Source organism: Leptolyngbya sp. PL-A3 (genome assembly GCF_039962325.1).
Classification (GTDB): Bacteria; Cyanobacteriota; Cyanobacteriia; order Elainellales; family Elainellaceae; genus Vacuolonema.
In genome coordinates this window covers 1-86,870 of record NZ_JAMPLB010000032.1, presented here as the reverse complement: position 1 = coordinate 86,870, position 86,870 = coordinate 1, and the positions used below count along the sequence as shown (strand labels likewise).

The 86,870-nt window shown below is 51.1% G+C and carries 68 protein-coding genes and 1 other RNA gene; 29 read left to right on the top strand and 40 right to left on the bottom strand.

The window, feature by feature from the left end:
- Nucleotides 1-259 precede the first annotated feature (259 nt).
- From argH to NDI52_RS21675, 3 genes are all read right to left on the bottom strand, one after another.
- On the bottom strand, nt 260-1,660 hold the full coding sequence (argH, locus tag NDI52_RS21685) for an argininosuccinate lyase (protein WP_190775016.1): 1,401 nt from the start codon (nt 1,658-1,660) through the stop codon (nt 260-262).
- Between the two features lie 237 nt (nt 1,661-1,897).
- The gene (locus NDI52_RS21680; RefSeq protein ID WP_190775015.1) at nt 1,898-2,158 is read right to left on the bottom strand and encodes a hypothetical protein; all 261 of its coding nucleotides are present in this window, start codon (nt 2,156-2,158) and stop codon (nt 1,898-1,900) included.
- A 118-nt stretch (nt 2,159-2,276) separates the two neighbouring features.
- Nucleotides 2,277-3,701 carry a PP2C family protein-serine/threonine phosphatase gene (locus NDI52_RS21675; RefSeq protein ID WP_190775014.1) on the bottom strand — a complete coding sequence of 475 codons (1,425 nt, stop codon included), beginning with the start codon at nt 3,699-3,701 and terminating at the stop codon, nt 2,277-2,279.
- Nucleotides 3,702-4,372: 671 nt separating this feature from the next.
- Between NDI52_RS21675 and NDI52_RS21670 the strand changes: the two genes are divergently transcribed.
- Nucleotides 4,373-4,585: a hypothetical protein gene (locus NDI52_RS21670; protein ID WP_190775013.1), complete on the top strand. Its 213-nt coding sequence runs from the start codon at nt 4,373-4,375 to the stop codon at nt 4,583-4,585.
- Between the two features lie 318 nt (nt 4,586-4,903).
- Here the strand turns inward: NDI52_RS21670 and NDI52_RS21665 are convergent, their stop codons facing one another.
- The gene (locus NDI52_RS21665) at nt 4,904-5,665 is read right to left on the bottom strand and encodes an ABC transporter ATP-binding protein (RefSeq protein WP_190775012.1); all 762 of its coding nucleotides are present in this window, start codon (nt 5,663-5,665) and stop codon (nt 4,904-4,906) included.
- A gap of 205 nt (nt 5,666-5,870) precedes the next feature.
- Entirely contained in the window at nt 5,871-7,109 is a 1,239-nt protein-coding gene (locus NDI52_RS21660) for an FtsX-like permease family protein (protein ID WP_190775011.1), read from the bottom strand.
- Between the two features lie 1,220 nt (nt 7,110-8,329).
- Here NDI52_RS21660 and NDI52_RS21655 point away from each other — a divergent pair.
- Nucleotides 8,330-10,441 carry a serine/threonine-protein kinase gene (locus NDI52_RS21655; protein ID WP_190775010.1) on the top strand — a complete coding sequence of 704 codons (2,112 nt, stop codon included), beginning with the start codon at nt 8,330-8,332 and terminating at the stop codon, nt 10,439-10,441.
- 150 nt (nt 10,442-10,591) lie between these two features.
- Here the strand turns inward: NDI52_RS21655 and NDI52_RS21650 are convergent, their stop codons facing one another.
- The 6 genes from NDI52_RS21650 to NDI52_RS21625 all read right to left on the bottom strand — a co-directional run bounded on the left by NDI52_RS21650 (nt 10,592) and on the right by NDI52_RS21625 (nt 18,675).
- Nucleotides 10,592-11,794, bottom strand: coding sequence for a glycosyltransferase family 61 protein (locus NDI52_RS21650; protein ID WP_190775009.1), 1,203 nt, complete (start codon nt 11,792-11,794; stop codon nt 10,592-10,594).
- Nucleotides 11,795-11,946: 152 nt separating this feature from the next.
- On the bottom strand, nt 11,947-12,915 hold the full coding sequence (locus NDI52_RS21645) for a glycosyltransferase (RefSeq protein WP_190775008.1): 969 nt from the start codon (nt 12,913-12,915) through the stop codon (nt 11,947-11,949).
- A gap of 136 nt (nt 12,916-13,051) precedes the next feature.
- Nucleotides 13,052-14,107 (bottom strand): glycosyltransferase, encoded by a 1,056-nt coding sequence (locus NDI52_RS21640; protein WP_190775007.1) that lies wholly within the window; start codon nt 14,105-14,107, stop codon nt 13,052-13,054.
- Between the two features lie 97 nt (nt 14,108-14,204).
- Nucleotides 14,205-15,497 carry a flippase gene (locus NDI52_RS21635; RefSeq protein ID WP_190775006.1) on the bottom strand — a complete coding sequence of 431 codons (1,293 nt, stop codon included), beginning with the start codon at nt 15,495-15,497 and terminating at the stop codon, nt 14,205-14,207.
- 110 nt (nt 15,498-15,607) lie between these two features.
- A complete protein-coding gene (locus NDI52_RS21630) occupies nt 15,608-16,912 on the bottom strand; it encodes an O-antigen ligase (RefSeq protein ID WP_190775005.1) in 1,305 nt (434 codons plus the stop codon).
- 80 nt (nt 16,913-16,992) lie between these two features.
- Nucleotides 16,993-18,675: an alkaline phosphatase family protein gene (locus NDI52_RS21625; protein WP_190775004.1), complete on the bottom strand. Its 1,683-nt coding sequence runs from the start codon at nt 18,673-18,675 to the stop codon at nt 16,993-16,995.
- A 1,518-nt stretch (nt 18,676-20,193) separates the two neighbouring features.
- Between NDI52_RS21625 and NDI52_RS21620 the strand changes: the two genes are divergently transcribed.
- The 6 genes from NDI52_RS21620 (at nt 20,194) to urtE (ending at nt 28,196) form a co-directional block, all read left to right on the top strand.
- Nucleotides 20,194-21,690, top strand: coding sequence for a hypothetical protein (locus NDI52_RS21620; RefSeq protein WP_190789299.1), 1,497 nt, complete (start codon nt 20,194-20,196; stop codon nt 21,688-21,690).
- 742 nt (nt 21,691-22,432) lie between these two features.
- Nucleotides 22,433-23,749, top strand: a complete 1,317-nt coding sequence (gene urtA, locus NDI52_RS21615) for an urea ABC transporter substrate-binding protein (protein WP_190775002.1) — start codon at nt 22,433-22,435, stop codon at nt 23,747-23,749.
- Nucleotides 23,750-23,911: 162 nt separating this feature from the next.
- Nucleotides 23,912-25,081, top strand: coding sequence for a branched-chain amino acid ABC transporter permease (locus tag NDI52_RS21610; RefSeq protein ID WP_190775001.1), 1,170 nt, complete (start codon nt 23,912-23,914; stop codon nt 25,079-25,081).
- Nucleotides 25,082-25,134: 53 nt separating this feature from the next.
- Entirely contained in the window at nt 25,135-26,298 is a 1,164-nt protein-coding gene (urtC, locus tag NDI52_RS21605; RefSeq protein ID WP_190775000.1) for an urea ABC transporter permease subunit UrtC, read from the top strand.
- An 18-nt stretch (nt 26,299-26,316) separates the two neighbouring features.
- On the top strand, nt 26,317-27,441 hold the full coding sequence (urtD, locus tag NDI52_RS21600; RefSeq protein ID WP_190774999.1) for an urea ABC transporter ATP-binding protein UrtD: 1,125 nt from the start codon (nt 26,317-26,319) through the stop codon (nt 27,439-27,441).
- A gap of 47 nt (nt 27,442-27,488) precedes the next feature.
- Entirely contained in the window at nt 27,489-28,196 is a 708-nt protein-coding gene (gene urtE, locus NDI52_RS21595; protein WP_190775019.1) for an urea ABC transporter ATP-binding subunit UrtE, read from the top strand.
- A 51-nt stretch (nt 28,197-28,247) separates the two neighbouring features.
- Here urtE and NDI52_RS21590 read toward each other — a convergent pair whose 3' ends face one another.
- Complete coding sequence (locus tag NDI52_RS21590; RefSeq protein ID WP_190775018.1) at nt 28,248-30,446, bottom strand: ATP-binding protein; 2,199 nt, start codon at nt 30,444-30,446, stop codon at nt 28,248-28,250.
- 277 nt (nt 30,447-30,723) lie between these two features.
- On the opposite strand from NDI52_RS21590, the gene NDI52_RS21585 reads away from it, so the two are divergent.
- On the top strand, nt 30,724-33,669 hold the full coding sequence (locus NDI52_RS21585; protein WP_242035701.1) for a glycoside hydrolase family protein: 2,946 nt from the start codon (nt 30,724-30,726) through the stop codon (nt 33,667-33,669).
- Between the two features lie 143 nt (nt 33,670-33,812).
- Here the strand turns inward: NDI52_RS21585 and NDI52_RS21580 are convergent, their stop codons facing one another.
- Nucleotides 33,813-34,586 (bottom strand): hypothetical protein, encoded by a 774-nt coding sequence (locus tag NDI52_RS21580; protein ID WP_190771176.1) that lies wholly within the window; start codon nt 34,584-34,586, stop codon nt 33,813-33,815.
- A gap of 209 nt (nt 34,587-34,795) precedes the next feature.
- Here NDI52_RS21580 and NDI52_RS21575 point away from each other — a divergent pair, with 209 nt between their 5' ends.
- Nucleotides 34,796-35,506: an aspartate/glutamate racemase family protein gene (locus NDI52_RS21575; protein WP_190771175.1), complete on the top strand. Its 711-nt coding sequence runs from the start codon at nt 34,796-34,798 to the stop codon at nt 35,504-35,506.
- On the opposite strand, the gene NDI52_RS21570 is transcribed toward NDI52_RS21575, so the two are convergent.
- The 3 genes from NDI52_RS21570 to NDI52_RS21560 all read right to left on the bottom strand — a co-directional run bounded on the left by NDI52_RS21570 (nt 35,489) and on the right by NDI52_RS21560 (nt 39,717).
- Entirely contained in the window at nt 35,489-37,384 is a 1,896-nt protein-coding gene (locus tag NDI52_RS21570) for a M48 family metallopeptidase (RefSeq protein ID WP_190771174.1), read from the bottom strand. The genes NDI52_RS21575 and NDI52_RS21570 overlap by 18 nt on opposite strands.
- Before the next feature lie 336 nt (nt 37,385-37,720).
- Nucleotides 37,721-39,100, bottom strand: coding sequence for a hypothetical protein (locus NDI52_RS21565; RefSeq protein WP_190771173.1), 1,380 nt, complete (start codon nt 39,098-39,100; stop codon nt 37,721-37,723).
- 278 nt (nt 39,101-39,378) lie between these two features.
- Nucleotides 39,379-39,717: a cupin domain-containing protein gene (locus NDI52_RS21560; protein WP_190771172.1), complete on the bottom strand. Its 339-nt coding sequence runs from the start codon at nt 39,715-39,717 to the stop codon at nt 39,379-39,381.
- On the opposite strand from NDI52_RS21560, the gene NDI52_RS21555 reads away from it, so the two are divergent.
- Nucleotides 39,716-39,892: a hypothetical protein gene (locus tag NDI52_RS21555; RefSeq protein ID WP_190771171.1), complete on the top strand. Its 177-nt coding sequence runs from the start codon at nt 39,716-39,718 to the stop codon at nt 39,890-39,892. The two genes, NDI52_RS21560 and NDI52_RS21555, sit on opposite strands and share 2 nt — an antisense overlap.
- Before the next feature lie 125 nt (nt 39,893-40,017).
- On the top strand, nt 40,018-40,479 hold the full coding sequence (locus tag NDI52_RS21550) for a hypothetical protein (RefSeq protein ID WP_190771170.1): 462 nt from the start codon (nt 40,018-40,020) through the stop codon (nt 40,477-40,479).
- Between the two features lie 204 nt (nt 40,480-40,683).
- On the opposite strand, the gene NDI52_RS21545 is transcribed toward NDI52_RS21550, so the two are convergent.
- The 7 genes from NDI52_RS21545 to NDI52_RS21515 all read right to left on the bottom strand — a co-directional run bounded on the left by NDI52_RS21545 (nt 40,684) and on the right by NDI52_RS21515 (nt 51,878).
- A complete protein-coding gene (locus NDI52_RS21545) occupies nt 40,684-41,460 on the bottom strand; it encodes a hypothetical protein (protein ID WP_190771169.1) in 777 nt (258 codons plus the stop codon).
- A gap of 264 nt (nt 41,461-41,724) precedes the next feature.
- Nucleotides 41,725-42,489, bottom strand: coding sequence for a hypothetical protein (locus NDI52_RS21540; RefSeq protein ID WP_190771168.1), 765 nt, complete (start codon nt 42,487-42,489; stop codon nt 41,725-41,727).
- A gap of 514 nt (nt 42,490-43,003) precedes the next feature.
- Nucleotides 43,004-44,707, bottom strand: coding sequence for an aconitase/3-isopropylmalate dehydratase large subunit family protein (locus NDI52_RS21535; RefSeq protein WP_190771167.1), 1,704 nt, complete (start codon nt 44,705-44,707; stop codon nt 43,004-43,006).
- A 347-nt stretch (nt 44,708-45,054) separates the two neighbouring features.
- Nucleotides 45,055-47,763, bottom strand: a complete 2,709-nt coding sequence (locus NDI52_RS21530; protein ID WP_190771166.1) for an amino acid adenylation domain-containing protein — start codon at nt 47,761-47,763, stop codon at nt 45,055-45,057.
- 955 nt (nt 47,764-48,718) lie between these two features.
- Entirely contained in the window at nt 48,719-49,261 is a 543-nt protein-coding gene (locus tag NDI52_RS21525; RefSeq protein WP_190771165.1) for a cupredoxin domain-containing protein, read from the bottom strand.
- Nucleotides 49,262-49,341: 80 nt separating this feature from the next.
- Nucleotides 49,342-51,594, bottom strand: coding sequence for a heavy metal translocating P-type ATPase (locus NDI52_RS21520; RefSeq protein WP_190771164.1), 2,253 nt, complete (start codon nt 51,592-51,594; stop codon nt 49,342-49,344).
- An 89-nt stretch (nt 51,595-51,683) separates the two neighbouring features.
- The gene (locus NDI52_RS21515) at nt 51,684-51,878 is read right to left on the bottom strand and encodes a heavy-metal-associated domain-containing protein (protein ID WP_190771163.1); all 195 of its coding nucleotides are present in this window, start codon (nt 51,876-51,878) and stop codon (nt 51,684-51,686) included.
- 160 nt (nt 51,879-52,038) lie between these two features.
- Between NDI52_RS21515 and NDI52_RS21510 the strand changes: the two genes are divergently transcribed.
- Nucleotides 52,039-52,407 (top strand): four-helix bundle copper-binding protein, encoded by a 369-nt coding sequence (locus NDI52_RS21510; RefSeq protein WP_190771162.1) that lies wholly within the window; start codon nt 52,039-52,041, stop codon nt 52,405-52,407.
- A gap of 365 nt (nt 52,408-52,772) precedes the next feature.
- The gene (locus NDI52_RS21505) at nt 52,773-53,624 is read left to right on the top strand and encodes a sterol desaturase family protein (protein ID WP_190771161.1); all 852 of its coding nucleotides are present in this window, start codon (nt 52,773-52,775) and stop codon (nt 53,622-53,624) included.
- A 221-nt stretch (nt 53,625-53,845) separates the two neighbouring features.
- On the opposite strand, the gene NDI52_RS21500 is transcribed toward NDI52_RS21505, so the two are convergent.
- The 4 genes from NDI52_RS21500 to NDI52_RS21485 all read right to left on the bottom strand — a co-directional run bounded on the left by NDI52_RS21500 (nt 53,846) and on the right by NDI52_RS21485 (nt 57,243).
- A complete protein-coding gene (locus NDI52_RS21500) occupies nt 53,846-54,661 on the bottom strand; it encodes a pentapeptide repeat-containing protein (RefSeq protein ID WP_190771160.1) in 816 nt (271 codons plus the stop codon).
- 7 nt (nt 54,662-54,668) lie between these two features.
- Nucleotides 54,669-55,460 carry a Crp/Fnr family transcriptional regulator gene (locus NDI52_RS21495; RefSeq protein ID WP_190771159.1) on the bottom strand — a complete coding sequence of 264 codons (792 nt, stop codon included), beginning with the start codon at nt 55,458-55,460 and terminating at the stop codon, nt 54,669-54,671.
- A gap of 399 nt (nt 55,461-55,859) precedes the next feature.
- Nucleotides 55,860-56,957: an ArsA family ATPase gene (locus NDI52_RS21490; protein WP_190771158.1), complete on the bottom strand. Its 1,098-nt coding sequence runs from the start codon at nt 56,955-56,957 to the stop codon at nt 55,860-55,862.
- Nucleotides 56,958-57,048: 91 nt separating this feature from the next.
- The gene (locus NDI52_RS21485; protein WP_190771182.1) at nt 57,049-57,243 is read right to left on the bottom strand and encodes a DUF2862 domain-containing protein; all 195 of its coding nucleotides are present in this window, start codon (nt 57,241-57,243) and stop codon (nt 57,049-57,051) included.
- Between the two features lie 158 nt (nt 57,244-57,401).
- On the opposite strand from NDI52_RS21485, the gene hisF reads away from it, so the two are divergent.
- Nucleotides 57,402-58,169, top strand: a complete 768-nt coding sequence (gene hisF / locus NDI52_RS21480) for an imidazole glycerol phosphate synthase subunit HisF (RefSeq protein WP_190771157.1) — start codon at nt 57,402-57,404, stop codon at nt 58,167-58,169.
- 262 nt (nt 58,170-58,431) lie between these two features.
- The gene (locus NDI52_RS21475) at nt 58,432-58,755 is read left to right on the top strand and encodes a hypothetical protein (RefSeq protein ID WP_199307719.1); all 324 of its coding nucleotides are present in this window, start codon (nt 58,432-58,434) and stop codon (nt 58,753-58,755) included.
- Between the two features lie 119 nt (nt 58,756-58,874).
- Here NDI52_RS21475 and NDI52_RS21470 read toward each other — a convergent pair whose 3' ends face one another.
- A complete protein-coding gene (locus NDI52_RS21470; RefSeq protein WP_347280019.1) occupies nt 58,875-60,446 on the bottom strand; it encodes a HAMP domain-containing sensor histidine kinase in 1,572 nt (523 codons plus the stop codon).
- Nucleotides 60,447-61,384: 938 nt separating this feature from the next.
- On the opposite strand from NDI52_RS21470, the gene NDI52_RS21465 reads away from it, so the two are divergent.
- Nucleotides 61,385-62,368: an RNA polymerase sigma factor, RpoD/SigA family gene (locus NDI52_RS21465; protein WP_190771156.1), complete on the top strand. Its 984-nt coding sequence runs from the start codon at nt 61,385-61,387 to the stop codon at nt 62,366-62,368.
- A 1,009-nt stretch (nt 62,369-63,377) separates the two neighbouring features.
- Complete coding sequence (locus NDI52_RS21460; RefSeq protein ID WP_190771155.1) at nt 63,378-63,923, top strand: hypothetical protein; 546 nt, start codon at nt 63,378-63,380, stop codon at nt 63,921-63,923.
- A 432-nt stretch (nt 63,924-64,355) separates the two neighbouring features.
- Here NDI52_RS21460 and carA read toward each other — a convergent pair whose 3' ends face one another.
- Nucleotides 64,356-65,519 (bottom strand): glutamine-hydrolyzing carbamoyl-phosphate synthase small subunit, encoded by a 1,164-nt coding sequence (carA, locus tag NDI52_RS21455; protein ID WP_190771154.1) that lies wholly within the window; start codon nt 65,517-65,519, stop codon nt 64,356-64,358.
- A 42-nt stretch (nt 65,520-65,561) separates the two neighbouring features.
- On the opposite strand from carA, the gene NDI52_RS21450 reads away from it, so the two are divergent.
- Nucleotides 65,562-66,692 (top strand): retropepsin-like aspartic protease, encoded by a 1,131-nt coding sequence (locus NDI52_RS21450; protein WP_190771153.1) that lies wholly within the window; start codon nt 65,562-65,564, stop codon nt 66,690-66,692.
- 168 nt (nt 66,693-66,860) lie between these two features.
- On the opposite strand, the gene trpD is transcribed toward NDI52_RS21450, so the two are convergent.
- Nucleotides 66,861-67,964 (bottom strand): anthranilate phosphoribosyltransferase, encoded by a 1,104-nt coding sequence (gene trpD, locus NDI52_RS21445; protein WP_190771152.1) that lies wholly within the window; start codon nt 67,962-67,964, stop codon nt 66,861-66,863.
- A 313-nt stretch (nt 67,965-68,277) separates the two neighbouring features.
- Between trpD and phoU the strand changes: the two genes are divergently transcribed.
- Nucleotides 68,278-68,940: a phosphate signaling complex protein PhoU gene (phoU, locus tag NDI52_RS21440; protein WP_190771180.1), complete on the top strand. Its 663-nt coding sequence runs from the start codon at nt 68,278-68,280 to the stop codon at nt 68,938-68,940.
- A 203-nt stretch (nt 68,941-69,143) separates the two neighbouring features.
- Here the strand turns inward: phoU and map are convergent, their stop codons facing one another.
- Nucleotides 69,144-69,923, bottom strand: coding sequence for a type I methionyl aminopeptidase (gene map, locus NDI52_RS21435; protein WP_190771151.1), 780 nt, complete (start codon nt 69,921-69,923; stop codon nt 69,144-69,146).
- A 419-nt stretch (nt 69,924-70,342) separates the two neighbouring features.
- Entirely contained in the window at nt 70,343-71,803 is a 1,461-nt protein-coding gene (locus NDI52_RS21430; RefSeq protein WP_190771150.1) for a glycosyltransferase family 2 protein, read from the bottom strand.
- 421 nt (nt 71,804-72,224) lie between these two features.
- On the opposite strand from NDI52_RS21430, the gene rph reads away from it, so the two are divergent.
- Both rph and NDI52_RS21420 read left to right on the top strand, forming a co-directional pair.
- Nucleotides 72,225-72,947, top strand: a complete 723-nt coding sequence (gene rph / locus NDI52_RS21425; RefSeq protein ID WP_190771178.1) for a ribonuclease PH — start codon at nt 72,225-72,227, stop codon at nt 72,945-72,947.
- A 141-nt stretch (nt 72,948-73,088) separates the two neighbouring features.
- Nucleotides 73,089-74,453 carry a cytochrome P450 gene (locus NDI52_RS21420; protein WP_190771149.1) on the top strand — a complete coding sequence of 455 codons (1,365 nt, stop codon included), beginning with the start codon at nt 73,089-73,091 and terminating at the stop codon, nt 74,451-74,453.
- 115 nt (nt 74,454-74,568) lie between these two features.
- On the opposite strand, the gene trxB is transcribed toward NDI52_RS21420, so the two are convergent.
- Both trxB and ssrS read right to left on the bottom strand, forming a co-directional pair.
- A complete protein-coding gene (gene trxB / locus NDI52_RS21415; protein WP_190771148.1) occupies nt 74,569-75,951 on the bottom strand; it encodes a thioredoxin-disulfide reductase in 1,383 nt (460 codons plus the stop codon).
- Between the two features lie 143 nt (nt 75,952-76,094).
- Nucleotides 76,095-76,280, bottom strand: a non-coding RNA gene (gene ssrS / locus NDI52_RS21410) — 6S RNA.
- 448 nt (nt 76,281-76,728) lie between these two features.
- On the opposite strand from ssrS, the gene NDI52_RS21405 reads away from it, so the two are divergent.
- The 7 genes from NDI52_RS21405 (at nt 76,729) to NDI52_RS21375 (ending at nt 82,254) form a co-directional block, all read left to right on the top strand.
- Nucleotides 76,729-77,280, top strand: a complete 552-nt coding sequence (locus NDI52_RS21405; protein ID WP_190789296.1) for an SH3 domain-containing protein — start codon at nt 76,729-76,731, stop codon at nt 77,278-77,280.
- Between the two features lie 431 nt (nt 77,281-77,711).
- Nucleotides 77,712-77,933, top strand: a complete 222-nt coding sequence (locus NDI52_RS21400; protein WP_190771146.1) for a DUF3285 domain-containing protein — start codon at nt 77,712-77,714, stop codon at nt 77,931-77,933.
- Complete coding sequence (ybeY, locus tag NDI52_RS21395; RefSeq protein ID WP_190771145.1) at nt 77,930-78,490, top strand: rRNA maturation RNase YbeY; 561 nt, start codon at nt 77,930-77,932, stop codon at nt 78,488-78,490. Before NDI52_RS21400 ends, ybeY begins: the two co-directional genes overlap by 4 nt.
- A gap of 139 nt (nt 78,491-78,629) precedes the next feature.
- The gene (locus tag NDI52_RS21390) at nt 78,630-79,079 is read left to right on the top strand and encodes a diacylglycerol kinase family protein (RefSeq protein WP_190789300.1); all 450 of its coding nucleotides are present in this window, start codon (nt 78,630-78,632) and stop codon (nt 79,077-79,079) included.
- A gap of 56 nt (nt 79,080-79,135) precedes the next feature.
- Nucleotides 79,136-79,765 carry an aminodeoxychorismate/anthranilate synthase component II gene (locus NDI52_RS21385; protein ID WP_190771144.1) on the top strand — a complete coding sequence of 210 codons (630 nt, stop codon included), beginning with the start codon at nt 79,136-79,138 and terminating at the stop codon, nt 79,763-79,765.
- 200 nt (nt 79,766-79,965) lie between these two features.
- Entirely contained in the window at nt 79,966-80,730 is a 765-nt protein-coding gene (locus NDI52_RS21380; protein WP_190771143.1) for an MBL fold metallo-hydrolase, read from the top strand.
- 213 nt (nt 80,731-80,943) lie between these two features.
- Nucleotides 80,944-82,254 (top strand): aminopeptidase P N-terminal domain-containing protein, encoded by a 1,311-nt coding sequence (locus NDI52_RS21375; RefSeq protein WP_190771142.1) that lies wholly within the window; start codon nt 80,944-80,946, stop codon nt 82,252-82,254.
- A gap of 160 nt (nt 82,255-82,414) precedes the next feature.
- Here NDI52_RS21375 and NDI52_RS21370 read toward each other — a convergent pair whose 3' ends face one another.
- The 6 genes from NDI52_RS21370 to NDI52_RS21345 form a co-directional block, all read right to left on the bottom strand.
- The gene (locus NDI52_RS21370; protein WP_190771141.1) at nt 82,415-83,143 is read right to left on the bottom strand and encodes a proteasome-type protease; all 729 of its coding nucleotides are present in this window, start codon (nt 83,141-83,143) and stop codon (nt 82,415-82,417) included.
- A gap of 182 nt (nt 83,144-83,325) precedes the next feature.
- Nucleotides 83,326-84,399: a heat-inducible transcriptional repressor HrcA gene (gene hrcA, locus NDI52_RS21365; RefSeq protein WP_190771140.1), complete on the bottom strand. Its 1,074-nt coding sequence runs from the start codon at nt 84,397-84,399 to the stop codon at nt 83,326-83,328.
- Between the two features lie 156 nt (nt 84,400-84,555).
- A complete protein-coding gene (locus NDI52_RS21360) occupies nt 84,556-84,903 on the bottom strand; it encodes a rhodanese-like domain-containing protein (protein ID WP_190771139.1) in 348 nt (115 codons plus the stop codon).
- A gap of 24 nt (nt 84,904-84,927) precedes the next feature.
- The gene (locus NDI52_RS21355; RefSeq protein ID WP_190771138.1) at nt 84,928-85,095 is read right to left on the bottom strand and encodes a PCP reductase family protein; all 168 of its coding nucleotides are present in this window, start codon (nt 85,093-85,095) and stop codon (nt 84,928-84,930) included.
- A gap of 205 nt (nt 85,096-85,300) precedes the next feature.
- Nucleotides 85,301-86,686 (bottom strand): photosystem II reaction center protein CP43, encoded by a 1,386-nt coding sequence (gene psbC / locus NDI52_RS21350; RefSeq protein WP_190771137.1) that lies wholly within the window; start codon nt 86,684-86,686, stop codon nt 85,301-85,303.
- Nucleotides 86,670-86,870 (bottom strand): photosystem II protein D2 (locus NDI52_RS21345; RefSeq protein ID WP_190771136.1); only part of this gene is annotated, 201 nt, incomplete at its 5' end. The genes psbC and NDI52_RS21345, both read right to left, overlap by 17 nt.

The following is an 86,870-nucleotide window of genomic DNA, read 5'->3' as shown; positions in this document are numbered from 1 at the left end:
AAACTCCTGACCTCGGAACTCGACAAGATTTCCCCTGAAAGGGTTGCGTCATTGACGTCCTACGATTTCATTCTCGAAGCCCTATTTGGCGCAGCTTCATATTAAAACGGTATTAGGAGATTTCTGAGAAACAATATCCCCATTATTTGGAAAAAAGGCGCGGCTTCGCCGCGTCTTTTTTCCAAATAATGGGGAAGTTCTTATCTGGAAATCTCCTTAAAGGTTGGGCAGGGCCCAACCTTTAACGCCATGCGTAGAACTATATCGGTGACTGTAGACGCGATCGCGCCCGTCCCAACGCTTGCCTTACTTGCTCAAATCCAGTGCCTCCGTAGCTGTTGCGGGCAGCGACCACCTGGCGGGGGGCGATCGCCTCATAAATATCTGCCTCGAATGCCGGGTGTAGAGCTTTCCACTCTTCGAGGGTCAGATCCTTCAGGAGTTTGCCAGCAGAGAGAGAAGTTTTGACCACTTGACCAACCAGATTGTAGGCTTCCCGGAAAGGAACTCCGCGTGCGGCTAGATAGTCAGCCACATCCGTTGCGTTAGAAAAATCTTCGGCTACTGCTTCATTCAGGCGAGTCGTACGGAACTGCATCCCCTCCTGGAGCAAGATAGTCATAGCCTCCAGGCAGCCTTTTACCGTGACGACGGCATCAAACAATCCTTCTTTATCTTCCTGAAGGTCTTTGTTATAGGCCAGGGGCAACCCTTTCAGTGTCACTAGCATGGCCTGCAAATGGCCAAACACCCGACCCGTTTTGCCACGTACCAGTTCTGGCACATCCGGGTTTTTCTTCTGGGGCATAATGCTGGAGCCTGTGGAGCAACTGTCCCTCAACGTAACGAAGCCAAATTCCTCCGAGGCCCAAAGGATCACCTCTTCTGACAAGCGGGAAAGGTGGACGAGGATCAGGCTGGCAGCACAGAGAAACTCTACCGCAAAGTCGCGATCGCTCACGCCATCAAGACTGTTCTCGTAAACCCGCTCAAACCCCAACAGTTCAGCCGTGTAATGGCGATCAATGGGAAATGTTGTGCCCGCCAAGGCTCCCGATCCCAGGGGGGAAATATTTACCCGCTTCAATACATCTCCCAGACGTTCCCAATCCCGTTGAGCCATTTCTACATAGGCCAGCAGGTGGTGAGCCAGGCTCAGGGGTTGGGCTCGTTGTAAGTGGGTATAGCCGGGAATTAGAGTTTCTATATTGGTTTCAGCCTGATCGAGCAGAACAGTTTGGAAGATTTGCAGTTGCTCACGAATCTGGTGGATCTGGTCACGCAGATAGAGGCGTGTGTCGGTGCCAACCTGGTCGTTGCGCGATCGCGCCGTGTGCAATTTCTTGCCCACATCCCCCACCACTTCCGTCAGGCGTCGCTCCACAGCAAAGTGTACGTCTTCGGCATCAATGCCCGGTTGAAAGCTACCCTGGCGGTACTCCTGGCGAATCTGTTCCAGCCCCGTTACCAGTTGCTCGCCTTCTTCAGAAGAAATGATTCCGGTTTTAGCCAACATTTTGGCGTGAGCCTGGGAGCCGGTGATGTCGTACTCAATAAGGTTAATGTCGAAGCCAATGCTGGCATTAAAGCGGGCGATCGCCGGGTGCAATGCTGACTCAAAGCGTTGGCTCCAAGTTTGGGGAGGTGCAGTGTTACTCACGGATTCAGACCTGATAATCCTTAGACGGTGTGCTCAATTAAGATTTTGGATTGAGCAGGTGAAATCAGAATCTTACCCCGTTTCGTGGAATGCTGCGGTGGTCAAAGCAGCCATATTTCAATATGCGTCAGGGATAACTCAAAGCCGACTTGCGGGTGTGGTAAACACATCTACAAGCCGGCTTTAAGGTCTCGCAGGATGTTTGTGTGACGTATACAAGCACCCCTAAAGCAAGTTTTAGCTATAGGTCGTCACACCCCGCAACAGGTAGCCCAACACAAAGCCAATCAGCAATGCCCAGATTTGACCCGTTTTAACGAAATTGTTTATAGATCGCCGGAAGCCAGCGAACACATCCGTATCAAACTGCTGTGCTAACAAATCAAAATGACCATGGGTTAGGGATGTCAGCCAGCTTCCGTGGCTAACGTCGATGGTCGTGGCGATCGTCGTCGTATCTGGCAGGTTAGCCAGGGTATCAATGAGATGAATCAACATCACAGGTTCCTTACCTCACACAGGCTTGTCATGCCTCATCCTTCGTCAATGGGCTAACTGTATCAGAATTTTTGGACAAACTGACATCCTGCACCTGTTCAAACCACAACGGATATCTTTATTCTTCGTCGGCGTTGACCTTCATAACGATCAGGGTCATATCGTCCTCAGCCTGATGGTTGTCGCCAATAAAGGATTGCACCTGATTGAACAAATGCTCCAAAATTTCTTGAGGAGACTCATGCCGCAGGCAGGCCCACTTGAATGCTTCGGTGAAGCGCTCCTCGTCGAAGCGATCGCCCGCTCCATTGGCTGCATCTGTAAATCCATCCGTGTAGTAGATTAAGGTGTCGCCGGGGGCCAACTGCACCTGACCATTTTCGTAGTGAGTGTCTACATCCAGCCCAATCAACATGCCCAGGGTGTCGAGCCGTTGAATCGTTTGGGTGGCAGCCTGCCATAACAACGGAGGATTATGGGCCGCGTTGCTGTAGGATAAGCGACCAGTAGCCGTGTCATATTCTGCGTAGAACAGCGTCACGAAGCGGTTAGAGTTTTCGAGATCCGCATACATAACGTGGTTCAGATTCTGCAAAATGCGCGAGGGGGAGTGACCGTTCAAGACTTCAGCCCGCAGCATGCCGCGTAGCATTGTCATGATCAGCCCGGCAGGAACACCTTTGCCCATCACATCGCCAATGGCAATACCCCAGCGGTTGCAGTCATCAAACCCTGTTTTCTTCGAGCGAATTTGGTCTGAATTGGCTGGGATGAAGTCGTAGTAGTCGCCTCCTACCCGGTTAGCGGTTTGGCAGCGAGCAGCCAGCTCAATACCCGTGATGCGCGGACATTGACGAGGCAGTAGTTGATGCTGAATTTCTGCTCCGATCTCCAACTCCCGGTCCAAGCGCTCTTTCTTACGGAGCTCGACAGTCAGTTCGTCGTTGGCGATCGCCACCGCTGTCTGATCGGCCACTAGCCGCACCAGTTTCTGGCGCGTTTCTGTCCATTCATACGTTGGGTCGTAGCTAAAGACATAGAGCCGTCCTCGCTCTACCGTCTTCGTCAGAATGGTGGTGCCAAAGAGTTGTACACCAGACCCCAGACTATGGCTAATTTGGTGATCCAGAGCAGCCGTCAAATTGGCTTTTGTGAGGCCAGGGTTGCCCGCCGCTGTCGTGGTGAGCTGGCGAGTAACCGTTTCCAAAGCTTTCCGAACGTCCTGGCATTGAGTGCCATCCTGGCAGTGCACTCGCTCCAGCCGCATCTGGCCATTGGGCCGGTACAGCACCAGTGCTCCACCATCCGCATCGGTAACGCGGCTAGCAATCAGGGGTGTCAGTTCGAGGAATTGATTGAGATTAGTAAAACTCCGGAGGGCGAAACCCAGAGAGCTGAGCAAATCCTGTACTTTATTATGTTCCCGGTGAAGGCGCGACACGAGCTCTTTCAGCGCAAACACGGGGGTCATGTCAGGCGACAGGCTACTGCCGACAGCGTCGGAGGATTTGGACGATTTACGCGGGATGGGTGCAGTAGCCATTCAGGGGGCCAAGGAGAGCAGGAGAATGCAAAGCAGACAGATATTGGGATAGATTCTAACGAATGTCGGGGCGATCGCAATACTTCAAGTGGCGCAAATCAACCCGATGAATGACGGAAGTTTAGAGCATTAATACTAATGACTGCATTAGGGTTCCCAGAGGATAGGTCTTTGAATACCGTAAGGGGACAGGGGTTTACGTAATTTTCCTAAAGGTAAGGATGTTTAGAGAAGATTCTTCCTACAGCTGTCTTAGACCCGATATGAACCCCTCCTAGCACTCTTCCAAGGCAGGAAAAGGTTTCGTTCATACTCTATCTTCAATGGGCATAATGCTTTGAAAAGTTCTGTAACTCACTGATGCATGCTCTCAGATGCAAGGGAACAGTGAATATCAGAAATGGCTCACTCCGCTTATATCCAGGGTTTCCAGCTCCAACAGAGCTCCTGAAGCGGCTAGAATGGATATCCTACCGTTAAACGTGTAAGCGCTTCATGAAAACTTTGTGATTACACGGCAATACCTGGGAAGCCAGGTAAGGATTTATACGGAAGAATTTCCACGGAGAAAACCCCTACAATCTTGGAGCCATACGGAGCTGCCTGACGCGTCTTATCTTGTCATCTGCCATTAGAGCCATCTACAAACTAAATTGACCCTTGCAACCTTTATGACTGCTTCAGCCTTTGACACTCTGAGTCATTGTACGTTGCGCTACAAAATCACCCAACATGATGATGGTCTTATCCTCTATGTTTGGGAGCCCGCTACTCTTACCGAGGCCCGCGTACGTCCTTTTACTTTTATGGCCAAGCACCCCATTGGTGACAAAGAAATGGCCATGGAAATTTTGAGCCAGTATCTCAGTACTTATGAAGGCTAATCTTTAATTTGTCGCGCATCTCGCACAACAAATTATTGAATACCCCAGTACAGCATCTTCCAATCTCACAAACCTGAGTTCGATTAAAGGCATTTTCGAGTGCTGCGAAACATGCAGCACTCGAAAATGCCTATTTTGCCGTATGCAGAGCGCATGCCAAAAGGGGGATTTCAGCTTAAGCCCGAACGAAGGAGCTTGTATTAAATAACCTGTAGTTTTTTGGAAAGGGTGGCGTAGCGAACCCTCCCCCCAAAAAACCACAGGTCATTTTGTCGCTCAAAGCTTACACCGTTGTATTAGGTGTTGCACGCGTTCTGGCTATGCAGCTTTGAGCATGCCATCTTCCAAATGAAGCACGCGATCAGCCACATCCATGATGCGAGAGTCATGGGTCACCATGAGGACGGTACGATCGCGCTCCTTCGCCAAATTCCGTAATAGCTCAATCACAGCGTGACCGCTTTGAGAGTCAAGAGCGGCAGTGGGTTCATCAGCCATGATCAGAGATGGGTCTCCGGCAAGGGCACGGGCGATCGCCACCCGCTGCTTCTGTCCCCCCGAAAGTTGCTTTGGAAAACTGCGGGTTTTGTCAGCCAGACCGACCTGATCCAGCAGCATCAGGGATTGCTCGCGCGCGTCGCGGCGGTTAATCCCCTTCACTTGAAAAGCCAGTTCCACATTTTCCAGAGCTGTAAGTGCCGGGAACAGATTAAATCCCTGAAAAATAAACCCAATATTGTGTAGGCGGAATTGCGAGAGGCGATGGCGAGACAGGTGAGTGATTTCCTGCCCCAGGAGGTGCACCGAACCTGAGCTAGGCGTCAGGATCCCAGCCAGGATAGACAATAGAGTCGTCTTACCCGAACCGGATGGCCCCATCAGCAACTGAATGCTGCCCTCCGGCACCTCAAGATTAATGTGAGAAAGGGCTTGAAACTCCTCACCGCCCGCTTGGTAAACCATCCCCACATTCCGAGCAACGATTGCCAAAGGACGATGCGGCTCGGTACCGGAAGGGCGACGAAGGCCTGTCGGATGAAGTGTTTGGGAAACACGTGGGTCTACTTGCGATGCGGTCATGATGTCTAAGCAAAAGGGACAAAGGGTGGGGCTAAGGTTAACTTCAATAAAACGCCACACTATTACGGTGGAGATTTTGAGAGCACTTAGCGAACGGACAGTTGAGAGCAGCTTTGGCGGAAGACCTTAACCCTTGAAACAGGCCAGCCTTCATCTATCTTCACTTTAATGGGAGCATTTACAGCAGGCGGTAGTGTGTGAAACTTCATGCTTTGAAAACGATGGCTGGGTCAACATGGGTAACGCGCTGAATGGCAATCAATGCAGAGCCGACACACATCAGCACCGTCACCCCCAGAACTCCAGCGGCAGAGGCCGGGGTAATGAGAATGGCAATGCCCTGGGTAGCCAGCGTCCACATTCCCACGCCTAGACACAACCCCATACTGGGCAAATATCCTAGCACTGCCATCCACATAGCCTGCTCAATAATGATTCGGTAAATAACCCAATCAGAGGCTCCCATGGCTTTGAGGGTGCCAAACTCTTTGACGTGGTCTGTAACCGACGAGTAGAGAATTTGTCCTACTACTACCATTCCCACAACGACCCCAACCGTAGCGCCCAGTCCCAGGATGAAACCAATACCCGTGCGCTGAATCCAATAGTCACGGGTGCGGTCAGACATTTCTTCGCGGGTATAAGCTCTTAAATTGGGCAGGGCTTTATGCAACCGTTCTTTCAGTGCTTGCAAGTCCTGACCCGGCTCTGCCTTTACCAGAACATAGGTAATCGCATCTGTGCCTGTAAGGATTTTCGGTTCGGGTGCGGAGGTCGTGTCTGGGGTTCGCCGATACGCGTTGTCGCAGATCAGCTTTTTGTTATCCAAACGGCAATTGGTGGTGGAGTTGAAGCCAGCTGTCAGGTAGGCATTCGCGTTCCTTAGAGAGGCAAAGACATAGGCACTGGCAGGAAGAGACTGAGTACCCCGAGTGAAATCCACCACCTTAGCGGGGAGGGAGCTGATGCTGGCCATATCTCCCGCTTTAGACACCCCTAAGGATTTAGAATTGGCAGTATCAGGGATGACGGTGTAAGGCTCTTGCAGGTTTTTCAGATCAGCCGGGCTCAGCTCGCCGACGTTGAACAGGCTTCCGGCGGGATCAAACCCAATGATTTGAATGGGCGCAATTTCTCCGGTGGGGCCACGCCACATGGTCGTGCGGGTCAGCAACGGTTCTACCCGGCTCACCCCATCCACATCTTTCGCCTGGGCAACGGAAGAAGCAGGAATAGGCAGGGTCAATTGTAGGTTGACCATTTCCTCGGCGCTGAGCCAGATATCTGCACTGGAATCGTCGATAACTGTTGTGGTAGAACGGCCAAACCCATTAATAATACCGGTTTGAATCGTCACCAAGCTGACAGCAAACATAACCCCGGCCTGGGCCACTAAAAACCGTGGGATGTCTTCAAGCAGGTTTTTCCGGGCAACAGAGGCCATGGGGTTCAGTCCTATAAAACGGCGCCATCGGCAACAATCGCATGACAACTGAGCCGTGGACGCAGTAATCAGTAGCTAAGACTCCGGTAGAGGCCGGACACGGAAGCGATCGCAACCAACCCCCATCAAGCACAAGAAGGTGCACGAGGGGCGATCACACATCCCTGGATAACAGGCAGGATGACTGCCCCTGATTTCACTTTATCGGGAACGCCGAAGGGCTGCAAAAGCGGTGTGCCAGTGCCCTAATTGTCAAAAGATCTCTACTCAGGTGGATGAAAGCCAGCAGCGTTACTCTCATAATCCTGAAATTCAAGGGTAATTTTCATCCACCAATTGGGTATTTTTTTTATTCCGTACCCGTAGTCATTCTGATTTCGAACTTTAGACTCATTTTTCTGGTTAAATCATCAAACGCATAGCTACAGGGCGTTTGACGATTTAAAGATTTTTCTGGGCACATCAGGGCAAGCAAAGAATTATGGGACAGGCACGATGTTGTGCACCATGTCTGTCCCATGGATTAAAGCCCCTGATCTTGGGCATTGCTAAATGCAGGTATGAGATGGGGGATGAAACTACAGTTTCATCCCCCATCTCATACCTGCATTTAGCAACAAGTGGTTTTGCGGCGCTGAGCGTTGCAAGAAACAAGGGCCATGGCAAAAGGCCCAGTGTTACCACCAGGCCTTTTCGATGGACGATTGAGTTGACCGTTTTAACTCGAATTGAAGAATTGAACCAGGTGTACAAAGAACTAAACAGACGTGTTGAGATTGTCGAGAGTTTGTACAGATAACGAAGGCAGGATATCGGTTGCGCTCCACCAGTGACCTCTTGAAGTGGTTGAGGTAATGGAACAAAGAAACCAACGGGTTTATCGCGATTTCTGAGGTACGCTCGATGGTGCCAAAAGCCTTTTATTGCCTTCGCCTGAATCACAGCAGGAGGCACGGGCTGGATGTCAGTAGGGGGTTGGTTGGTTGTGCCTTGATTTATAAGTTATCACCCGATTGGGCGATGGGGAGGGGGATGTTGAAGAAATTTATGGGTCTTTACATGGCTTAATAAGGGCGATCGCCCCGTAATAATTGCATGAACAACTGTGTCATGGGTAGGGTGAACTACTGATGTAATACGAATGAATTTTCAAACGGCTTGCCATGCATCAAGTACGCTAGTGTGGGAACACCGTTAGCCAGACACGCCACTCCTGTTCCATGTCGTCACTGTATTGCAGCCAGGGGCATAACAACCAACCGGGTAGCCGGTTCTGCTCCATCTGCGGAGAAAAACTACAAGCTGTTTCCCCCAAGGGCGAGCCCAAAGGTGAGCTACCGAGCGGGACAATTTTAGGGCAGCGATATCAGATCACCCGGCTATTGGGGGTGGGCGGCTTTGGCCGTACCTATTTAGCAACGGATCAGAACCGCTTCAACGAGATTTGTGTACTGAAAGAGTTTGCACCCCAAGTCGAAGGGCAAGCGGCTATGCAGAAAGCCGAAGAACTCTTTGAGCGAGAAGCCGGAATTCTCTATCAGCTTCGGCATCCTCAGATTCCCCGCTTTCGTGAGTTACTGCATATCCACCTCGGCGGCCATCTACGGCTATTTCTCGTACAGGACTATGTAGAGGGACAAACCTATCAGCAACTTTTGGAGACACGGCGAACAACGGGCCAGTTTTTTAGCGAAGCAGAGGTAATTCAACTTCTCACCCATTTGTTGCCAGTGCTGCACTACATCCATAGCCAGGGAGTCGTGCATCGGGACATTTCCCCGGACAACTTAATTCTGCGTACAGCGGATCAACTCCCTGTTTTGATTGATTTCGGGGGCGTCAAGCAGATTGCGGCCTCTCTAGCGTTGCATTACGGCTCCTCTGGAGACACCGTTACCCGGTTAGGGAAAGTGGGCTATGCCCCAGCCGAGCAGATGGATACGGGCAAGGTATCTCCCGCCAGCGATCTCTATGCCCTGGCCGTTACCCTGCTCGTACTACTCAGTGGCCGGGAACCCAGCGCTCTGGGAGATTTAACAAGGGGTGACTGGAAACGGCAGGTCAAGTTATCCCCTCAGCTTCAGTCAATTGTGGAACGCATGTTGGGGAAGGACCCGCGATCGCGCTTCACCACCGCAGAGCAAGTCCTTCAGGCTTTACCGGGGGGTGCTGCATTGCCCTCTCCCCCAGTTCCACCCGTTACTCCCGCACCATCTCCCTCCCAGATAGAGCGAACGCGGGCGATCGCTCCCGCCACGCCCACGCCTGCGCGTGCCACTGCTGCGACGGCCACAGTGTCTCACCCGGCAGCCTCTGCACCACCCGTGCGCCGCCAGTGGAATCTATCATCCCTGGCAGCGGGGCTGGCGACGGTCGTGCTGGTGGGGGGCGTAGCAAGCGCCACCTGGGCCACCCGGAATCAATGGATTCCACTGCTGTTTGGCCCGCGCGATCGCACCGAAACCCCCAACCCTGAGCCCTCTGTATCCTCAGAGGAGCAGGCCCGTAAAGCAACGATCAGTGCCCGACGGCAAGAGTTAGGGGTTGACACAAAGTTTTTAATTCGCCTCACCGATGACACCTTCTACCGGCGCAATCCTGAGATGGCCGGACGCAGCCTGAGCCAGGATGAGTCCGATGCCCAATGGCGGGAGCAATGGGATGGAATCGCGCTGGAGTGGCTGGAGTGGTTTGATAAAAATCTCAGCTCAGCGGCTCGGAAATCCTTGGGGAGCTACGATGAGGGCGATCGCACAGCCTGGAAACGCGAGGTCAACCGCCTTAACGTTAGTAGCCGCGCCCTCAATGACCTGGCAGATGCCCGCTTCTACCATGCTTTTCCGGAATGGCGGGATCAAAAATTCATCGATGAGCCGATTGGTCAGGTATGGCAGGCCATTACCTTTGATCAGCTTCAGGCATTGAAGGGGAGCGATCGCCTCACTCGTATTCGTTTCAGCAAAGGGGAGTATAGCGAGAGCCTGGAGCGGAACCTGAAAGCAGGAGAAGGCCAGGTTTATATCGTTGACCTAAAGCAGGGCCAACCTGTGCGCGTCAATTTAGAAGCGCCTTCTGGAGCAGCACTCCTTTCCCTGTATCTGCCCGTTCCTACTCAGGAACTGCCTGTGCTGTTAGAAGACTCGTCCAAAACTCAGTGGTCAGGAGAACTGCCTCAATCGGGTATTTATGAAATCGTTGTGGTTGCTGACGGCGATCGCGAGTTTAACTACACCTTAAACCTAGCCGCTGATGAGGTCAGCACCGAACCCATTGAAGAAATCTTACCCAGCCCTGATGCGGATTTAGATTTACCCATTGCCCCCGGCAATTAGCATCGATAGCGGTATTCAAATTGGTGAAGTACAGAAGGTAGTGTGTGGCGCATCGCGCCACACACTACCTTCTGTACTTAAAAAGTTATTTTTTGGTGCGCATTGCGCACCAAAAAATAATCCTTTCAGCTAGATCTAAAACACACCCTATTATCCGCTAGGAAATAATTTGTGGAGAAGCCGCTTGAGCTTGCTAATGTCCACGATTACATCGCCGCTCTTCTGGCCAGAATCTGCTCCTGGTGCTGGCTCGCAGTAAAAGCACGCATAAGGGAAACCCAACGAACTGGTCATTTGATAAAAGCTTTCGGTAAACCAGAGATTGTAAAAATCAATAATGGTTGGCCGCTTCGGAGAAAAGATCATGTTCATTAACCCTGAGCCATGAGAACCCATGATTGCTTCGGCCTGGGCAAATAAACGCACTTCATCCGCAAAGCTCAGGGCTTCTGGTACATAGCTGACAAACCCGTAGGTGGAAGCGAGCTCCATCACCTCCGCTTCATTCACAATACGGCGACCGACAGCTTCTCCGCGTGAGATAAAGACACGGGGAGAGAGGGCAGGAGTCTTATCAGTGGCTGGCGGTAAATTTTTAATCAAGCGATTGCGGAGCCATTCAAAGGCACCGGGTTCGGACCAGTGCTGCTGACGGCGAAACGAGGGCATGATCAGCTTCTTCACCTTCAGTCGTGGCCCGTCCCAACTCTGATAGCGCTCCGGACCGTAGCCGAGTAGTTGAAGTGAATCCCGCTGCCAGGACTTGAGATTAGCGTGAACCAGAATAGGGACCTGCTGTCCCGTAATCTGCTCGTAGTACTCCAACCCCTCCAGCCGCGAGAGACACTCCATAAACCAGTGGGCATAGGTATGGCGACCCCAGGCATGGATCAGAGAGCAGGCAATATCCATCTCAGGAGCCTTCAAGCGGGTGGTTTCCCGCTCCACCAACATATGCAGCGGCAATGCCTCAAAGTACAGCGAGCCATTGTAACTGTCGGACATGACCGACTCCATGTAGATTTCTCGGTTGGAGCCGACACAAATTCCCAGCTTGCTCACCAGATGAACATCGCGCAACTCAGCCACAAAGGGCGCCTCCAGCTTGACAGATTGATACGCCATCTCGTCGACCAGTGGAGGTTTGTCCTCCTCTAACGTGATCGGAAGCGTTGTCTCAAACTTGTGGGGTTGCCCAAAGGTATGAACCTGGTAGGTGTCTGGATTATTCGCCATATCAGCGCGAGAGACAACCTTCAATAAGCCCATTTTCCAGAGCCACCCCAAAATTGTGTGACGTCCAGACTGCCGGAGTAAGAGAAGCTGATTCCGTAGAACTGCAGAGAATTTCATTGATTAGGTGCAGGGGAGTTGAGAGGGGAAGGTGGTGTTAGAGGGCTTCAATTCCTATCTGGCAATTTGTTCATTCGGGAGGTTTTGCAGAATTCGTCATAGCACATGGATTGTTTTTGCAGTAATGGGGATGAATTGAGTGTAATGAAGCTCTAGGAGGCTTGGCGGACAGACCCAGACGGTACAGTTTTCTTGGCGGAAATAGTATGAATCTTGCGATAGGCAATGTACTTGTAACCAAACAGGGCCGTTACGACTCCCAATCCAAAGGCTATTTTTCGTAAATCTTGAACAAAAAAGGCGCGGCCCATTAAGAAGTGGAAAGGCATGAAGACCATTCCCTGTACAACCCGTCCCGTTCCCTTGACCAAACGCACCAACCAGGTTTTTCCAGAGAGTAGTTCTAGATCGCTAAGGGTGATGGAATTGCCCACACGAAACGAACTGTGCATAAGCCATTGTATAGTCATGCGGCTAGGTGGAATGGGTTCGTACACAATGGCCTCATTGCAGCGAACAATCTTATTACCTGCTACTTGAAGCCGACAAAACATGTTGTAGTCTTCACTACCTGTCAGTGCAAATCGTTCATCAAAGACGGGGTTTAATGCACGCAGGCGATCGGCTTTGACCATCGCATTATTTGTCGCTGCCGTATTCAATACGGCACCTGTTGACTGCGATGGACGCTCAAAAAACTTTCCTTTGATAATCCAATCTGGCGTATCTGGGCTGAACTTGGGTTCAACAAACCCACTGACGACTTCCGCTTGATAGGTATGATGTGCTGCTAATAACTCATCGAGCCACGTGGGAGCGGGAATTTCGTCGTCATCGATAAAGGCGACAAAATCGGCTTCTGGGGGCACCATACTGACACCACGATTTCGTGCATAGGAAATACCCCGCCGAGGTTCAATGCCCCCAACCAAATTCCAGCGGAAGTTGGGTCCAACTTCCTCACACACCTTCAGGCCCTGACCCGAATCGTCATTTTCAACCACAATGACATCGACCTGAGGAGGCGTGTTTTTTTCAAACGTTAGCTGATTAAGACCGTTGAGCAAGCGCCGTAGTTCAACAGGTCGTTGGCAGGTAGCTACGCAGATAGCAATCCGCATGAATTCGTTCCTCAATAGTACAGAAACCACAACTGGAGTAGATGAATCGTTGATGTCAGCTCACGAGCTGCCATGTTCTAAAACGCATGGGTAGATACTCCAGTTCCTGCTGTACACGGATGCAAGCAGGAGGGCATTACCGACTCAAGGCTCTCACCTTTTTCAAAATGGCATCCACAAACTTAGGCCGCGATTGACCCGCAACCAACCAGGCGATCGCCGGTCTCGCCAGAAAATTTGGCATAATCCCTACCCACAAAAACCAGGCACTTAAGACCACTTTGCGTTTCTGGGGCAGGCGCGATCGCTGCCAAAGTGACATAACTCCACGCCAGGCTAAAGCCAGCCGTGAATCTTCAGGAAAAGGATGTTGGTCGGGTTCCAATACACGGGAGGCGATGCGATTGGTGAGATGGACATAGTCGCGCATCCCTGGCTCGGCGATCGGCTCATGGCCCGACTGAACCGATACTTGATCGATGTACTGGTAGCGCAACTTGTCATGCAACAAGTTCTTCCGCAGTTTGTTAACCCAATCACCCGATTGTGAAGCCCACAGATTGCTATCGTGAACCCGCCGCGCGCCCAATGAAATATCAAGGGATGTGACCTGACCAAAGAAAGGAACAGTCGCCACCAGATAACCATCGGCTGAAATGCGAAAGTCCATTTCAGGAATTGGCATCACTTTTTGCAGCGCGGCCCGGCTGAAGCAGGTGCCACTGGTGACTGAGGTACGATACCGCCCCTGGTTTAAGAGCAATTTCCAAACATCACCGCTATCGAAGGGAATTTCCATGACTGGATAGAACTCGATGAACGTTCCCTTCGCATCCACAATGCTGAGGCGGTATTGGCACTGGGCCGTGTCCGGTTGCCAATTTGCCACAACCTGTTCGACGGTGGTGGGATAGAAGTAATCATCTGCATCTAAAAAGAAGATGATGTCTCCCTTACTGGCTTGAAAACCAGCATTTAAGGCTGAACCCTGACCCCCATTCTGTTTGAGAACAGAGATAATGCGATCGCCATAACTTTTGATCACATCAATGGAATTATCAGAGGATTCATCATCGACAACAATGACTTCAACATGAGGATAGTTTTGGCTGAGCGCACTATTAATGGCTTCACCAATAAACTGACCATAGTTGTAATTGTTAATCACAATACTGACCAGTGGCTCACCCATAAAGATACCCCTAGCGTAATTGCATACGTTGACATTGACAGCGCACAACCGACAGCATCATAACCTCACAAAATTAATGAACCCTATACACAAAGTATTAATCATTAGCCGTGTGAAGCCGTTTTTGTCGGCGATTGTAGTAGAACACAGCGCCCCAGATGATGACCATGAGCAAGCCATCTGAAATTAGGGTGGCCCAGGATGCTCCTTTCCAGGAAAATGCCGGAATCAGCCAGAAATTTAGCAGTGTATTTAAAATGGCAATCCCCACCTGAAGAGCGCTTCTGATTCCCTGGAAGCCCGCTCCGGTTAAAGCATCTGCGCCAAATAAACTGATGGACTTGAAGAACAGTAGGGGCGCAAGCCAACGAATGGCACCAACCGCATCCTTATACTCATCCCCTAAAACGTAAGGGACGACGGGGGCAAAAAGGATCAGGGCGATCGATCCAACCGCACCATACCCTCCCGCAAAGGGAATCAGCCGTTTGGCAAACGCATAACTGCCACTAATTCCCTTTTCGCCATGTCTGAAGAAACGGGCGTAGGCTGCCGAGGTAATGGATTGCACCGGTACACGAGCAACGGTGATAATCCGATAGGCCGCCGCATAAATACCCGTTGCATTGAGGGTACTCAAACTGGCCAGCATGGTTTTGTCAATGTCGTTATAGACCGTTTGGGAGGCCAGCCCAATACCAAAGTAAATTCCATCTTTGATACCAGCAGGAATCAAACGGGCATTGGGTCGAGCCGGCCCAATTTGCCGATGAACCGCCCAGACACATTGGATCGCGGCGATCGCCGTACTCACCATATACAGCAACGACCAGGCCATCACCGACGGATTTGGAACCAGGGTCACGAACGCGATAGCGGCTACTAAATTCTTTGTGCTCAAAATGATGCTAATTCGAGCATTTTGAGCCAGCCGATCAACTGATAGAAATGCTTTAGCAGAAGCATCGATCAATTGCAGACAGATCAAGTCTGAAACGCAAAGGATCAAGATCACCAATGGGGAAATAGAAGCAGGCAGGATGAAATGACCGACGACCAAGGCAAGGAGCATCAACAGCCCCCCACAAATGAAGGTCATGACTACGGTGTTGCCCCAGTAGGTTCCAAAGAGGGAGCGATTGCGGGCAACATGCATGACCATGACATTCTCAGCACCGCAGCTGGAAAAGGGTGTGAAGATGCTGACCAGTGCTAATACCCCTGAAAACGCCCCGAATTGTTCTGCCCCAAGGGCACGGGCAATAATGACAAAATAGGCTGCCTGAATAAATATCCGGATACCTCTTGCCAATAGCATCCAGAGGGTGCCCTGCACCATCGGTTTTTTGGACAGAGCTTTGAAGCGATCGACCAAGCTTTGGAGTTGCATTGTTCAAGCAAGTGAAGGGGACATAGGAACGGTTCAGCGCCTCCAAAATGAACGGTTGCCATTGAACGTGAAAATTATTGCTGCAACAGCTCACGCGAAATTAAAGAACCTTAAGGGTTACGCGCTAAAAGCGGTGGTTCGGGAAGCGAGTCCTCTGTCGGGGTGCGATCGGGTAAGGAAATGGGAACCCGAGCGGCTATGTAGACAGAAATAAAAATCACCCAGGAAAGGGAATTTCGCCCCAGGATTGAACTCTCCGTTAAGTTGTAGAGCAGCAGGAAGAACGGCACCAACACACAGTAGAAGTTCTCAAAGGTGGAGGTTCGCTGTAATCGAACCAGGCCAAGGATGAGGGTTGTAAAGAGGGTATACAGAAATAGCAATGAGCCAACCACCCCCAACGCCAGGGTCAGATCCAGATAGCCGTTATGACAGTGGGGAGCCCTCCAGCCATAGTTCATCCAAATTTCTCCTCCCCCACTATTCCAACCATTCCAAAACGCCTCGTAGCCATAGCCAAAGAACGGACGGCGCTCAGCCATTCCAACGCATAAAGGCCATAGATCCGTACGTCCGGTTAGGGTTGCATCTTTACCAAAAAAGGACAGGATGGATTCGAGGTTGCTCGTGATCAGAGAATAGGACACACCACCGACTAGCAGGATGGCGATCAGGGCCAGGAGACGAATTTCAAATCGCCATCGCGTAACCCGGAGCACATTAAATGCTGTAACGATGTAAAACAGGTTCAAGAGTGCCGATGTTGACTTCGACATCAGGATCAAAAAGGTACAGAGCCCCAGGAGACCCCAAAAAATAATTCGGTTGCTCCGCTTCTCGGCTGACAGAGGAAGAAACCCCAGAACCGCGAATACCAGTGCTCGTCCAAAGTTATTTTTGTGAACGAAGATCCCTCGCCATGCCCCTGTATGGACACCTGCCATAACGCCGTACTTGGGAAGAGCGACAATAAAAATCAGGCTGAGCAGGACGATGATACCGAAGGTAATACTAATAATTCGGATCAGTTGTTGCAGGGTAAAACGAGTTCCCAGATAAACCCCAAACAGGGTCGTGCCAATCAGGGCAATCGAACGGGTTAGGGTGATTGAGGGAAAGTCTGACCAGAAATAAGACAAAACGGCCAGACCTGTTAGAGCCAGCAGGACCCGTCCTTTGTACAGGCCGTAGAGCGATCGCCGCCAGCGGTAGAGAACCAGCAGGCCAAAGACTACATACGTCACCATACACAGAAGGCGAACGAGGGCAAAATCTGGTTCACCAGCACCAACTTGATTCTCCCCTTCGCTCGCGCCACCCGTCAAAATGACCTGCAAAGGTCCACCACTGTAGAGGATCAGTGCTGCGATGGTGAATGCGTACTCGAAAAATTCAAATACTTGTCGTTTAGTCATGATGGTTGCCACGAAGTGAGGGCGATCGCCACTCGTTAGGCCGAGAGCCGCACGGTAGATGCGGCCCTCGTCGGACTAAGCTAAACCTGAACAGTCGGAGCAGCTTTTGCAGGTTCCAGCAAAGGCTTACCGTCAAAGTAGTCCGGAATGGGAGCACCCATCAGATTGAGAATGGTCGCTGGTAGATCAACGGGAGCCCCATCAGCAACGACGGTACCCGCTTCAATTCCTGGCCCCTGAATCATCATGAAACCACGAGCGCGGTGACCACCGGGGCGATTGAGTGCGATAGGACCAATCCGACCATAGTCGGGGCTATCCACAACATCTGTGGGAATTTCGTGCCAGCACACCACCAGGTCCGGATCGGGCAGTTTTGGATCCATATCCAGGGGATTGATGCGGGTACGAACCACTTCGCGTACCAGGGGTTTGCCTGTGCGACCGTCTGTCAGGCGGAGGAGCATTTCTTCCAGTTCCTGGCAAACCTGATCGTACTCTTCAGGCTCCACAATTCCATCTTGCTCACGCCCTTTCAGGTTGATCCGAATATGACCATCCGCAAAGGCTGGCATAGCAAAGGCCTTCATCTTAGGCCACAGGGGCTTGTACCAGAAAGCAGGCATCCAACCCAGCTCAACGCGATCGCGCAACAGAGGATAGGGAGACAGCAACCCGAACTTACCCTCCTCCAGGAATTGCTTGGGCAACCAGTTGTTTAAGACCCGCTTAATAGGATTGGGTTCGTGGATCTTGCGCCAGATTTCTCCAGCCCAAGAACCACGAATCGGCTTGGCAATGGGAGGAATTGGAGTTGTGCCTACTTTGCCCGGAGCCAAAGCGACCTGACCGGGGAAGTTATAGCGGTACAGCAGTTCTGCCAGGAAGAACATGCTCATCTGATCCGTCAGATTGGCCCCCATGCCATGAACAGAAAAGATCATGACGTAGGCATCTTGGGGAGCAGATTTGAGCACTTCACCCAAGGCCTGATCGACCCGCTGGTACGCCTGCAACATGAGGTCAGGCTGAGTCCCATTCTGGGTCAGGCGGCCGTGCAACAGGTGATCGGGTTGGCTGCGATCGTACAGGTCATGACCTGCGGTGTGGGTTTCACCCAATCCAGTCACAAAGAGATCCCAACGCTCTTGCTCTAACAACTCCCGGAGGATTTGAGTACGGGTGGTGAGGCTGTCGGCGATCGCCTGCTGCACCCAAGCCTTGTACTTATCACTCCACCAGTTACCACTGTCCCGACGCAAAACAGGATTCGTGCCGTACTTCTCGACAATACTGGGTAGCAGATTGGCCGGCTCGGAAACACTGGGAACAAAGGGAAAGTGACCGCCCCACCCCAGAACCTGAAGGCCATTTACCTGGTCAGCGAGCCCTGAAACGGGAACGTCAAAGGCCGCAACTCGGTATTTGTCGCCCAAAGAGTAAAATGGTTTGTATTCCTGGTAATCATAGCCGCCATGGTAGGCGTCACAACCGACACTGTAGGTTTTGGGGTCGTAGGTGATAGTATCCCAGAAGCCAGTTTTCTCAGGCAAACACCCGGTTGAGAACTGGACCCAGAGCGGCTCTGTTGAAGAAAATTCGACCTGGGGCGTTGTTTTGTAATTTACGTAGCCATGAATGTGAGCATAAGCACCACTCTGCCGGATACGAGCCAGAGTTTTCAGATGCCCCTGCTCCATCCACGGCTCTAGAAACTCTGGGTCTGCGGCATCAAGGCCAATTGCAATGACTGGGTGCTTCACTTTGCCCTCCCTGTAAATAAGCAAACAAATCTCGATTGCAGACTTCGGTCAGGAGTTTTGGATCGCTGTCATTCTCGGACAAATGCTTTCGATTCGTTTTGAAAAACAAAGATTCCGATAAACAGGCAGCTTCACGAAAAATTCATCTTAAAAGCCATCCAAAATACACGTAACCTTGCCAGCATCATGCTGCTTAGATGCTGGCTAATCCCGTTAATAAGCAATAACCTCATCACAGGATTCGCCTTCCATCTATCTATCGGGAATCTATAGCTGCTTTTCAGATGAAAATACCGAAGCAATAGAAACTACAGAAGATTCATCACAGATTATTACGGAGGAAACCGAGCATCTATGTATTTTTTTAGTAAGAAGGCAGATGTATATTTGAAGTTTCAGTAAAGAAGTGCCGCGCTACAGTACATTCAACAAAAGTACATCGCCCTCCAGATAGAAGACGCCTACTCGCTTGGGTAGATGTAGACGGCATTTTAGGGATTTAGGATGGTTACACTTCAGGTGCAAAAATTACGTTTAGGGGTTCAGTGTATATACGGTTATTTTTTGTGTCTGCCTCAACCTAGTTACCCTATAGGCAGAGCAAAATGAAGGAGGGATGTGTCTTATAGCGGGTTGAAAGAGTTGATTTTATATACCCTGTGCAACAAGTAATTGATGCCTACGTAAACCTTCTATGGTTCCTTCTATGGTTCGTACCTAGCCACTGGCTTTAATCACCTAACAAGTAGCAGAGGATGCTGAGCCCTAATAAATGCCTTTTTCAATAAGCTTATCTTGGCACTAATCAATCATAAGGATTGAATTCACCACTGCTTCATTAAGCGTATTCACTCGCGTCGTATTATTCACTGGCTAAAATATCACAGAAACAAAGGTTTTAATTATTAACTCCAGCATTCTTTCACAGGCCAATCAGCAATTGTGACAAACGTTTGAATTCAGTATCCAGAGAACTTATCAACTCACGGTTCATGTTTTTACAACCGCGTAATTGAACTGTCCATCAGGCATTTGAAAAGATAGAGATATGACTGTCAGAACTAGAACTTATTGCTAAACCTACCAAAGAAAAAGAAGTGTGGTACAAGATGATTGTGATGAATTTTGGTATATTGGACACAGTTTTTGAGGCAGGGTGAATTTACGTTCTGTCCTCTCGATACTTTTACTCGTCTGCTGGTAGTCCTCTCAATAGTTCCAGTTAGCGTATAGCTTTTCAAAACCCAGGCCAATTTCAAACAGCCTCTAATGTCCCATAGAAGGTTTTTATGTTTGAAGCGAAATCACTGTTTTCCGACTTTCCGTAAGCACCTTTCGCTCAACAACGTTCGTTGCATCCGCCATCAAACGCCAGCTTCTATCGAGCTAAAGCGTTACTCTGCGTCAGTTTTGTACACACCGTAAAAGTTTTTAAGGGCAACGTATTGTGTTGTCCTTATAAGTCCCTTGACTTGAACCAAGATTGTTTACCCGTACAAGTTTCTAGGAGCCAACGACATGTATAGAAATCAGTATTTCATGGTTGCTGGGTTGTCATCTCCAGATAGGGAGTTCGCAGGAATGGCTCCTATCTCCCTTATGGATTTCAGTATCTATCAAGGTCCTCACTTAAACCTATCTTTTACAAAGCATGAGTCAGTAGAGATCCTCCTGCTGGGATATGTCATTGATCCTCTAAACCCCGAACGGAGCGATCAAGAGGTCATAGAAAATCTTGCGAGAACTTGTAAAACTCAGAACAGCTTCTTTGAAGGAATTCAAATTTTATCGGGACGGTTTGTTCTAGTTTATAGAAACGAGTCATCCTTTATTGCCCTGGGGGATGCATGCAGCTTCAAGCAAATGTACTTCGGTCAACTGGATGATTTCTTCGTCATGACTTCATCTGAAGCCATGTTCTTGAATTATTTTGATCTTTCATTGCAAATGTCTTCCTTGAAGCAGCAGCATGTGGCTGATCCAAACTATAAAAAGCATGAACAGGCCTGGTTTGGGGATAAAGGCTTTGATGACCGTTTGTTTAAGGTTCTGCCCAATCATTACCTGGATCTAAAGGCGAAAGAAGTTAAGCGAATACCCTACTTCTCTCCCAAAGGAAACCTGAGCGAAGACGACATTATCAATTTTGCTTCCAGTGTTTTGAAAGGTACTTTTGCTGCCCTAATAAACAGAGGGTTGACATTGAAGCTAGCTTTAACAGCAGGTTTGGATAGTCGAGTTTTGCTAGCAGCATCTAAAGACTTTAAAGATAAGATTGAGTATTTCAGATTTAATCATAAGGTTGACGCTCCAGACACGATCATCCCGAGCCGTCTTGCCCAAACATTGGGACTCAACTATGAAGGCCTTACACCAAAATCTCTGAACGATACGTTCCTAGCTGAATACAAACAGGAGCATATCATTCCGCCCATCCTAACGAAAACGACTCATATTCAGCATTACTACTACCATTGGCAAGACAGAAACTACATCAGCATTAACGGAGGAGCGAATGCAGTTGCCAAAACCTGTTTTGGCATTATGAAAGGGAAAGTATCATTAGACATGCTAGTTTGCTTTAGCAACTACGCAACAGATAATGAATTCGTCCGATCAGAACTGAAAGCATGGTTGGAAGACGCCGCTGATTATTCAGAATCTTCTGGGGTTCCTCTGCTCGATCTGTTCTATTGGGAGCAACGATTGGGCAACTGGGGAGCAGACCAGCCTTTCCAGAAGGATATTGCCATAGAAGAGATATGCCCCTGCAATAACAGAAGTTTGATCGCCCACCTCCTACTGATCAATCCTTCAAAGAGATTGACACCGAACTATGAATTCTTTCGAAAACTAATTCAAAGTATGTGGCCTGAGGTTCTAACAGAGCCTATTAACCCTGGGAAAAAGTGGCCCGGAGAAAAGAGATTTAAATCGATTTTAAAGAGGAACAGCGCGCTAAACTTTGCTGCCAAGACAGCGATTTACAAAACAAAGAAAGTGTTTCAATCCTAGTTGAACAACTAGCTTTGTCTAGTTTGATGTGGGGATACTCATACTCCCCACATCAAAACATCGGCATGTTTTCATGACTCTAACGATATCCTTAAAGGTTGGGAGAATACACGTGATTCCGGACTTGTTGGAATAGAAATGGTTTGAGGGGGCGATCGCTCACCCAAAAATCCCTAAACCATGTCTCAAATTATTTCTAACCCCTACTTACAGATGGTTTAGACTTATTTCAGTCTTCATTTATCCATACATTCTCTCTCCGTGATGTATAGACGGATACGAGCTAAATAAGCTTTTCAAGTTCCTTAAAGTGCTAGTGGCAACCGAACCAAGGGAAATTAGGCACACAATATTTAACATTCTCCAAGATTTCAATCGGCGCCTGAGCCAGACATAAAAGGGATGGCAACAAACAAACAAAGAGGGAGCGTGGAAGTTTTCCTCTCTGCCTTGTTTTAAGCCCCTTTTACGCCAAAGAAACCTTCAGAACGAATTTTTCTACGTTTGGGAAATTAGATAAATTAGTGTTCTAATCGGGTCATTGCACGCCGACTATAGGAGTTGTTTATCGACTTAGCATGGTAATTTAATCTTCGCTAGCCCCCCAAGGCAGATTTTGTATCCTAGGACACAAAAAGAGGTCTTACGCCGCTCTAGTATCTGTGCTGATTCGACAATGCATAGAATTTCCTCCGCCTTTTCGTTGCGTTCCCTTCCCTGATTCTTAGGAGAACAAAATTTAATGTCCATGCAGTTTAATCGGCGTAAGTTCCTGGTCTATGGTTCCGCTGCTCTCGGAACCAGTATGTTGTTGAAGGCGTGTGCAAGTTCTTCCTCAGACACAGCCGAGTCGCCTGCGGCTTCGCCTGCTGCGGGCGCTTCGCCTGCGGCTGCCAGTGGTGACACGATTAAGGTCGGGATTCTTCACTCCCTAAGCGGCACGATGGCCATCAGTGAAACCACTGTCGTTGAAGCTGAGCAACTCGCTATCAAAGAAATCAACGCCGCAGGTGGGGTGCTGGGCAAGCAGATCGAGGCTGTGATTGAAGATGGTGCCTCTGACTGGCCCACCTTCGCAGAAAAAGCAACCAAGCTGATCGATCAGGACAAGGTCGTAACAGTTTTCGGCTGCTGGACTTCGGCCAGCCGGAAAGCTGTATTACCCGTGTTTGAGTCTAAGAACCACATGCTCTGGTACCCCGTGCAGTACGAGGGTCAAGAGTGTTCTAAGAACATCTTCTACACGGGAGCTGCCCCCAACCAGCAAATCGAGCCTGCCGTTGACTGGCTGCTCGAAAACAAAGGGAAAGAGTTCTTCCTGGTGGGTTCTGACTACGTGTTCCCCCGTACCGCGAACACGATTATCAAAGAACAGCTCAAAGCGAAGGGTGGCGCAACTGTTGGTGAAGACTACCTGCCCCTGGGTAGCACCGAAGTTACTCCCATCATCACCAAAATCAAGCAGGCTCTACCCAACGGTGGCGTGATCTTCAACAGCTTGAACGGGGACAGCAACGTGGCCTTCTTCAAGCAGATGCAGGGCGCAGGCCTCACCCCCGACAAGTATCCCACCATGTCGGTGAGTATTGCGGAAGAAGAAGTGCGTCAGATTGGCAAAGAGTTCCTCATCGGCCACTATGCCGCATGGAACTACTTCCAGACTGTTGAAAGCCCTGAAAACACCAAGTGGGTTGCCGACTTCAAGAAAGAGTACGGCGAAGACCGCGTAACCAACGACCCCATGGAAGCGGCCTACATCATGGTTTATCTGTGGAAGCAGGCTGTTGAGAAGGCAGGCACCACTGACCTGGAAGCGGTACGTGCTGCGGCTATCGGCCAGGAGTTCGCCGCTCCCGAAGGGCCGGTGAAGATGACCGCTGCTCACCACATCACCAAGACAGTGCGAATTGGTGAGGTGCGTGACGACGGTCTGTTTAATATTGTTTACTCCACCGATGGCCCCGTTGATCCGCTGCCCTGGAACCAGTATGTACCGGAAACCAAGGGCTTCGCTTGCGACTGGACCGATCCCGCGAAGGGCGGTAAGTTCAAAGGCTAAATTGAACGTCTGATTCAGGGCGGCGGTGCTTGGGCTGCCGCCCTCTTTTTATACCTGTAGCCACTCTTGGATAGGGCAGAGGGAAAGGGTGGATACGGTGCAGATGAATCCTTCTGCCCTAGCTCAGAGTGGCAATAGCCAGAATTCATAGGGAGAAAGCCAGTGTGGCAAGGGTTGTTTGATGGCCTGTTTAATGGCATCAGTATCGGTGCCGTTTTGTTAATCGCGGCACTAGGGCTGGCGATCGTTTTTGGTTTGATGGGTGTGATCAACCTGGCCCACGGCGAGTTGATGATGTTGGGCGCATACACCACCTATGTGGTGCAAAACGTGTTCAAGCCGCTGGGCGAACCATTCTTTAGTCTTTATATTTTTGCCGCGGTGATCGCCGCATTCATTGTCGCAGCGCTGGCGGGGTTAGCCCTGGAACGAGGGGTTATTCGATACCTCTATGGGCGACCCTTGGAAACCCTACTGGCGACCTGGGGCGTGAGCTTGATTCTGCGGCAGTTTGTCCGGAGTGTTAGCACCTCAATGGCGGTCAGTCTAACGTTGTTTTGTGTGCTGTTCTTTGGTGCCATGTGGGTTTTGAGCAAGCGCCTGGATTGGGAGCAGGTACAGAGAAAAGTAATTTCAATTCTGCTGCCCTTGTCCTTGGCGATCGCCTTCATCACCGGCTCCCTTCTCAACACCCAAGCCAAGCTTGCCAAGCCCTGGTTTAGCGCCCGTAACGTAGACGTCACTCCTCCCGCCTGGCTGCGCGGCGGTGTTCCCGTAGGAACGATGCAACTTCCCTACACCCGCCTATTTATCATTGCCCTGACGCTTCTGTGTCTCTTCGCTATCTACTGGTTCCTGCAAAAATCGGCCTGGGGTCTACGGATTCGCTCCGTCACCCAAAATCGCAATATGAGCGCCTGTCTCGGGATTCCCACCCAAAAAGTGGATGCCCTCACCTTTGCCCTGGGCTCTGGCCTGGCAGGTGTAGCAGGTTGCGCGGTCAGTCTGCTCGGTTCGGTTGGCCCTAACCTTGGCGCGAACTATATCGTAGACGCCTTCATGGTTGTGGTTGTTGGTGGGGTCGGCAAAATTGTCGGTAGTGTTGTAGCCGCTCTGGTAATTGGAACTCTCAACTATCTAGTTGGTTCAGGCACCATCACCCTACTGGTGGGCAGTGCCCAAGCTCCAGTCCTACAACCGCTGGTGGACTTCTTCACCTTCTTTGCCACTACCAGCATGGCCAAAGTGATGGTCTTCATTCTCATTATTGCCTTCCTTCAGGTACGCCCCGCCGGGCTATTCCCACCGAAAGGCCGTGCTGCCGAAATCTAATCCACGACCCATTACCGATTCCCCATTACCGATTACCTCTTCAGGACATAGGCATGGCAGTAGATACATTAGGCGGGCTTCAACGAGCCCGGCGATCGCCCAGTAAAGCGGTTCTTCTTGAAATCGGCATCGTGGTGGTGGTGGCACTGGTGCTGGCCTTTATCGTGCCGCTGCTGCTGTCCGATTTCCGACTCAACTTGCTGGGTCGCTTCATGGCCCTGGCGATCGTCGCTCTGGGCATTGATTTGATTTGGGGCTACACCGGGCTCCTGAGTTTGGGGCACGGCATTTTCTTTGCGTTGGGGGGGTATGCGATCGCCATGCATACCCAACTCCAACTTCCCAACGGGCAGCTTCCCGAGTTTTTTGGGTTGTACGGTGTGACGGCACTGCCAGCATTCTGGAAACCCTTCTATTCGTTCCCGTTTACGGTGGTGGCGATTGTCGTGGTTCCGATGATTGTCGCTGCGCTGTTTGGGTATTTAGTATTCCGTAACCGCATTCGAGGGGTTTACTTCTCTATCCTGACCCAGGCCGCTCTGGTGGTGTTCTTCAACTTCTTCAATGGTCAGCAGAAGTTGATCAACGGAACCAACGGTCTTAAAACAGCCACCGACAAGCTGTTTGGTATTCAGGTCAGCGAGATGCAGTCTGGCTTTTATGTGACCACGATTGTTTTACTAGCGCTAATCTACGGCTTCTGTCGCTGGCTCACCAGTGGTCGCTTTGGACGGATGCTGGTAGCAATTCGCGATGATGAGAACCGGGTACGGTTCTCGGGTTATGACCCGACCAGCTTTAAGGTACTGGTGTTTGCAATTTCGGGGGCGATCGCTGGGGTTGCTGGTGCCCTCTACACTGTCCAGTCGGGGATTGTATCACCCCAATATATGGACATTGCCTTCTCGATTGAAATGGTGATTTGGGTCGCAGTGGGCGGACGAGCCAGTCTAGTTGGGGCCATCCTTGGGGCGGTTGCCGTGAATTATGCCCGAGCTTTGTTGAGTGAGCAGTTCCCTGGAGTCTGGTCATTTTTCCAGGGGGCCCTGTTCCTGATTGTGGTGATGGTGCTGCCCAACGGTGTGGTGGGTTGGCTACGGGGTGAGGGATTGGATTTATTGCGGCGCATGTTCCGTAAACCGAAATATGCCAGCACCTACCCGTCCGTTGACCTGAATGAATCCATCCAAAAAGAGCGCAAGAGCATCGAAAAGTAACCCCTTGCAGAGCGAGCTATGACGGCTAAAATCCTTGAAATTGACAACGTAACCGTCAGCTTTGACGGGTTCAAAGCGCTGAATAACCTCAACTTCAGTATGGAGCCGGGGGAGCTACGGGTAATCATCGGCCCTAACGGCGCAGGCAAGACCACGTTCCTGGATGTAATCACCGGGAAGGTACGGCCTACCATCGGGCAAGCTCGGTTTAAAGGCCGCGATCTCACCAGCCTGAAAGAACACGAAATTTCGCGTCTTGGAATTGGCCGCAAATTCCAGACGCCTCGGGTTTACCTCAACCTCACTCCCCGCGAGAACCTGGAGATTTCTGGAAATCGCAACAAGACGGTGTTCAACACCCTGTTCAAAAAACAACCCAGCTCTGAGCGTAAAACCATTATCGAACTGCTCGAAACCATTGGTTTGACGGCTCAAGCCGATACTCCAGCGGGGCTGCTCTCCCATGGACAGAAACAATGGTTAGAAATTGGCATGCTGGTGGCTCAGGCTCCCGATCTACTGCTGGTGGATGAACCCGTAGCCGGTCTGACGGATGAAGAAACGGAGCGTACCGGTGAACTGCTGACCGCTCTGGCAGAAAGCCACTCCATTATTGTGATCGAACACGATATGGAATTTGTGCGTCAGATTGCCCGCAAGGTAACAGTGCTACACGAAGGCAGTGTGCTGTTTGAGGGCAGCATGAGCCAAGTGCAAACCGATCCACGGGTGATTGAGGTGTATCTGGGTTCTGCTCCCTCTATCTCAGCAGAGCAGATGACGCTGTTGCGGATCGCTGCTTCTATGGCCTGGAGCGATGGCACCCTGGAGCGTGAAGAGAAGGCTCTCATGCTGGAGCGTTTGAGTCAGCAGTTTGCGAGCGATCGCGAAGAACAGGCCCACCTTCGGGAGGAATTGGAAACCTATTTGGGCAAAGATATTGCTTTAGAAGATCTGGTGCCCCTTCTAAAAACCGACGAGGAGCGAGAACTAGCCCTGAAGCTGAGCTATGAAGTGATTTGCGCTAACCAAATCAATCCCAGGGAATCAGCAGAGTACCAGCGGCTTCTCCAGCTTTTGCAATTACCATCAGACGTCGTGAACCGGGCAGAACAAATTATTAGTGCGGGGTTAGCCAGATGACACAAACTATGACCCAAGCCCCCGTCGACAACAAGGCATCGGATGCCATGTTGCAAGTCTCCGGGCTCAACTTCTACTACGGTGAAAGTCATATCTTGCGGGATGTGGATATGACCGTGCCGCGAGGACAGATGGTCTGTCTGATTGGGCGTAACGGAGTGGGCAAAACCACATTACTGAAGAACATCATCGGTCTGCTCAAACCTCGTACGGGTAACATTACCTTCGATGGTCATGGGGTGACCCAGTTGTCTCCCGATCGCCGTGCCCGTCGCGGCATTGGCTATGTACCGCAGGGCCGCGAAGTTATCCCCCGGCTAACGGTGAAGGAAAACTTGTTACTGGGGTTGGAAGCGAATCCCAAGGGTCGTCCCAAAAATATCGATCAGGCGATTCCGGAGGAGATTTACGAGCTGTTCCCCGTACTGAAAACGATGTTGTCTCGCATGGGTGGTGACCTGAGCGGTGGACAGCAGCAGCAGTTGGCGATCGCCCGCGCCCTCATGGGTAAGCCTCAACTCCTCGTCCTGGATGAGCCCACAGAAGGAATCCAACCCTCCATCATTCTGGACATCGAAGCGGCCGTGAAGAAAATCATCAAAACCACCGGAATTTCGGTGCTGTTGGTGGAACAACACCTGCACTTCGTGCGGCAGGCCGATCGCTACTACGCGATGCAAAAAGGCGGTATCGTTGCCTCTGGCCCCACCCACGAATTAAGCAACGAAGTGATTCAACAATTCCTGGCCGTTTGATGAAGTGTCTTTAAGGTAAAGCGGGCGGTGTTGAACACCGCCCGCTTTACCTTAAAGCTCATCATGCTTCTCGGGTGATTGATGGGTGGGAATTTGAATGATGAATTCGGTGCCTTCGCCGGGTATGGAGAAGCATTCCAGGCTGCCACCGTGTTTTTCGGCGATCACCTGGTAGCTGATGGACATGCCCATGCCAGTGCCTTTGCCGATCGGCTTAGTTGTGAAGAAGGGATCGAAGATGCGTTGCATCACGCCTTTAGACATGCCGGAGCCGTTGTCCGCGATCGCAATCTGCACCCATCCTGGTTTAATTGTCGACGTACGGATCCGAATCTGGTTTGGATGCGCCTGTAGCTCTTGATAGCTGCGGCTGTGATTCTTGTCCTCCAGGGCATCAATGGCATTGGAAATAATATTCATAAATACCTGATTCAGTTGCCCGGCGTAGCATTCCACCAGAGGCAATTCCCCGTATTCTTTGATGAGTTCGATTTCGGGGCGTTCTGGTCGCGTCTTGAGTCGATGCTGTAGAATCAGCACCGTGCTATCCAACCCTTCGTGGATATCTACAGCTTTAATCTCAGATTCATCCATGCGTGAGAAGTTACGAAGCGACAGCACAATTTGACGAATCCGTTCTGTACCAATCTTCATCGAACTCAGGATTTTCGGAAGATCCTGCTGCAAAAATTCCAGGTCGTCAGTTTCGATAGCCTCTTCAATTTCAGGTACTCGCTGGGGATAGTGCTGCTGATACAAATGCAGGATGTTTAGAAGACTTTGACTATATTCCTGAACATGATTCAGATTGCCATAAATGAAATTAACGGGGTTATTAATTTCATGGGCAACACCAGCCACGAGCTGGCCCAGACTCGACATCTTCTCGCTCTGCACCATCTGAGCCTGGGTTCGTTGCAAGTCCTTTAATGTGTTCTTCAGTTCAAGCGTCCGCTCATCAACCCGATCTTCTAACTCCGCATTACTCTTCTCAAGGGCAGTAAAAGATTCGCGGAGTTGGCGAGCCATATTGTTGAAGGAGTGCGCCAGGCTGTTGAGTTCCTGAATGTTTCCCGTCCTGACCGTCTGTTCCAGATTACCCGATGCCATCGCCTCGCTTGCTCGGTTAAGCCGCAATAACGATTGCACAATCCAACGGGAGGTTAAAAGGCCGAGGATAGTCGCGATCGCCAATGCCCCAACACAGAGCACCACCGTTGTCCGAGTGTTCGCGTTGATCTGGGACATAAAAGTACTTTCGGGTACACCCATGACCAGTACCCAGTCCAAACCATTGGGTTCCTTCCAGGGCATGATCTGGACGTAGTAAGACTCTCCCTGCACATTGATACGGAGCTCTTCTTCCCCAGTAATGCCCTGAAGATTAGAGAAGTGTTGCTGAATTTGTTGAGTGGTCTCCCGGACTACAGGGTCAGAACTGGCAATACCCTTTAACCGCTGAACCTGATCATTCACCACCGTGTAAGGTGGGGCTTCTCCAGAACTCGCAATGAGCGTTCCATCCCGTTCCAAAATAAACACTTGGCCGGAGCGGCTAACCTCTAGATCCCGTAGAAACTCACTCAGCCTTGCCAGGGATACATCAATGCTAACCATCCCCAACAATTCGTTGTCGCTATTGTAAATCGGGCGGCCGGCAGACGTCGCGATATAAACCTGATTGGGGTAATTGACGGTGAAGATGGGTGACCAAATGGGTTTACCAGCTTTGATAGGTTCGGTGTACCAGGGTTGCTCAAAGTTATTCCAGCTCAGGGTTTCCAAGACCTTTGTGCGGTTTCCCTGGGCATCCAGCGCGTAGCTTTTCCAGTTGTTGGGTGGCTTTGCGCTCCAGTCATCCATCGTAATGGTCTTACCATCATAGCGAGCGGCTCCTACCCCCTCACCCGTCATCAGCCCAATGCCAATGTAGCTGACATCATAAATTTTCATTTGATGCCAGAAGTACTTGCCCACGGTTTGGCGATCGCGCACATCCAGTACACCCGTCTGAACCGCTTCCGCATTCACATTGCTCAGAGTTTGCGGAATGGTCATATACGAATCCAGGTGTTGATCCACCAGGCTGCCTGTACGATCCATCATCTGGACAGCCAATTCGTTCACGGCCCGCTGCCCATTCTTAAACGACAGGTATCCAACCAAGCTTACAGCCCCAAACACCTCTAGCACGAAGGGAATGCTGAGAATCAGCTGCAATGGAAATGTACGGGTACGAATGGACTTCATCATCTCCGGAGGCCTATGTCGAAGAAATACCCTGGGAACACAAGGGCTTCCCATAGATTGCCCGTAGAATCCCCGGTTCTACCAATTGCTTAGGTTTCGACCATGGGGATGAGATGTGGTGGAAGGGGCACGGAGAGCCCTCTTTCACCACACCTCACCCATACACCTAGACCATGACCTACCCATTCAAATATGACGACGAGATAGCAGAGTTGGCTCTGGAAAGAATCGCTATACTGTAGGCTTTCATTGGTTTGCACGTGAGGATCAGGGCATTATGGGCACCTGGATGAAGGAAACGGATAAAGCCATTTACCTGATGGAGGGGAATGGATATATTGCCTCTGTGATTAAACAGTCTTCTCAAACCAACGGGAAGGAAAAGGTGGCAGATATTACTCCCCTTAAAGCCTGGTTTGCCCGTCAGGATAGACCGGGAGGAATGACGGTTTCCGTCGGTACTAGAACCCTTGAGCCTGGGCCCGTACGCCCTGATGATGGACTAACCGTTGAACACAACAGCCAGCTTAAGGTGGTCAACGATACCTATCTCAAGCTGAGCCCCAAAAATTCCAGCGAGCTGTCCAATCAAGAAAAAGTTTTTGTTAAAGCCGACACGATTTTTAATGTCCGTTCTTATCAGGATGCCGGCAATTATCATGGGCGAATTGAACTGTCAGCACCCATCGCAGGTAGTGGAGCAACTACATCCTGGTATGTCTTTACACCGCATATTCGGTTAATGACGGACGCCGTTCTAACCGTTACTCACGATACCTACTTCAAGCTAGAACCCAAGCTTTCGTCGGCGTTGTCTACTTCTGCAAAAGCGCTAGTCAAGCAGGGTACTCCTTTTCATCTAGAATCCTTCTCTCCAGCCGCAAACGATCATACTCAAATTGAATTAGCAGATGTCACTTTAGGGCCAAACAACGGCACCCTCTGGTACGTCTACAATCTGCATTTCAAGGCTGAAGCCGATGGTAGTAGCTCTGGCGGGGCTGGTCATCGTGGCATGCAAATTCGCATCGTCAGTGATACCTATTTCACTCTCAGCCCTACTCCCCCCAATGAACTGCCAAATCAGCAGAAAGTTTTAGTCCGGCAAGGGACGGTGTTGAGCATTCAGTATTACACCGATGTGGGCAGTAAGCGTTGGCGAGTTGAACTCGTAGAGCCTACTCTAGGAGATGGTAAAACCACATCCTGGTATGTTGATACCCAAACGACCCGGCTGGTTTCCGACATCACTCTGACGGTTACCCAGGATACGAGCTTTAAGCTGGAACCCAAACAGGCATCGGACTTAGCCGATACATCCAAAATTCTGGTTCGGCAAAACACCCAGTTTCAATTGGTGACTCACTTACCTGCTGCGAACGATCACACCCAGGTTGAACTTGCCAATACCGGCCTTGGCTCACAGCAGGGAACGAGCTGGTACGTCTATAATCCACATCTTGCCATTGAGGGGCAACGGCAACTCCTGCGGGTCGTTAGTGACACGATGTTTAAGAGCAGCACGGCGAACTCCAGTGACTTGCCAGAAGATGCCAAAGTCTTTATTCCGCGCAACACCGTTTTCGAACTGAGTTCTTACCATCAACCCAAGCGAAATCACGTTAGGGTTACGCTGAAAGGCGCATCTCTTGGCTCCCAGAAGCGCAATACCTGGTATTGTTATGCCCCTGATATCTACATTGTGGGTACGGAAATTGGGAACCATCCGACGGACAGCAATAATGCCGGACGGCCTGTAAATTCGAGCGATCGCGGCATCCCTCTCCAGTTTCCCGGCTTCACGGGCACCTATTATGCCAACGATCCGATTCTGCGGGTAACCCAGTATGGGGAACCCGGGTACTTCACCTGGAGCGATGCGTTGCATGTCGATCCCACAACTGGGAATTACCGTCGTCCTGCTAGTGCCGATGTGATCTACGGTATTCAGCGGCTTGCCAAGGTGATGGAAGATATTCGCAAACGGTATGGCGATCGCCCCATCAAAATCAACTCCTGGTATCGCGATCCGGCCACTAATGCGGCGGTGGGTGGAGCGTCCCACTCTCGCCATATGATGGGCGATGCGCTGGACTTTGTGATTCCGGGAGTGCATCCCTACACGGTTTACGCGGACCTGGATACCTGGTGGGGCAGCAAAGGTGGGTTGGCGAGTGCCAGCACCTTTACTCACATCGATGTCCGAGGGTACCGCGCCCGCTGGGATTACGATTACTGGTATTTCAGCAAAACCCAGGAGAATTGGGGCACCTGGATTAAGGAAACCGACATTGCTATGTACCTGATGCGGAGCGGTGCCTGGATTTCTCGCATTATGAAATCCCCTTCCCCGGCCAATCCAGCGGAAAAGGTATTGGACGTTAACGTCATGAAGGATTGGTTTGCCATGCCCAATGCTCCCGCACGCATGACCATTTCCATTGGTACAGGTGCCCCGGAGCCGGAACAATGGATTGAACCACCCACAGGCCACACAGGGGAAATCAATGCAGCCGGTATTCAACTGATTAAGCACTTTGAAGGGCTCCGCACTACGGCTTATCAAGACTCGGTTGGAGTTTGGACGATTGGTTATGGGCATACCTCAATGGCCGGTCCTCCACGGGTTGCTCAGGGCATGACCATCACGGAGGCAGAAGCAGAAACGATTTTGAAACAGGATCTCGATGTATTTGAGCAAGGGGTTGCCAATGCTCTGACGATTACCACGAATGAGAATCAGTTTTCGGCGATGGTGTCCTTCTCGTTCAATGTCGGCTTGGGGGCTTTTCGTGGCTCAACCCTGCTGCGGAAGCACAACGCCGGAGACGTTGCCGGAGCAGCAGAGGAGTTTTTGCGGTGGGTGTATGCGGATGGTAAGATTCTGCCGGGTTTAGAGCGACGCCGTAAGGCAGAACGGGCTTTCTATCTGAACCAGGACTATCTTCAATTTATGCGAGGAGCAACAACCGCGAGTATGGGAACATCTGAGAGTACGGAAACGAACGCGAGTACGGGAACGAACGCGAGTACGGGAACGAATTATTCTCGTGTGGCGGCGGTGACGGCGGGAGTGGCGGCGATCGCAGGCTTGGCTTTCGGTGCCTACAACCTTTTCACGGCTCCTCCAAAAATCGAAGAACCTCCAGCTCAGGAAACCCCCAAAGATTTGACGGAGCCCGTTGGTTATCTGAATATGTTTGGCGATCGCCCCTGGGGTTAGGTGTTATAACAAGTAAAGTTCAATGCTTATGATAAAAAGTGGCGCGGCGCAAAGCGCCGCGCCACTTTTTATCATAAGCATTGAACGCGACATGATATTACTGCATGTAAGGATAGAATCTTCACATGCAGTAACCATTTTGATTATTCCTGAGACATAGATTTGTGTAAGCGATCGCACACTGTTTCCAATGACGATAAATCCACATCCGCACAGGATTTACCATCGTATTGGAATGGATTATCCAAATCGCGAATCAGTAATAGCAAATAGGTAAAAGACATCACCAACAAGCTTGAGACCACCAAATTTTCACTAAAGCGATCGGCCCCGATAAGTAAAAGGGCAACAACTGTCCCGACCAAAAAGATTTCTAGCAGGGCATAGGCTGGCCCTAAGAACTCGGTATCGCGAATGATGGCGATTTGGCTGACCAAAATGCGAATTTTTGCCAGCTCTGTTTGTGTTCGGCTGACAATGGGGCCATTTCCATGCTGAAGCAACCCGGCTAAATTCGCGTTCAATCGGTACAAGGCGGCTTCCACGTCATCAACGGGTTTGCCTTGTTGCAACCAATCTACCAGGCCCTTCGCAACGGCAATTAATTCGGTTGTGAGCGGTTGAGGGTTATAGTCCGGGCTCAGCTTTGCAATTAACAAACTGCTGTCCTGAATTGTTTCTAAGGAGTTGGCAATCTGTACGGGCATATTCGCGCTGTCATTAAATTCTCGCAGAGTGCCACTGAGGACAAAGGCAATCACAAAGGTTGCGGAGCCAAACAGTGCTGCCGTTAAGGAGTCAAAGGCCCAGGGTTCCCAACCGAGACGGTGCATGCCAACCTTGACCAGGCCAAACAGAAGGGTGAAGGGTAGCACCGTCAGAAATAGCCGCCATTTTGTCAGCGAGAAGGAGGACATCAACGAAATCCGGTAATTAACTCAACTCAATAGTAGTGTTCTAGACTGTGATGGGGTGTGGAGAAAGGGGCACTTCGTACCTCTTTCTCCACACCCCATCACAGTTTGGAAACATTCTCTTAAATTACCGCATTCTCAAATATTGCCGAGGCAATAGGAGAATGGTCGAAAGGTTATGAATCAGGTTTATTCAGAAGAGGGATAGCACGATGAAAACTATTGGGCTCATTGGAGGCATGAGTTGGGAATCGTCTATCGAGTACTATCGCATCATTAACGAAACCACGAAGGCTCGATTGGGAGGGCTACACTCGGCCAAAAGTGTTATGGTTTCAGTTGATTTTGCCGAAATTGAAGCCCTTCAACATCAGGGAAAATGGGAAACTGCCGCCACCCACATGATCGAAGCAGCCCAACAGCTTGAACGGGCTGGAGCTGATTGTATCGTTCTCTGCACCAACACCATGCACAAGCTGGCGGATTCCATCCAGGCCAACACGGCCCTGCCGTTTCTCCACATTGCCGATGCTACGGCTGACCGAATTCGTGACGCAAGGTTACAAACAATTGGTTTGCTGGGAACGCGATTCACCATGGAAGAGGCGTTTTATCGCGATCGCCTTATCCAACATCATGGGCTAAACGTACGAGTGCCGGAGGAGAGCGATCGCCGCACCATCCACCGCATCATCTATGACGAACTCTGTCAGGGCATCATTCGCCCGGAATCTAAAGCTCAGTATTTAGCCATTATCGATACCCTGATTGAAGCAGGAGCTGAGGGAATTATTTTGGGATGTACGGAAATTGAATTGTTGGTAACAGAGGGGGATTGTTCCATCCCCCTCTTTCCAACCTCGCGCATCCATGCCGAAGCCGCTGTAGATTGGGCATTGTCAGCTTCAGCGTTGAAAGATTAGAGATTGCTGGAGCTGTTTTACCTTTTTCTTGAGCTGACCATTATCTGGATGATCCAGGAAGATGATGGAAAGCGGAATGGATGCATGCAGGTTATTGGCCAGATCGTCCATGAGCTGCTGGGGTGCAACCTCGCTTTCAATCAGCTGTCGTTTACGAATCACCCCTAAGATAAAGAAGCGATCCTCAGGGAAATACTTCATCTCCTTCTCAAACAGGTAAGCCTCTTTAACCTGCTTAAATGTGGCAATTCGTTGCTTCAGATCATTGAGCTGGGATGCTTCCAGCATGGGGGGCTTGATTGTGTCTCGAGCAGTTACCCTTGCTCGTTCCTGCTGGGCTTTGAGTACGGTCTGATAATGTTGCTCGGCCTGATCCCGGTATTTATCGGCTTCCTGAATTTTCCCTTGGCGGTGGAGGAAGTGGTAGATCAGTTCGCAGCCATCAATCAGCCAGTCTTTTCGTTGTGCGATCGCCACTTCGATACAAGCAATGCCTGATTGATCGGCTCGACTCAGGAGAATTTGCCCCAGGGTATAGTTCCCCGCAGCATGGTTGGGATGCATCTCTAACAGATCTTGCAGCCGGGGAACTGCAGCGTCTTCTCCCTGCAATTCCAGGGTGTAAAAGGCCCGTTCCCAAGCATCTTGCTCTGTTAGGGGCTGTTCTGTAGCTTTTTGTTCTAGGGTTTTCAGCTTACTTTCAACCTCCTGAAAGTAGGCGTATCGCTGTCGCCAGGATGTGGATACCTCATCCTTCCAATCGCGACTGAACTGCGCTACGAACTGCTGTAATTCATTGCCTAAAAGCTTCTCGGCAGCCGTGGTTCTAACAGGGGGAAGTTGGGGTAACTGCTTGGATGATTGGATGGGATAGCCCAGAGATTGGAGCCGATCGGCTAAACAGGGGTGGGTATCGGCGTTATTTGTCTTTTGGGCAAGGGCTTGTTCTACCCATTGCTCGCTTGTTTCTCCCACAATAGGCTCACGCAATACCGTGAACATGGAGGAATACACGTTACTGGGCGGGTTTGCCTGGCTTCTTCCTTGCTGATGAATATTAGACCAGAAGGATGTTTCCAGAAAACGAGCCTTAATTTCAATGCTCACAAGCGCTTCGGCCAGATGATTGGCCCCTACCAGTTCAGCAGCACAGCGATCGGCATCATACTCATTGGCCCGTGCCAGGGTGAAGGAATAGGCGTTGAAGGAAGGCCAGTACCAATCAATGAACTTATCAAAGAGAACAGAAGCTCTTCCTTCGTTTTGGCGCAAGCGGTTGTAAATTTGCATCCAGGTTGCACGAATTCGATAAATCCATCCACCGAAGCGGGAATGATTGCCCGAAAGATGGCCTAACTCATGGGCTAAAACAGCCTTAAATTGTTCAACGGATAAAGACTGCATCAACGGCAATCCAAGCATCAAATAATTCTCATGCCAACCCAAAATTCCCAGGCGGGGCACTTGCGCAACCGCTGCATTAAAGCGCTGATCTAAGAGAACTTTGTGGAACCGAGGAGCTTTAAGTTTTGTGGTCAATTCATCAATCAATGCAAAGAGCTGAGGGGCTTGACGACGATTGAGCATTAAGCCCTGGGGAGGGTGGAATTTGATGAAAAGCGATTGTACAATCATCCAGGCTGGAACCAGCAGAAAAGCAATCAGCTTGACGGTGCCAGCATGAACTCGTTGACTATGAACGATAAATAAAATAATGAGCCCAACTAGGGCGAGTAGACCCGCTAAAACTAGAAATAAGTAACCATAACCCAGGGCTGCAAATAGGGCCACTCGTAAGCGGTAGCTCCCAGGATGTTTTCTTGAGAAGGTTTCGAGCTTTTTGACTAAAGCGTCAAACTGTTCCTGGGTAACGGCCATAAGTAATGTAGTAGTGGAGACCTGATGACATTCAAGATGTCAGTTTTAACTCAACCTGTACAGCATCTTCAAGGGCAGTTCTTTAAAAATTTACGTTGCATTCTGTTTCTGTAGATTTTTTGTATATAGCATTGTGAGAGAGGGAGCAGACTTTGTCTGCTCCCTCTCTCACAAATCATTTCATAAATAATCAGGACTGCTGTAGGAGCATTTTTCCCATGCAATATTGCTCAAGAAACAACGACAGCAACTCAATATCTTGCATCAACCCGAATACCCTTCATTTTGCTGTCGGTTAGCGACAGCAAAATGAAGGGTATTCGGGTTGGTTTGGCATTATTTGATGCGATCGCGATAATGCTGCCAGAAATCTTCCCACCAACCCTCAGGTTCCTCGTGGGGGCCATCATATTCTGTGGGGCGACCCCGCAAGCCATCCACCACCAGGCTGCCTACATAATCGGCATCGTCGTAAACTCGCGCGATTTGCTGACGAATTTGCTGGATGTCCTTCTCTGACACGACGCCGTTGCTGGTGGCCTTGTAGAACTGCACCGTTACGCGGATAGGAAAGCGATCGTCTCGTTCAATCGGCAAACCCGCAATCTCTGTAAATGGCCCCTCGACCGCGCCATGACCAATAACGGCCTCTTCCACATTGCTTGGCCCCCGAGCAGCAGACCCCATCGCAGCAGAGGGGGGAGATACCATCGTGATATCGGCATCTTCAAGACCAAAATTAGCAGGCTGACGCTGGCGCAGGGGCACTTGAATTAGCATCACCATGTTCAAGCCTTCCTCACCTGCGGCACTGGCCTGTGAGGGTTCACCATTTGGGTTTTCGGCCTGGTAGTCGCTCAGGCGCTGGCCTGTGAGGCTGGCGCGATCGCCATTTTTGTTAAAGAACAACCGTTGCCCCCAGGTGCGCCCGGCCTCAAATCCATCCCGCTGATTGTCGATGACGGTAACGCTCGTGCCCTGACGGGTCACAAGCAACGTCAGCACCGCTGGGTCGCCGGGGTAGGACTGGTAGTTGAACAGCACTGGGTTGAACTCAGCCATACCCTGTTGGGGAATCGGCAGAAAACAAGCCTGGGCGCTGACAAGAACATGGGTATCGCGATCGGCCAGGAGCGATCGGCCACGGCCCGCCCAGGAATCCGGCTCCGTCAGATAATCCCGCAGGTTATCCAACACCTCGCGCAGGGGAACGGGTTGCAGGTCTTCCCCTCGCTGATTACCCAGAGGCAGGAAAAACTGATCGATGTCAATATCAGCGGACTGATCCGTAAAGTTGGGATAGCGGATGACGGGCATCAGATGCAGCGCGTAGTCGTCTCGAATGGGATGACGCTGTTGCACCTGAATGGTCATATCGCTGATGTTGGGGCCAACCGCAGAATTCTGGTAGCGGCCTGTATCTTCCCAGGTGACGTTGAGGATATCGAGGCCGTAGCGGTTCGCCAATGCTTGTGCTTCCGGATCGCGGACCATGTTTACCGTCTGCTCAATAACACGATGGTATGACTCATAGTCGCGCACATCTTCGGGTGGGTAACGGCGGGAGGTGGGGCGATTGGGGCGCTGTTCGGATGGGGCTGGGGTTATTCCTGGATCTGGGGTGATGTTGTTGGCAGATGCGTTGGAGCGGCTGATCGCCCCATACACCAGCCAACCACCAGCGGCTATCACAACCAGAAGAAATAGAAATCGCATAGGGTGTTACTGTCCATCTGAGATGAATCGTTGCCTCAAAATTAGGCGATCGCAAGCGTGTGCGATCGCCCGGTTTCAGTTTTCGATACACCGGCAGAAAAAGCGGATCCGGAATTTGAAAATCATCTCAACAATTGTGGAGAGGCAGTCTCTAAAGCAACTTCCTCACAAGCATTGATCAGATCAGGACTTACACAAGCTTGTTATCTCTAGTGCATGGTGTTGTGTGGCGTGCTTCACAGATCCACAACACCATGCGTCAGTCCTCAGATAAAAGATTATGTACTCCGAATACCGAAGTAGGTGATGACTAATTCTTCTGTTCCCGTATTGGCAACTTCGTGAACTTCTCCCAAATCCACCGTGACACAGACGCCGGGACGCAGTTCGTAAGGAATATCATCAATGGTGATGGTGCCATTTCCCGACTCCACAAAAAACACCTCATACATGTCGGCATGGGCATGACCGGGAGCCACAGAACCGGAAAGCAGACGAGCCTGGGAAAAGTTTGTCAGCGCTGGCAGATCACCAGGACGCAGCATAACCTTTTTGCGAATCGCAGGATTATGGCTAACGCCTTCATCAGGCAGGGTGGGTAGAGATACGTATTTCATGGGTGAAGAATGGAAGACGCGATCGCTTTTTATTATGCGATCGCCTACCCTCCATCCTGAATTGCCAAACCGCCGACTTTACGGACTCTACATTCTGCGCGAAAACATTCGCCTCTACTCCAGCACCTTCTGGTCGGGTAGGGTAGGAGTAGGACAAAGCGCCTACCACACTTAGGATCACGAATAAATTAATCTGTAATTCTTGTTGTGAGGTTGTATCCATAGGGCAACTGCACAAAACCCCACAAAACAAGCAGCAATCCACTAGGATCACAGTAGCCGCTTTCGGGTTTACGCCCCATGAACCTGCCACTCAACGAAACACGCTCTATTGAAATTGCTCAGGAGATCCAAAGTAAGGCGAGCCAGTCGTTTGATAATGCCTATCGGGCAGCATTAGTTCTAAAGGGAGCCACCTATGTTCAGGGGTTCGTTGCCGTAGCTTATGGCCCAAGCCAACCCATTGAACATGCCTGGCTTGAAATGGATGAAAGTATCATCGACCCGACGCTACCGCACTTCAATCGGGCGACTCAAGATATTCATTACTTTCCCGCCCAACATTTGAGTATTAAGAAGCTAAAGGCCATTATTGAAGAGTCTCAAGAAGATTATCCAGAGGATGATCCTCTACCCATTTATGGCGCAGCACCTTACGAGTATTACGGTGAGGTCATGTTAGGAGGAAAAGACTACTTGAATGCGTTTCAAGCAGCTGAAGCCAAGTGTAAGGAACTTAAGAGTACCCGCGAGAGGAATTAGCCGGGGCGATCGCCTCTGCTGCCTCTAAGCATCTGTCTGAGAGGGTTGATTTTTCGTGCCTGAAGGATACGAAAAATTAACCCTCTTAATAACTTTTCAAACAGCTTCAGGGCTTACGCAAGTCCACTATATATAGAGCATTTGTGTTGTGGGTGGTGTGCCAAGCACACTACCCACAACACAAAATACGTAAGTCCTGAGCTTTTAAGAATCGCTTGAATCGATCAGTTCCATGTTTTCGGCGCGGAGGATTTCGTCGCCATTCTGCCAGACGATGAGGGTGGTGGAGCCTTCGCCATCGTCTGTTACTTCAGAGGAGAGGGTGTAGGCATAGTCGCCGTTTTCCCAGGACATATTGCAGATACCGTCGCGACAAACGGTGAAGCCATCCGTGAGCGACAGGCAATTCCCATCGGAGTCACAGCCGTAGTAGGTAAGGCCACCTGTGTTGTTGACGCCATCCCAGCTTTCGATGCGACCGACGGTGACTGTCCAGTCGCCATTACTCAACACTTGCCAGTTTTCGCCCAGCAGTACGACATCGGAAATCAGGGTTTCCTTGCGGCTGCGGCCACAGGGTTCGGCGCTTTGGCAATCCGCCACATTCTCTTCGCTATAAACGAAGCGAACATTTTGGTTAAGCAGCTCCTGCTGCTCACAAATTTCAAAGGTGGCACCAATGTCGAACTCTTGCCCCTGGCGATCGCGCACTACCGTATAACACATCAGATCTCCCGATTGCAGCGAAATGATCTGCCCAATTTCGGGATACTCTGTCGTCTCCTCGGCCTGGGCGATCGCCTCAACCTCCTCTGCCTTCTCTGCTTTCGGGTTGGTGGCTGAAGATGCTGCGGCTACAGCTACAGGTTTGGAGGACGAAGCTGACGATTCAGGGGCAGACGACGATTCTGCAACGGTTGCACCACAGCTGGAGAGGAGCAGGGCCAGGCCAAGGGCGATCGCCATCATCGGGTTCTTCATCGTGCGTCCTCACAGGAGTGTGTGCAGTTGTAAGCAAGGGTGCCCATCATAGGGGCGATCGCCTGCCATGTTGTTAGGGTTGTTACAGATTTATACAGTGGGGCGATCGGCTTCTCCATACAAGTATGCAAATAGAATACTCAGGACAGCAGCTTCCGACCCCTTCTTAGCAAAAGGATTGTGCGGCAATGCATTACAGCTGCGTTGCTTCTAGAGCATTTGGATCCGGGTTGGGATCGTTGCACACGCTCACAAGCAAGCGTTCTAGCAGCCTAAAATACGGCAGATCCATCGACGGGCTTCGTTAGCGCCTCTCAAAATATCGATGGGATCGACCCTATTACGGGACGACGATTCGTCTTCATCTTCAGGTTCTGCTTCCTGACTACCGGTCTCGGGTTGAGGCAGTGGTTCCAGAGAATCATTCGGTTGAGGTGATGGCGATGCAGATGGGGTGATGATCTGGGGTAATGACGTGGCAGAGTCTATCGGATAGAGCCGTGCTTCAAGAAACTGGAGATAACAATTTGCACGCTGCGTATGACAAGTCATTTCGACAGCAAAATTATTGGGATTTGTTGGAACTGCTGGGTCCGCTAAATCGAGAACGACGTTGGCTGTACTCCCGGCGCGCAGGTTGCGATAGGTCTGCCTGAGGTTGCCCCCTTGATAGACATCAATCGTTAAGTTCACGTTCTCGCGCGCAGCGTTGTCATCAATTCCCATCTGTAAGCCGACTAAGCTGTAGCGACTTGCATCAGCTCGACAGCTCAGGGTGACAAAATTGGCGTTATCGTAAGTTCCAATGGCAAAGAGGCGATCGAAGATCTGGCGATTAATGGAGACTAATGTGGTTTGGTCATAGATCTGGCTCTCGTTTGTAGAACCTGAAATTTGACAATCTGCTGCTTCGAAGAGACTCGGTGTGAGGTTAGTGCTTGTTTCCTGAGTTGGGGCTGGAAGTGTGGCTCCCTTAGGGACGGTAAAACCAAACGTCCCTACAAAGCAGAACCCAAACAAGAATGCCATCGCATACCAACGGCAGGAACGTTTGGATAGTCTGCGTTTTGAGACCTTGTAACCTACGGTTCCAGACTTAAAGAACATTCAACAGTATGTTGTGAGTGGAGTCGCACGTTGCTGATTTCTGCCATCGTAACCTACACATTCTAGGTGTTGCCGCCTGGAGGGATACCTGTTTTTTACGACAATGAATCCAGACTGCGTATTGCTATCACCCGATCCAAAGAGGTTGTTCGAAAAGTTGATTTTGCGTGCGCTACGCACACGCAAAATCAACTTTTCGAACAACCTCTAAAGGCTATAGCTGTTGAATGTATCCCATTTGGCCCACCCCCTACCCCCCTCTCCCGACAAAGGGGGGACCGGAGCGAAGGAGTTCATTGGTTGTTGAAAAAGGATTTCTGGCTGGATCTCCCTCCTCTCGGAAGAGGGGCTGGGGGTGTGGGTACGAGGGCGATCGCTAAAACCAACCACTTGTACACACACGGCAGTTCCTGAAAGGGGAGAAAGATTCAGAGGTTTACGTCAGGTTAGCTGTAATTTTTCCAGCGATCGCCGACAACGCAACAACTCTGGGAGAGGCCAAATAGTTTTGGCCAGTGGGATCACCGCTGCGGCCTTTGAAATTGCGATTGGTGGCATAAATACCCGCTTCCTGGGGGCCGAGAACGCCCATACCGGCATTAATACAGGCTCCGCAGCCTGATTTTAGGATGGTGGCTCCGGCTTGCTCCAGAATGTCGAGGTAGCCGAGGGTTTCAGCTTGCTGGCGCACTTCCTGGGAGGCGGGGACGACGAAGAGGCTGACGGTAGGAGCGACGCAGTGGCCTTTAAGGACATCAGCGGCCTGGGCCAGATCATGCAGCTTGCCGCCGGTACAGGAGCCGATGAAGGCGCGGGTAATGGGTACGTCGCCCAATTCGCTAATGCTGACAACGTTGTCGGGTTTAGGTGGGCGGGCAATCTGCGGTTCCAGATTGCTCAGGTCAAAGGTGTAAATGCGCTCGTACTCGGCGTCAGGGTCACTGGTGACTTCCTCGAAGGAAGTTTGGGTACGGGCTTGCACATAGGCGCGGGTGGTATCGTCGGGGGCCATAAGACCGCACATCGCGCCACCTTCCACGGCCATGTTAGCCAGGGTCATGCGTTCGTCCATGGGCATCTGGTCGATGATACTGCCGCGAAACTCCATCACTTTGGCGATCGCCCCATCACAGCCAATCTGCCCCAGAATGAACAGCATGATGTCCTTGGCGCTGATGTGGGGTGGCAGCGTTCCCTCCAGGTCAAACCGCAGGGTTGCGGGAACCCGCAACCACACATCCCCGGTGGCGAAGATATTCGCCATATCTGTTGTGCCAACTCCGGTGGAGAAGCAGCCAAACGCGCCATAGGTGCAGCTATGAGAGTCGGTGCCAGCCACCACCATACCCGGACGAATAAAGCCTTGCTCCGGCAACAGCACATGGCAAATTCCTGCTGCTTCGCCGGGGGAAATCATATCCAACAAATGACAGCCCTGCTCCTGGGCGAACTGCGCCATTTGCTGATACATCAACGGTGCTTTGGGGTCGTTGCGGATGTCGTTAATCTGGATAAAGTGATCGGCAACAAGGACGATGCGATCGCGCTCCCACACTTTCGCGTCTGCCCCAAAATGCTGATAGAAAAGTTGGCCTACAGGACCGGCGATCGCATCGTGAGACATCGCCAGATCTACCTTGGCAAACACCACCTCACCCGGACGTACATAGGTATTCCCCGAAGCTTTTGCCAGCAGCTTTTCCGCCATGGTCATGGGGCGGGGGGTCGTAAGGCTGGGAGGAACGGTGACGCTGCCCTGTCGCCGCTGTTGATTGAAGGGAAAGAGGCCGCCGGATTGGGCGATCGCCTCCACCACAGAATTTGGTTGGGACTCACCCAAAATCTCCAACGGCAGGCCAATATTGATGCTGTTGCGATAGAAAATTTCTGCGAAAGATTTGGCCCGGACAAGCCGAATACCAGCTGCTTTGATGGCGATCGGAGCAAACTCACGGCTGGAACCACATCCAAAATTATGACCGGCTTCGATGACGTCATATTCCAGCAACTTGCCTTCGCCAATCACATGCTCCAGAGCATAGCGTTTGAGGTAATCGGGGTCGGCATTGGTGCCCCGCTTGGCGGGGATGATGTCGTCGGTATTGATGTCGTCGCCCAGATAGAGAACCCGGTCAGTCATGGTTGGAGGTAGGGTAAGGATGATCGTGTGTGGGTGTTCTAAGGCATCCTACATCGGTTTGGATGGGGGCGATCGCTAACACCTGTTTTAGTTGTTGTTCCATACGCTGTGCGTGCGAAAAATCAACTTCTCAAACAGCTTCCAAAACCTAGTAGGCCACCACATAGTTTTTGACAGGCCGCTAATTTTGACAGGTGGGGTATGGCGGGCAAAGCCCGCCATACCCCACCTGTCAAAATTAGCGCGGTGAACTACTAGAAACCCGGTATTTCTAAAAACACCGGGTTTCTGGGCCTATTGCAGTCCGATGAATGAGCCTGGACCGTTTGCCTCAGGGCGTTTGCCTTTTAAGCTGAAGCCGTTCCCTGAAGAACCCGCGACGCAACTGCAGTTGGGGTAGTCAATGGCGCAAGGTAAGGCTTGAGGATAGCGGCTAACCCATCGACATGGGGAGCCTTCAGCATCGAGACGTGATAGCCAGAGCTGTGGTGTATTCTCAGGTCGCCTTTCACCAAATGTCCCCAGCCCAACGCCGGATCGATAAACCAGGCTTCATCTGGGTCGGGGAGTTGTGCTCTGACCAGCACAACATTACCCTCGTACGGCTGTGGGAGGTATCGTTGTAAAGCCTGCCGATGGGCCTGACTCACAGTGACGCTTTGAGCGCTATAGGCCGTCGTCCCTTCGGGAGCCTCAGGGATGCCAAAGAGCGCCTGGGCAGTGCTACTGGATGTCTTAGCAGCGTTGCGTCCAGAGCGCTTACGTACTTTATCTAGTAAGTACGATGGGCCGTGCTTCAGAAGCAGGCGGGCATGGTTTTGCAGCTTTTCCACGGGAGGAACTTGACGGAAGAAATTGCGCCCTACGGCATCCAGCAGAATGACCTGGGCTACATCTTCGCCCTGTTGAGTCAGTTGTTGGGCCATCTCGAAGGCAACGTTGCCGCCAAAGGAATAGCCTGCCAGATAATAGGGGCCATGGGGCTGAACGGCGCGAATTTCCTGAATATAAAAGGCTGCCATATCTTCTACCCGCTCAAAGAAGGGAGATTTCCCGTCTAACCCACGAGCTTGCAAGCCATATACAGAATAGTCAGGCCCAAGGGCACGAGCTAGCTCAACAAAATTCATCACATTGCCGAAAATGCCATGCACGCAAAACAGGTGTTTAGGGGTGTCTAACGGCTGTACAGGAATCAAACAGGGCCAGGAGATAGTTTTGCCTTCCTGGCGCAACACATCAGCCAGTTGACTAATGGTTGGGGCCGTGAGTAACGTTGCCAGGGGTAGGCGAACGCCCGAAATTTGTTCTACATGGGCTAGCATCTGTGCAGCCAGAAGGGAATGACCACCTAACTCAAAAAAGTTGTCCGTTGTGGTGATAGTGGAAACGCCTAATACCATTTTCCAGATGTCCCAAAGCTGGATTTCCAGGTCACCATTGGGCGGTTCAAGGGAGTCGACAGACTCGGGTTGGAGCAGGTCTGGGGCCGGAAGTGCCTTGCGATCGCGCTTCCCATTTGGTGTCAGAGGAATCGCTGGCAAAAACACAAACTGAGACGGCACCATGTACTGAGGGAGGCGATCGCTCACAAATTTCCGTAACGCTATCGTCAATGCCGATTGTTCAGCCGAGGTCAGAGGCTGTGAGGCAACCAAATAAGCCACCAGCCGTATTTCTTCATCATTGTTGGATGAAGTTGCTGTGGACCGAGCCGACACAACCGCCGCATTGAGTTGAGGATGAGCCTCCAGGATTGATTCAATTTCTTCAATCTCTATCCGCATGCCCCGCAGTTTCACCTGAAAATCCTTGCGGCCTACCAGTTCAAGAACGCCATCCTGAGCTTGACGCGCTAGATCTCCAGTCTTGAATAGGGTCGGCAGAGAGAGGGGTGAATTCGCCCCATCCCGTTCAGCCCAGGGATTGGGTACAAAATTTTTAGCCATCAACTTCGGGCGATTTAAGTACCCCTGCGACAGGCACCCTCCAGCTATGCACAGTTCACCAATCTCGCCTGGGGAAACCTCTTGCCCCGCTTCATTCAAGATGTAGGCCCGATTGTAAGCATATGGTTTCCCAACCGGTAGAAACCCGGTTTGGCGATCAAACGTGGCTGGAACAGCATAGCAAGTATTGCCAATGGTTTCGGTCTGACCATAAACATTAAAAATTTGAGGCTGGCACTTCAAGGTTCGTTTGAGTGCCTGAATCAAAGCACTCGGTGTTTGTTCCCCCGAAACAATAACCACCCGAAGATGCGCAGGTATCAGCGCTTTTTGCTGGGCCAAGTCAAGCGATTCTAACGCTTTCAAGCCATAACGCCAGATAGACGAGACGCCATCCGAAACAGTCACTTTGGCGTCCTGCATCAGTGCAAATAAGCGCAGGGGATCTTTCACCTGCTGCGCACTGGCAATCACAACTCGCGCACCTTTCGATAGAGGTACCAGCAGTTGGCGAATCGAGGAGGAGAAAGAAAATGATGCAACATGCAAATACACGTCATCCGCCTGTACCGGCAGAAGTTCTCCTAGCGCTTGAATATAGCGGGTGACAACAGCTCGGGGCATTTGCACCCCTTTGGGTCGTCCTGTAGAACCCGAGGTGTAGAGAATGTAAGCCAGGTGATCCGGGGTAACAGACGATAGGGGTGGTGTCATAGGTGAGGAGGCGATCGCCTCCTCACTGCCTTCAAACGTCAGTACAGGGACGCTAAGCCCTTGCCAGCGGGAAGCGAAAGTATGTTGAGTGAGCACCAGTGCGGGCTGGGTCTCCTGCACCATGAAAGACAGGCGTTCATCGGGATAATTTGGGTCGAGGGGGAGATAAGTGCCACCTGCTTCCAGGACACCCAGAATACCGAGCACCATATCGATGGAGCGATCGGCGCACAGCCCAACCACTACACCGGGTCCGACTCCTCGTTCTTGCAAATAGTGTGCAACTTGATTAGTCCGTTTGTCGAGCTGCTGGTAGGTCCATTGCCGCGTAGCATCCTCCACAGCAATGGCGTTCGGTCTTTGCTGCGCTTGCCGTTTCAAGAAATCATACATAGCAGACGGAGGTGAATGAACTAAGTTGCTAGTGCCAGATGCCAAAAGTCAGGCGGTGAAAATATCTAAAGAAAACCTGAATTTTTGATCAAGGCCTCGTTTGGTTTAACACTTCGTTGTATGAAATGGCAAATAAAGAAAAAGTTCCCATGAAATTTTGTGAGAACGACTCCACATTAATCGGTGTCCAGAAAATATTTTGGCAGTAGCCAAAGGCCGTAAGCCAGGCCATAGCCATTCCGCAAGATTCCCTTTCGTTGAGTGTGCATATTTCGTATCTGCCCAAACCCCGCATACTTTAGGCGACGTGACCAAAATCGGCTAGTTTACCAACCCGATGAGGATTTTACTGCTTCCCCGAACCATTAGCGTCTGACATGCGGGCCATGCTCCAAGCTCATACTGTTCCTGTGCAAGACTACATGAAATTCTTTGAATATCTGTAGAAAACCTGGGATTAAGGCGATGATGACCGGATTTACATTCAATTAGCTTCTAAAAATCCTCACTAGTGTTCTGACAAAGCGTTAGAAGTATTACTGGAATATTCTCAGAAGTATCAAGCTGATATACACATGTGCTTCTTGAAAAGAGCCCACCAGCGTGAATAAACTTATCACCAAATGGATAATCCGTTGCTAAACATTTGCATTAAGTTTGGATTAAGTGCTGAGGGTTGCGTAGCACTTGAAAACGCCCATTTTATGCGCATTGAGCACACACAAAACGGGCGCTTTAGCTTATTCCAAACGGAGGTTTATTAGAAAGCACCCTGGGCAACTCAAATATCCATAACCTTTGCTGCCCACTGCAAATGCTTCCTTAGGATACCCGCCCTTTAACCTTTGGCCCACAATACGCCGTCAGCAGTGGTCATGACACTCCTATGCCCAATTGATGCTTCAAGGCGATGAAAGGGCGATCGCCCCAAAAAGCGTGCAGGGCCACACCGTTTTCAGGTGCCTGCTGCCTGTACCTCGACCGATCCTCGAAACATATTCATACCGCACGTGAAGGCATAGGTGCCGGGTTTATCGGGGGTGAATTCAATCGGGGTAACTTTGTTAAGCGCCAAGTCCTGAGCAACATGAAAATCAGGAAACCGTACAGATTCCAAACAACCGCTGGGGTCTTTCCGATCAAAGTTAAGACGTACAGGCTGACCCGCTTGAACAACAATGCGGCTGGGTTCATAGCCTCCATCCACGGTAACGGTGATTTCCTGAATGCCACCTGTTGCCACTGCTTTCCGTAACTTCGTTTTAGTCCCCAGGAACCACCACAATTCCAAACCAATCAGCCCCAGTCCTCCTAGCGTTACAGCGACCTTGCTTGTAAGAGGTTGATCGATACGGCGAACGGTGGTTTCCGCAGGGGAAGCCGTGTGCGATTCGGTGTGCGGTTCACTTGCTAACGCTCCAGACAGTGAACCCGATAACACACCTAACAGAAATCCAAAGCCGGCCAATGTTGCGAAGAATGTGGCTTTGCAAAACATAATTGTGTCTCCTCAAAATTGGGAATGAAATGAGCCAGGGCAGATTTCATGGGAGTTCAATCCGCCCTGATGACAATTAGCTAACCGAGTGCCTTGGGCCTGAAGTTGCGTAGCCGCAATGCATTGGTGATCACGGAAACCGAACTGAAAGCCATCGCGGCCCCTGCGATAACGGGGCTAAGCACCCAACCAAACACGGGATAGAGAAGACCGGCGGCAATCGGAATCCCGGCCGCGTTGTAGATGAACGCGAAGAACAGATTTTGACGAATATTCCGAATGGTGGCACGACTGAGTTGAATCGCTGTGACAATACCTTGCAAATCGCCTGAAATAAGGGTGATGTCACTAGCAGCGATCGCCACATCGGTTCCCGTTCCAATCGCAATTCCCACATCTGCCTGAGCCAATGCCGGAGCATCGTTAATGCCATCTCCCACCATCGCAACCACTCGCCCTTCTGCCTGAATTGCTTCAATCGTCGCCGCTTTCTGGTCGGGGCGGACTTCCGCAAAAATCCGCTGGATGCCCACCGCATGAGCGATCGCATTGGCAGTGCGCTGGTTATCTCCCGTCAGCATGACCACCTCTAAACCCATCCGTTGCAAAGCCCGAATCGCTTTTATAGACGAGGGTTTGACAGCATCAGTAATGCCCATAATCGCTTCAATTTGCCCATCTACAGCAATCCAGATCACGGTATGGCCCAGGCATTCTAACCGTTCCCCCGATTGTTCTAAAGCACGGGTATTCATGCCCTGCTCGTTCATCCAACGATGGGTGCCGATCTGCACCCAGCGATCGCCCACATAGCCCTGAACCCCACTTCCAGCGATCGCCTCAAACTGTTCTACATGGCTCAATTCTGCCCACTGAGTTTGCGCGTAATGCACCACCGCTTCCGCCAGGGGGTGTTCTGAATGGCGCTCCAGAGAGGCCGCTAAGCCTAACAATTCAAGTTCATCATGCGTACCCTTAACCGTTACAAAATCGGTGACGGTAGGCTTACCCTGGGTAATTGTGCCCGTTTTGTCGAGAACAACGGTTTGCAGTTGGTGTGCCAGTTCCAGCCTATCGGCCCCTTTGATCAAAATACCGTTCTCGGCTCCTTTGCCAGTACCCACCATGATGGAGGTTGGGGTCGCCAGTCCCAGAGCACAGGGACAAGCAATAATCAACACCCCCACCGTACTGATCAACGCCATGGGCACGTTACCCATGATGTTGTACCAGAAGATAAAGGTGAGGATGGCGATCGCTATCACAACAGGCACAAACCACCCCGTCACCTGATCCGCCAATCGCTGAATGGGAGCTTTTGAACCCTGAGCCTGCTGCACCAGCTTGACGATTTGTGCCAGGAAGGTATCTTTACCGACGCGAGTGGCCCGGAACTTGAAGCTACCCGTTTTATTGAGTGTGGCTCCGATCACTTCATCACCGGGTTGCTTTTTGACAGGAACACTTTCCCCGGTCACCATAGCTTCATCCACGGTAGAAGAACCATCCACCACGTCGCCATCCACCGGAATCTTCTCCCCAGGCCGTACCAGAATGATGTCGCCCAAAGTCACGCTTGCCAGGGGCACATCTAACTCTCGACCATCGCGGATGACACGTGCGGTTTTGGCTTGTAACCCCATGAGCTTACGAATCGCTTCAGAGGTTTGCCCTTTGGCACGGTTTTCCAACATCCGTCCCAGTAACAGCAGGGCGATGATGACAGAAGCCGCTTCGAAGTAAACATCTGGGCTCAATCCCTGCTCGATGAACCATCCCGGGAAAACGGTAGGAAACAGGGAATAAAGGTAAGCTGTACCTGTTCCCACTGCGACCAATGTATCCATCGTTGCGGTGTGCCGCTTTAACGCTTTCCAGGCGTTAATAAAGAAAGACTGACCCGCCCATAAAAGTACCGGAGCCGTTAAGACCAGTTGCAAAACCGGATGGTGCAACACCATGGGAATAAAGGGGATAGCTACACCGGTCATAGCCGGTAAAGAACCCACTACGAGCAAAGCGCTGATGGCACCACTCAGCCAAACCCGACGCAGAAGTTGGCGTTGTTCACGCGCCCGTTCCTGCCGTTCTGCATCATTGTCAGAGGCCAGCACATCATCCCCTATGGGAAGTGCAGTATAACCAGCTGCATCGACAGCATTTTGAATTCTGGCGACATCTGTTGCATGAGCATCATAAGTAACGGTTGCTTGCTCTGCACCAAAGTTTACACTGCATGTTTCTACACCAGGTACAGAACGAATGGCGTCTTCAATCGTGTTGGCACAGGCCGCACAGCTCATACCGCGCAGTTTTAAGGTTGTATTTTCCATTGAGCTTCTCCTCAGAAGCAACGTGAAAAAGGTTAGAAACGTCTATGTTTTGTGCACTTCTGGCATGAATTAATGTTGTTAGCCTGTGCTCAAGCGACTCTATAACCGGCATTAACAATCGCCTGTTTTACTGCCGAGATCGTTGCTTGCGTGTCTACCGTGACTTGCTTCGTTTTTGGTTCGGCTTGAACTACAGCAGTAGGATCAATCGCTCGAATCGCTTCTGTAATGGTTTCACCGCAGGCTGAGCAGGACATGGTTGGAACAGTTAGTTGAAACGTCATAATTTTGTTCTCTCAGGTGAGTGTGATTTCATGGTGCAGTCTCCAGCCCACTAGAGAGTCAAGGGGGTATGTGCATTTCTTTCAATAGTTAGAGGAGATCGCCTTTCCATTTCCCTAGGCTGAGGGTGAAACGTAGAAGCACTCTCCCTGGAGAAGCACCATGCCGATTCAAGATCTGTCTCTCAATCAGCTCAACGATGAAATGTTGCAGTGCATCCAAAATTGTTTGGATTGTCACAGCATCTGCTTAAACACCATTACCTACTGTTTGCAACAGGGCGGCCACCATTCCGAGCCTAACCATATTCGTTTGATGATGGATTGTGCAGAAAGTTGCCAAACGAGCGCTAACTTTATGCTGCGCAACTCCGACCTGCACAGCCGTTTCTGTGGAGCCTGCGCCGATGTATGCGAGCGCTGCGCCCAGGATTGCGATCGCATGTCCGACGACATTCAAATGAAGGCCTGCGCTGAAATGTGCCGCCATTGTGCAGAAAGTTGTCGCCGCATGGCAATGGCTCACACGTGAGGCAACAGGCCGAATTCAAATATCACAAGAAATGTTTAAAAGGGTTGTTTATTTGGGTGCTTCGCACTTGAATCAACAACCCTTAGTTTTTTGTGATCTCAAGCCACTGAACAATGAGGAGTTTTAGAGGGTTAATTTTTGAGTCTTGTACCAAGGTGCATTACAGGAAACAAAATCTTTTGCTTACGAATGAGTTAATTTTCTAGGGACTTCTCGCATGTAAATTAACGCTCCTACAAACATCGTTGAATTAAATACGGGAAGATACTTTGTAGAATGTTTCAGCACACCCATTTGTAAGGAAATAAGATAGCTGACTCATTCAGATATCTACTTCATCGTGTTATTCCTGGAGGGTTTGATTTGTGGAAGACAGATTCATTAGAACGTTTGTCTTATTTTGTATTCTTACTATTGTCTTTGGCATTCTTGAGCGTTTCTGGCCCAGCATTCCCAACCAACCTAGATTGCGACGCGGTCTAGGAACCGATATTCTCTACTGGTTTGTCACCCCAATGGTAAGCCAGATACTAGCGATCGCCACCGCTGCCATTCTACTTCTGCCTTTCTACCTGCTGATCGGCAGACCCCTGGAACTCAACAGCATTCTGGCAGGCTACGGGCCGATCGCCAAAATTCCACTTTGGCAGCAAGGTTTAATTGTTATTTTCATTGGTGATTTCATTGGGTATTGGACTCACCGCATTAACCACCGCATGCCTGTCCTGTGGGGCTATCACGCCGTTCACCACAGTGCAGAAACTCTTGATTGGTTATCAGCCGTTCGTGTTCACCCCTTCAATGACATGTTTTCAAAAGGGCTGAAAGCTGTACCCATTATGTTGCTCGGCTTTTCACCTCTAGCGGCTGATTTATATTCACCCATCCTATCCAGCTATATCGCCTTCATTCATGCCAACGTGCCCTGGCATTATGGGCCATTTCGCCATATTCTTGCGAGTCCTGCCTTTCATCGTTGGCATCACGAGATGGATAGAAGAGCCTGGGGCAAAAACTACGCCGGTCTATTCCCCATTTTTGACGTTATCTTTGGCACCTTCTATCTTCCCCTCGACAAGCAGCCTCGCGAGTTTGGCATCGATGGTGAAACCATGACAGAAAACTTTATTGGCCAAATGCTGTATCCAATCCACTACTGGAAAACCCTCTGGCAAAACCACAAAGCGAATAAACAACTCCTGGAAAAAGAATCATAATTTCAACTCAACTAAAGAGCTGTCAAGAATATGGGCATCCAGAGGGTTGCCCACATTTCATATCCAGTCACCTAAAGTGCCCATTTTGGCGTGCGCGCCCCGTACGTCAAAATGGATGTTTTCGAGTGTCGCGCGTTGCACAACACTCGAAAACACCCTGAACCCCAACTCAGGTTTCATAAGACATCTGGTTGAGTAGCCAATTTAGGTTACAAGCTCATTTAGAAGAATTGAAGACTATCAAAATTCCCAGCCTCAAGCTTCACACCGGTAAATGTAGCATCCTTTAAATTAGCTTTGTGAAAACAGGTGCCCACAGCTAGACGGACACATCGATAAACCAGCCACCCGCCCTGTAATGTCAGAAGCAAGTACAACACAGTTGATAAAGCCATTGATAGCCCCGGCAGGAGCTCAGCAACTGCAAAAAAGGCGATCGCCCAGGCCCCCATCAAGAGCGCAAATCCATAGGCAGCGATCAGACTCATACTGAAAAACGCCGCCCACCGGACGGGGCCACGGGTCGTCAAACTGAGCAAGAGGGCTACAATTCCCCCTAAAACCGCCCCCGCGATCGCCCAACGTGAGTCATTATTCGTCCAGATACCGGCATAGCAAAAGCCAGGAAGCGCACCAAACCAAAGGCCGACCAATCCCTGCCAGAAGCGACGCAGACGAAGCCGCGATTTGGGAGGCGGAACCGTTCCCAGTCCTGCGATCGCCAAGCTGCTATACAGCACCAAGACAAAGAACCAGCCATTTTCAGCCGGGGTACGCCCCAAAGCACCAAACATGAGGCGAGTCACGGCATCAGCCAGCAAGAGGATGGGAGGTATGACCCACAGCAGCCGAAAAAGCTGCCGGGGTGTCCAGCCCAGGGTTGCTCCATTGAAGCAAGCTCCTTGTAGTGAAGCCTCGCTGAAATCACAACCCCGCAAATCTGAACCGCTGAAGTCGGCGTGATCAAGGATGCGGTTGCGGAAGGAGCGGTCGCGCAGGTCACGATTCTGAAAGTTCAACTCTGGGGGCGATCGCATAGAGGCTTTAGCGCAGGGGCCACCAGGACACCTTATCGCGAGTTGCGCTATAAACTTCCTTCAAGCCCTCAGGATCTTCCACCTGAACCAGGTCACCTGAATCTGAAGATTTCTGCTTTTTCAGCAACCCCACCTGCGTCATACCCTTCAGCACCTGCTCAACGGTACGGGCATTCAATTGACACGCATGGGCAATGATGTCGATGGGCAAATCAAAGGCAAACGTGCCATCCCCCTGGGGCTGACTACCCAGAGTCCGCTCTTGATAAACCAGTGCTCGCAGCAGAGACGCTACCGCCTGAGGCGGATAGGTGCTGCAATTGAGCAGATGGTATTGAAACTTCTCCCGTAGCTCAAACAGCACAGTATAACGCTCTCGAAAAACGGTGCTGTCTTCATAAAGCAACCGAATATTGGGGAGAGGAATTTTGACGACCGTTGTAGTTTTGTAGGCCTCTACAAGACTGGGAAAGGAGCGGCACGCCTGCCCCCAACTTAGGGGTAAGTTACGCATTCCAAAACAGCTGCCGGGATAGGTCATGGCAATCACCCGATCCAGCGGGGTACTCCGCACCAACACAGGCCCTCCCGCCAGAACCACGTAGAGATATTCCAGGGAAATATCAGGCTGAAACGCTGTGTAAATGGGGCGACTAGAATACAGCTTCTCATGACTGACATGGTCCAGTTCAATACGGCTACTGAGCCAACTGGTGTCTAGCCCCCGAAAGAGATAGTTCTCCTGGGCAAGGGTTTGAATCAGGTCAAGTTGTTCAGAGTGCTTGGCTGTTTTAGCCATGTCTTGTGCTCTTAGCTGTTCTCACTCTTATTGTAAGCGGATATACTTTCAAGGCATAAACACATAAAAATGTATCTCTTTCGTAATGAGATTGCATTAGTTTCACCGACCACCGCAAATTCTGCCACCAGCTTTGGCTGGCTTATAGCTTTTCACCCGCTCGGTTGGATAGGAGATGGGTGTGTAGAATTGCGTCCGGCATACCCATTTTCTGATTAAGTTTGGGTTAACTAAAAAACGGGTGCCGTATTTCCAGAATCTCAGGCAGAGCCCGGCTATCTGGAAAAGACCACACCCGTTTTTGAGTAAATCAGGTAGCGCTAAGGACACGTTTTAAAACTTGCTGAAAGGGTTATTTTTTGTACGCTTCGCACGAAAAAACAACTCTTAAAGCAGGCCCTAAAACGAGATGATCAGATAGCCGTCCTGAAACTTGGCCCCTGTTACTTGTTTACCTTTCAGTTCCGGAGGCAGAGCCAGGTTGTGGCGCTGATCTCCCGCTTCTACCGTTACCTCCGGGCCATATTGGGTAAGTTTGACCTGAGATTTGTCGAAGCCTGGGAGAAACAGAGCAACTTTGCGTTCAGATACGTTAACGGCGATCGCTTTCGGTACCCCTGTTCCATCTGTTAAATCGGGTAGAGCATTTGCCAGAGGCTGCCAGTCCTGGCCAGGGTAGTTGGGAAGCGCACTGACAGAGAGCGGTTCAAAGGCTGATGAGATCACACCTGCATTGTTGGATTGGTTAAGCACTACGCCCCCAACCGTTAGCCCGATTTGCTGGGCCGCCCCCCAGAGATACTTGGCTGTTGCGATCGCCGCTTCATCCTCTGTGGTTACCAGATAAGCCAGCATGCGCTTAGGGTCAGTAACGGCGGCCTTCCCCTGCTCCAAAATATTGCCCACTTGTGTCGCTTCGGCGTTGGAGAACAAATCTCCTGACCAGTTTACATTCAGCACCGCACTGGAAACGGGTTGAATGAACGGCGACAACGTTTTATAGAAGTCTGATTCTGTCAGTACAGTGCGAAACCTCCGCACGTACCAGGTGGCAATTTCCGGTGTCCCTAACATCCGGAGTGTGTTCTGGTCCCCCGCTCCGTCGTAGACCACAACGTCGTAATTACCGCTGGCATCAAACTCGCGCAGAGCGTTTAACGCCAAGGCCGAATCCATCCCCGGCAAAATGCCCAACTCCTGAGCGTAAACCCCCTTTAGAAAGGGGCTGCGCACATACCGGGCTTCCTGCTGCTTTAACTCATCCCAGGAACGCTCCAGCAAGGCGGTGGATTGCAATTGCAACGCCTTTAGATTCGGCGCAATATTCACCGGCTCTGCACCAACCGCAGTACCCAGCAACACGCCAAAGGCAGGAGACGGATCTTGAGTCGCTAGCAGAACCCGTTTACCCTGGGCTGCCAATTTATGAGCAGCGGCGATCGCCACCGTCGTCCGTCCTGTACCGCCTTTTCCCAAAAACGTCAGAATCAAACTCATGCCATGTTGTCCTGATAATGGATGCTGCTAGATGCTCAACCTGGGATGAGGGTGCAGAAGGAAACAGGGCGATCGCGCCAAATTTATGAGCCTAGCTCATAAACTCCAACTCATCCTCAAAGAACCAGCTTGAGAAGTTATCCTCAAACTTTACAATGATGCCAATGCCACTGCCATCTGTCATTTTGAAGCCTTCGATTACACCCGTCTGCCCCAAATGATTGATGACTGCCTGGCTGGCCCGATCCCGTAACCGCCTTACCCGCACTTGTTGACCGACTTGCATCTCCGTTACAACCAACGAACAAACATTAGTCAGTGTATCAGCGTATCGGCTTTCATCCATGGGTTTTTCAAGGGGCTTTCAAGAATGACTAACTCCTGACAGATGACAGAGTTGTAGTATGTAAGTTGTCAAAGACGGTAACCACGGCAAAGCAGACCATGTTAGCTAAACGAATTCTTCCCTGTCTGGATGTGAAAGCAGGGCGTGTTGTGAAAGGGGTGAATTTCGTCAATCTACGGGACGCTGGAGATCCCGTGGAGCTGGCACAGGTTTATAACGAAGCCGGAGCCGACGAGCTTGTCTTCCTCGACATTACAGCCACCCACGAAGATCGTGACATCATCTACGACGTGGTTTACCGCACCGCCGAACAGGTCTTCATTCCCCTCACGGTAGGCGGCGGCATCAGCTCCTTAGATACCATCAAAAAGTTGCTACGCGCCGGGGCCGACAAGGTCAGCATTAACTCTTCAGCTGTGCGTGATCCCGATTTCATTAATCAGGCCAGCGATCGCTTCGGCAACCAGTGCATTGTCGTCGCTATCGATGCCCGTCGCCGCGAAGACCCCGAGAACCCGGGCTGGGATGTGTACGTCCGGGGTGGCCGCGAGAACACTGGCATTGATGCTCTGAAATGGGCCAAGGAGGTCGAGCAGCGAGGTGCAGGAGAACTATTAGTGACCAGCATGGATGCGGATGGTACGCAAGCCGGGTATGACCTGGAACTGACACGGGCGATCGCCGACCAAGTCCAAATTCCCGTCATTGCCTCTGGGGGAGCCGGCACGTGCCAGCACATTTATGAGGCCCTCACGGACGGCAAAGCAGAGGCCGCCCTACTCGCGTCACTGCTGCACTACGGCCAACTGACGGTCGCTGAGATCAAGTCCTACCTGGTGGATCATCAGATCCCCATGCGGAACTAGAGTACGGTGTAGAGATCGCTGGCAAGGTTGGTTTTTCGTACACAAAGCATATGAAAAACTAGCTGTTAAAAGAAATTGATTTTTGAAAAGCCCCACAGAATGCGGCTTTTCAAAAATCAACTTGTCCTATCCAGCAAGCGAAGGTTATACAAGTTTCGTGGGTTCAGCTCCGCCTCACTAAAAAATTACCAATACAGTAGAGGACACTCTTCTAAGGAACTGTTACAATACTAAATATTAAGATAAGTAACTGATCTTTAGAATGATTTTTATCCTGCTGGTGGTCGTTGTTCTCGTGGCTTGGGCGCTGCATCTGATGCAGCAGGCCATGGATCATCGTGAATTTTCTCTAATGCTGGCAGGGTTCCTCGTGTCTGTTGCCGCTGCTGCTCTGGTCGGTGTTTACTTTTTAATGGGTCATTTCGTCGGTTACATGGATCAAATGGCTCTACGCGCGGAACTCAATGAACAGTATTACGAATACACAGGCTTTGTTTTCCCGGATGAGCTGGTCATCGAGGAGCGTTTGGGCGATCGCTCCACTCTCCTCTCTCCCCCCATCTCCATCGCAAACTCAGGCTCATAACCAACATTAAGGCTCACTTCAACTCAATTGAATATCCATAAAAAGAAGGAAGCAGCTCTTTGCACTGCTTCCTTCTTTTTATGGATATTCAATTGAAGCTCTGCTCACCTGCCGCAAATCTATTTTTCCCCCTCATCCACAGGCCGCGTTTCAAGGGGCAAGAAAATCGTTAATACCTCTCCTTGATGAGGACGTTGCCGCACAATGAGCTTACCACCTAAGGCCTGGAATAGATTTTTGGTCACCGCCAGGTTCAGGCTTAAGCTACCTGTCTCAGGCTGGAACATCAGCAGTTGCCCCAAAGATTTCAGAGGCGTCATCGGTTGATTTGCCCCAAAACGATGACTGCTGGTTGCAGCTTCCTCCTGCACGTGGGATTGAAACTGGAGTTTGAGCTGGTGCCCAGCTAATGTCACATCAACCTGAATATGGCTAGAAGGCGGCAACGTTTGCGTAATGCGATCGAGCAGTCCCGTCAACACCTGATCCAACATGGTGGGATCAGTAACAACCATCGGTAACTTCTGAGGTAACACCACGTCCAATGACAGGTTGCGCTGACTCGCCAACTGCTGCCAGCGGGGAACATGCTGCTGAAAGAGCTGGGTCAATGAAATGGGAGCCAAAGGAGTCAGGGGGCGATCGCTGCGAGTCTGTTGCAACTCCACGGCCCGGAAAATGAGATTAAACCGATCAATCTGCTCGGTACATTCCTGGTCAATGACTGACAGCCGTTTTAATACATCTGGGCTGAGGTCTTTACGCTTCAGCAGCAAGCGTGTCAGGGTACGAATCGTGGTGAGGGGCGTGCGAACCTCATGGGCGATCGCCTGCAACAACTCTGTATCAAAACTCTCAGACTGGGTTAACGCTTCCTCCAGAGAAGGTTGAGCAGTCTCTGGTTTTATACTCTTCCCGTTCTTGGCACCATGGCCATTGGAAGAGCCATTAACACCAGGGTCCTCCTTCAGGCTAGAGTCAGTCGAAGCTTCAGACAACCGGAAGCGATCGGAAATGCGGGCCGAACCCTCTTCCAGTTCCATAGGTTCTGGCAGAAGCGCCAGCATGAGTCGATTAAACTCTGCAACCCTACGATAGTCGGGTTGGGCCAGATTGGCAGATTCCATCAAGCGTTCCATCTTCTTCAAGGAAGAAGAGCCTGTTAATAACAGACGGATGCGTAGCGCTTGCCAGGAACGGGTAATCACCTCTGGGTCAAAGGAACATAGAAATGCCGGAACTTTATCTGTCGTTTCGCCCAGCACCATCACCAAGCTCAAGGCAGGGGTTATCACCAGACAAAACTGTTCGTTACTTAAAGGATCACTGGGGATTAACGGTACAGTGGCCGTCTTTGTAGAATCTAGCTTTTCTCGGTCTGCAGAGGGCAGTAACCGAAACGGCATCCAGGTGTTACTCCACAGCGGGCTGGCAGTAAACGTCCAGGTAGCGATCGCCCGCTGCAACTCCTGTTGGCCCAATACAGGAACCGGGCCTGACAGGATAATGCCCGATTCCGATAGTTTCCCAAGTTCTAAATCACGATGCAGTAGCAAATTCAGCGCGGCGATCGCCCCGGCCCACTCTCGCTCGGCGCGGACACGATGCTGTGCTGCCGACCGCTGCGGCTGAAACAGAGGTTCATCCTGGCTGACGACCTCACTTAATGTGGGCAAATACCATTGCTTCACGTCCTACCTTTCCTCGGCCACGGCTCCGAATGGATAGTGGTGGAGTACAAACCTTAAATTAATACGCGATTAATTATTGAAGGCAGTATACCCTGTACTCCACATTCCTCTCTATAACGAGCATACTCGCCACTCGATGACAGAGCCTAGCTAAACAACCGCCCCTTCAGGTTCGGTTCCCCTCGTTTTGATCTTCACATTGGACGGAGACAGGGGGTGCAAATCATCCCCTCTCTTCGTCTAGAAAGCTACACCCCTGCCTCATGACATAACACGATGAAGTCGTGATGAAAGCGAGCCCATCATTCAGTTCGGTTATCACGATGCGGTTGCCGAACCTTTATTCCTTTTAAAACGTCGATGATTATAAGGCAGCGTCAAAGCTAGCTTGCACCTGTGTCTTTAGAGCTAGAACATCCGGTGGGTTGTAGTAATCGTACTAATGGTAAGACTGTAATCCTTACCCGCGCGCATTTATTCCCCTTCGTAGTTCACCCGTCCGGATGATTCCGCCCCCCTTTACTGGAGTTTAATGTTGTATTACCATTGTAATAGACCAAAGTCATAACCACTTCGCATTTGTCTGTTCCGAGTGTAGACAGGCTCTCAAAGCTAGGCCAATATCGCATCTATTTATTACTCAGTTTTCAAAGGTCGAGATGCAAGGGTTACGGTTAGGGGTCGCGATAGGAGATAAAGCCCTAACCAAAGCCGAAGCTTGAAGGAATTTGATTGTTTGCTTGCCCGCTCTCCCCTTTGCCTGCTGTTAGTTGTTTTGTTCACCTGAATTTCGCTTCCCAGTTGAACGGTTATCTCCCCTAGTTTTTTCCGCCCACTGCATGGGTGGCTTCCTTGTCTTCTCTGGGATCAGGTTTAGGATTCCAGCCTTATTTCCTTTTTCCTTTCGTGTTCCGTTGTGATGGAGTTAAGTGGCGACCATGACAATTGCAAATACATCCCCGACAGAAACCAAGCCCCTCTTCACAGCAGATATGGTGCGGACCTATCTGCATGAGATTGGTCGCGTCCCTCTGCTCACCCACGAACAAGAAATCGTGTTGGGTAAGCAGGTTCAGCAGATGATGAAGGCTGTCGAGATTCAAGAAAAGCTGGCCAAGAAGTTGGATCAGCAACCTACACAGGCGGAATGGGCCGAAGCTGTGGGCACCTCTGAAGCCGAACTAGAACGCACCATTCGCTTAGGGCAGCGGGCGAAGAAGAAAATGATCGAAGCCAACCTGCGGTTGGTAGTCGCGATCGCGAAGAAATACCAGAAGCGCAATCTAGAGTTTCTGGATCTGATTCAAGAAGGGACTCTCGGGTTAGAGCGGGGGGTTGAAAAGTTTGACCCGACTCGGGGTTACAAATTCTCGACCTATGCGTACTGGTGGATTCGTCAGGCCATTACTCGGGCGATCGCCCAGCAGGCTCGCACCATCCGCTTGCCAATCCACATTACCGAGAAGCTCAACAAGATCAAGCGTGTGCAGCGGGAACTGGCCCAGCAACTTGGTCACAGTCCCTCTCCTGCCGACATTGCTAAAGCTCTGGAGTTAACTCCGGCAGAAATTCGTGAGTTTCTGCTGATGGCTCGGCAACCTGTCTCGCTCGATCTGAAAGTTGGCGACAATCAGGATACGGAGTTACAAGACCTCCTCGAAGACGAGGATGCCTCTCCAGAAACCTACACAGTGCAAGAGTCCCTCCGGCAGGATATTCAAAACCTACTGGCGGAACTCACCCCCCAGCAGCGCGAGGTGTTGGTGTTGCGCTTTGGACTGGAAGATGGTCACGAGCTCTCTCTGGCTAAAGTCGGTCAGCGGATGAATATCAGCCGCGAGCGCGTGCGTCAACTTGAGCGCCAAGCCCTCGACCACCTGCGGCGGCGTAAAGCCAACGTTCGCGGTTACCTGGCTAGCTAGACCTTGATTATCTCTTGAGTGAACCTTCGGGTACAGCTAAGCTGTACCCGATTTTTTTGCACCTTCTCAAATCAAACCCAGAACTCTCATTCCACAGCCGCTTTGTGGCGACAAAATGACTGTTTTGGGTTTGCTGCAAGACGTAAGCCCATTTTTCGATGACCATACTGCGGCAGCATAATCATCAAGGGTTTTGTGAATGTTATAACATCCCATCGGGTGAGCGCTGAGCTCGCCCAATTGGGTGTTTTGCGAAGATGAGCGATCGCATTACCTTACTAATAAAGGAAATGCATACAAACTATCGCTTCAAGGTTAAGGAAAACTCAAATGCATCCATCAACCAGTAGGAGTAGTTAGAATTACTTACTCTCCACGACACTTTGAACGGACAGTTTGCGAAGTGTCTCAGAAGATACCAGAAGGGCCTCATTTCATGAATTAATAACGGTAGAGAGCGGCTGGCGAGCTCAACAGGTTACAAAGTTTTGTATCCGAGTGAGCCATAATTCATTGATTCTTAATTGATATTTAAGATGCAATGGATCTCTACCTTTAGAAAGCATTCTGTGAAGGAGAAAGCTGCAAAAATAAGGCCAATGTTTCAGCGTTAATCGCTTGAAGTGATCCCTGCTGGTCCCTCCAAGCAACGTAAGCAGAAACGGCTCTTTAGCTGGTTCCCTTGACAATCGCTTTCATATCGAAATAGGTCTTAAACCGAAGACCTTTGGATGTTTCCTTTGTTGAAATTGCTCGGTGATTGCCTAATTTCAGTTAATTCAGAAACTTTTGAAACATTTTTCACAAATTTCTGGAATTGAGCAAGCAATCGCTGTAGTCAAAACCACTAGATAAGGTTGTTGCAATCCCTGAAGCCTCTACAAAGATGGCTTGAGATATATTGCATTGCCTATCTTTTGAGCCACTCATCAGCCCTTCTCAAGAGCGATGAATCTTATATCAGGCTCAAACTACTGTAAACATTAGATTTATATTAAGGAGGTCTGCGGTGCTAACGTTATCCAAACGCCCTACTCTTAACTGGCAAACTCTCCTAAATCGCGTAGAAAAACCTTTAACAGCCTTGGTACTAACTGTAGGCCTGACCCTGGTGGCTGTCGGCCAGAGTCATGCTCGTACGGTGACACCTGATCTGGGATCAACTGAGGTGGCAACGGCTAATCCCGGTCTGACGGTGAGCCAGCGTATGGCTGACGGCGTTTATCTGTTTGGCCAATCTCCTGAAGCCTTCCAGAACGGCTCTGAGTACATTGTGTTTGAAGTGAATCAAGATCAGGTAGTTGGTGCTTTTTACCTCCCCAACTCTTCTTTTGATTGCTTCACCGGAGAAGTTGGAACCCGTCAATTGAGTCTGAATATTGTGGATTCCTACGATCAAACCGTACATCCCTATGCCGTTGCCATGCGTGCCGAAGGTTCGGTAGCCTCTACAAGCGACGAAGCTGCACCGATGACTCTGGAAGGATTCCATCAAATTGCAAACCTCAGCGATCTGGATCAACACATTCTCGACACCTGCCGAGCTGATCTGTAGTTACAGCGATCGCAACCAGATATCAGGATAAAAAAAGAGAGAGGGGAAGCGTTGATTCCTCTCTCTCTTTTTATTAAGTAAAGTGAATGGCCCACAACTTTGTAGAAACTTCTAACGGAAAGGTTTGTAGAAACACTATAGAAAATGAAACATTTCATTTTCTATAGTGTTTCTACATGATTGAGGAGATAGAGAACATAGGTAACCAGCTATCAGGGTTGGTGATGAATTGGCGATCGCTCAAACTAACGCGAATTTGCAATAGACCTCCACGACTCTGTTGTTAGGGGCATGAATTGTTGTGCAGCGAATCCCCGCAGTAGTTCACACCAAAAGTTTAATGTGTGGAGAAGGTTTAATCTAAACTTCCTACCCAACTCAAAGTCAGGATACTCAAGAAAAAGGGGTTGCAATGCAACCCCTTTTTCAGTGTTAGGCGTTCACCGTTTGGTTACGATGCTCTCGCATCGAATTCACAAACTGCTCAAACAAATAGTCGGCATCGTGAGGGCCGGGGCTTGCTTCTGGGTGATATTGCACCGAGAAGAGTGGCAGAGTTCGGTGACGAATGCCGGCTACTGTGCGATCGTTCAAATTCAGGTGAGTAACCTCGACATCAGCATCGGGAAGAGAGTCAGCAGCGATCGCAAACCCGTGATTCTGGCTGGTAATCTCCACCCGTTGTTGAAGCCCTGCCGGCTGATTTAACCCACGATGGCCAAACTTAAGCTTGAAGGTTTCAGCCCCCAGGGATAGTCCCAGGATTTGGTGCCCCATACAAATACCGAAGACAGGTTTTTCAGCACCCAGAAGGGCTTTCGCTGTATTGATCCCCTCGGTTACAGCCGCAGGATCCCCAGGGCCATTTGACAGGAAAATGCCATCCGGGTTGTATCCCAAAATAGTTTCGGGAGGCGTGTCTGCTGGCACGACAATGACGCGACACCCATAACGGGCTAACCGTCGCAGAATATTCCGCTTGATCCCAAAGTCGAGAGCCACCACCGTCAAGCGTTCGCCAGACGGAGCAGGAGCGTCGGACTCGGCAAATTCCCACACCTGATCTGTGGGTTCATCCCATTCATAAATCGTCTTAGTCGTCACATCCTTGACCAGATTTAGACCGGCCATACTGGGGGCTGCCTGCACCTTCAACAACAATTCTCCGGGATCAAGAATCTCAGTAGAGATAGCCCCATTCATCGCTCCGGTAGAGCGAATCTTGCGAGTCAAGGCGCGGGTATCAATACCATAAATGCCTGGGATGTTGTGCTGCGCCAGGTAATCTGGCAAGGACTGGGTAGACCGCCAGTTACTTGGGCGCGCGCAGATGTTGCGCGCGATCGCCCCCCGAACATAGGGCCGCGCCGATTCCTCATCTTCAGGATTGACTCCGGTGTTACCCAACTCCGGATAGGTGAATGTCACAATTTGCCCACAATAGCTGGGGTCTGTTAACACTTCCTGGTAACCCGTCATGCCGGTATTAAACACGACTTCACCAATGACAGTGCCGCTGGCACCAAACGAATATCCTCGAAAAACCGTACCATCGGCCAGTACCAGAAGTGCGGGAGGGGGAGTTGCGATCGCCATGAATCTTTAACCTACGTGCTTAGTCAGTATACTGAGCCAGCCATGCTCTTAACCAGCGATATTATCGTAATGGGCCTGGGGAATTGTAGTAATACCAACGGTATTGATTCATCGTTGAGCTTGTATCCGCAACGCGAACGCTCATCAGCTCCAGCAGAACGGGTGAAGCCAGATGGAGCTGAGATCGCTAGCTCACCGTCTGATTCTTTTGCGCAATGGGTCATCAACAGATTCCCCCCTTTCACCAAAATTCCTCAAAAACGGTTCATTATGGCGCAGTGGCACAAGGTTTCGTGGGCGATCGCCAGCTTACTGGCTGGGGTTAGCGCGGGTTGTCAATCGGTTCCACCCGAATCGGCAGCCACCTCTAGCCCGGTGCCTGTTGTGACTCCCAGCCCAGCAGCTTCCACACCCGCAGCTAAACCTACGGTGAACCTCTACCAGCGGGGGTTAGATCGCGGTGGCAGTGCAGCAACCCTCACCCAGATCGCTCAATCACGAGATGATTGGCGGCTCGTTGCTACCCGTTGGCAGCAGGCCATTGACCAGCTCCAAGCGGTTCCTGCCTCCCATCCTGACCATAGCAAAGCCCAGCAAAAGATTCGCGAGTACCAGCGCAATCTAGCGATCGCTCAGGCTCGGTCGGTTCGCCCCAATCCCCCTGTCACTCCAACCAATCTGGCAGAAGCCCTTGGAAATTCTGCCCCAAACCCCCGTCGCTCAGCCCCTGCGCCCGTAGCACAGCCAGCCGCTTCGGCTCCGGTTCCTGCCCGTAACTCAGCCCCTATCCCCAGTGCTGAGGGAACGGGATTCCGAGTCCCGATCGTACGCCGAGCGGGGGGAACTCCCATTATTAATGTCACCTTCAACGGTAGCACTGCCTTTCCCATGATTTTGGATACCGGAGCTAGCGGTACTGTTATCACAAGGGAGATGGCTCAACATCTACAGGTTCGCGCTGTCGGGCAGGCCCAGGTGAGTACCGCCAGTGCTTCCAATGTTTCATTTCCTCTGGGGTATGTAAACTCGATTCAGGTTGGAGATGCCGTAGCTCAAAATGTACTGGTGGCGATCGCTGGACCCAATCTAACTTACGGACTACTTGGGCAGGATTTCTTTCAGGCCTTTGATGTCACCATTCGAGAGCAAGAGGTAGAATTTCATCCTCGATAATCCTATCCAGCGTCATACGCTCAAAACCAAAGAGTTCATGTTTGAAAAACCGCCGAGAGCGTGGCGTTTCAAACATAACGGCCCTCACTAGATTGAGCGATAGCCGAAACAGCAAAGCCTGCATTCCGGTAAAGAATGCAGGCTTTGCTGTTTAAAACACCCTGGGCATTACGCTTTCAGAAAGGTTGCCAGGGATTCTACTTTGTCCCAGGCTGCTCCGCTCTTTAGAATGTCACGGGCCAGGGTGATACCATGGGCGATCGCCGTTTCCAGATCCCCGGCTGGCACTTTCCCGCCCACTTTCAACGCCAAAGCTGCATTCAGCGCAACGGCATCCTCCTGAGCCTGGGTACCCCGTCCCTGTAAAACATTTCGGAGAATATCAACGTTGTCATCTACCTCACCCCCCTTCAGCGCCGAGGTGGGAGCCGGGGTCAAGCCCAAAGCCTCTGGATGAATATGATGGGACGTCAGAGCATGACCCGATACAACCGATAGCACCGTCGCATCTGCTAAGCCAGCTTCGTCCAATTTTTCCAGGCCATGCAGCACAACGGCTTCCTGCATCCCCAGCATTTGCAAAGCTTCGGCTACGGTCTCCACAATGGAAGGGCTGAAAACCCCGATCACCTGTCCGGTTGGGCGTAAGGGGTTAACCAACGGCCCCAGTAAGTTAAAGACTGTGCGTACTTTAAGGGTTTTGCGGAGGGGTACGACCGCTTTCATAGCCGGATGCCACCCGGGTGCAAAGAGGAAAGTAACGCCCACAGACTCCAGTGCTCCCCGCACCTGTTCAGGATGCGCAGCCAGATTAATCCCCAGACCCTCCAGCACATCTGCAGAACCGACTCGGCTGGACGCAGCCCGGTTACCGTGCTTGACGACACAAATCCCCGCTGCCGCTGCAACAAATGCAACGCACGTCGAAATATTAAAGGTAGAGGCACCATCCCCTCCGGTACCACAGGTATCGATGCGGGGCGTAGGCAAGCCATCCAGATCGAACTGCCCACCAACAGACTGCCCCTGTAACACCTGGGCCATGCCTACTAGCTCGCTAGCAGATACCCCTTTGGATTGGATGGCCGCCAGAATGGCCCCCGACAGCACTGGAGGAATGGCCTCCGCTAACCATCCCTGCATCAGGGTAGCGGCCTGTTGGGTGTCGAGCGATCGCCCGTCCAGCAATTGCCCCAGCAAACCCGACCAGTCTGCATCGACCAGGGGTAATGGCGGTATCGTTTCAGTTGGCGAAAGGGGAGAAACGCTCATGGGTTCAGACCAAATCAGGATGACAGAAACAAGGAATTAAGAGACTTTAGAATCAGGATAGAAGGTCAGAGAAATATGCCCCTGGAAACGGTTTTTTAGGGCTAAATCCTGTCTATCGAGAGAACACCCAAAGATCTCCTGAACTGTGTATATCACCAAACGTGAGCTTTGAGAATTGACTTGTATAACCGTAGGAGTAAGCCTTACCGAAGTACCAGATAAATCCAGGTATTCCAAGAGCGAGCGGCTATACTGAGTAAAACAAAAGTTCTGTCGTAAAAATTTCAGACAATCCTTTTAATAAATTGTGGAGATAGCTCAGTTGAACACTCACGAGGAGACACAGACTAGTTTTAATCGCCAACTTAGAAGTGTCCAACGGGATGTGTTACGGATGGGGGCGTTGGTGGAGCACTCCTTCTTGCTAGCGCGGCGATCGCTCTTTGAGCGAGATCTGGACGCCGCTAAGCAAATCGCCATTCAAGACAAGCAGATTGACCAGTTCTACCGCCAAATCGAACTCGATTGCGTTAACTTGATTGCGCTGCAATCGCCGATGCTCCACAACTTGCGGTTGCTCAGCGCCATTATGCAACTGGTGCGCGATCTCGAACGCATTGGAGATTATGCCAAGGATCTGGGTGAAGTTGCAGTCAAACTTTTCCCGTATCCCGTTCACCCCTGTATGGGCCGCATTCAGTTAATGTCTGATCGCTGCCGAGCTATGTTAGCGATTAGCCTCGCCTCACTCTCCGACCTGGATGCCAAATCTGGTCTCGATTTGAAGGTGCGAGACGATGACGTTGACACCGACTATGAGGAAGTCTACACGATGCTAACTCGCCAGCCCAGTGTGCAGGGTTCGATTGAACAGATTGTCCTGATGGTGCTGGCGATCCGCTATCTAGAGCGTATGGCCGACCACGCCACAAACATCGGCAAACGGGTAGCCTACGTCGTAACAGGGCAACGCTAACAGCATCGTCGCGTAGAGAGGGTGACCCCATTCGACGATGCCGCTAGTGCTTAAGTTTGAGGAGCGGCCGCTTCGTGACTACCCCTTACAGGGTTAGAACTAAGGAGATTTCCAGTAATGAAATTACCCCCAGAATGTTGGTGTTTTGCCCGCGAAGCGGGCAAAACACCAACATTCTGGGTAAATTCTTATGCAGAAACCTCCTAAGCCAGTACTCGCTCCGGTAGCAGCGTAAGGATCTCGACCCCATCCTGGGTTACGGCGAGGGTATGTTCAAACTGAGCCGACAATTTGCGGTCTTTGGTAACCGCTGTCCATTTGTCTTCCAGCACTTCTACTTCGTAGGTACCCTCGTTGATCATCGGCTCGATGGTGAAGACCATTCCGGGACGCAGCTTGCGTCCCTTGCCAGCCGTACCGTAATGAGGAACCTGAGGAGCCGTATGAAACGTGCGGCTAATGCCATGACCTACAAAATCACGCACCACTGAAAATCCAGCAGCCTCGGCATAACTTTGAATTGCAGCGCCAATGTCACCAATACGAGAGCCCGGCTTAACCGTAGCGATCCCCCGCATCAAACACTCTTCAGTCACCTCGACTAACTTACGGGCCAGAGGCGACGGCTCACCCACAAAAAAGGTTTTAGATGTGTCACCATGATACCCATCCAGGGTGGGAGTCACATCAATGTTAATGATGTCTCCCTCTTGAAGGACTTGCTTGGCATTGGGGATGCCATGACACACCACTTCGTTCACACTGGTGCAGATAGATTTGGGAAAGCCGTGGTAGCCCAGGGGCGCACTCTTAGCTCCGTGTTTGTGGGTCCACTCCTCGGCTGCATCGTTCAGTTCCAGAGTACTGACTCCAGGCTTCACCATCGGTTCTAAATAGGCCAGCAATTGGGCAGCCAGTTGCCCTGCCTGACGCATCTTCTCAATTTCTCGGCTTGATAGTAAAACGATGGTTTCGTTATCCATGAAGTCTTTAACTCAAATTCCCTTCTTTACTTTACAAGACAGACGCAAAAGTAGCTGTAGCCAAGCCCGTTTGGAAAGACTGATTTTGCTGCATCATGCGCGCGGCTCCACCTCATCTAGTCGGGCCGGACCGGGGCACTAGAGATGCTGTACCGAACTTTAGAGTGCCCATTTTTGCGTGTACTTCGACATCAGCAATAGACGGTTGCACAGGTCATGCTTTGCATTCCCTCAAAAACACTCTTCAAGCAAGCTCACGTATAGTCATAGCGATCCAATACGAAGTCCACTGTAGAGAATCCGTTACAAAGGGAGATGCCCAGGCAGTGGGCATCTCCCTTTGTAACTACAGCTATCTAAGAGGAGCGGATAGGTGCTTTGCACCTATCCGCTCCTCTTAGATAGCTGTAGTTATGCGGTTACTCTGGTTGATTCGACATATCAAGCCACATCTCCTCGCTACCGTGGTGAGCGGTCTTCACCCATTTCAACTGTTTAGGCCGAATTGCAATCCGCATTCCCATAGTGGCGATGATAGGGAACCAGTGGAGCATGTAGAGGGAGCCCTGAATCGCCTGCAGCAACGTCCGCCAACGTGCTTCTGTAGTGTCCGCCGCAAACGCTCGATTGGCCTGATACTTCTGAACACGGCGTAATCCTACGTACATTCCTATCATCGACATGCAGACGGTGAGGGTCGTGAGTGGGGAGAGCAAAGGCAGACGGTTACGGGCGATCGCCATCACCAGATCCGGCACCGCCGCCTGGGGCACGATATATTGCAGCGCCAGAGACGAGATAAAGTCGAAGGTTTTGCCCATACCCATACGGTTCCGAGCTAATAACCGCCAGTAGTCCAAAGAACGCTGATAGCCGCCCTCCGCCCAGCGGTTGCGCTGGTGCCATAACCCAACGGTATTGGTAACTCCCTCCTCAATGACTGGAGGATCCAATAAAAACTCAATATCCCAATGAGCCAGATGCAGCCGCAGGGTGAGATCCAGGTCATCAGTAATGGTTTCCTCATTCCATCCGCCGCACTGCTGAAGGGCTTCGCGGCGCACGAACTGACCGTTGCCCCGCAATTCTCCAAGGCCACCAATGGCAATGCGTTGCTGCTGGTAGTAACTATCCAGGGCCATTTCCGATACCTGGCCCCGTAGCCAGAAGTTAGAAACGCGACGCTTACCTTCGGCTTGGGCGATCGCCTTCCGCACCTGTACAGCCCCAACCTGAGCTTCATCAAACAGGGGTAACACCCGTCGTAACAAGTCTTTAGGCACTTGAGCATCGGCATCAAATACACCCAGGAATTCGCCTTTGGCGAGTTCCACCACCTGATTCAGTGCGCCAGACTTACCTCCCGTTGCATTCACACCTCGACGCAGAACCTTGAGTTGCGGATAGTGTTGGCGCAATTGGTCAAGCACTTGGGGTGTGCGATCAGAACTGTTGTCATCAACAACCCAGAGTTCGTAGCGGCTCGTTGGATAATCTAAATCACACAGGGTTTGAACGAGATTCGCAATGACGGACTCTTCGTTCTTAGCAGCCACCATCAGCGAGACAAAGGGAAGCTTTTCGGGATCTTGCTCCTGCAAGGGCATTGGCAGAGTACGTGGAGCCGAAATCCAGAGCCGCAAAAGATGCAGCCCAAACATAGTTGTCAGCGCCCACACCAACCAAGTGCCCCAGGAAAATAGATGCAGGGCAATAGTCCCACCCCAAATAGCGGTGAGCATCATTGCCGCTTTACGACGACGGCCCACCAGCCCGCGCTGAAAAATGGAAAGGTGAGAGATATAACTATCCGCTGAAAGCGAAGTAGCCCAATCGGGCCCATCAGGAGAGTCAGCAGTTGACCAGGGAGTATTCGGCATAAGCTCAATCGGTATCTACCCGAGGGAATAGGGCAGCTTGTCTCCAAACGTTGTTTAATTAAAGCCCTGCTTCCATCTAATCAACCCACCCGGTCTATGGATATAGGGAGAACCCCCATAAAGAACCGTCCAAACGCCACCGGAAGACATCAGGTGTAGGCCGTAAGCCAGATGGATCATTGAAACAGGTACCTGCTAAAGCTAGGATTTTCAGGGAACGTTAGGGAAAAACCTGCATTATCTGTGTCAGGAAATGTTTCGAGAGTCGAACTTTTATTAAAAAAAATACAATTCAGCAGTAGTCTACACTATCCCGTTGTCTAAAACATGCCCTGATCTTTAACCTGAAGATCCTGGTTCTTTGAATGCGTCCCCGGTATCCTGGGTGAGTGATTTGCATTCGCCCGATGAGGCAGTTCCCATGGCCTGGCAACGTCCTGATGGTCGCCGTCCTGATCAACTCCGTCCTGTGCGGTTTGAACGGCGCTTTACCCGGTTTTCTGCCGGATCTGTTTTGACGCATTTTGGAGACACGCAGGTACTCTGTACCGTCAGTATTCAACCTGGGGTTCCCCGTTTTTTGGAGGGCACTGGCCAGGGCTGGCTGACCGCAGAGTATCGTATGCTACCGGGGGCCACTCCCCAGCGCCATGCCCGCGAAACCATGAAACTATCGGGCCGTACCCAGGAGATCCAACGCTTAATCGGTCGGAGCCTGCGTTCTGTGCTGGATATGAAGGCCTTGGGAGAGCGTACGCTGCTCGTTGATGCGGATGTTCTTCAGGCCGATGCTGGAACCCGTACGGCATCCATTACAGGAGCCTATGTAGCTGTGGCAGACGCCGTGTCTACATTATTGGACAAAGGAGCGTTAGAGCGATCGCCCATTAAACACGCCGTTGCGGCTATCTCTGTGGGTCTCCTGGAGGCCGAACCCTTCCTAGACCTGGCCTATGAAGAGGATGTGGCAGCCGAGATTGATTGCAACGTCGTTCTTAACAGCAATCTAGAACTCATTGAAGTTCAAGGCACCGCCGAGGAGGGCAGCTTTACACGGCAGCAGTTAAATCAGATCCTCGACCTGGCTGAAAAAGGGGTGCGTGAGTTATTAGAGTTACAACAGCAAGCTTTGGTGGGGAGTTGAAAACCATTGTCGTCAACTCCTTTAGGCCCTATTACTTTTCAAGTTTGACTTGCGAAAATTAGTCCTTTAGCGCTCAGAATCAGTCACATCCATTTTTCCGGGATTCCGAGCGTCACTCAAACGACTCAGGAGGCTCAACAAATGGTTGCTCAAGCTGAACCGTGGACATACCGTCCAGATCGCTTACCTGATGGCCCGAAAGGGCCTCCCCTCTGGTTACTCAGCCAGTGGATTTTGCGCCCCTGTCAGTTAATGGAGGAAAGCGCCCGTCGCTATGGTGACGTCTTTACTGTGCGCTGGACACTGGCGCCCGCCGTTATGGTCAGCCATCCCCAGGGCGTGCAGGAGATTTTCCGTACCGATCCGGCTGAGTTTGATATTGGGCAACAAAACAGTATTTTGCAGCCCATCGTGGGAAATGACTCGCTGCTGTTGTTGGATGGCGATCGCCACCAGCGCCAGCGCCAACTCCTCATGCCTCCCTTCCACGGCGAACGGATGCGAGCTTACGGCGAGTTGATCGAGCAGATTACTCGGCAAGTCTTTGCAACCCACACCCACGATGGATTTTTCGAGGTGCGGGCTGCTATGCAGGACATCTCCCTAAAGGTCATTTTGAAAGCTGTATTTGGCCTGGTGGAGGGAGAGCGGTATGAATACCTGCAAACCCTGCTCAAGGCTTTACTGGCCCTATCCGACTCCCCTATCAAAGCCAGTCTGCTGTTTATCCGCTCTCTCCAGCAGGATTGGGGAGCCTGGAGCCCCTGGGGTCGCTTTGTGCGCCAACGGGCCGAAATCGATCAGCTGCTATATGAGGAGATTCGTAATCGCCGCGCCCATCCCAATCCCGAGGCCGAGGACATTCTCAGCCTGTTGCTAAGCGCCCACGACGAGGAGGGCAATAGCATGAGTGACCAAGAGCTCCGGGATGAACTGGTCACACTGCTGATGGCAGGCCACGAAACCACGGCCTCTGCCCTGGCCTGGGCGTTTTATTGGATCCACCAAACCCCTGGCGTTCTGGATACCTTAAAGGCTGAATTGGCGACAATAGACCCGACAGACTTCGCGAGCATCGCCCGTCTCCCCTACCTCAACGCCATCTGCCAGGAAACCTTGCGGATCTATCCAATTGCTCCCATTACCTTCCCCCGTTTCACCCGTCATCCCTTTGAGTTGATGGGCCAGCCGATTCCTCCGGGCACCTTGTTGTTTCCCTGCATCTACCTGCTGCACCGCCGCCCTGATCTCTATCCAGACCCAGAAACCTTCCGCCCAGAACGCTTTCTGGAACGACAATTTACGCCTTATGAGTTCATCTCTTTTGGGGGTGGCAACCGACGCTGTATTGGCATGGCCTTTGCGCTGTACGAAATGAAGCTGGTACTGGCAACCGCCCTCATCCATTGGTCCTTAGAGTTGGCCCCCACGAGCCCACTTCGCCCCATTCGTCGGGGTGTCACCCTGGCTCCCCCTTCCACTTTGCGCATGCGAATTCGTACATAACAAAAAGCGCAGTGCTTTGCACCGCGCTTTTTGCTTTTATTTAGACCTCTACATGAATCGTTAAGCTGCTCAGCGATTCATGCCCTTGAAAACGAATTCGTGGAGGGCTACTCCATTACTGAGCTACAGGAGCAGACAGCAAGTTGTTCTGAATCATCTCGCGATACTGGCTCTTCTGCTTAACACCCAGCATCTGTCCAACAAGCCCTTTGTCTTTAAAGAACTGAATGGTTGGCGTACCCGTGATACCGGCAGAAGCCGCAATATCTGGATCTTCAACAATATCCACTTCAACGTAGTGAATCTTGCCCTCGAACTCGTTCACCACCTTTTCCAAAATGGGCTTCAGCGTGTGACAAGGGCCACAGGTCGGGGAGGAGTACTTGACGACAATCAGGCGATCGCTATCGTGATACAACTTCCGCAGCGCATACCCGCCCACATGGTGGGTACGATTAATGTCAAACTCTACGACCTGCTCAGATTCCGTCTTAGGATCTTCTTCACAGGGCTCCTCAGCCGCCTCAGGCTGATGGAATTCTTGAATCAGTTCATGCTCGGAGAGCCAGCGCTCCGCCAGCAGGGCGGCCATACAGCCTGTCCCCGCCGCAGTAATCGCCTGACGGTACTCATGATCCTGGACGTCGCCACAGGCATAGATACCCGGTACATTCGTCTGCACGTCATGTTGGGTCACGATATAGCCCACATCATCCAGGTTTAACTGGCCCTTGAACAGGCTCGTATTGGGAGTGTGGCCAATGGCGTAGAACAGGCCTCGTACAGGCAACTCCGTAACTTCATCTGTTTGGCTATTGCGGACCTGCAGACCTGTCATCAGTTCACCATTACCCACCACATCAACCGCTTCGGTGTACCAGTGAACGGTGATTTTAGGATTAAACAACACACGGTCCTGCATCGCTTTGCTGGCCCGCATGCGATCGCTCCGTACCAACAGATGCACATGGGAACCGTACTTGGTCAGGTATAGAGCTTCTTCCGCCGCCGTGTCTCCGCCACCAATAACAGCCAGTTCCTCATTTTTGAACATGGGGATCGCACCATCACAAATGGCGCAGGCCGAAACGCCCCGGTTCCAATATTCCTTCTCGCTGGGCAAGTGCAGCCGCTTCGCCGTAGCTCCTGTAGCGATAATGACGCTGTGGGCGTGCACCTCGCGCTCCTCCGAGCGAATGACAAAGGGACGCTGGCTGAAGTCGACATGAGTGACATCTTCAGTCACCAGTTCTGCGCCCCAGCGCACCGCCTGGGCTTTCATATTTTGCATCAGTTCCGGCCCCGTGATGCCATTGGGAAAACCGGGAAAATTTTCCACCTCAGTGGTCGTCATCAGCTGCCCACCGGGTAGCCCGCCTGCCTGAAACCCCTCAAACATAAATGGTTTCAAGTTCGCCCGTGCTGCATAAATGGCCGCTGTATAACCCGCTGGCCCAGAGCCGATGATGACAACGTTCTCAATCGTTGGGGATGACATCTTCAGACAAACTCATAACGACTACGCTTAAATCAGTATAACCGGAGGGAGAGAAATTGTGAACGAGTGATTTGGGTCAGAAAGAGAGGATTACGTCAAACAAAAATTCCCTTGCCCAATTGGACAAGGGAATTTGGAATCAGGAGTTCACCACAGCGCCGTCTTACCTCAGTTTTTGACCTGGAATAATTCCAGGTGGGATTCTTGGCCTTGATTTAAAGTTTCCGAGTACATGCTCGGTATACTGCCATCAAGACATCTCGAGTCCCTTGTGCGTTGAGTTGTAGATCATAAAACGCTATTGGCAGTCACCAACGCCGGAGCAGAACTCTCAACTATTGTAGCGAGTTGGTGGGCGATCGCCAGTAAGTAAATCTGTAGAGATGCTGACCTGATTGGATGGTTTTTCATTCCTCCAAGCGGGGGATGCGATCGCCGTCAGGCTCTACACAAGGCTTTCGGGCCATTGCTTTAGGTGCAATCCTGCCGTATCACTCATGCAAGTCTCTGTCAGTTCACCTGTTCTAAAAAGGGCAAGATAGACTTGGAAAGTTGCTAGCTCTGGGCGACTGAAACTACGCCTGGAACCAGTTTGTCTATGGACAATGGAACCAGTTTGTCTATGGACAATGTGTCCTGGTAAAAGCTGGAGATAAAGGCGGTTTTGCCAGGCTGGGTTCTTGGGCGCGCCCCCAAAACTCAGCATGACAAATACCCCTAGAAAAATCTGGCATGGAACGAGCAGTACGCTCCTGACGATCGTATTTCAGCAAAAACATGATTTCAAAACTCTCTCGATTGAGTCTAATGGTGGCTCTCCTATTGGGCTGCCTGGGCCAGGTGCCCACAGTGGCAGCTCCGGCAACGGTGCAAACGCGAGATGCCAGGGCCTGGGTTAACGTTCGGACCAACCCCAGTACATCTGCGTCTGTTGCTTATATGGGGCGTGGGGGCGATCGCATCGAAACCCTACGGGAAACCCGTGGCAATGATGGCTTTACCTGGCATTATGTTCGATTTGAATCTGGGGCTGAGGGTTGGCTCCGGGGCGACCTGATTCGTCATTTAGCCAGCAATCCCGGCAGTACCATTCAGTCGGGCATCTACTGGGTTGGCCCTCAAGGTATGGGCTTACGGGTTGAAGGTTCGCGTTACCAGTCTTACGACGAGGAAGGAGCACAGCCGTGGCGACCCATATCTGAGCTACGGGCCGTACGTGAGGGAGTTGTCTTCGATGGCTCCCAATACTGGTGCCTCTCGACCTTACCGATGCCGCGTAGTGGACTTGCTACGTGTACAGCCAGCGGTTGGGTACAGGCAGGGCGATAGGATTTCTGTCTGATAAGCAGTTCTAGTACAGCAAAACGAAAGTTTTGTAAGGGGTGAAGGGGTAAAACCCCTTCTTGGGGGCTTCGCCTCCAAACCCCCATGTTGCAAAATTTGGTGTTTGCAACACTAGTTCTGTTTTCAGGGTTGTCTTTCGTACACGAAGCGTACGAAAGACAACCCTTCTAAACTATTTAGGATTGTGGATTCAACACCCTATCATTTTTTGTGGGAGTAGGGGCTAAACGCCCACTCCCGCAAAAAGTTGTTTGATTTGTGTTCCTTAGAACTGGCAATTACTAAGCCTCATCGTGGAATAAGGATAGGCTGGGCGATCGCCCAGACCGATTAACAGTTTGTTACGTGCGCCCTAGAATAAGGGCAGATGGATCGGGTTTCCCTTCCATCCATGCATGACTTCAATCGCCACACCTATGTCTGAATCACAGCCCATATCTGAATCACAGGCTATTCCTGTGCCTACCACCTCCGAGGCCGAAGCTACTCCACATACTGCCCCAGAGCCGCCTCCCAGTTATGTCAAATTAGCCATGCGTAACATGGTTCGCAAAGGTGGAAAGTCCCTGTTCCACTTTGCCCTGACGGCCAGTGGATTGCTATTGCTTTTGGTGGGTCTAGCCTACCTGACGCGATGAGTGAAGTTCATACCCCCCTTCAGGTTGAGTTGAATTTCCAGGCTCCCTTTTTTGGAGACGACGAGGCCGTAAATGACTCCGATAGTGCCGCAGGCCCCATTGAGGAGGAAACCTGGCAACAGTGGTTCGAAGCCTGGCTATCGCATTTACAGATCGATCAATCCCCTATTAATGCCTACGAGCTCAGCCTGCGGCTGACTGATGATGCCGAGATTCAAGAATTGAACGCTAGTTACCGCCAAAAAGACCAGCCTACCGATGTGCTGGCTTTTGCGGCTCTGGAAGTGGATTATCCTCAACCCGAGGAGATGCTGGAGGAGATGCCTTTATACCTGGGCGATGTCGTTATATCCGTGGAAACGGCTCAGCGACAAGCAGAGGAACGAGGACATTCACTGGAACATGAGCTAGTCTGGTTGAGCACTCACGGCCTGCTGCATCTATTGGGATGGGATCATCCGGATGAAGCGAGTTTTCAGAGCATGGTAAAAGAACAAGAAGCCTTGTTACAGACTGTGGGCCTCAAAATTCAGTATGATGACCCCCATGATGAGTGATAGTCTGAACCAAGGATTTCCCTCCAGCTCATTGCCTGCTCAGTGTCCACCCTAAGATGCCATGGATGAGTACGAGGTTTCAGAAAGCACGGGTTCCCGCGGAATTGTCCCAGACGCAACAGAACGTATCGGTGCCCCTATGACACAACAACTCTCGAAAGAGACTCACCCCAATGCTGCTAAATTTGCGAAGCCCAATCGTGACCTGGCCTGGCAAATTGCCCCGAGTCTATTCTTGAGTTTCAAATACGCCTGGTCTGGCATTACTTACGCTTTCTTCACCCAGCGCAATTTTCGAATTCATCTATTAGTGGGAACTCTGGCGATCGCCCTCAGCATCTACCTCGCCCTTAGCCCCATCGAAATTGCCGTCATCGGCCTCACTATCGGTGCCGTCCTCACCATGGAACTGCTCAACACCGCCCTGGAATCGGTGGTGGATTTGACGGTGAAGCAGACTTACCACGAACTGGCTAAAACAGCCAAGGATTGTGCTGCAGGAGCAGTGCTCATCTCAGCTCTGGCCGCTGTGCTAGTTGCAGGTTCGCTGTTATTCCCCCCTCTGCTCCATCGGCTAGACCTGCTTTAATCGAATTCGGGCTTTCGTCAACACTATTTGCCCTTTCTCTGCTGATCTCCTCCACCATGATTCTCGTTATCGACAATTACGACAGCTTTACCTACAATCTGGTGCAATACCTGGGAGAGCTGGGTGCTGAGTTGCCCGTCGCCCAGGATATTCGCGTCTATCGCAACGACCAAATCTCATTGGATGAAATTCGTAGTCTGAAGCCAGATGCGATCGTCATTTCACCAGGGCCGGGTCGCCCAGAAGATGCTGGCATCTCTCCCACAGTCATTCGAGAGTTGGGGCCGACAACCCCTGTTCTGGGCGTTTGCCTGGGGCATCAGGGCATTGGTCTGGTATTTGGCGGAACCATTACCTCAGCCGGTGAACTGATGCATGGTAAAACTTCTCCGATTCATCACACTGGGGTGGGCGTCTTTGCTGGGGTCGAGAACCCGATGCAAGCAACTCGCTACCATAGTCTGGTCATTGAGCGCGAAACCTGCCCGGACGTGCTGGAAATCACAGCCTGGGTAGAAGATGGCACGATTATGGGTGTCCGTCACCGGGAGTTCCCTCACATCCAGGGCGTACAGTTCCACCCAGAGAGCATCTTGACTGAAGCTGGAAAGGAGCTGCTGAGAAACTTCCTTTCTGCAATTCCCAAGGCTCCAGCGCTGGCTGGTATAGGAAGCCGCGAAGTTTAACTCCTTCTTCGTGCTGTTTAGTTCCGCTGGGTGTGTGGTGTGTTTTGCACACCACACACCCAGCGGAACCAAAGTATATGTGACGCGGCTATATTCTGGCACAAGGGGAGGGGCGATCGCCCCTCCCCTGTAGGCTAATAGTTGTTTTGTCCCCTGGCAGACGTTTTGCGCGCTCTGTTCAGGTTCCTGTTGAGGTAGGTATGAAGCGACGCAAGTTTATCCCCTATGCCAGTGCAGGGCTATTTTCCGCCCTGGGTTCTAGTCTGCTGGCTCAAAGAGCTCAGGCTCAGGCTTCCGGTGTGACAATCCAATCTTTAGGGCACACCTGTTTTCTGTTCACAGGGGGCGGCCGTCGCATTCTGGTTAATCCTTTCCGGCCTATTGGTTGTACGGCAGGTTACCGGGCTCCGCGTGTATCTGCTGATCTGGTGATGATTAGCAGCCGCCTATTTGATGAAGGATCACTAGATGGACTACCCGGCAACCCCCGACTTCTAGCTGAAGCCGGTGCTTATGAAATCAATGGGTTGCGAATCCAAGGCATTGGTATTGACCACGATCGCCAGGGTGGCCAGCGTTTTGGCACCAACATCATCTGGCGCTGGGATATGGGCGGGCTCAACATTACGCACCTGGGAGGCGCGGCTGCCCCCATTGAAGTAGAACAACAGATTCTCATTGGCCGTCCGGATGTGTTACTGGTTCCCGTTGGCGGTGGCCCCAAAGCCTATAACGCTGAAGAAGCCCGTCAGGCTATCCAAACTCTCAACCCCCGTATCATCATTCCAACCCAATACCGTACCCAGGCAGCCGATGCTAACGCCTGCGAGATTGCAGGTTTAGATGAATTTCTCAGCGTGATGAGTGGCACACCCGTACAGCGCCGAGGCGATTCTCTATCCGTCTCGTCGGGTAGCTTACCCTCTCAAGGAAGCCGCATTGAGGTATTAAGTTACCCGTTCTAAGGGCTACGGCTTCAACAGTTCGGGTTGTTCTCCTGTTGGTTTGAAAAAAGGAGAGGTGGTGCGATGCACCACCTCTCCTTTTTTCAAACCAACGTTAACCGTCCATAGCGCTGCGGAGAATCAGCTATCCCAACTTGTCTATTTATGGGGGGACTCGCTAGGATTGGGAATCAAGGCCTGGTCTTTATCCTAATCCTGTAGGTTCTACATCTCATGCATCACTCGGAATTTGCTCAGCGACGCGAACAGTTGATGACTCGTATCGGCAAAGGCGTAGCAGTGTTTCGCAGTGCGCCTCTGGCCGTGATGCACAATGATGTGGAATACAACTTTCGGCAAGACAGCGACTTCTTCTATTTAACGGGTTTTGATGAGCCACAAGCCGTCGCTGTGTTAGCTCCTCACCATGAGGAACACAAATTTGTTTTATTTGTACAACCCAAAGACCCCGACAAGGAAACCTGGACTGGTTATCGGGTTGGCGTAGAAGCAGCCAAAGAACGCTTCGGGGCCGATGCTGCCTTTTCCATCGAAGAGTTGGACGAAAAACTATCCGAGTATGTGAAAGGGGCCGATCGCATCTATTATCGATTGGGTCGAGATTCCTCCTTTAACGATAAGCTGCTACGTCTCTGGCAACGGCTTATGGCCACCTATCCCAAGCGCGGCACTGGCCCGATCGCCATTGAAGACCCCGGCCCCATCTTGCATGGAATGCGCCTGTTAAAAAGCCAAGCTGAGCTGGATCTGATGCGTCGCGCCGCGCAAATTGCAGAAGAAGCGCATAATCGAGCGATCGCCTACGCCAAACCGGGCGCTTTCGAATATCAGGTGCAAGCCGAGATTGAACATACTTTCCGGCTTAACGGGGCATCGGGACCGGCCTATCCCTCCATCGTGGCCTCTGGAGCCAATGCCTGCATCCTCCATTACACCGAGAACACGCGTCAGATGCAGGACGGAGAGTTGCTGCTGATTGATGCTGGATGCGCTTACGGCTACTACAACTCGGATATTACTCGCACCTTCCCCGTCAGCGGGCACTTTACTGAGGAACAGCGCATTCTATACAGCATTGTGCTGGAGGCTCAAAAGCAGGCGATCGCTCAGGTGCATCCTGGCAACCCCTACAGCCAAATTCATGACACCGCCGTTAGCGTTATCGTGGATGGCTTACTGGATTTGGGGCTACTCCAAGGAGACAAAGAGGAAATTATCAAAGAGGAGAAGTACAAGCCTTTCTACATGCATCGCACAGGTCACTGGTTGGGGCTGGATGTGCATGATGTTGGCGTCTATCAACATGGTGAAACGCCGCACACTCTGGAATCCGGCCAGGTAACTACGGTGGAGCCCGGTATCTACATCAAGCCCGACATCAAACCTGCCGAAGGACAACCGGACGTACCCGAGCGCTGGCTGGGTATTGGCATCCGCATTGAAGATGATGTGCTGGTTACAGCCGAGGGGTATGATGTGCTGACTGCAGGCGTTCCTAAGGAAATTGAGGATTTAGAGTCCTAAAACCCCTAACCAGTAGGCTATGGGGATTGTGATTATGACGCAGTCCTCATAACCAGTTGAAACTTTTATACCAGCCTTAGAAGTGACGCATTTTGTTATGTGTGGTGGGCTTTGCACACCACACATAACAAAATCCTCTATCGCTCAGCGGTGTATTGAGCTAATACCAGAGGACGTCGGGAGTTTGTTCAAAAGCGGTGCGGATCGAATGCTCCCATTGCTTACGGATGTCTTCGAGGTAGCGATCGCCCGGCTGCAAGGTCAGTTGATGCTTCACGACCAGACTATCCGCTCGATACATCACCAGATTAATCGGCGGCCCAACGGAAATATTGGACTTCATCGTTGAATCAATGGACAGGAGGGCACACTTAGCAGCATCTTCTACCGATGTCTCGTAGGTCAGGATGCGATCCATGATGGGCTTGCCATACTTGGTTTCACCGATCTGGAGAAATGGGGTTTCGCGAGCCGCCTGAATACAATTGCCCTGGCTGTAAATCATATACAGCTCGGTCTGTTCTCCCTGAATTTGCCCGCCCAGCAAAAGAGTACAGGTGTAATCAATACGATCCCGTTCCAACCAGGGCCGCTCAGTCTCCTGGATCTCGCGGATTTTTTTGCCGATGTAGCAGGCAATCTCATACATCGTTAGCAGCGAGTGAACGTTTTCGTTTTCGCCAATTTTTAAGTCCTGATGGAGGGCATGGATAACGGCCTGGGTAATCGAGAGATTGCCTGATGTGCAGATTAAAATAACCCGCTGCCCTGGCACCGATAAGTCAAATAACTTGCGGTAGGTAGAAATATAATCCACCCCAGCATTGGTTCGCGAATCAGCGCCCATGACGAGACCACTGCGGGTCACAATTCCAAGGCAATAGGTCATACGTCTTCACTCAACACCTGTACCAATTCAATATGAAAATGCACCTAATGTTCTACGTCCTGCTTAGGCAGCACCCAGAATATTAGGCACATCTTCATAAGTTATTCTGCATGCGCGATGCACACACAAAATAATTGAAATTGGATGGGAAACCAGAGGTTTTTCATCCAGTAGGAGCCAACCTAGCTAAGGCTTTCAGTCAGATAGCCAGCCGTAGCCTCTACAAGAGCGATCGCATCCTCATACACCATTCGAGTCGGCCCTAGCATTCCAACACTGCCTGCTGAGGTTTCGCCACAGTGATAGATTGCCGAAATTAGCGTGCAACCCTTCATGGGCTCCAGGGGATTTTCAGAACCGATGCGGATCGTGACCCGGCGATCGCTCTGAAGATGAATCGGATCAAAAATCAACTCGCACAGTTGCTCCTGTTCCGACTCCAGTAGATGGACAATGGGCTGAACCTGCTGCACTTCAGCAAATTCAGGCTGACGTCGCAGTACCTCAGCAACCCCCGTTACAAACATCTGTGAGGCAACAGAATCCATTGAGCGCCGATGCATTTCTGAGAGAGCATGACGCATCAGCTCAGCATACTGATCAAATTCACGGCCCAATTCACGCCAATTGAGGGTAGCCGTATCTGTGGGCGAACGGCCTCGTAAATGTTGATTGAGGAAATTGGAAAGCACCTGCAACTCTCGATCCAGCAAGTCAGGATCGGGGGGATTATCCGAAGCTGGCAGATCAATCACAATGGACTGGGTTTCGTAAGAATCCAACACGCCAATCATCATGAGCCGGCCCGGATCTACCTGCACCAGTTGCAGATGGCGCAGGCGAGCCGCTAGAACTCGTGGCATGGTCACCAGGGAAATATAACCACTCAACGTCGAGAGGATTTGAGCGGCCCCTCGCAAGATAGCTTCCAGGCTGTAACCATCTGGTAGCAGCTTGCTAGAAAGAACGCCATCAATTTGACGGGCTACCTGCTCCGATGGCGTTACCAGATGATCCACATACATACGATAACCATTGTCTGAAGGCACCCGCCCCGCCGAGGTGTGGGGCTGAAATAGTAACCCAGACTTTTCCAGGAAGCCCATTACATTACGAATCGTAGCTGGGCTAACGCGGGGCTGAAACTCTTCAACCAGGGCCTCTGAGCCAACAGGCCGCGCCGTTGCAATGTAATGGCGTACTGTTGCTCCTAAGACTCGCTGTTGCCGTTTATTGAGCTGAACCGGAGCATCCATTCGGAAAATCTTAAATAGTTTTTAAGGTCGTGAGCTGATCGTAATTTAGCGCTTCAGGGTTTGTCCATGGGTATCTATGAATACCCTCGTTCTCGATAGAGCCATGAAATTGGTTGGCGTTTCCCTCCAATCTCATGGCTCTATCCAGCAAACCCATCAGTACTGAGGCACAGAGCGATCGACGTAAACAGAGTAGGCATGGATACCCCCCGCAATATTCTTCACATTGCTAAAACCTTGGGACACTAACCACTGGCACATCTGTGCAGAACGCACACCATGGTGGCAGAGCACCAGGGTTTCTTTTTCTGGGCTCAAGCGCTGATTAACGTTTGTAGACCATTCCCCATATTGACTGAGGGGGAGGTTGATGAAGGTGGGGAGTTGGGCGATCGCCAACTCCTCTGGTTCCCGCACATCAATCAGTTGAAGGTCAACTGGGTCTTCTGCTAACCGTTGTGCCAGCTCTTCAACACTGACTTGTCCAAATTCCTGACCTGTCATGACGTTTTCCCCTGGTTTAAATGTCTACTGCCCAAATTCCTGGCGGGCCCTTTCTACCAATTCGGCAGTGACAGTTTCTAATTCTTCATCCCGAGCAATTTGCTCAATTCGAATACGTGCCTGGGCACGAACAAAAAAGGGAATGTTATTGAGCTTTGCCTTAGCGTCAGGCGTCCAAACCGGGTAACTCATATCAAAGTTTTTAATCACAAGCCATTCATGTATTTCCCATCTTAAGGCAAAGCACTACCCCCAGGGGTTGTACACATTTGCCTCCACGCAAGGAACATAACGCGAATGAGGTGTTTTGCTAGATGTGTTTCACACACCTAACAAAATACCGGTATAGAAAAGAGGCCCCCCGAAGGGGACCTCTAAAATGAACCAGAACTAAGGATTAATCCAAATCTGGCATTGCCAATACGGGTTCGGTCTCACGATCGATACCTTTCTCGAAACCAGCGGCAGCAGCCCGAGCACGACCCGCGTGCCACAGGTGACCGACCAGGAAGAAGAAGCCCAGTACGAAGTGAGAGGTCGCCAACCAGGCGCGAGGAGATACATAGTTAACCGAGTTAATTTCGGTTGCTACACCACCCACAGAGTTCAGAGAACCCAGAGGAGCGTGAGTCATGTACTCAGCCGCACGGCGAGCTTGCCAGGGTTGAATATCGTTCTTGATCTTGTCCAGATCCAGACCGTTGGGACCACGGAGGGGCTCCAGCCAGGGACCCTGGAAGTCCCAGAAGCGCATGGTTTCACCACCGAAGATGATTTCACCAGTAGGAGAGCGCATCAGGTACTTACCCAGACCCGTAGGACCTTGAGCAGAACCAACGTTAGCACCCAGACGCTGGTCACGAACCAGGAAGGTCAGAGCTTGCGCTTGAGACGCTTCAGGGCCAGTAGGACCATAGAATTCGCTGGGATAAGCGGTGTTGTTGTACCACACCATACAAGCAGCTACGAAGCCCATCAGGGACAACGCGCCCAAGCTGTAGGAGAGGTAAGCTTCACCAGACCAAACAAAGGCGCGACGCACCCAGCCGAAGGGCTTGGTCAGAACGTGCCATACACCACCAGCGATACAGATGAAGCCCACCCAGATGTGACCACCAATGATGTCTTCCATGCTGTTAACGCTGACAATCCAACCTTCACCACCGAAAGGAGACTTCAGCAGGTAGCCGAAGATGGTCACGGGGTTCAGAGTGGGGTTGGTGATAACGCGAACGTCACCGCCGCCGGGAGCCCAGGTGTCATAAACACCACCAAAGAACATGGCCTTGAACACCAGCAGGAAAGCACCTACACCCAGCAGGATCAGGTGATAACCGATGATGTTGGTCATCTGGTTCTTGTCTTTCCAGTCGTAGCCAAAGAAGCTGGAGTACTCTTCCAAAGTTTCGGGACCACGAACGGCGTGATAGATACCGCCGAGACCGAGAACCGCAGAGGAGATGAGGTGAAGTACACCCACTACGAAGTAAGGGAAAGTATTGATAACTTCACCGCCAGGACCGACACCCCAACCCAGAGTTGCCAGGTGAGGCAGAAGGATGAAGCCCTGCTCATACATGGGCTTTTCGGGGATGAAGTGAGCCACTTCAAACAGGGTCATCGCGCCGGCCCAGAATACGATCAGGCCAGAGTGGGCGACGTGTGCACCCAGTAGTTTGCCAGACAGGTTGATCAGACGAGCATTCCCTGCCCACCAGGCAAACCCGGACGACTCCTGGTCGCGATTTCCTGCGACAACGGCATTACTAGAGAGCGTTACCACGGGGAAGTACCTCTTCGGGGAATACAAAGCTTTCATGGGGCTGATCTTGAGGAGCCATCCAAGCACGGATGCCCTCATTCAGCAGAATGTTCTTGGTGTAGAACGTCTCAAACTCGGGGTCTTCCGCTGCTCGGATTTCCTGCGACACGAAGTCGTAAGCCCGTAAGTTCAGCGCCAGACCAAC

Coding starts and splice junctions, on each gene's coding strand:
- NDI52_RS21680 (WP_190775015.1), bottom strand. CDS start 2,158: ATGTTGATTCATCTCATTGATACCCTGGCTAACCTGCCAGATACGACG.
- NDI52_RS21675 (WP_190775014.1), bottom strand. CDS start 3,701: ATGGCTACTGCACCCATCCCGCGTAAATCGTCCAAATCCTCCGACGCT.
- NDI52_RS21670 (WP_190775013.1), top strand. CDS start 4,373: ATGACTGCTTCAGCCTTTGACACTCTGAGTCATTGTACGTTGCGCTAC.
- NDI52_RS21665 (WP_190775012.1), bottom strand. CDS start 5,665: ATGACCGCATCGCAAGTAGACCCACGTGTTTCCCAAACACTTCATCCG.
- NDI52_RS21660 (WP_190775011.1), bottom strand. CDS start 7,109: ATGGCCTCTGTTGCCCGGAAAAACCTGCTTGAAGACATCCCACGGTTT.
- NDI52_RS21655 (WP_190775010.1), top strand. CDS start 8,330: ATGTCGTCACTGTATTGCAGCCAGGGGCATAACAACCAACCGGGTAGC.
- NDI52_RS21650 (WP_190775009.1), bottom strand. CDS start 11,794: ATGAAATTCTCTGCAGTTCTACGGAATCAGCTTCTCTTACTCCGGCAG.
- NDI52_RS21645 (WP_190775008.1), bottom strand. CDS start 12,915: ATGCGGATTGCTATCTGCGTAGCTACCTGCCAACGACCTGTTGAACTA.
- NDI52_RS21640 (WP_190775007.1), bottom strand. CDS start 14,107: ATGGGTGAGCCACTGGTCAGTATTGTGATTAACAATTACAACTATGGT.
- NDI52_RS21635 (WP_190775006.1), bottom strand. CDS start 15,497: ATGCAACTCCAAAGCTTGGTCGATCGCTTCAAAGCTCTGTCCAAAAAA.
- NDI52_RS21630 (WP_190775005.1), bottom strand. CDS start 16,912: ATGACTAAACGACAAGTATTTGAATTTTTCGAGTACGCATTCACCATC.
- NDI52_RS21620 (WP_190789299.1), top strand. CDS start 20,194: ATGTATAGAAATCAGTATTTCATGGTTGCTGGGTTGTCATCTCCAGAT.
- urtA (WP_190775002.1), top strand. CDS start 22,433: ATGTCCATGCAGTTTAATCGGCGTAAGTTCCTGGTCTATGGTTCCGCT.
- urtC (WP_190775000.1), top strand. CDS start 25,135: ATGGCAGTAGATACATTAGGCGGGCTTCAACGAGCCCGGCGATCGCCC.
- urtD (WP_190774999.1), top strand. CDS start 26,317: ATGACGGCTAAAATCCTTGAAATTGACAACGTAACCGTCAGCTTTGAC.
- urtE (WP_190775019.1), top strand. CDS start 27,489: ATGTTGCAAGTCTCCGGGCTCAACTTCTACTACGGTGAAAGTCATATC.
- NDI52_RS21590 (WP_190775018.1), bottom strand. CDS start 30,446: ATGAAGTCCATTCGTACCCGTACATTTCCATTGCAGCTGATTCTCAGC.
- NDI52_RS21585 (WP_242035701.1), top strand. CDS start 30,724: ATGGGCACCTGGATGAAGGAAACGGATAAAGCCATTTACCTGATGGAG.
- NDI52_RS21580 (WP_190771176.1), bottom strand. CDS start 34,586: ATGTCCTCCTTCTCGCTGACAAAATGGCGGCTATTTCTGACGGTGCTA.
- NDI52_RS21575 (WP_190771175.1), top strand. CDS start 34,796: ATGAAAACTATTGGGCTCATTGGAGGCATGAGTTGGGAATCGTCTATC.
- NDI52_RS21570 (WP_190771174.1), bottom strand. CDS start 37,384: ATGGCCGTTACCCAGGAACAGTTTGACGCTTTAGTCAAAAAGCTCGAA.
- NDI52_RS21565 (WP_190771173.1), bottom strand. CDS start 39,100: ATGCGATTTCTATTTCTTCTGGTTGTGATAGCCGCTGGTGGTTGGCTG.
- NDI52_RS21555 (WP_190771171.1), top strand. CDS start 39,716: ATGGGTGAAGAATGGAAGACGCGATCGCTTTTTATTATGCGATCGCCT.
- NDI52_RS21560 (WP_190771172.1), bottom strand. CDS start 39,717: ATGAAATACGTATCTCTACCCACCCTGCCTGATGAAGGCGTTAGCCAT.
- NDI52_RS21550 (WP_190771170.1), top strand. CDS start 40,018: ATGAACCTGCCACTCAACGAAACACGCTCTATTGAAATTGCTCAGGAG.
- NDI52_RS21545 (WP_190771169.1), bottom strand. CDS start 41,460: ATGAAGAACCCGATGATGGCGATCGCCCTTGGCCTGGCCCTGCTCCTC.
- NDI52_RS21540 (WP_190771168.1), bottom strand. CDS start 42,489: ATGGCATTCTTGTTTGGGTTCTGCTTTGTAGGGACGTTTGGTTTTACC.
- NDI52_RS21535 (WP_190771167.1), bottom strand. CDS start 44,707: ATGACTGACCGGGTTCTCTATCTGGGCGACGACATCAATACCGACGAC.
- NDI52_RS21530 (WP_190771166.1), bottom strand. CDS start 47,763: ATGTATGATTTCTTGAAACGGCAAGCGCAGCAAAGACCGAACGCCATT.
- NDI52_RS21525 (WP_190771165.1), bottom strand. CDS start 49,261: ATGTTTTGCAAAGCCACATTCTTCGCAACATTGGCCGGCTTTGGATTT.
- NDI52_RS21520 (WP_190771164.1), bottom strand. CDS start 51,594: ATGGAAAATACAACCTTAAAACTGCGCGGTATGAGCTGTGCGGCCTGT.
- NDI52_RS21515 (WP_190771163.1), bottom strand. CDS start 51,878: ATGACGTTTCAACTAACTGTTCCAACCATGTCCTGCTCAGCCTGCGGT.
- NDI52_RS21510 (WP_190771162.1), top strand. CDS start 52,039: ATGCCGATTCAAGATCTGTCTCTCAATCAGCTCAACGATGAAATGTTG.
- NDI52_RS21500 (WP_190771160.1), bottom strand. CDS start 54,661: ATGCGATCGCCCCCAGAGTTGAACTTTCAGAATCGTGACCTGCGCGAC.
- NDI52_RS21495 (WP_190771159.1), bottom strand. CDS start 55,460: ATGGCTAAAACAGCCAAGCACTCTGAACAACTTGACCTGATTCAAACC.
- NDI52_RS21490 (WP_190771158.1), bottom strand. CDS start 56,957: ATGAGTTTGATTCTGACGTTTTTGGGAAAAGGCGGTACAGGACGGACG.
- NDI52_RS21485 (WP_190771182.1), bottom strand. CDS start 57,243: ATGCAAGTCGGTCAACAAGTGCGGGTAAGGCGGTTACGGGATCGGGCC.
- hisF (WP_190771157.1), top strand. CDS start 57,402: ATGTTAGCTAAACGAATTCTTCCCTGTCTGGATGTGAAAGCAGGGCGT.
- NDI52_RS21475 (WP_199307719.1), top strand. CDS start 58,432: ATGATTTTTATCCTGCTGGTGGTCGTTGTTCTCGTGGCTTGGGCGCTG.
- NDI52_RS21465 (WP_190771156.1), top strand. CDS start 61,385: ATGACAATTGCAAATACATCCCCGACAGAAACCAAGCCCCTCTTCACA.
- carA (WP_190771154.1), bottom strand. CDS start 65,519: ATGGCGATCGCAACTCCCCCTCCCGCACTTCTGGTACTGGCCGATGGT.
- NDI52_RS21450 (WP_190771153.1), top strand. CDS start 65,562: ATGCTCTTAACCAGCGATATTATCGTAATGGGCCTGGGGAATTGTAGT.
- trpD (WP_190771152.1), bottom strand. CDS start 67,964: ATGAGCGTTTCTCCCCTTTCGCCAACTGAAACGATACCGCCATTACCC.
- map (WP_190771151.1), bottom strand. CDS start 69,923: ATGGATAACGAAACCATCGTTTTACTATCAAGCCGAGAAATTGAGAAG.
- NDI52_RS21430 (WP_190771150.1), bottom strand. CDS start 71,803: ATGCCGAATACTCCCTGGTCAACTGCTGACTCTCCTGATGGGCCCGAT.
- rph (WP_190771178.1), top strand. CDS start 72,225: ATGGCCTGGCAACGTCCTGATGGTCGCCGTCCTGATCAACTCCGTCCT.
- NDI52_RS21420 (WP_190771149.1), top strand. CDS start 73,089: ATGGTTGCTCAAGCTGAACCGTGGACATACCGTCCAGATCGCTTACCT.
- trxB (WP_190771148.1), bottom strand. CDS start 75,951: ATGTCATCCCCAACGATTGAGAACGTTGTCATCATCGGCTCTGGGCCA.
- NDI52_RS21405 (WP_190789296.1), top strand. CDS start 76,729: ATGATTTCAAAACTCTCTCGATTGAGTCTAATGGTGGCTCTCCTATTG.
- NDI52_RS21400 (WP_190771146.1), top strand. CDS start 77,712: ATGTCTGAATCACAGCCCATATCTGAATCACAGGCTATTCCTGTGCCT.
- ybeY (WP_190771145.1), top strand. CDS start 77,930: ATGAGTGAAGTTCATACCCCCCTTCAGGTTGAGTTGAATTTCCAGGCT.
- NDI52_RS21390 (WP_190789300.1), top strand. CDS start 78,630: ATGACACAACAACTCTCGAAAGAGACTCACCCCAATGCTGCTAAATTT.
- NDI52_RS21385 (WP_190771144.1), top strand. CDS start 79,136: ATGATTCTCGTTATCGACAATTACGACAGCTTTACCTACAATCTGGTG.
- NDI52_RS21380 (WP_190771143.1), top strand. CDS start 79,966: ATGAAGCGACGCAAGTTTATCCCCTATGCCAGTGCAGGGCTATTTTCC.
- NDI52_RS21375 (WP_190771142.1), top strand. CDS start 80,944: ATGCATCACTCGGAATTTGCTCAGCGACGCGAACAGTTGATGACTCGT.
- NDI52_RS21370 (WP_190771141.1), bottom strand. CDS start 83,143: ATGACCTATTGCCTTGGAATTGTGACCCGCAGTGGTCTCGTCATGGGC.
- hrcA (WP_190771140.1), bottom strand. CDS start 84,399: ATGGATGCTCCGGTTCAGCTCAATAAACGGCAACAGCGAGTCTTAGGA.
- NDI52_RS21360 (WP_190771139.1), bottom strand. CDS start 84,903: ATGACAGGTCAGGAATTTGGACAAGTCAGTGTTGAAGAGCTGGCACAA.
- NDI52_RS21355 (WP_190771138.1), bottom strand. CDS start 85,095: ATGAGTTACCCGGTTTGGACGCCTGACGCTAAGGCAAAGCTCAATAAC.